Raw genomic sequence first — 111083 nt, 5'->3', positions numbered from 1 at the left:
TCGAATCCTGGCGCAGCGCCTGCCAACGCCTCAAGGCCGACCCGATCTGGGGCGCGACCTGCGCAGCAGCAGCCACAGTGCCCGGCAATGCCGTGGCGGTGCGTGGTTTTCTCAAGGAACGCCTGGATGTGTTCGGCCTGCGCTCGGCAGACAATACCCCCAACGGCCTGATCACCGGCTACTACGAACCGGTCTACCCCGGCAGCCTGACCAAGACCGCCGCCGCCCATGTGCCGGTGTATGGCGTGCCGGATGACCTGATCATCGTCAACCTGGAAAGCATCTACCCCGAACTCAAGGGCAAGCGCCTGCGCGGTCGCCTGGAAGGTCGTGTGCTCAAGCCGTATGACGACGCTAGCGCCATCAATGGCCAGGGCTCCACGGCCAAGCCGATTGCCTGGCTGACAGACCCGATGGACCTGCAATTCCTGCAGATCCAAGGCTCAGGCCGCATTCAACTGGCCGGCGGGCGTCAATTGCGTGTCGGCTATGGCGACCAGAACGGCTACCCCTACCGTCCCATCGGCCGTTGGCTGGTGGAGCAAGGCGAGCTGAAGAAAGAAGACGTGACCATGGGCGCCATCAGCGCCTGGGCCAAGGCCAACCCGCAACGCATCCCGGAACTGCTGGCGAGCAACCCCAGCTACGTATTCTTCAGCGCCCGCCCCGACAGCAACGAAGGCCCGCGCGGCTCGCTGAACGTACCGTTGACGGCCGGTTATAGCGTAGCGGTGGATCGCAAGGTGATTCCGCTGGGCAGCCTATTGTGGCTTTCCACGACGAAACCAGATGGTTCTCCCATCGCAAGGCCTGTTGCCGCGCAAGACACTGGCGGCGCAATCACCGGTGAAGTGCGTGCCGACTTGTTCTGGGGCACTGGTGCTGCAGCGGGGGAGTTGGCGGGGAATATGAAGCAGCAGGGGCAGATCTGGATGTTGTGGCCCAAGGGTGCGGCGTTGCCTCACGTCCCAGACGCTCCCGCCGGAACCTAAAGAACAACGCCGACCCCATGTGGGAGCCGGGCTTACCCGCGATGGCGGCGCATCTGTCGCCCTCTCAGCTAGCAGATACACCGCTATCGCAGGCAAGCCAGCTCCCACAATGCGGCGTGCCAATCTTCAGATCGAGACGAAGAAGAAACTCGCAATCAACGCCATCCCCACGAACCACACCAGCGAACGCAGGATCGCCCAGTCCGCCAGGTAGCAAATGATGTACAGCAGGCGACTGGTGATAAACAACACAGCCAGCACATTGATGGTCACCAATTCGGCGGTACCGGCCAGGTGCGCGATAATCACCGCCGCAGCAAACGCCGGGGTAACTTCGAAACTGTTGAGCTGCGCGCTGTGGGCACGTTTGGCAAACCCTTCGAGGGTTTCCAGGAATGCACGCGGATCATGGTTCTGACGCGGCCCGAACTTGCCGCCGCTGAACTTGGCCACGCCCGTGCACAGGTAAGGCAGGAAAATTGCGATCAACACACACCAGAACGCTACCGTCATCACCGATTCCTTTTATAGTTTTCTATGTTTAATTTGAAACAGAAATTAGAGTTTTAGCACCAATTCTGGCAAGCCGCACTTACCGCTATGAGCCGCCATGCCTGGAAAGGTTCTATCGGTGTTTTGCGCCTCGCCCTGCAACATCGCGCCGCTGCTGCGGTCCATCCCCCCATTACTGACTTCTGAACCTCCAAGGACCCCGGATGCTTGAACTTGTCGCCGCCTTTATTTGCCTCACCACCCTGCTCACTTATGTGAACTTCCGCTTTATCGGCCTGCCGCCCACTATCGGCGTAATGGTCACGGCCCTGCTGTTTTCCCTGATCCTGCAAGGCCTGAGCGTGCTCGGCTACCCAGGCCTGGAAGAACGCATCCAGCAATTGATCGGTCAGATCGACTTCGGCGACTTACTGATGAACTGGATGCTCTCGTTCCTGCTGTTCGCCGGCGCCTTGCACGTCAACCTGAGTGACCTGCGCAGTTACCGCTGGCCCATCGGCCTGCTGGCGACCTTCGGCGTATTGATCGCCACCGTGGTCATCGGCAGCTTGGCCTACTACATCTTTGCCCTGTTTGGCTGGCATGTGAGCTTCCTCTACTGCCTGCTGTTCGGTGCACTGATCTCGCCCACCGACCCAATTGCGGTGCTCGGCGTACTGCGTACCGCCAACGCCTCCAAACCGCTGAAAACCACTATCGTCGGCGAGTCGCTGTTCAACGACGGCACGGCAGTGGTGGTGTTTACCGTGTTGCTGGGCATTGCACAGCTGGGCGAAACCCCAACGGTAGGCGCCACGGCTATGCTGTTCGCCCATGAGGCGATTGGCGGCGTGGTGTTCGGCGGCTTGATCGGCTATCTGGTGTACCTGATGATCAAGAGCATCGAGCAGCACCAGATCGAAGTGATGCTGACCCTCGCCCTGGTGATCGGCGGTTCGGCGATGGCCACCGAGTTGCACGTCTCTGCACCGATCGCGATGGTGGTCGCGGGCCTGATCATCGGCAACCTGGGGCGCAAGTTGGCGATGAACGACATGACCCGCCGCTACCTCGACGGTTTTTGGGAATTGCTCGATGACATGCTCAACGCCTTGCTGTTCGCATTGATCGGCATGGAATTGCTGCTGTTGCCGTTCAACTGGCTGCACGTGTTCGCAGCCAGCTTGCTGGCGGTAGCGATCCTGCTCTCGCGCCTGCTGACGGTGGCGCCGGCGATCTTGCTGCTACGTCGCTGGCGCACAGTGCCGCGCGGCACCATCCGCATCCTTACGTGGGGCGGCCTGCGCGGTGGCGTGTCGGTTGCCTTGGCCTTGGCGTTGCCGCTGGGCCCGGAGCGTGACCTGCTGCTGAGCATCACCTACATCGTGGTGCTGTCGTCGATCCTGTTGCAGGGCCTGAGCATCGGCAAGCTGGTCAAGCGCGTGACCCGGGACGAGCCCCAGGTCGCGCCTGAGCATCACTGACCCTTTTTGATCTGCTGCGGATGCCTAGGGTCCGCAGCAGCCTTGCCCGGCAAACTGCTTTCACTGCGAATCTGCGCATGGCTGATCAGCGCAAAGATAAAACTGCCGCCGATGATATTGCCCGCCAGCGTGGGCCCGGCGAACACCCGCCAGAAATCCTTCCACGGCAACTCGCCGGCAAACACCAGGTACGACACTTCCGCCGAACCCACCACGATGTGGGTGAAGTCGCCAAGGGCCATCAGGTAGGTGATCAGGATGATGATGAACATCTTGGCGCTTTCCATCGACGGGATCATCCACACCATGGTGGCGATCATCCAGCCAGAAACGATGCCCTTGGCAAACATCTGGCCCGGGTCGTTTTCCATGACCTTGCGCCCGATCTCCAGAAAAGCCAGGTCAGTCTTGGTATCAAAAATCGGCAGGTGCAGCATCACGTACGCCACCAGCAAGGTGCCGCACAAATTGCCCACCAGCACCACCGTCCACAGCCGTAGCAAACGCCCGGCATTCGCCAGCGTGGGTTTGCTCATCACCGGCAGCACAGCGGTCAGGGTGTTTTCGGTGAACAGTTGCTGGCGCGCCAGGATCACAGCGAGGAAGCCCGCGCAGTAGCCGAAACTGGCGATCACCTTGAACCCCTCACCGTCTGGCAGCCGCGAGTTGAGCAGGCCCATGCCCATCAGCGAGAGGCCCATGGTCAGGCCGGCGGCCAGCGCCGACCACCACAGCGCCGCTACGTTGCGCTCCAGCTCCTGGTCGCCTTGGGTGCGGATGATTTCATGCAGCACCGCCGCGCGGGGTGGCTGGTTCTTGTCGACGTCCTGCTGCTCTTCCTGCGACAGGTTGGGGGTCTTGCCGTCTTCTTGCGTGGCCATGGGCGTACCTGAACAGGAGGGTGTTGTTCAGGTACGACCTGTCGCCCGTCACGAGCGTTCACTGGCCCGGCAGGATTACTCGCTGATGCTTTCTTCCGCGAACTGGTCTTTCACGTACTTGATTTCAGTACGGCCATGGGGTGCCGGCAAACCGTCTTCGCCGAGGTTGACGAACACCATCTTTTCTACGGTTAGGATGCTTTTGCGGGTGATCTTGTTGCGCACCTCGCAGGTCAGGGTGATGGAGGTGCGGCCGAACTCGGTGGCGGTGATGCCCAGTTCGATGATGTCGCCCTGGCGCGAAGCGCTGACGAAGTTGATTTCGGAGATGTACTTGGTCACCACACGCTGGTTGCCCAATTGGACAATGGCGTAGATGGCCGCTTCTTCGTCGATCCAGCGCAGCAGGCTACCGCCGAACAGGGTGCCGTTGGGGTTGAGGTCTTCGGGTTTTACCCATTTGCGGGTGTGGAAGTTCATGGTCACTCCAAAGCGTCTTGCCGAATGATGGGCAACATCATGGCAGAGCCCGCGCCAGAGCTCTATGCACCATTGCCTATCAAGCCCATGGGCGATCTTCATTTGGCCGACAGAAAGGCTTGGGAACTCGGGCGCACACGGCTATAATCGGCGCCGTTTCAAAACGGTCACATCCACTTGTTACCGTTTTCCCGCCACCTGTCCGAGGGGCGCTGCAGCAGGTTCAACCTGTCAGGCTCGGATGGGGCGTTGTCCGGCCTGATTGTCCTGGCCTGATACTAAACGCACAACGGCGCCCATTCGCACACTACGAATGGAGGCTCTTCATGAGCGCTGTCAACACGCCTGCAGATTTCAACGACTACAAAGTCGCCGACATGTCCCTCGCTGCCTGGGGCCGTCGCGAAACCTTTATCGCCGAATCCGAAATGCCAGCCCTGATGGGCCTGCGTCGCAAATACGCCGCTGAGCAGCCGCTCAAAGGCGCCAAGATCCTCGGCTGCATCCACATGACCATCCAGACTGCCGTGCTGATCGAAACCCTGGTTGCCCTGGGTGCCGAAGTGCGTTGGTCGTCCTGCAACATCTTCTCGACTCAAGACCAGGCCGCTGCCGCCATCGCTGCCGCCGGTATCGCGGTATTCGCCTGGAAAGGCGAGACCGAAGAAGAGTACGAGTGGTGCCTGGAGCAAACCATCCTGAAAGATGGCGCGCCTTGGGATGCCAACATGATCCTCGACGACGGCGGCGACCTGACCGAGCTGCTGCACAAGAAGTACCCGGCCATCCTGGACCGCGTCCACGGCGTGACCGAAGAAACCACCACCGGCGTACACCGTCTGCTGGACATGCTGGCCAAGGGCGAGCTGAAAATCCCGGCCATCAACGTCAACGACTCGGTGACCAAGAGCAAGAACGACAACAAGTACGGCTGCCGTCATAGCCTGAACGATGCCATCAAGCGCGGCACCGACCACCTGCTGTCGGGCAAGCAAGCCCTGGTGATCGGCTACGGTGACGTGGGCAAGGGTTCGTCCCAGTCCCTGCGTCAGGAAGGCATGATCGTCAAGGTTTCCGAAGTTGACCCGATCTGCGCCATGCAAGCCTGCATGGACGGCTTTGAAGTGGTTTCGCCGTTCATCGACGGCCAGAACGACGGCACCGAAGCCAGCATCGACAAAGCCCTGCTGGGCAAGATCGACCTGATCGTGACCACCACCGGCAACGTGAATGTTTGCGACGCGAACATGCTCAAAGCCCTGAAGAAGCGTGCTGTTGTCTGCAACATCGGCCACTTTGACAACGAGATCGACACCGCTTTCATGCGCAAGAACTGGGCATGGGAAGAAGTGAAGCCACAGGTCCACAAGGTTCACCGTACCGGTGCTGGTGATTTCGACCCGCAGAACGACGACTACCTGATCCTGCTGGCTGAAGGCCGCCTGGTTAACCTGGGCAACGCCACTGGCCACCCAAGCCGCATCATGGACGGCTCGTTCGCCAACCAGGTACTGGCCCAGATCTTCCTGTTCGGCCAGAAATACGCCGACCTGTCGCCAGCCCAGAAAGCCGAGCGCCTGACCGTGGAAGTACTGCCGAAGAAACTCGACGAAGAAGTGGCCCTGGAAATGGTCCGCGGCTTCGGCGGCGTTGTGACTCAACTGACCAAGACCCAGGCCGACTACATCGGCGTGACCGTCGAAGGTCCGTTCAAGCCGCACGCTTACCGCTACTGATTTGCCTGCGGCCCGCTACCTTTCAAGGGGAGCGGGCTTTATATGGGAGCGGGCTTGCTCGCGAATGCGGTGTGTCAGTTGATGCATCCGGTGACTGACACACCGCTTTCGCGAGCAAGCCCGCTCCCACATTAAATCGGTGCATGACTTCCGGTATCTGAGTTTCATAGGGTTATTACCATGTCCCAAGACCGTCGCTACAGCTTCGAGTTCTTCCCGACCAAGACCGATGCTGGGCATGAAAAACTGATGGCGACTGCTACGCAGTTGGCCAGCTACAACCCCGACTTCTTTTCCTGCACCTACGGCGCCGGCGGCTCGACCCGTGACCGCACGATCAACACCGTGCTGCAGCTGGAAAGCCAAGTCAAAGTTCCCGCCGCTCCGCACCTTTCGTGCGTGGGCGACAGCAAGGACGACCTGCGCGGCCTGCTGACCCAATACCAGCAAGCCGGCATCAAGCGCATTGTTGCCCTGCGTGGCGACCTGCCGTCCGGCATGGGCATGGCCAGCGGTGAGCTGCGCTACGCCAACGACCTGGTGAGCTTCATCCGCGAAGAAAGCGGCGACCACTTCCACATCGAAGTGGCGGCTTACCCGGAGATGCACCCACAGGCCCGCAACTTCGAAGAAGACCTGCAGAACTTCGTGCGAAAGGCCAACGCCGGTGCCGACAGTGCGATCACCCAGTACTTCTTCAACGCCGACAGCTACTTCTACTTTGTCGAGCGTGTACGGGCCATGGGCGTGAATATCCCCATCGTGCCGGGCATCATGCCGATCACCAACTACAGCAAGCTCGCGCGTTTTTCCGACGCTTGTGGCGCCGAAATCCCACGCTGGGTGCGCAAACAACTGGAAGCCTACGGTGACGACGTCAAGAGCATCCAGGCGTTCGGTGAGCAGGTCATCACAGAAATGTGTGAAAGTTTGTTGCAAGGTGGCGCGCCAGGGTTGCACTTCTATACCCTGAACCAGGCTGAGCCGAGCCTCGCAATCTGGAACAATCTCAAGCTCCCACGCTGAGGTTTGTTCAAGCAGCATCCAGGCCCTCGTTTATACGGGGGCCTTTTTTTGTTTTTATCCCCACCGGAAAGGAAGCCAGCAGTAAATGAATACAGCGTCCACGACTCAACGCCCGCAACTGGTTTACCTGGTTTTTGGCGCCGAGACTTACCATCAGGAAGCGGTATTCAGCATCGCCAGTGCCCTGGCGCATCTGGGCGGCACTCAGAATCTGCCACTCGACATCCAGGTATTCAGCGACAACCCCGAGCCTTACCGCGACTTGCCGGTGCAGGTCCACACGCTGGATGAAGCCACCCGTAAACGCTGGAGCGAGCCCCACGGCTATCATTTCCGGACCAAACACGTGCTGTTGCGCCAGGTGCTTGAAACCTCGGAACGCGCGCTGCTGATCGACACCGACACGTTTTTCCATGACTCACCCATGGCGCTGTTCGAACGCGTATCACCCGGCACCGTGCTGTGCAACGCGTTCCACGCCAAGTACGGCGACAACCGTGAAAGCGTGCTGTACAGCGCGCTGGCCAAGGTGCTGGCAGACAAGGGCCTGGCCGATGACAACATGTCGTTGCTCAACTCCGGCGTCATGGGCCTGGCCCGAGAAGACGCGCACCTGCTGGATCACTCCATCCAACTGATGGACGACCTGTATCTGCTCGCGGGCGGCGCCTACACCCTGGAGGAGTTCTGCCTGTCGGTCGCGGCCTATCGCACAGTCAACGTGCGCCAGTGCCCGGACCTGATCCACCACTATTGGAGCCGCAAGCAGTTGTTCCGCGCCAAGGTTAAAGCGTGGATCAACAAGCACGCGGCCGACCCGGTCAACACCGCCGCCCTGGCCGACACCCGCAAGGTCTCCGCCCACCTGCCCCGCCCGCCACGCCTGCAACGCCTGATGTACAAGCTGATTACCCTGGCGCTGCCCAAGCGCAAGCAGCAGTTCATCCGCGAGATTCTCTACGGCTGCTACGAACACGAAAACGAGTTCGACCAAGCCTGTGGCCCGGTTTGGTGGGACAAGGCTCGGCAAAATCAGGAAGAGCGCCAGAAAAGCCCGGTCGACGCCCACCAACTGGAGCACTGGTTCGCCAACCCCCTGGTGCGCATGATTCTGGGCGAGCGGCGCGCTGCCATCTACGAACACCTGATGACCTCAGGAGCTAAATAGCACCGCCTGCGGATACGCGTGCCAGAGCTTCTCTTTCATGCAGGAGCGTCGTAACCTCAGGGCATGCCCGCCCTTTTGAAGCTGTTGACCGCTGCGCTTTTTACTTGCCTGAGCCTGGCAGCTTATGGCGAGAAATTGCGCATTGTCACCGAGCCCTGGGCCCCCTACGTCTACGATGACCACGGCACGATGCGCGGTCTGGATTACGAAACCACAGTGACGGTGTTCCAGCGCCTGGGCGTGGACGTTGAATGGCAGTTCCTGCCCTGGAAACGCTGCCTGGCGATGCTCGACCAAGGTAACGCCGACGGCGCGCTGGATATTTTCCACAGCCACGACCGCGACACCCTGTTGCTGTATCCGAGCGAACCGTTGTCGGAAGTGGAGTTCGTGCTGTACTACGCCAACGAGCGCCCACACCCCGCCCAAACCCTCGAAGACCTGCACAACCTGACCGTCGGCACCTCGCCAGGCTACCTGTACGGCTCACCCTTCGCCGATTCCACCCTGTTCCATCGCGAACCGGCACCCAGCCACGAAGCCAACTTCGGCAAATTGCTGCTCGGACGTATCGACCTGGTGATCACCGACCGCCGCGTCGGCCAGCATGTGCTCAAGGAAATGGGCCTGGAAGACAAAGTCAGCCAGGCACCCGTCGTGGTCAGCCGGCAGCAGCAATTCCTGGCGGTACGCCGTGGCGCCGGCATGGACCTGCTGGTGCAACGCTTTGCCGCTGAACTCAAGCGCTTCAAACAAGAGCCGGCCTACGCCGCCTTAAGCGCCAAATACGGTGGATTTCAAGCAAATACGGCCTCCGGACACACCGTTGAGCAGCAGGAAAGCAGCGCGCGGTGATTGCTCTGTTATACTCCGGCCTTTCCGCCAGGCTTACGCCCGGCCGCTGAAGTCTTGAAAAAGGCACCCAACCCAGCTACTGCGCAGCTTTCAGCCCGCGCGAGCCGGTGGAGTGCCCGCCAGACGCAGCAGGACCGGACGGGATAACGCTCCCCTAAGCGTCATTCACGCCCGGCAAGATTATCCCTTTGGGCCAAGCCCTAACTAAAACAGGATTACTCATGTCCTTTGCTTCCCTCGGTCTCTCCGAGGCTTTAGTCCGCGCCATCGAGGCAGCGGGCTATACCGAGCCTACTCCGGTGCAACAGCGGGCCATTCCCGCCGTGTTGCAAGGTCGCGACCTGATGGTTGCGGCTCAGACAGGTACTGGTAAAACCGGCGGCTTCGCCCTCCCGATTCTGGAGCGGTTGTTTCCCAACGGTCACCCGGACAAATCCCAGCGTCACGGCCCGCGCCAACCGCGCGTTCTGGTCCTGACCCCTACCCGCGAACTCGCCGCCCAAGTGCACGACAGCTTCAAGCTGTATGCCCGCGACTTGAAGTTCGTCAGTGCCTGCATCTTCGGCGGCGTCGGCATGAACCCACAGGTTCAGGCCATGTCCCGCGGTGTGGACGTGCTGGTGGCCTGCCCGGGTCGCTTGCTCGACCTGTGCGGCCAAGGCAGCGTCGACCTGTCCCACGTGGAAATTCTCGTACTGGACGAAGCCGACCGCATGCTCGACATGGGCTTTGTCCATGACGTGAAAAAGGTCCTCGCGCGCCTGCCGGCCAAACGTCAGAACCTGCTGTTCTCGGCAACGTTCTCCCAAGACATCACCGCCCTGGCCGGCAAGTTGCTGCACAACCCGGAACGCATTGAAGTCACGCCGCCGAACACCACGGTCGAGCGTATCGAGCAACGCGTCTTCCGCCTGGCCGCCAGCCACAAGCGTGCGCTGCTGGCCCACCTGATCACCGCAGGCGCCTGGGAACAGGTGCTGGTGTTCACCCGCACCAAGCACGGCGCCAACCGCCTGGCCGAGTACCTGGACAAGCACGGCCTCACCGCCGTTGCCATCCACGGCAACAAGAGCCAGAACGCGCGCACCAAAGCCCTGGCCGACTTCAAGGCCGGCACCGTGCGTATCCTGGTTGCCACCGATATCGCCGCCCGCGGCCTGGACATCGACCAGTTGCCACACGTAGTCAACTTCGAGCTGCCAAACGTCGATGAAGACTATGTGCACCGTATCGGCCGTACTGGCCGTGCCGGTCGTTCGGGTGAAGCCATTTCCCTGGTTGCACCGGACGAAGAAAAACTGCTGAAAAGCATCGAGCGCATGACCAAGCAGAAAATCGCCGACGGCGACCTGATGGGCTTCGATGCCAGCGCTGTAGAGGCCGAGAAGCCAGAAGCCCGCGAGCGTCCAGACGTGCGTAACCCACGCAACCCACGCGGTCCGAAGGGCGATGGCCCGAACGGCGGCGGTGGTGGCGGTGGTCGTCGCGACAAGGGCAAAGACAAAGGCGGCAAGGAAAAAGCGCCTACCAACGGCCGTGGCGAACGCCCAGCCCGCGAACAAAAGCCACGTGAAGGTACCCCGGCCCGCGAACAGCGCCAGCCGAGCCAACCACCACGCGCCGCCGCCGACCGCGCCCCGGACGAGTTCCTCGACGACGACGTGGATAACTTCGGTAACCGCGTTGACTACGTGCCCCAGGCCAAACCAGCCCAAGGCCGTGGCCGCCGTCCAGGTGCTCCGGCACAGGGCGCCGGTACTGGCGCACCACGCGGTGGTCAGCTACAAGGCGGTCGCCAAAATGGTCCGCGTAACAGCAGCGGCGGTACCACCGGTACGCCGCCTGCCAAGCGCAGCGGCCCACGCAGTGGTGCGCCACGTGATGGCCAGGCCCGTCGTGAAGATTCACGTAGCAACAACCGCCGCCCAGCCCGTGACGACCAGCCTCGCTCGTCCGAACCGGCCGTGCAGAACCCGCGCGGCGGCCCGGCGCCGAAGATCATCCACAAGGAGTCGAAAGCGGATCGCTTCCCGACACCCGAGCAGTTGGATCAACTGCCAGGCCGTCCTCGTGGTGAGAAGCCAGCACTGCTGACACGCAACCGCTAGTTGAACAAAAAGCCCCGGCTCGCAGGAGTCGGGGCTTTTTTGTGCCTGTCATTTGACGCCAGAGATTACCTTGTCACTGGCGCGACCATCGTGTTTACTTGGCCACCAACAGTGCCATCACTGACCCCGAATGGCTGGGACGATACTCATGACGAATGCCGCGCCAGCGATCAAACTCAGTACGCTTCGGCAAATCGCCCCCTACCTGAGCATGCGCGGAGTGTCGCCGCTGGAGTTCTTCCGGCGCTTTGGTATTTCCCCCCACGTGTTTCAAAACCCCGAGGCCTGGGTACCCCGCGAGGCCTGCTTTCACATCGCCAACGAAATGGCCGCCGCCGCCCAGGATCCGTTCGGCGGTGCCACCATCGGGCACCTGACCGAAGTGCGCTCAACCGGCATATGGGGCGAATTGATACTGGGCTCGACCAATCTCGCCCAGGCCTGTGCAGCGGCGGCGGTTCATACGGGTTTGGTGCATCAAGGCAGCGAAGTAAAAATCCTCACCGAAGGCCGTACGACGAGACTGATCCAACACTTCACCGGCCAGCACGGTGCTGATCCCAAGCAAGTCATTTTCGGCACCCTGGCCGTGCTCAGGAAAGTACCGCTGATGGCCGGCGCGCCTGGCGCCATCCGGGTTCACCTGAAAAACCCGCGAGAAAAAGGCGACGAGGCCCTTGAAGAGTACCTGGGGCCTAACCTGGTGATGAACGCCGAGTACAACATGATCGAATTCGATCGTGAGTTGCTCGAGATCCCCCTGCAACAGGTTCGGGATATTGCCTGGAAAACTACCCAGGCCTTGAAGTCGACCTCTGACGCAGCTGACGTGCTCGCCCGGCAGATAGCAGATCAGGAACAATCCAAGCTGCTTACTATTTCAAGAAAGATCGGGCTGTCTGCCAGAACCTTGCAGCGTCGCCTCGAACATTGCGGTATCGATTTCGACGCCCTGCGTGACGAGACACGGCGCAGCGAAGCCCTTCAACTCATTGCCACCGGCAAATACAGCGCGACCGAAATAGCCTATATGGTCGGTTATAGCGATCCCGCGCACTTTACCCGTGCCTTCAAGCGTTGGACGGGCACACCGCCGTCGCGCTTTCGCTCCATCTTGTTGCAACAAGATCACTAAACACCCCGCCTGACTCTCCCCTCTCCAACCGCGCGGCCCCGCTCATGGGCGGTGTTCGCGTGCGCGCTCGCCTTGCTTTTGGCACCAAATGGCAAGTTCGCGCGAGGGCGTTCTTATACAGTCAAAAAGTTAACGCCAACTTATATAACCCTGAGGTTTAAATGTCCCACTCATCCACGGCCTGCATCTTCGCCATGGCGCTGGCAACTTTTGGAAGTGCATACGCCCAGTCCTCCCCGGAGGCAACAATACCGGTGGGTGTGGACAACTTTGCCCGTGCCGAATCCGACCTCTATTTAGGAAAAATGGTCGCCACCGGCAGCCTGGGCCGCTTTGTTCATAGCCGCGAAGCCGTGCCCATCGATGCCCAAAACGTGGTTCGGATGAATCGGGACACACTCTATTCATCAGCGGTGTTCGATCTGGATGCCGGCCCCGTCACGATCAACTTGCCTGAGGCCGGTGGGCGGTTCATGTCGATGGCGGTCATCAATGAAGACCACTACGTGCCCATCGTTACTTACGGCGCTGGCAGCCGGACCCTGACGAAACAAGCGGTTGGCACGCGGTACGTATTTGTCGCGGTGCGCACGTTCTTCGACCCCGCAGACCGCAAAGACCTTGAAACAGTGCATGCGCTGCAGGACGCAATCACCGTCAGCCAGGCCAAAGTTGGCGAATTCGTAGTCCCCAAGTGGGACCAGGCCAGCCAGACAAAGGTGCGTGAAGCCCTGGAAGTCCTGGGTTCGACCATTCCCGACTACAACCAGTCGTTTGGCCCCAAGAGCGCGGTCAACCCGATTCATCACCTGATCGGCACAGCAACAGGGTGGGGTGGCAACCCGGCCAAGGACGCTATCTACCTCGGCGGTGTGATGCCCAAGAACGACGGGAAAACCGTTTACCGACTCAACGTGGGTGACGTCCCGGTCAATAGTTTCTGGTCCGTCAGTGTTTATAACGCCGACGGTTACTTCGAAAAGAACCCCTATGACGCCTATTCGTTGAACAACCTCACTGCCAAGAAAAGTGCGGACGGCAGCATCGCCATCCAGTTCGGCGGGTGCGATGGAAAGATCGCCAACTGCCTGCCTACAACACCTGGCTGGAACTACACCGTCAGGCTTTATCAGCCGAGCGAACAAATCCTGAATGGCCAATGGAGCTTTCCAAAGCCGCAGCCCGTCGCACGCTGATTAACCACTGCGCCCGTTTATCACTCAGCACATACGCCAATAAGTTTGGTTTTACACCCAAGGAAATAAGCAATGACAACCATCGGTGGTTCAAACTTCCTCAAGCATCCCGTAACACTCATTACCGGTGCGACGCTGGCACTGGCGATGGCATTGCCGGTACACGCAGACGACTCGAATGAGCCGTCCGTGACCGTCGGCGGCGGGCTCGCCGTTGGCCCGTTGTACGAAGGTTCTTCGCACTACGCCGCGTTCCCATCGCTGAAACTCAAAGCCGTCTTGCCGACCGAAAGCTGGGGCAAGTTCACCGCCTCTTTCCCGGAAGGCCTGCGCTGGGACTTGCCAGGGCTCTCGCCATTCGGCGTGGCCCTGCTGCTTGGGTACGACCAGGGTCGCAAAGAGAGAATCCACACCCTGGGCGGTCGTGACGACTACTTGAAGGGCATGGGCAATCTGGACAGCACCGCTCTGGTGGGAGCCGAAGCGTATTGGATGTTACCGGCCGGCCGCCTGTTCGTTCGCGGCCTGCAAGCCAGCCAGAGCCGCGATTACGGTGGCGAGAGCCTGGGGCGTACCGCGTACCTGGAAGCCGGCTACGCCACTGCCTATGCGTTGTCTTCGACCTTGACCCTGGACTCGACCGTGTACGGCACCTGGAGCAATGACAAAGACATGATGGCGCGCTTCGGTGTCACCGCCCAACAAGCAGCACGTACCGGCTTCGAGGAATACCACCCGGGCGGCGGGATGCGCGACGTGACCCTGAAGGTGGGGCTCACCTGGCAATGGCAACCACAGCTGGCATTGGAAGGCGGCATCAAGACCTACGCCCTAGTCTCCGACGCCCGCAACAGCCCGCTGACGGGTGAAAACGTGGGCGCAGGCGCCTATCTGAATGCCCTGTACCGGTTTTGATGAGGGAACACTCGATGAAAACAGTACATAAGCAACTGGGGCTGGTCGGCCTGCTCTGGTCAGGGCTGGTGCTTGCCGACGATGCGCCACCCAAGGTCACCGACCCGCACTTCAAGCTGGCCCCCGGCTATCTGGATTCGAAGGACTTGCCCCTGCGCCTGGCATTGCTGGGCGCGCCGCCCAAGCCTGACTCTGCGGCGTTTGCGCGGGACGAGGAAGCGCGACGAGCAGCATTGGCGCTACGGGGTACGGCCCGGGAAAAGCTCGCGGCCGCGGATGCTGAACTGCAATTCCCAGGCCCGGCCCAGGCGTTCTCCTGCGCGATGGGCACACCCATCACCGAAAAAACCACGCCGCATCTGTACACCTTGATGCAACGCACCCTGTCGGACGCCGGCGGTTCCACCTATGCCGGGAAAAACGCCTACAACCGCACGCGCCCCTTCGTGGCTCATAACGAAGGCACCTGCCGTGCCGATATGGAGCCGCTGCTACGCACCGATGGTTCCTGGCCGTCGGGCCACTCCGCTGCCGGTTGGGCGTGGGGGCTGTTGCTGGCTGAGGTTCAGCCTGCACGCGCGACTGAGCTGATGACTCGCGGGTTGTCATTCGGCCAGAGCCGGGTCATCTGCAATGCCCACTGGCAGAGCGACGTGGATGCCGGTCGCATCATGGGCGCGGCGACAGTGGCGAGCTTGCATAGCAACCCCGCGTTCCTGGCGGACCTTGCGGCGGCGAAAGAAGAGGTCAAGGCCGCGCAAAAAGCTGGCTTGAAGCCAACCGAGGACTGTGCGGCCGAGAGCGTGGCGCTCTCGCTGACCCAGCACTGATCGAGAGAAAGCATGACTGACTCATCTTTACGGCGCCTGGCCCTGCTGGCCGGCGCCTTTCTTGTCGCTGGGCCCGCCATGGCGGCCGACAACGATGACTGGACCTTCAACGGCGGACCTTATGTATGGGGCGCCGGCATCCGAGGCCACGTAGGCCATAGCAGCACCGGAACCCAGTTCATAAAGTCTGACTTTTCCGACATCGCCAAGACGGTCGATATGTCGGTGATGCTGATGGGCGAGGCGCGTCGGGGCCCCTACAGCGTACTCGCCGACTTGATGTACATCGACACCGACACCCGCAACCGCTTGCCTGGCGGCGCCAAGCTGGAGGTCGAAAGCAAGACAGCGTCCGGGTTCCTGGGAGGTGGTTACACGGTGTTGGGGGATGACAGTCGTCGGCTGGATATCGCCGGCGGCATGCGTGTCTGGTACAGCGGCACCACCCTCAGTTTCCATGGCGGACCACTGGGTGGACGGTCGGGTTCTGACAACGCGACGTGGGCAGACGCCATGGCAGGCCTGCGTGGGCACTATGCAGTGAACGACCGATTCTGGCTTTCAGCCTGGGGCATGGCAGGCGCCGGGCAGTCTCGGGAAGACTGGGACCTGGCAGCGTTGGCAGGCTGGGAGTTCCTGCCCGGTTTTTCGGCGGTGGCCGGTTACCGGGCCATGGGGGTCAATTACCAGCACGATGGTTTTGTCTACGACATCGTGCAGAAGGGCCCGTTGCTGGGTATCAGTGGGCGGTTCTAAAGCCCCCTTTCACCGGTGATCCAGGGTGTTTTCCAGGCACAAAAAAGCCCCGAACCAGTCGGGGCTTTTTGTCAGGCATGGAACGTTACTTCTGTTTTACACCTTCCAGCGAGATGTCCAGGTCAGCCGTCTGGGAAGTCGGGCCTGGGCCTTTGATGCCGAAGTCGTTCAGGTTCAATGTGGTGGTGGCGTTGAAGCCAGCACGTTGGCCGCCCCATGGATCACTGCCTTCACCGTTGAACGTCGCCTTGAAGGTCACAGGCTTGGTAACGCCGTGCAAGGTCAGGTCGCCGGTCACGTCAGCGGTTTTCTCGCCGGTAGGCTTGACTGCGGTCGATACGAACTTGGCATCGGCAAACTTGCCAACGTCCAGGAAGTCTTTGCTGGCGATGTGCTTGTCACGTTCAGCGTGGTTGGACCACAGGCTGGCAGTTTTCACTTCGACAGAGATCTTGCTGGCTTCTGGCTTGGCCTTGTCCCAGCTGAACGTGCCATCCCAATCCTTGAACGTGCCGTGAATGAAGCTGTAGCCCAGGTGGCTGATTTTCCAATCGATGAAGGCGTGCTGGCCTTCTTTGTCGATCTTGTAGTCAGCAGCCATCGCCGAACCTGCGGACAGCAGAGCAGAACCAATTGCCAGAGCGGCGAGAGTCTTTTTCAACATGCTTTCTATTCCTTGTGAGTCGAGGTTGAACATCAGGCTTTGCGCCCCAGCATTCGCGTCAGGGTCACATCACGATCAATGAAGTGGTGTTTCAATGCAGCCACGCCGTGCAAGCCGGCGAAAACCACCAACACCCAGGCAAGGTACAAGTGCACCACGCCTGCGGTGTCTGCCTGGTCCGGTAGCCCGGAAACCACGGCAGGAATCTCAAACAGGCCAAACACCGGGATACCGACACCGTCTGCGGTGGAAATCAGGTAACCGGCGATCATCACGGCAAACAGCCCGAGATAAAGAAACGCGTGGCCAAATGCGGCACCGATACGGGTCATGCGGCTGTAGCTCGCCAGCGGTGGTGGTGGCGGGCTGACCAAACGCCAGACGATACGTACCAGCATGACGGCGAACAGCGTGATGCCGATGCTCTTGTGCAGGTCCGGTGCGTCTTTGCGCCATGCGCTGTAATAATCGAGACCGACCATCCACAGGCCCAACGCAAACAAACCGAACACCACCAGGGCCACACCCCAGTGCAAAACGATGCTGACCCAGCCATAACGGGCCGGTGAGTTACGTAACTGCATGTACTTAATCCCGTAAGAGCTGCGCCCAAGACTAGCGTGTTACCTATCGATTTAAAGCGGAAAATTTCGCTTTGAAATATCAAGAAATGCGATCTTGAGGGTATGAAGCCTAAATTAACCTCGGATTAAGGACTATTCCTACAAAACGTGACAGACCGTCCTACGTTTACCTTCAATTCACGTGTAATAGGTTGTGACACTGTCGTCCATTGCATAGGCTTGCGCGATTGTTGCTTCGAGGAGACGAAAGATGGGCCTGAACAATCAGTGGATGCAACGCGACCTCGCCGTGCTGTGGCATCCCTGCACCCAAATGAAAGACCACCAGCAACTGCCGCTGATCCCGATCAAGCGCGGTGAAGGCGTGTGGTTGGAAGACTTCGAAGGCAAACGCTACCTCGACGCCGTCAGCTCCTGGTGGGTCAACGTATTCGGCCACGCCAACCCGCGCATCAACCAGCGCATCAAGGACCAGGTCGACCAACTGGAACACGTGATCCTCGCCGGTTTCAGCCACCAGCCGGTGATCGAGCTGTCCGAGCGCCTGGTGCGAATGACGCCAGAAGGCCTGACACGCTGCTTCTACGCCGATAATGGGTCGTCCTGCATCGAAGTCGCGTTGAAAATGAGCTTTCACTACTGGCTCAACCGTGGCCTGCCGAATAAAAAGCGCTTCGTCACCCTCACCAATAGCTATCACGGCGAAACCATCGCCGCGATGTCGGTGGGCGACGTGCCGCTGTTTACCGAGACCTACAAGGCGCTGTTGCTCGACACCATTAAAGTGCCAAGCCCCGATTGCTACCTGCGCCCCGAGGGCGTGAGCTGGGAAGACCACTCGCGCACGATGGCCCAGGTGATGGAACAAACCCTCGCCGAACACCACGCCACCGTCGCCGCTGTGATCATCGAACCGCTGATCCAGGGCGCCGGCGGCATGCGCATGTACCACCCGGTGTACCTCAAGCTGCTGCGCGAAGCCTGCGACCGCTACGGCGTGCACCTGATCCACGACGAAATCGCCGTGGGCTTCGGCCGCACCGGCAGCATGTTCGCCTGCGAACAGGCCGGCATTCGCCCGGACTTCCTGTGCCTGTCCAAGGCCCTCACCGGCGGCTACCTGCCGTTGGCGGCGGTGGTCACCACCGATGACGTGTACGACGCGTTCTACGACGACTACCCGACCCTGCGTGCCTTCCTGCACTCCCACAGCTATACCGGCAACCCGCTGGCGTGTGCGGCCGCGTTGGCGACCCTGGATATTTTCGAAGAAGATAACGTCATCGAAAACAACAAGGCCCTGGCCCAGCGCATGGCCACCGCCACCGCGCATCTGGTGGATCATCCTCACGTCTCGGAAGTGCGCCAGACCGGCATGGTGCTGGCCATCGAGATGGTCCAGGACAAGGCCACCAAGACCGCCTACCCCTGGCAGGAACGCCGTGGTTTGAAGGTGTTTGAACACGCGCTGGAACGCGGCGCGCTGTTGCGACCTTTGGGCAGCGTGGTGTATTTCCTGCCGCCTTATGTGATTACCCCGGAGCAGATCGACTTCCTGGCAGAAGTTGCCAGCGAAGGCATCGATATCGCCACCAACAGCAACGTCAGCGTTGCGGTGCCGAAGGACTTCCACCCGGGTTTCCGTGACCCAGGCTGATTGAGTTCACTCAACTGATCGGCTGCCGGGCTACCGTCATCGCGGGCAAGCCCGGCTCCCACAGGTTTTGTATTTTTCCAGAGAACAGAAATGAGACTGTCCCGCTTTTTCACCGACACCCCGCTGAGCCTCGGCGACCACGAATTGCCCGAAGCCCAGGCGCATTACATCAGCCGCGTACTGCGCATGGGCGAAGGCGATGCCGTGCAATTGTTCGACGGCTCCGGCCAGGAATTCCTGGGCAGCCTGCTGGAAGTCGGCAAGAAGCGCGTCACCGTGCAACTCACGGAAACCTTCAACGGCCAGGCCGAATCACCGCTGCACATTCACCTTGGCCAGGGCCTGTCCCGGGGCGAGCGGATGGATTGGGCCATCCAGAAGGCAACCGAGCTGGGCGTCAATGCGATCACGCCGATTTTCAGCGAGCGCTGCGAAGTCCGCCTCAAGGATGAGCGCGCCGACAAGCGCCTGCTGCACTGGCGCCAGGTGGCGATCAGCGCCTGCGAGCAGTGTGGGCGTTCGACGGTGCCAGTGATTCACCCACCGCTGTTGCTGGCGGACTGGTTGAAACAGACCGAGGCGGATCTGAAGTTGGTGCTGCACCCGGTGGCGGAGCCGATGATCAGCCATGCCAAGCCTGCGAGCCTGGCGTTTTTGATCGGACCGGAGGGTGGGTTGACCGACAGTGAAGTCGACATCGCCCAGAGCGCCGGCTACCACGCCGCGCGCCTCGGCCCGCGTGTGTTGCGTACCGAGACGGCGCCAGTGGTGGCGCTCGCGGTTGCTCAACAACTTTGGGGCGATTTCTAACCCTCTCCCTTTGCAAACCCAATCAAAAATGTGGGAGCTGGCTTGCCTGCGATTGCGGTCTTCCAGCCAACCCGTCCGGCGCCTGACCCACCGCTATCGCAGGCAAGCCAGCTCCCACATTTGGATTGGGATACCAGGCAACTATTCCACCGGATCACTCACCGGCTTGGCGATAATCGCCTTCAGCTCGCTGGTCATCGGGAACTCCAGGTTCAAGCCCTTGGGCGGAATCGGCTGTTCGAACCAGCGCTGGTAAATCCCGTTGATCTCCCCCGAGCGGTACAGGTCGCCGAGCGTCTCGTTGACCACCGCCAGAAACTGCGGGTCGTCCTTGCGCAGCATGCAGCTGTAGATTTCCCGCGACTGTTCTTGGCCGACGACCACCCAGTTGTGCGGGTCCTTGGCCTTGGCGCGCTCGCCGTAGAGCAGCGCATCATCCATGTAGAACGCAGCCGCGCGGCCGGTTTCGAGCATCTTGAACGCCTCGCCATGGTCCTTGGCGCTGATCACGAACATATTGGCTTTGTGCTCGGCGTTGTAGCTTTTCAGGAAGCGCTCATTGGTGGTGCCGGCGGTGGTCACCACATTCTTGCCGGCAAGGTCGGCAAAGCCGTTTATACCGCTGTCCTTCGCCGTCAGCAGTTGGCCCTTCACGTAGATAAACCCGTAGGAAAACGCCACCTGTTTCTGCCGCTCAGCCGTCACCCCGGTGGAGCCGCACTCCAGGTCGACGGTGCCGTTCTGCACCAGCGGAATGCGCGTTTGGGAGGTCACCAGGTTGTATTTCACGTTGAGGTTGGCCACCCCGGTTTTCTGCTGGATGCGCTCGACGATCTTGTTCGCCAGCTCCACCGAGTAGCCCATGGGCTTGCCACTGTGATCCCCCACATAGGAAAACGGCACCGACGCATCGCGATAGCCCAAGGTGATGGACTTGGCGCTGGCGATCTTGCCTAACGCCCCCGTCAGTGGAGCTTCGTTCGCATGCGCGTGTGCCCCCAGCAAAAGCCCCAGGGTGCAGCCGGTCAACAGGATCTTTTTCATTGTTATTCTCCGTTGGTCTTGCAGTTATTTACGTACCGCGATCACGCTGATTTCCACCAACACACTCGGCCGCGCCAGTGCCGCTTGCAGGGTGGTGCGGGTGGGCGCCATGCCCGGTGACAGCCACGCAGACCACACCTCGTTCATCGGCGCAAAGCCGTCACCGATGTCTTTCAGGTAAATCGTCGCGTTGAGCAGGTGGTCTTTGTCGCTGCCCGCCTGGGCCAGCAGCGCGTCGATCTTGGCCAGCACTTCCCGGGTCTGGGTTGTCACGTCCTGACCGTCGCCCGGTACCTGGCCCGACAGGAACACCAGGTCCTGGAAGGCCACGGCGCCAGAAAGCCGGTCGTTGCTGCTGATTCGGGTGATAGTCATCAATGCATCCTCAAGCGGCGCGGGGCGTCAGGCCCTGCAAATCAATGGAAGGAGCGTGTTGGCTGATCAACTCGGCCAATAATTGGCCGCTGCCGCAGGCCAAGGTAAAACCGAGGGCGCCGTGGCCCAGGTTCAGCCAGAGGTTGCGATAGGCACTCGCGCCGATCAGCGGCACGCCGGTCGGGGTGGCCGGGCGCATACCGGCCCATTCCACCGCGTGGGCGTAGTCGCCCGCCATAGGGAATGTCTCCAACGCCTGGCGTTTCATCAGGGCCAGTCGTTTAGGTTCGAGGCCGGCGTCAAAGCCGACGATATCCACCATGGCGGCCACCCGCAGTTGCTCACCGATACGGGCGTAGACGATCTTGCGGTCATAGTCTGTGATGCTCACGTTTGGCGCCTGGTGCTGCGCGCCAATCGGCACGCTGAGGCTGTACCCCTTAAGCGGATACAGCGGCAACGAAACGCCCAGCTCGGTGCTACGGTACCCAGCTGCCAGCACCAGGTTTTCCACAGGCATCACCTCGTCACCCAGCTCAATGGCCTGTACTGCACCGTCGGCATGACGAAGCCCCGTGACTTTGCGTCCCAACATAAAACGGCAGCGTCCCGAGGCTTCAAGCCGCGCCGCCATGCGCTGACAAAAGGCATGACAATCGGCCACTTCTTCATTCGGTGTATAGATCCCCCCCACAAAGCCACCGCCGGCCAGCGCCGGTTCCAGGCGCGCGCAATCGCCGGCCGATAGCACCTGTTGCTGCAGGATATCGGTGACCTTGCTGCGGGCATGTTCAAACGACTGGGCGCTGCGGAAAGTCACCAGCTTGCCGTTGCGCCGCCAGTCGAAACCGCCCAGGTGATCGTCTTCACGCCACCGCTGCAACGTGGACTGGCTCAGCGACGCCAGGCGCAGCAAATGGGCGGCATTGCGTGTGTTGACCGAGCCACGGCAAGCGCCGAGAAACGACGCCATCCAACGCCATTGCTGAGGGTCCAGGCGCGGGCGCAGCTTGAGCGGCGAGTCGCCGCGCAGCAGCCAGCCGATGGCTTGCAGCGGCACACCGGCATCCGCCAGCGGCGCAACATAGCGGTAGGACAACTGCCCGCCATTGGCGAAACTGGTTTCGCTGCCCAGGGTGTCGCGGGCGTCGATCAGCGTCACTTCATGGCCCGCCCGCACTAACGCATACGCACTGGCCAAGCCGATGACCCCACCGCCAATGATGCAAACCTGCTTGGCCATCCCAGCCCCCAGTCGTTGAATTAACAGGCTTCAAGCCTAGGGGCAGGTGACAGGCCACCGACAATGAATAAAGATGGGTCACCTATAAACAAAGGTTATGGACTTGTCATGCGCCTGCGTCATATCGAAATCTTCCAGGCCATCCGCCAGACCGGCTCGGTCAGCGCGGCCGCGCAGTTGCTGCACGTGTCACAACCGGCGGTGACCAAGGTGTTACAGCACGCCGAGTTGCAACTGGGCTTTCCACTGTTTCTGCGGGTGCGTGGCAAATTGCAGCCCACACCGGAAGCCCTGGCGCTGGAAAGCGAAGTCGAGAAAGTCACCGAAAGCCTGCAAGGTGTGCGGCGCCTGGCTAAGAGCTTGCGCCGTGAGCCTGGCCAAAGTGTGCGCATTGGTGCGATTCCGGCGTTGGCCCTGTCGCTGCTGCCACCGGCGATCCTGGAATGGAAACGCGACTACCCGGCCATGGCCTGCGAACTGTCCAGCGACCATAGCCGCGAGTTGGTGCAGAAGCTGTTGATGCGCGAAATCGATCTGGCGTTGACGCTCAACTTCTCCGGCCATCCGGGGCTGACCACGCAGGTGTTGGCCAATGGTGTGTTGGTGGCGTTGGCATCCAAGGGTTATTGGGCCGAGTCTGACTTAAGCAAACCGCTGGCCTTGGCCGACCTCGCCGGTGCGCCGCTGATTGGCCTTTCCAGCGCCGACCCTTTAGCGGCCAAACTCGACAGCTACCTGGAAAACGTCGACCCACCGCCTCGGGTGACGATCTGCGTGCAAACCTATTCTTTGGCCCGTGCCATGGTGGAATCTGGCGCAGGCCTTACGGTGATCGACCCCTTCACCGCGCTGGGTGCCTCCACGGCCACCACCTGTATCCGCACGCTCACGCCGCCGCTGCCGATCACGTTGTACGCGCTGACTCGCGCCGACGAGCCGCCGCCGCATATGCTGGCAACGTTGTTGGGGATTTTCGGGCAGCGTGCCCAAGAGCTGCTGCAGCGCTTGTAATGTGGGAGCAGGCAAGCCAGCCCCCACAGGGTTCAGAGCACGTAGTGCATGATCGCCACGAAATGCAGCAGGCTCCCGCCGATCACAAACAAATGCCAGATCCCATGGGAATGTCGCAGGCGATCCTCCAGGGCAAAAAAGATGATGCCCACGGTGTACAACACGCCACCCACCGCTAACCAGGTGAACCCCGCCGTGCCGAGCGCGGCAATCAACGGCTTGACCGCCACCAGCACGATCCAGCCCATCACCGCGTAGATCACGATGGACAGGACCCGCGCCTCGGAGCGCGGCTTGATCTCCTGCAAAATGCCGATCACCGCCAACCCCCACACGATCCCGAACAGCGTCCAGCCCCACGGGCCCCGCAATGTCACCAGGCAAAACGGCGTGTAGCTGCCGGCAATCAACAGGTAGATCGAAAAGTGATCGACCTTCTGCATGATCTCTTTTCGCCGCCCGCGCACGCTGTGGTACACGGTGGACGCGCTGTACAGCACCAGCAGCGTAAAGCCATAAATCGCAACGCTGACAATCTTCCAGGGGCTGCCATCCAGGCTCGCCACCACCAACATCCACACCGCGCCCGCAAAGGCTGCGACCGCCCCGAGCAAATGGCTCCAGGCGTTGAATCGTTCCCCGTGATACATGTGTCACTCACCTCGAATAACCGTTACCACATGGTTTGGCCACCTGCATTCTGACGCCTGTGGCGCCTGAGCAGGTAACCGGCTTTTCTTCATTTGCCCAAAGGCTATCGGCAAACGATGATTGCCCCCAACCGCCGTCGCCCCGGAACGCCCCCATGCCCGAGCTTGAACCCACCTCGCCCCACCCCAGCCTATGGCAGTTGTTTTACAACTTCGCCATGGTCGGCCTGTTCGGTTTTGGCGGCGTGATGCCCTGGGCGCGCCAGATGATGGTTGACCGCAGGCAATGGGTCAGCGAGCAGGGTTTCAACGAACTGCTCACCACGGGCCAGTTCTTCCCTGGCCCCAATATCGCCAACGTCGGCATCATCTACGGCCGGCGCCTGCATGGTTTGCCGGGTGCGGTTGTGACCGTGTTCGGGCTGTACCTGTTCCCCTCGCTGATCACCGTGTTCGCCGGTTTCGCCTACGCAAAGTGGTGGAGCCACGACGTGGTGCAGCAAATCTTCGGCGCGGTGATGCCGATTGCCACTGGGTTGATGCTCGGCACGACATTGCGACTGCTCAAGGCGATGCCCAGTACCGTCGCCAATTACAGCGCCTTCCTGCTCACCTTTGTGTTGATGGCCGTGCTGGTGCTGCCGCTGTGGATGGTGCTGCTGGTCTGCATCCCCAGTTCCCTGGCCTTGAGCTTTATCCCTGCGAAAGCGGTGGCCAGCTGATGCAAACCGTCCTGCTGCACCTGATGATCCAATGCGCGCTGTGGTCATTGATGGCGATTGGCGGCAACACCGTGGCCATTGGCGATATCCACCGCTACACCGTGGTCGATATGCGCTGGATCACCGACGCACAATTCGTCGCGTTCTTTGCACTGTCCCAGGCGCTGCCCGGCCCTAACGGCATGTTCCTGGTGTTCATCGGTCAACAGGCCGCCGGCCTGCCCGGTGCGCTGGTGGCGCTGATGGCCAAGCTGGTGCCGTGTTCGGTACTCACCTACGTCGGCGCCGGCTGGCTGGAGCGCCACACCCGCACGCCGTGGGTGCAAAGGGTCAAGCGCAGCCTGCTGCCCATTTCCATCGGGCTGATCCTCGCCTCCACTTACATCCTGATGAACAGCCTGGAAAACAACGCCACCAGCCTGGTGCTGACCTTGGCCAGCGCCGCCGTGGTGTATTACACGCGGTTGAATGCGATCTGGCTGATCATCCTCGGCGTGCTGTTGGGGCTGGGCAGCGCATGGCTGGGAGTGAACTGGTTTTAGGGGCACAATCGACAGCATTCGAATAAGAGCCACGGCCATGCTGATCGACGAAGAGTTCACCCTCAAGAAGCTGGAAATCTTCCTGGCGTTCATGCGCACCGGCAACCTGGCCCGCGCCGCGGCCGAGTTGCAAACCAGCAACGTCAGCGTGCACCGCGCCATCCACTCCCTGGAAAACGCCCTGCGCTGCCCGCTGTTCAAACATGAAGGGCGCAACCTCACGCCGCTGGAAAGCGCGTATGTGCTGGAAGAGCGTGCGCAGAAACTAGTGGCCGACGTGGTCGACAGCGTGCGCCTCACCCGTGAAGCCGCCGGTTTCTCCGCCGAGCGTTTCAAGCTGGGCTCGTTGTATTCGCTAACGGTAAAGACCGTACCGCAACTGATCATGGGCCTGAAGATCCGCCGCAGCGAACTCAACATCGACCTGATCCTGGGCTCCAACTTCGACCTGCTCTACAAGCTCAAGAACATGGAAGTGGACGCGATCCTCATCTCCCTCGACGAGCGCGCCAACGACCCCGACTGCGAACAGATCGCGCTGTTCACCGACGATATCTTCCTCGCCACCCCAGCCGATTCGCCGTTCGACCGCGAGCAACAAATCGACCTGGCGGATGTGCGCGACGCCACCTTCATCACCCTCACCCAAGGTTTCGCCACTCACCAGGATGGCAACCGTGTGTTCAAGCAGGCGGGGTTTGAACCCAAGGTTGCGATGCAGGTGAATGACATCTTCACCCTGCTGAGCATGGTCAGCTCAGGGGTGGGATATGCACTGCTGCCGGGGCGGATTGCAGCGGTGTATGAGAACCGCGTGAAGCTGATACCGCTGCAACCCAAGTATCGGTTGCAGCAGCATATCGGGGTGGTGTTCTTGAAGGCCAAGGAGCGCGACCCGAACTTGCTGGCGTTGTTGGCGGAGTGTCGGATGTATGCCAATCGGCAGGGGGCAGCCTGACACACCGCTTTCGCGAGCAAGCCCGCTCCCACATTCGACCGCATTCTTATGCTGAAACTCGTTCAACTGTGGGAGCGGCGGTGCGACGATTCGACTTGCTCGCGAAGAGGCCCGAACTAACACCAAAAATTCAAAACTTACCCAACCAATCCACGAACGATGAAATACAACAACGAAGGCCCCAACAAACACCCAAGCCCGGTGTGAAAGGTTGCCGTCAACGCCCCATACGGCACCAACCGCCGATCCGTCGCCGCCAGCCCGGCAGTCACACCGCTTACGGTGCCGGCCAACCCACCAAACACCATCGCTGAACGCGGGTTATCCAGGCCCATCCAACGCGCTGCCACCGGCGTGCCCACCATCACCAAAATCGCCTTGATCAACCCGGTGGCAATCGACAGCGCCATCACATCCGACGTCGCGCCAATCGCCGCACCGGTCACCGGCCCAACGATGTAAGTCACCGCGCCCGCACCGATGGTGGTCATGCTGATCGCATCGCGATAACCAAATGCCCAGGCCATGCTGGCGCCCACAATAAACGGCAGCACCGTGCCCAGCAGCAATGCAATCACGCCGATCATCCCGGCCTTGCGCGCCTCGGTAGCTTGTACTTCAAATGCAGTGGCAACGATGGCGAAGTCCCGCAACATCGCGCCACCCATCAAACCAATGCCAGAGAACAGCGCCAGGTCCGCCAGGCCCTTTTGCCCGCCGGTAATCGTGCCGCCCACCCAGGCCAATACCAGGCCGATAACGATGGCAATCGCCGAGCCATGAATGCGCCCGAACGTGAGGCGCTTGGACAGCACCACCGAAATCCACATCACCACGCCAACGAAGGCAAACGCGGTGACCAGGCCGTTATGTTCCAAACCTTTCTCGATGAGATCCCACATATCAGCGACCTCCCGCAGCGGCGATCACCGGCTCTTCGGCGGGCAGCGGCTCACCCTTGTGGGTGCGACTGATCAAGGCAATCGTGCATCCGCACACCACCACCGAACCGATAGCCGCAAGAACCGCCACCGGACCGCCGTGCAAGGCCGTCACGACGTTTTGTTGCGCGGCCATCGCTACAACAACCGGGATGTACATGGCGCCCCAAAAACCCACGCCCATCTCGCAGTCCTTGGTCATACCGCCGCGCTTTTGCATCCACAAGCGGGCGCAAATCAGCAGGATCATCGCGATGCCCACCCCGCCCACGTTGGATTTGACGCCCAGCAACACACCGAGCATGTCGCCCATGATCACGCCCGCAAGCGTGCAGATCGCCAGTAATGCCACACCGTAGATAATCATTGTTGTTGTCCTCAAAGTGCTCGATCGAAATTGTTGTTTTTGTGCTTCGAAAGCCTTGGGTGGTGCTTTATCGGTGGCGGCGCTCCTCCTCTTGCAGCAGGGCCTGCAAGGTGTCCAGGCGCGCGCCTTCGCAGGCGATCACCGTGCCTTGTTCAAACACGCGACGTGACAGGCCAGTGAGCACGGCGCCCGGCGGCAGTTCGATTTGCAGGCGCACGCCGCGCTCGTAGGCGCTTTGCACAGTGCCACGCCAGTCGACGACGCGGCACATGTTGAAAGCCAAGTCGTCGCGCAGCTGTTCGGGGTTGTGGACCGGTCGCGCGCGGGTGCTGCTCAGGTAGGTGATGCGTGGTGCCTTTAGCGGCACGAAGGCTTGCGCCAACGCCTGGGCAGGTTGCTCCAGCAATGCGCAATGGGACGGCACACTCACCGCCAGCCGCTTGGCGATGCCATTGCCCTTGATACGTTGCGCGACGCGTTTCATGGCCTCGTCGCTGCCGGCGATCACGGTCTGGTTGTCGGCGTTGATATTGGCCAGGTACACCGGGGTTTCCGGGCTGTGGATTTCAGCCAGCAACGTTTCCACTGTGGATAACTCGGGACCGATGATCGCGGTCATTCCGTAGCCCTGTGGATAAGCGTTTTGCATCAGCTCGCCGCGCAAGCTGACGAGTTTGAGGGCATCGGCAAAGTCGAGGGCGCCCGCAATCACCGCCGCCGGGTACGCACCGATGGACAAGCCCGCGACGTAATCCGGGGTGTGTTGCAGCAGGCGAGCGTGGGCCACGCCGGCGATCAGCAGGCACAGCTGAACCGCACGGGTATTGGCCAGCGCACCGGATGAGTCCAATGCGCGCGCGTCCTCACCCAACACATCACTGGCGTGCTCCAACACCTCGATCGGCAACGCCTGGAGCATGCCCGGCCGTTGAGCACCCTGCCCCGGAAACACCAGAAGGCTGCTCATGCCACGGCCTGCCACGGATCCATCACCAGGTGCGCACCGCTGACAGTTTTCAACAGTACCCGCCGTGATGCGCCCGCCCATTCGCGCAGGGCAACGGCGCCGAAGGGCGTTTGCAGTTGCAGGTCGACGGCGCAAACCGCCTTGTCCAGCGTCGCCAGCAGGTCGCGTGCATCGTTGCGATCCAGCGGCTCGGGTGTGCGCAACATCAAATCCAGATCGCTTTGGGCATGCAGCGCTTCAATGCCCGTGGCCAATTCAAAACCCGCACTGCCAGTCACACCCCAGTTCAGTGGCGCCAGCACCGGGCGCAATTGGTCGAGCGCCTGCAACGCGGGCAAATCTCGTGGCGAAATCACGTCGCATAACGCTTCCGGCGCGACCCGGCGTTGAATGGCAGCAATCGGCATCACAGCGCCTAGACGCTGCTCGCGCAAATGCCCACGCACGCCGACGGCGACAAGCCCTGGCGCAACAATGGCGCGACGCACCACCACGGCGGCCAACGCATCCGCCGCCCACGCCGGGGCGTCAGCAGGCAGATGCGCCGGGCTCATGCCCCAGAGCAGGTCGTGGGCGTTCACCATTGCTCCCGTAGCAGTTGGCGTACGTGGCTGGAAGCGGCGCGATTGGTTGCGCTGAGGCGGCTGCTCAAGTCGCTGCCGTCGACATCCTTGATCGCACTCAGCAAACAATCGCTGACCCGCGCCACATCCTGCGAAGTGGGCTGTTCAATCTGGCTGACCGACAAGGTCTCCCACAGCAAACCGAGGCTGGCATAACTGTCGATGTCATAGGCCATGGGCGGCACGCTGGCAGCCAGGGCTTCCAGCTCCTCGACACTGCGCAGGGTTACCCGCGCCGCCGAGGCCTTGCCCATGGCGTGCACCATCACGCCGGGGTCACGCAGGGCGATCAGGCGGTTGGCTTGGTAGCCGTGAGCGAGGAACGCACCGGACATGGCCTTGCCCACCAGCAGTGCAATCACCGGGTGCCCGGCGAGGCGAGCACGGGCGTAGCTGTCGGCGGCGGCGGCCAGGGCTTGATGGATGCCGAGGGCTTCTTCACGACGACCGTAGGCTTGGCTCGGCACATCAACGATGGCGATCAGCGGGCGCTTGTCGCCACGGGCGATGGCGTCATCCACTGCCTTGGCCAGGCCCCAGCCTTCCAGCAAACCGACCTCGCCGTTACGTGCACGAGGGAAGCGGTTTTGCGCGTCGGTTACCACGGCGATAAAGCGCACGGGTTGTTCGCCCAATACACCGTCAGCCACCTTCAGCGAAGCCGGCAACCCCTCAACGGGCGTTGCGCCAGCACTCAATGCGTTGAACCACTGCAGCCCTCTCATGAGCGTTCTCCTTGATACAGCGCGCGCACCGTTGCGGGTTCGATTTGCGGCGTGGCGTCCAGCTCGGCGAGACGCGCCAGGTAGTGCTCGGCCTGGCGGCTGCGTTGTTGGGTGGGCAAACCTTGTTGCAGCAGCGCGCTGACGGTCTGCTGAATCTGGGCCACATCATCGGCCACGTAGCGGTCGGCCAAGCCACTGTTGAAACGTTGCTCGCCACCGGTAAGGCTCCAGATGAACGGGCGGTCGCGGGAGTCGTATTCCTCAAGGCCGGCTTCCTGTTCGATCACCTGCGGGCCGTTCAAGCCCACGCGCGCCTCACGGGTGACCACGAGGTAGCTGCACAGTCCTGCGGCGATGGACATGCCACCAAAGCAACCCACGCTGCCCGCTACCACGCCGATCACCGGCTGGTACTGGCGCAGGTCGACAATCGCCGCATGAATATCGGCAATCGCCGCCAACCCCAGATTGGCTTCCTGCAACCGCACGCCTCCGGTTTCCAGCAGCAGCACGGCGCGAGTGGGGATGCCTTTGCGATTGTCTTCGGCCGCCAACTCCAAAGCGCCGGCAATTTTTGCACCGCCGACTTCGCCAAGGCTGCCGCCCTGGAAGTTGCCTTCGATGGCGGCGATCACCACCGGTAACCCCGCGATGCTGCCCTTGGCGATCACCACGCCGTCGTCGGCCTGGGGCACCACGCCTTGGCGACTGAGCCACGGCGACATGACGCGCTGGAACGGGTCGATCAATTCGCGGTAGGAACCGGCGTCCAGCAAGGCCTTGGCCCGCTGCCGTGCGCCCAGTTCGACGAAGCTGTGTTTGGCGAGTAAGTCAGTCATGGCCAACCTCCTCAAAGCCCTGCTCCAGACGCAAGCGCACCACACCGGGTGTCGCGCCGAAGTCGTGGATATCAATATTCAACGCTGGCGGCGTCTGCTCCTGGAAAATCCGTTCAAACAAATGCTGCCAGCGTTGCTCGGCGCCATTCACCGAGGTCTGCACCTGAATCGTCAGCGTGCCCGGCGTGCCCGGTTCCAGCAGCACTTCCAGGTCACCCGAACCGACACAACCCACCAGCGCACGGCCCTTTGGCGGCTGCCCGGCGGGGAATTCAAAGGATAAGGTTTCCATCACAACGCTCCGTCGAGGCGGTCGATAAACAGGCAGGCGGCCAACAGGTCGGCGGCGCCGCCAGGGGAGGCATTCAGGGCCAGCAGTTGGTTATCCAGTTCGTGCAATTGGCGGCGACCGGCCAGGGTCGCGCTGCCGCCCGCATCCAGTACGGCTTGGGCGCCGCGTTGCATGGCAGCAATGCCTTCGGGGCCCGCGCGGTAGAGCACGCAGGTGTCGGCCAACTCAGTCATGATCGCGAGCAAGGCATCCAGCCGAGCGTTCTGCTCGCCGGTGTGTTGCTGGCGGCTTTTGCGCAGTTGCGGCAGGCCGCGCTGCACCACAGAGGGGAAGCCCAATTGCGCTTCTTCACGGGCTCCGCGTGCGCCGTAACGCTGCGCAACCTGGGCGCCGTGGCTCATCGGTTGCGGCGCGTAGCGGTCGTTAAGCAGGGCCAATTTCGCGGCATTCAGCGGTATGGCGCGTGGCTCCAACGCCGCAGCAGCGGTGAGCAAGCCGAGGGCCCAAATTGCACCTCGGTGAGTATTGACCCCGTTGGTGGTGACGAGCATTGCTTGCTCACCTTCGCGGCCGATCCGCCCCAGGGCTTCGCGCAGCGGCAAACCAATCTCGCCGATATCAAGCGCGGCTTCGGCCATGTCCTTGAACATCGGCCACAAAGACAGCGCCGAGGCGTGCATCAGGCCCAGGTGCAAATCGCTGTGGGCGCCGTTGCCACGGCGGTCCACCAAGGCGGGCTTGGGCGACAGGTCCGCTTCATCGATCAAGGCATCCACGGCCATGTCTGCCAGGCGTTCAGCGAGGGTCAATTCATGCAGTTTGAGGGCGCGCATTTACCAGCTCCTGAATTTGGCGGGCGGGTTGTACAGGCCGCCGGACCAGTCCACCAGGTCGGCCACGCTCTTGGCGGCCAACAGCTCGCGGGTGGCGTCGGTGCGACGAATACCGAGGTCTTCGGGCAACGCGATCAAGCCTTCGCGGCGCATGCGCGCGGTGTCTTTTGGGTTGTGGCGCATGCCGATGGCGGTCACCCCGGCGACGGCGGCGATCATTGCCTGGCGCTCTTCCAGAGAGCGCGCCTTGTAGAGGTAGGCGATGCCCTCTTCGGTGAGCAGGTGAGTCACGTCGTCGCCGTAGATCATGATCGGCGCCAAGGGCATGCCGCTTTTGCGCGCCACTTCCACCGCGTCGAGGGTGTCGACGAAGGTCGGTTTGCCGCCTTCCTGGAAGGTCTCGACCATTTGCACCACGAGTTTTTTGCCACGTTCGAGCAGGGCTTCCGGCGCATCGTCGTGGCGCATATCCAGCCATGCCGGCGTACCGTGACGACGGCCACGCGGGTCGTGGCCCATGTTCGGCGCGCCGCCGAAACCGGCAAGGCGGCCACGGGTCACGGTGGAGGAATGGCCGTCGCCGTCCACTTGCAGGGTGGCGCCGATAAACAGGTCCACCGCGTATTGGCCGGCCAGTTGGCAGAACATTCGGTTGGAACGCATCGAACCGTCGCGGCCAGTGAAAAACACATCCGGACGCGCAGCGATGTAGTTTTCCATGCCCAGTTCGGTGCCGAAGCAGTGCACGCTTTCGACCCAGCCGCTTTCGATCGCGGGGATCAGCGTGGGGTGCGGGTTTAGGGTCCAGTTGCGGCAGATCTTGCCCTTGAGACCGAGGGACTCGCCGTAGGTGGGCAGGATCAACTCAATGGCGGCGGTGTTGAAACCAATGCCGTGGTTAAGCGACTGCACGTTGTGTTTTTCGTAGATGCCGCGTATCGCCATCATCGCCATCAGCACGTGCACCGGCTTGATATGGCGAGGGTCGCGAGTGAACAGCGGTTCGATGTAGAACGGCTTGTCGGCCACCACCACAAAATCCACCCAACTGGCCGGGATATCTACGCGAGGCAAGTCGGTGACGTCGTCCACTAACTGGTTGACCTGCACGATGACAATGCCATCGCTAAAAGCGGCGGGCTCGATCAGCGCAGGCGTGTCTTCGGTGCTGGCTCCGGTGTAGATGTTGCCGGCGCGGTCGGCCATGAAACCTGCGGAGAGCACCACGTTGGGGATCAAGTCCACCACCAGCCGCGCATAGAGTTCGATGTAGGTGTGGATCGCGCCGATTTCCAGCAGGCCGTCTTCCAGCAACTGGCTGATGCGCAGGGATTGGGTGCCGGCAAAAGAGAAATCCAGCTTGCGGGCGATGCCTTTTTCAAACAGGTCCAGGTGCTCCGAACGGCCGACACTGGGCATGATCATGTGCAAATCGTGGAGCTTGGCGGGGTCGGCCTTGGCCAGGGAGCGCGAGAGGAAGTCGGCTTGTTTTTGGTTGTTGCCTTCCAGTACCACGCGGTCGCCGGGGAGGATCAGCGCCTCCAGTGCTTCGATGATCTTGTCACTGGGCAGTACCGCACCGTCTGCATATTTTTTGACCAACCCGAGCCGCCGCTGCTTCTCGTCGCGCCGCCGCGTCCAACGCGAGTCGGGGGTAGTTGTTGTTGTCATGGTCGCTCCACGGGGTTTGCTGTCGTGGGGCTTACCTTAGGAGCGAAACAGGGGGGTATCAATCAAGCCCGGCGGCTGATCGTTACGGTTGGAGTAATGGAACATCAGCAAACGCGGACTTGGGCCACATTTGTTAGGTGCAGTCCCAAAAAGGGACCGATCAGTCCCTTATTGGGACCGCTTTTTGTCTGTCACTTTCTAGATAGTCTCAGCGAAATTTCCGACAGTCTCTTCAGGTTGTTGCTCGGAACCTGCCTCTCTAGCCTTCTCAGTCCGAATCTTGCCACGGGCACCCATCGTGAATCCGACAGCTCAAACCGATACAAGGCCATTGCAGAGCGTGATGTATCACATCACAATCGCGCCATGATCGTCAGCTGGAAACATAAAGGCCTCAGAGCCTTCTATGAGACCGGTTCAACCAAAGAGATCAACGCAAATCATGCAAGTCGCTTGCGGCGTGTTCTGATCGTGCTCGACAAAGCCGAAGATAGCGAGGAACTGAACCTACCCGGATGGCGTTTCCATCGGTTGAAAGGCGACCTTATCGACTTTTGGTCCGTCAGCATCAGCGGTAACTGGCGCATCATTTTTCGGATGTTCGACGACCAAGTCGAACTGGTTGATTATCTTGATTACCACTGAGTAGAGGTATCGATATGGGTATGCACAATCCACCTCACCCAGGCGAAATCCTGCTTGAAGATGTGATTCCCGCACTGGGCATCACCATCACCGAAATGGCCCGCCGTCTTGGGTTTGCCCGTGAGACGTTTTCAAGGATTTTGCATGGGCATGCGCCGGTCAGCCCGGACTTGGCCGTGCGACTTGAGCGAGCCGGTGTGAGTACCGGAAGGTTATGGCTGTCGATGCAGAGTGCCTATGATTTGTGGCAGGCCGAACATCGGGAACAGCCGGTGATTGAGCGGTTTGCGCGGATTGAGTAGCGGGCACGGTCTATCCAACGCTGAAGATCAAATGTGGGAGCTTCACAGGGTTTGAGAACGGGGGGGTCAGGCCAACCCCGACTCCACCAGCAACGCTTCCAACCCCATCAAATCCGGCACCTTCGCCACATGTTCCCCCACCTGCACCGCCGCCAGTTCCAGCGGGCACAACGGCACATCCACATAACTCAACTGGCTATCGAGCTTGTACGAGCGGGGAATGCCCTGGATCACCAACGCAATGAACTTCAACGTCGGCCGCCCGCCCAGGGCATTGAGCACCACAATGCGCGAGCGTTCGCCAGTCACGGCCGCTTCACCGCACACCGCTTCAAAGCTGATCAGCGGCAGTTGTTGCTCCCGCCAGGTCACTTGTCGCAAGTACCACGGCGGCGCGTCGCTGGCCGGTTCCCCGCGCTGGAAGTCGATCAGCTCGGCGATGGCCACGTTGGGCAGTACCAGGTGGCGGTCAGCCAGGGGCAACAGCAGGCCAGTCAGTTGACTGGTGCGGTGGTCAAGCATGGGACTTGCTCCAGTAGGCGATGCTTTCCAGCAGCACCGACTCTTGGTACGGCTTGCCGAGGTAGTCATTCACGCCAATGGCCATGGCGCGGTCGCGGTGTTTCTGGCCGGTGCGGGAGGTGATCATGATGATCGGCAGGCGCATCAGGCGCGGATCGTTGCGCACCTGGGTGGCCACTTCGAAGCCGTCCATGCGCGGCATTTCGATGTCGAGCAGCATCAGGTCCGGGGTGTGTTCTTCGAGTACGGCAATGGCATCGATACCATCCTTGGCCGTGAGTACGTTCATGCCGTTGCGCTCCAGCAGGCGGCTGGTGACTTTGCGCACCGTGACCGAATCGTCCACCACCAGCACCAGCAATGGTCGCTTTTTCAGCGGGTCGTTGAGGATCAGCGGCGCATCCACCACCTGGGCCGGCAACGCCGGTTGGCGCGCGCGGATGTGTGCCAGCAAATCGATGATCAGCACTACACGGCCATCGCCGAGAATGGTCGCGCCGGACAACCCTTGAACCCCGGCAAACTGCGGCCCCAGGCCCTTGACCACAATCTCCCGCGTACCGGCCATCGCATCCACATGCACCGCTACATGCCGTTCATTGCACTGCACCAACAGCACCGGTACCGGCTGGTATTGACCCAACAGTTTCGGGCGGCTGACGGTGTGCAACAGGTCGCCCAGATAAAACAGCTCGTAACGTTGGCCGGCGTATTCGTAACAGGGCGGGTCTTGCTGGTAATGCCCCGCCAACTCATGGGGCAGCACCCGCACCAACCCTTCGATGGTGTTGAGGGGGATCGCGTATTGGTCGTCGGAGCACTGCACCATCAGCGCGCGATTGACCGACACGGTGAACGGCAAGCGAATGCGAAAATGCACGCCCATGCCCGGTGTCGACTCAATGAACATCGAGCCACCCAGCTGACGCACTTCTTCATGCACCACGTCCATGCCCACGCCGCGCCCGGAAATCTGCGTGATTTTTTCGGCGGTGGAGAAGCCCGGCTGCAGGATGAACTGCAACACGTCGCGGTCGCTGATCTCTTGATGGGGGTCGAGCAAACCACGCTTGATCGCCTTGCGCCGCACGGCCTCCAACGGCACGCCCGCGCCGTCGTCGCGCATGTCGAAGACGATATCGCCACCTTCGTGGGTCAGGTCCAGGGTGATGCGACCCTTCTCGGGTTTACCCGCCAGCAGCCGCGCCTCGCGGGACTCTAAACCATGGTCGACGGCGTTGCGCAGCATATGTTCCAGCGGCGCCGCCATGCGTTCCAGGACGTTGCGGTCCATCTCGCCTTCGGCATTGCCGACGACAAATTCCACGTCCTTGCCGAGCTCTTCCGCCACCTGGCGCACGATGCGCTTGAGGCGCGGCAGCATGCGTTCGAACGGCACCATGCGCGTGCGCATCAGGCCTTCTTGCAACTCGGTGTTGATGCGCGCCTGTTGCTGCAACAGGTCGTGAGCGTCCTGATTGCGGCTGTCGAGCGTGTCCTTGAGGTCGAGCAGGTCGGACACCGATTCGGAGAGTGCACGGGACAGCTGCTGCAACTGGGAATGGCGGTCCATTTCCAGCGGATCGAATTCTTCATACCCCAAGCGCTCGGCTTCGGCCTGCTGGCGACTGAGGATGCGCCCTTGGGTTTCGGTGTCGAGACGACGCAGTTGGTCGCGCATACGCTCAATCGTGGTTTCCACCTCGTTGAGCGCTATGCGTGCGTCGTTGACCTGCTGTTCGATACGGCCTCGGAATATCGAGGTTTCGCCGGCCAGGTTGACCAGGTCGTCCAACAGGTCGGCGGAGATTTTCACCATGTCGGCGGCCGGGTCCACGACCGCCTCGGCCTTGCCTGCCGGCAGTGCAACCGGCACTACCGGTTCGTCGCTCGGGTGCACCAGGCTTTTGATGCGCTCGATGAGCTTGTCCACCGACCCCACCGGCAAGCCATCCGCCACCGCATCGATCATCTGCGCCAAGCGGTCATGGCAGCCTTGCAACAGCGCGAACAATTCCGCCGAGGGCGCCAGTAAACCTGCAGATAAGCCTTCGTAGAGAAACTCCAACTCGTGGGCCAAATCGCCAATCGGCCCGATCTCGACCATGCGCGCACCGCCCTTGAGGGTGTGCAAATCACGCAGCAGGGTTTCCACCTCTTGGCGGTTGCCGGGCTCGGCCTGCCAACGCAGCAAAGCACCGCTGGAGCTGTCGAGAATATCGGCGGCTTCTTCGAGGAAGATATCCAGCAACTCCGGATCGGCGCCCGAGGCTTTCTCCACCACGGCGGGCGTCGCGGGCGGGCTGCTCTGACGCAATGCCCGCACCTTGGCAACCAGCTCGGCGCTGTCGCTCAAGGCTTGATGGTGTTGCAGTTCCTCCAACTGCAAGGCCAGCCGCTCGTGGCTGGCCATCAGCACCTGGGACAGCTCGGCGCTGTAGCTGTAGCGCCGGTCCACCAGGCCTTCGTAAAGGCATTCCAGCTCGTGGGCCAGGTCGCCAATCGGTCCGATTTCGGCCATGCGCGCACCGCCCTTGAGGGTGTGCAGATCGCGCTGCAACGAGGACAACGGCGCGGCGCTATCGGGTTCCAGCAACCAGCGTTTGAGGGACTGCCCGGCGCTGTCGAGGATATCCACGGCTTCTTCGAGGAAGATCTCGACGATCTCATCGTCCATCGCCGTTTCATGATCCAGCTGCTTTGTCGCGGCGCCCAACTCGGAAATACTCAGCGTACGGCTGCCATCGCTTTTGATCAGGCCGGTCGCGGACGGATCAAGCGCTTCGTCCAGCAGCTCGCGCAGGGCCTCGACACGCGCCGGTGCCGGGCTGACCTCCTGGCCGGCAGCCAGTTGATCGAGCATGTTGATCAGCGCTTCATGGGCCTGTTCGGCCTCATGGAAAAACCGTTCGCTGACCGCCAGGCTGCTTTCTTCCACGGCGCCATACAGGTCGAGCAAGGCTTCGCACAACTCATCGATGGGGTGCAGGTCGGCGATGTGCGCGCCCTCCCCCAGCGTGGTCAATTCGTCCAGCAACGCAGTGAGCTCCTGGCGCTCGCCGGGGTGCTGTTGCCAGCGGCGCAGCAGGCTTTCGGCGTCGAGCAGAATGTCCATGCCCTGGGCCAGGAAGTTGGCGATCAGTTGCGGGTCGCGCTTGATGCGCAGGCCGGTGTTGGGAGCGTCGAGCAACGCAGCCAACTGTTGATCCAGCAGACTTTGGGTGCGGTTGATCAGGTCTTGCGCACCTTTGATCGGCGCCAAGGGGTCGCTGTCCAGGTGACGCAGCCCACGCTGGAACAGGCCCTCGGCCTCCAGCAGCAATTCCACCTCGTCCAGGTCCAGCGGCAGGCGATGGGCTTTGTATTCGCGGGTCAGGTGATCCAGCGGGCGCGCCAGTTCGGCAATGGGCAGCACACCGGCCATGTAGGCGCTGCCTTTGAGGGTATGCAGGGCGCGCTGCAGTTCATCGCTGACTTGCAGCGGCACGTGTTCGGCGGCCTGTTGCAGGAAGTGGTTGATACTTTCCAGGTGGCTTTGGGCTTCGTTGCGGAAGATCTCCAGCAACATCGGGTCGTGGGCTTCGGCGGCCGGCACCTGGGCACCGCTGGCCAGCGCATGGGCGCGAGCGGCCAAGGCATCGACTTCGTTCCGCTGATGCTGGTCGTCGGTGGCGAAGTCGTCGATCAATTCCGGCAGCAGGGCTACGGCTTCATCCAGGACCTGTTGTACCTCGGGGCCCAGGACTACGCTGCGTTCCAGCACGCGGTTGAGCAGGTTTTCCACGGCCCAGGCCAGTTCGGCCAACACCAGGGCGCGGACCATGCGGCCGCTGCCCTTGAGCGTGTGGAAGGCCCGGCGCATTTCGCCTTGTGCGGTTTTGTCGGCGCTGTTGGGCAAGTAGCGGTGCAGTACTTCGAGGACTTCATCGGTTTCTTCGAGGAAGACTTCGCGCAGCTCGTCGTCAATCGGCGCTTCATCGGCCGGTGGCGGTAGCAGGCTGCCGGGGCGTTGCAACGCTGGCGGGTTCAGCCGCGATGTGGGGCTGGCCAATGCGTCGAACTGGGATTGGTTGGGAGCAACCTCGCTGGACAGCACGCCGTCCGGCGCAACCAGCGCCTGGCGCCACGGCTTTTCAGCCGGCAGGTAACCCAAGGCTGCCAAGCCTTGCGTGGCCAGTTCCAACACGCGCTCGCCATCGGCATCCGGGTCTTGGAGCATGCGCTCCAGGTAGTACTCCAGGCTGCTGATCACATCGGCAAAATGCCCCAACTGCGCCTCGGGCGGGCGGCTGCCCTCGACCATCAATTGTTCGTCGACGTAATCGGCGCAGCCGCGCATCAGGCTCGCCGCCCGTGGCAGGGGAATCATGGACAGTGCACCGCGCACCTGGCTCAGCACTTCGGGCAGCGACTCCATGCGCTGCCGGTCCCAATCGGCTTCAATGCAGTCGATGACCAACTCTTTGGCCTGCTTCAGGCACTGGCAGCACTCACGGATCACCAACTGGTGGATCTGGGTCAGGTCGGTGGTGGGCAAGCGGCTTTCTTCGCGGCTTTCCGGCTCGACGGTGCCGACCATGCCTGCCAACGTTGCCTCGACGTAGAGCAAGGCGCCGGCGACGTCCATCAGCACCGCGTCATTAGGCTCGCGCTGACCCTGGACCAGGCTCAACACCACGGCCAGTTGGTCGATGATGACTTTGCGCGGCTGGCCGAAACCCAACACGGCCAAGGTGTCGGCGATCTGTCGCAGCGGCGCCAGCAGCGCATCCAGGTCACTGGTGTGCTGGCGGTCGCTGCGCACGAACAGATCGAGGCGCTCCTTGACCCGCACCAGTTCCTCGCACAGCGCACCGAGTACCGAGCCCATGGCATTGCGGTCCGGCCCGGCAAGGCGGGCGCGCTCGGCATCGACCACGGCGCTGTCGGGCAAGGCTTCGTCCAGGCCGTAGCGCTCCTTCAAACTCTGCATGCGCGGCGTTGGCCGGGTGACTTTGGCGACATAGAACAACAGGCTCTTGAGCAGCTCATCCGGTGCCGGCTGGTTGATGCCGCCGATACCCTGGGCGAGCAAGCGCTTGAGCTGTTTGTCACTGGCTTTGAGCAGGCTGCGCAGCGCAGGGCTATTGGCGATCACGCCAGTGAGCATGCCTTCGACCAATGCCGAGGTAACTTGCCACAGCGGCAGCAACGGGGCGCCCTGGCACAGTGCTTCAAGGCGGGCGAATACCCGCGCCATGTCTTCCAGGTTGCTGGGGCCATGATCTTCGCGCAGCAAGCCGGCCAGGGCTTGTTGCAACAGTTGGTGCCATTGGCGCAGTTGGTCTTGCAGATCGGCGGATGCACGTTGGGCCAGGGCTTCATCCGGCAACGGCGCAATCGACAGCAGCTGTGGGCTGAACAGGCTGGTCTCCGACAGCAGGCTTTCACCGCGCGCGCTGCGCAGGTCGTTGAGCAGCGGCAACACCACCAGCGGCAGGTCGCGGCGGGCGCTGTGCACGCGGTCCAGGTACAGCGGCAATTGATTGAGGGCCTGTTGCAGCAGGCGGATGCTTTCTTCGCGTTGGCTGACATGCCCGGACTGGAGCGCCAGGGCCAGTTCTTCGATCTCTTCGGCCAACAATGCTGCGCCGTAGAACTCGACCATTTGCAGCGCGCCATGCACTTGGTGAACGCCCGCCAGGCACTCGCTGATAGCCTCGCCGTCGGCGGTTTCGACAAAGGCGTCCAGCGCCGAACGTGCCTGTTTCAGGGTTTCGGCAATGTCGCCCTTGACCCATTCGAGGGCCACGTAGTCGTGCCGATCAACCATATTCACTCCGGTGAGAATTTTTGAGTTGCGGGTGCTGCCAGAAACAATGGAGATCAACTGTGGGAGCTGGCTTGCCTGCGATGGCGGCTAGTCAGTTGATACCTGTGTAGTTGACCCACCGCTATCGCAGGCAAGCCAGCTCCCACAGTTTGACTGCATTTCAATCATCGGCCTGTTTGGCCGCTGGTAGGGTGAAGCCGGACACTGAGCGGCGCAACTGGCTTGCCATTTTCGCTAAGTTGCCGATGCTCTCCGCAGTCGCCGTCGACCCCGAAGACGTCTGCGTCGTGATCTGCTGAATCACATTCATCGTCAACGAAATCTGCCCCGCCGAACTCGTCTGTTGCTGCGCTGCATTCGAGATGCTCTGGATCAACGCCGCCAAGGTCTTCGACACGCCTTCGATCTCTTCCAGTGCCACCCCGGCGTCCTGCGCCAGGCGTGCCCCACGCACCACTTCGGTGGTGGTCTGCTCCATGGAAATCACCGCTTCGTTGGTGTCGGCCTGAATCGCCCGCACCAGGGTTTCGATCTGCCGCGTGGCCGCCGACGAACGTTCGGCCAGCCGTTGCACTTCATCGGCCACCACGGCGAAACCGCGCCCGGCATCTCCGGCCATGCTGGCCTGGATCGCGGCATTGAGGGCGAGGATGTTGGTCTGGTCGGCGATGTCGTCGATCAGGCTGACGATGTCGCCGATCTCCTGGGACGACTCGCCCAGGCGCTTGATGCGCTTGGCGGTGTCCTGGATCTGCTCGCGAATGTTGTCCATGCCATGGATGGTGTTGTGCACCACCTCATTGCCCTTGTTGGCAATCTCTACCGAGCGCTCCGCCACCGCCGAAGACTCGGCGGCATTGGCCGATACCTGGTCGATGGACTGGGCCATCTGGTTGATCGCCGTGGAAGCTTCGGCGATTTGTTGGGCCTGGTGTTCCGAGGCCTGGGCCAGGTGCATGGCGGTGGCCTGGGTATCCTGCACCGCACCGGCGACTTGGCCGGCGGTGAGGTTGATGGTGGCCACCAGGTCGCGCAGCTGGTCGACGGAATAGTTGATGGAATCGGCGATGGTGCCGGTGAAGTCTTCGGTCACCGAGGCGGTCACCGTCAGGTCGCCGTCTGCCAGGTCTTCGATTTCATCCAGCAGGCGCATGATCGCGTTCTGGTTGCGCTCGTTCTTCTCGGCGGTTTCATGCAGCTGGCGGTTGGTTTCGCGCACCATCACCAGCCCGATCAGGATGATCGAGGCCAGCGCCAGCAAGCCCAGCACATAGCCGCCGATGGTATCGAAGGTGCGCCCGCTGGCGAGGTTTTCAAAACCGGTGGCCAGGTGCGAGGCTTCATCGAGCAGGGTTTGCGAGAGGTTGAAGATATTGCTCGCCGAGGCGCGCACCTGGAACAGTTGCGGCGAGGTTTCGAGGATTTCATCCACGGAGCCGGAGACAAACTCGAACAGCTCGGCGATTTCCGCCAACCGCGCCCGTGCATCGTGGTCTTCGACCTGGGTGATACGCAGCCCGGCGTTGCCCTGCAGCATGCCGTTGAGTACCTGGCCGAATCGGTTGGCGTCGCGGCCAAAGGCATCGGCCGCCTGGGCGGCGGTTTCGTCGCCGGCGAGCACGGTGTTGACCGCGCCCAGAATGCGTTCGGCCAGCAACGACTGGCGCTGGGCCAACGCCACCTGGCTGGCCGGGGCACCGCGTTGCAGCAGGATGTCGACGACCTTCTCAGACTCCATTTGCAATTGCGGCACGGTTTCAGCCAGGGTCGCAGCCACTTGGTGCAAGGACAGGACCGTCTGCTCGCTGGCCAGGATCGCATCGGTGTTTTTCAGCAGCGCTTCCCAATCGGTCTGCACGGCGCGCATTTCGGCGCGTACCGCACTGGGCGCAGCGGGCAGGCCGGTTTCAGGGTCGCCCTTTTTCAGGTAGCCCCAACGCTGGGCGAAGTCGTTGCGCGCATCGCCCAAAAGCTTGAACGCCGCAGCCTTGCCGGCGGCGGCTTCGGTGGCGTTCTTGGCAATGCGCTGGGACAGCACCCGCAACTCACCGGCATGGCCGATGTACTGCTTGTCGTAGGTGGACTGGGTGTTGAGGTACGCAAAGTTGGCGAACAGCAGCATGATGAACACGATCAGCGCGATAAACAGCACGATGATCTGCGAACGGCTGCGCGACGCGGCTTGGGGTTTGGGCGTGGTCACGGTGGTCATGCGGCAACATCCATGAAGCCTGGGGCCTGCGCCAGGGCGAAGGGGCTGAAGACCTGCCACAGCGGTTCGCCGTCGAACTGGCCCTGGATAAACGGCGCGCCGGGAACGGCGTTCGCCTGCAATGCGTCTTGCGCGAAATGCTGCATGCCTACCACCTCGTCCACCAGCAGCCCGACAAACAAGTCGTTGTATTCCACCACCAGCACTCGCCGTTGCTTGCGTGCCCTGGACAGTTCAAGACCGAGAAACCCGCCCAGGTCCATCACCGGCAACAGGCGCCCGCGCAGGTTGGCCACGCCCTTGACCCAGGCCTTCACCCCGGGCATCAAGGTGCAGCGCGGTTCATGCAGGACTTCGGCGACTTCGCCCATGGGCGCTACGTACCAATGCAGCCCCACGCGAAAGCCGATGCCGCTCCAGCGCTGCAGGCGGGTTTCCTGCGACGGCAGGTCGGCGGCCAGCAGGCGGCAGCGGCGGTCGATGTCCAGCAACAGCTCAAAGGCGGTTTGCGACTCGGTCATGATGGCCTGCCGTCAGCCGGCCAGCACCTTGTTCAGGGTGGCGATCAGGGTGTCTTCGTCCACCGGCTTGGTCAGGTAGTCCTTGGCCCCCTGGCGGGCGCCCCAGATCTTGTCGGTTTCCTGATCCTTGGTGGTGATGATGATGATCGGGATGCCGTTGGTTTCCGGCTCCTTGGACAGCTGGCGGGTGGCCTGGAAGCCGTTGAGGCCGGGCATCACGATGTCCATCAGCACGGCGTCGGGTTTTTCCTGGCGGGCCAGGGCCACGCCGTCCGCGCCGTTTTCGGCCTTGAGGACCTGGTGGCCATGCTTTTCCAGCATGCCGGTCAGTTTGTACATTTCGGTCGGCGAATCGTCGACGATCAGAACACGTGCCATGGTTTTCCCCACTACTTAGGTAGACGCCAGCCCTTGTGAGGTGGTGTCAGTGTGCTTGTTCTACTGCGGCGAAGGCAGGCACGTAGGCCTTGATCGCGCCCAGCAGTTCTTCCTTGCTGAAAGGCTTGGTCAAAAACTGATCGACACCCACGATGCGCCCCTTGGCCTTGTCGAACAGGCCGTCCTTGGAGGACAGCATGATCACCGGGATCGACTTGAACGCCGGGTTGTTCTTCACCAGGGCGCAGGTCTGATAGCCATCCAGGCGCGGCATCATGATGTCGACAAAGATAATGTGTGGGTGATGATCAACAATCCGGGCCAGGGCATCGAAACCGTCGATGGCCGTGATGACTTCGCACCCTGCGTTCTTCAACAGGGTTTCGGCGGTGCGGCGGATCGTCTTTGAATCGTCGATCACCATCACTCTCAAGGCGTTGGAATGCTGTTCCATATCTGCTCTACCATCGCCACAGCGAATCGGTTTTCGGTGTGTACTGCCTGATGTTGCACAGGATGAGCGCCGCAAGCCTTGGAATTCAAGGGCTGCTGCGCCGTGGCAGTCTTTTTAGCACAGTCTCCGGGCGCAATCTATCGAGCAACCGGCCAGGTGGTTTTTCCTTGACCCACAACAGCCGCAGCGCCACTCTGACGCCACTTTTATGCGCCCTAATTTGCTAGAGGAAATCCCCCATGAGCGTTCGCGTCGGCATTGTCATGGACCCTATCGCCAGCATTTCCTATAAAAAGGACAGTTCGCTGGCCATGCTCCTGGCCGCCCAGGCCCGCGGCTGGACCCTGTTCTATATGGAACAGCGCGACCTTTACCAGGGTGACGGCGAGGCCCGCGCTCGCATGCGCCCGCTGCAGGTGTTCGCCAACCCCGAGAAGTGGTTCGAACTGGCAGACGAAGTCGACAGCCCCCTGAGCGACCTGGACGTGATCCTGATGCGCAAGGATCCGCCGTTCGACATGGAGTTCGTGTACTCCACCTACCTGCTGGAGCAGGCCGAACGCGCCGGCGTGCTGATCGTCAACAAGCCGCAAAGCCTGCGCGACTGCAATGAAAAGCTGTTCGCCACGCTGTTCCCACAGTGCACCCCGCCGACCGTGGTCAGCCGCCGTGCCGACGTGCTGCGTGAATTCGCCGCCAAGCACGGCGATGTGATCCTCAAGCCGCTGGACGGCATGGGCGGCACCTCGATCTTCCGTCATCGCGCAGGGGATCCGAACCTGTCGGTGATCCTGGAAACCCTGACCGCCCTGGGCACCCAGCAGATCATGGGGCAGGCCTACCTCCCGGCAATCAAGGACGGCGACAAGCGCATCCTGATGATCGACGGTGAACCCGTGGATTACTGCCTGGCGCGTATCCCGGCAGCGGGCGAGACCCGTGGCAACCTGGCGGCCGGTGGCCGTGGCGAAGCGCGTCCGTTGTCGGACAAGGATCGCTGGATCGCAGGCCAGGTTGGCCCAACCCTGCGGGAAAAAGGTTTGTTGTTTGTAGGCCTAGACGTAATTGGTGAGCACCTCACCGAAATCAACGTCACCAGCCCGACCTGTATCCGCGAGATCGACAACGCATTTGGCACGAACATCGGCGAAATGCTGATGGCCGCCATTGAGCGCAAGCTACAAGCCAAGTGACATAGAACAGCCGGACACAAACCAACATTGCGTTATCATGCGCCACCTGTGAAACGCGCGATGTTGGTTTTCTTGTCATGACACTCCCGTCCGATCTGCCCCCCGAACTCTCCCACAGCGGCGTGCGCCCGGCTGATCGACTCGGATTTACCCTGTTCCTGGCTGCATTGATTCACCTGGCGCTGATCCTCGGCCTGGGTTTCACCATGGTCGAGCCCAAGCAGATCACCAAGACGCTGGAAATTACCCTCGCCACGTTCAAGAGCGAAAAAAAGCCCGAGAAGGCTGACTTTCTCGCCCAGGACAACCAGCAGGGCAGCGGCACCCTCGACAAGAAAGCCGTGCCCAAGACCACCGAAGTGGCGCCGTTCCAGGACAACAAGGTGAACAAGGTTACACCGCCACCGGCGCCCAAGCCCGAGGTCAAGCAGGCCGCACCCAAGGCCGCCGTGACGACCGTCGCACCCAAACCGCAAAAAGCCCCGACCCAGCGCGAAAAAGCCAAGACCGAGCCACAGCCCGAGCCCGCCAAACCGGCACCGACCTTTGACAGCTCGCAGCTTTCCGACCAAATCTCCAGCCTGGAAGCGGAACTGGCCAACGAGCAGCAGTTGTACGCCAAGCGCCCACGCATCTACCGGCTGAATGCCGCCTCCACCATGCGTGACAAAGGCGCTTGGTATAAGGACGAATGGCGCAAGAAGGTCGAGCGCATCGGCAACCTCAACTACCCGGACGAAGCACGGCGCCAGCAGATCTACGGCAATTTGCGCTTGCTGGTGTCGATCAACCGTGACGGCACGCTGTATGAGGTGCAGGTACTGGAGTCGTCCGGCCAGCCGTTGCTGGACCAGGCCGCCCAACGCATCGTGCGCCTGGCTGCGCCTTTCGCCCCCTTTACCGGCGACCTGAACGACGTGGACCGCCTGGAGATCATCCGCACCTGGAAGTTCGCCAAGGGCGATCGCCTTTCCAGCAACTGATACGTGATGATCGTTCCTATGCTCCGCATGGGAACGATCCCCTGCGATGAGCATCAGGCTTGTCAGTTCGCCCCTCCAACGCCACACTAGCGGACATGAAAAACGTCAGCCCGACCTACCTCAAGCACCAATTCCTGATCGCCATGCCCCATATGGCCGACCCGAACTTTGCGCAGACCTTGACCTACATCGTCGAGCACACGGCCAATGGTGCCATGGGGTTGGTGATCAACCGTCGGCAAGAGCTGAACCTGGCGGATATCCTTGAGCAACTGCGCCCCGAAATCGATCCGCCAGCCCGCTGCCAAGGCGTGCCGATCTACATCGGCGGGCCGGTGCAAACGGATCGCGGTTTTGTGTTGCACCCGACCGGGCCGAAGTTCCAGGCTACCGTCGACCTTGAAGGCGTGTCGTTGTCCACGTCCCAAGACGTGTTGTTCGCCATCGCGGACGGCGTCGGCCCTGAGCAAAGCGTGATCACCCTCGGCTATGCCGGCTGGGAAGCAGGCCAATTGGAAGCGGAACTGGCCAGCAATGCCTGGTTGACCTGCCCATTCGACGCCGAAATCCTGTTCAACACCCCCAGCGAACTGCGCCTGGAAGCGGCGGCGGCCAAGCTGCGGGTCAACCTCAGCCTGCTCACCAGCCAGGCGGGGCACGCCTGATGGCTTTGCGTTTGATCCTCGGCTTTGACTACGGCACCAAACAGATCGGCGTAGCGGTCGGCCAGGTCATTACCGGCCAGGCCCGCGAGCTGTGCACCTTGAAAGCCCAGAACGGCGTGCCGGACTGGAACCAGGTCGAAGCCCTGATCAAGGAGTGGAAGCCCGACGCGGTGGTGGTCGGCCTGCCCTTGAACATGGACGGCACCCCCAGCGACATGTGCCTGCGCGCCGAAAAGTTCGCCCGCCGCCTCAATGGCCGCTACAACCTGCCCTTCTATACCCACGACGAACGCCTCACTACCTTTGAAGCCAAAGGCGAGCGCCGCGATCGTGGCGGTCAGAAAGGCAGCTACCGCGACAACCCCGTGGACGCCATCGCCGCCGCCCTGTTATTGCAGGGTTGGCTGGACGAAAACACCGCTTTATTTGAATCCTGACTGACGCGGCTTGCCGCGTCTTTTTACGTTTGAGCCCGGGCCTTGCCTGCGCCAAGGCCTTGAAGGAGCCACCATGAGCTTGCCGAACCCCGCCGAACTGATCAGCCAGATGGCCACCCGCCTCACGGCCCATCTGCAACACCGCGCCATCAGCGAGCCACGCTTCATCGGCATTCGCACCGGCGGTGTGTGGGTCGCCCAGGCATTGCTGGAAGCACTGGGCAGCGATTCGCCCTTGGGCACGCTGGACGTGTCCTTCTACCGCGACGACTTCAGCCAAAACGGCCTGCACCCGCAAGTACGCCCTTCGGCGCTGCCGTTCGAGATCGAAGGCCAGCACCTGGTGCTGATCGACGACGTACTGATGAGCGGTCGTACCATTCGCGCCGCCATGAACGAACTGTTCGACTACGGCCGCCCAGCCAGCGTGACCCTGGTGTGCCTGCTGGACCTGGACGCGGGTGAGCTGCCAATCAGCCCGGATGTGGTCGGCGCCACACTGTCGCTGGAAGCCCACCAACGGGTAAAATTGCTCGGTCCAACGCCGCTCGCACTCGAACTGCAAGACCTCGCCCTTTAAACCGCCTTGTAAAGAGTCCCCGCGATGACGCCTCTAGATGCCAAGCGCCCGCTGCAGCTCAATGCTCAGGGTCAGTTGCAACACTTCTTGTCCCTCGACGGTTTGCCCCGCGAACTGCTCACCGAAATCCTCGACACCGCCGACTCGTTCCTCGAAGTCGGTGGCCGCGCGGTGAAGAAGGTCCCGCTGCTGCGCGGCAAGACCATCTGCAATGTGTTCTTCGAGAACTCCACCCGCACCCGCACCACCTTTGAACTGGCGGCCCAACGGCTGTCGGCTGACGTGATCACGCTGAACGTGTCCACGTCGTCGGCCAGCAAGGGCGAAACCCTGCTCGACACCCTGCGCAACCTGGAAGCCATGGCCGCTGACATGTTCGTGGTGCGCCACGGCGACTCCGGCGCCGCGCACTTCATCGCCGAGCACGTGTGCCCACAGGTAGCGATCATCAACGGCGGCGACGGCCGCCACGCCCACCCGACCCAGGGCATGCTCGACATGCTCACCATCCGTCGGCACAAAGGCAGCTTTGAAAACCTCTCGGTAGCCATTGTCGGCGACATCCTGCACTCGCGGGTTGCGCGTTCGAACATGCTTGCCCTCAAAGCCCTGGGCTGCCCGGATATCCGCGTGATCGCGCCGAAAACCCTACTGCCCATCGGTATCGAGCAGTACGGCGTGAAGGTCTACACCGACATGGCCGAAGGCCTCAAGGATGTGGACGTGGTGATCATGCTGCGCCTGCAACGCGAGCGCATGGCCGGTGGCCTGCTACCGAGCGAAGGCGAGTTCTACCGCCTGTTCGGCCTGACCACCGCACGCCTGGCCGGCGCCAAGCCGGACGCCATTGTGATGCACCCTGGCCCGATCAACCGTGGCGTGGAGATTGAGTCGGCAGTGGCCGACGGTCCGCAATCGGTAATTTTGAACCAGGTCACCTACGGCATCGCCGTACGCATGGCCGTGCTGTCCATGGCCATGAGCGGGCAAACCGCGCAACGTCAATTCGAGCAGGAGAACGCCCAGTGAAGCTCAGCATCCTCGGCGCCCGCGTCATCGATCCGGCCAGCGGCCTGGATCAAGTTACCGATTTGCATCTGGACGCCGGCAAGATCATTGCCATCGGCGCCGCCCCGGCGGGTTTCAGCGCAGTTGAAAGCATCGACGCCAAAGGCCTCGTTGCCGCGCCTGGCTTGGTGGACCTGAACGTCGCCCTGCGCGAGCCGGGCTACAGCCGTAAAGGCAACATCACCAGCGAAACCCGCGCCGCCGCGGCCGGTGGCGTGACCAGCCTGTGCTGCCCGCCGCACACCAAGCCGATCCTGGATACCTCGGCGGTGACCGAGCTGATCCTCGACCGCGCCCGCGAAGCCGGCAATTGCAAAGTGTTCCCCATCGGCGCCCTGAGCAAAGGCCTGGAAGGCGACCAACTCGCCGAACTGATCGCCCTGCGCGACGCCGGTTGCGTGGCTTTCGGCAATGGCCTGGAGAGCTTTCGCAGCACCCGGACGCTGCTGCGCGCCCTGGAATACGCGGCCACCTTCGACCTGACGGTGATCTTCCACTCCCAGGACCGCGACCTGGCCGAAGGCGGCCTGGCCCATGAAGGCGCCGTGGCCAGCTTCCTCGGCCTGCCGGGCATTCCGGAAACCGCCGAAACCGTGGCCCTGGCCCGCGACCTGCTGCTGGTGGAACAAAGCGGTGTACGCGCGCACTTTAGCCAACTGACCAGCGCACGCGGTGTGGCACTGATCGCCCAGGCCCAGGCACGCGGCCTGCCGGTGACGGCGGATGTGGCGTTGTACCAGCTGATTCTGACGGATGAGGCACTGATCGACTTCTCCAGCCTGTATCACGTGCAACCTCCGCTGCGCACCCGTGCCGACCGTGACGGTTTGCGTGCGGCGGTGAAGTCGGGTGTGGTGTCGGCGATCTCCAGCCATCACCAACCCCACGAGCGGGATGCCAAGCTGGCACCGTTTGGCGCGACAGAGCCGGGCATCAGCAGCGTAGAGCTGCTGCTGCCGCTAGCGATGACCTTGGTGGAAGATGGTTTGCTCGACCTCCCGACCCTGCTGACCCGCCTGAGTGCCGGCCCGGCCGAGGCCCTGCGCCTGCCAGCGGGCAAATTGGCGGTAGGTGGGCCGGCGGACCTGGTGCTGTTCGATGTGGGCAGTTCCACCGTGGCCGGTGAACATTGGCTGTCCAAGGGTGAAAACTGCCCGTTCATTGGCCATAGCCTGCCGGCGGCAGTGCGTTACACCGTGGCCGACGGACGAATCACCTACCAGGCCTAAAGCGGGCACGGTAAAAAATGTGGGAGCGGGTTTGCTCGCGAATACGGAGTATCAGTCACCGAATTTACTGACTGAACTACCGCATTCGCGAGCAAGCCCGCTCCCACATTTGGTTTTGTATAGGTCTCTAGAGATTCAACGCCCGATATTGCGCTCGGCGTTGCGGATTGAAATCTGCGTATTCAACGTCCAGAAGTCATACAGCACCCCTACCAGAAACAAGCCGCCGGTCAGCAGGTAGATCAGGCCGGTGATCCATTTGCCCTGGTACATGCGGTGCACACCAAACACCCCCAGGAACGCCAACAGAATCCAGGCCACGTTGTATTCGATGGGCCCGGCGGTAAAACGCAGGTCGGCTTCACGGTCCATGGCCGGGATCAGGAACAGGTCGATCAGCCAGCCGATGCCCAGCAGACCAAAGGTGAAAAACCAGATCGTGCCGGTGACGGGCTTGCCGTAATAGAAGCGATGCGCCCCGGTAAAACCGAAAATCCAGAGCAGGTAACCGATCACTTTGCTATGGGTGTCTTGCTGGGAATAATCCTGTCGATAGGTGTTCATCGCGTACCTCTTTTGCCTCGATAGATAAATTTTTTCATTTTCTTTGTGACTTTTTTACGGGCGCCCGACGTACGGCTAATGGTATCTTCCCACCCCTCAAAGCCTTATCCCACCTGACTTGTGTAGGACAATTGCGGCGAATCGTCGCGTTTTTCCTGATTTTGACGTCAAGGTTCAGTCGACAAACGGCCTGAGAACGACACAAAAAGCTGTTATAAAGTTGCGCGCAAACCCATAAGAGCCACGCCTAATGCGACCATTTTTCAAGACATGGCTAACCATCTGCCTATTAATGCCACTGGCCGCCCACGCCACCAATCGTGAGCAACGACTTCCGAACGTCAACGGTTTCACCCCTAAAGTCCACAGCACGCCAAGTACTGCCAAGGCGACCAAGCTGACCGTCAATCGCCCGACTCAACTGAGCAAGGCCCACAACGGCAAAGCAGTTACCGGCCTGGTCGGCGTCAACACCAAGCAAAGCAGCAACGTCCTCAGCCGCGCCGTCAACGTGCTCGGTACTCCTTATCGTTGGGGCGGCAGCAGCCCAAGTAAAGGGTTCGACTGCAGCGGCTTGGTGAAATATGCGTTTAATGACGTCAAAGCAGTGGATTTGCCCCGCACTTCCAATGCCATGGCTGCCGGCCACGGGTTGAAAGTTGACCGCAAGGACTTGAAGCCGGGCGACCTTTTGTTCTTCAAACTCAAGAGCCGCCAGGTCAATCACGTTGCCATCTACCTGGGCAACGACCGCTTTATCCACGCACCGCGTCGTGGCAAGTCGGTGAGCATCGACACGCTGAAGAAGCCGTTCTGGGACAAGAACTACGTCATTGCCAAGCGCGTGCTGCCTAAAGAGCAGAACAACCTGCGGGTCGTTCAACGCTGATCGTGTAATCACTGGCTCCCTATTTGGAATGCAGTCCAATGTGGGAGCTGGCTTGCCTGCGATGGCGGCATGTCAGCTTGCAGAGATGCTGCCTGGCAATCCCCTATCTCAGGCAAGCCAGCTCCCACATTGATGTCAGTGTTTGTTAGATCTCAGCAGGCACCCTCGCCTGCCCTCGCGCCTCTTCCCGGCTCACCACCCCCTCGCACACCAACCCCTTCAAGCTCATATCCAACGTCTTCATCCCCAGCGCCCCACCCGTCTGGATCGCCGAGACCATCTGCGCCACCTTGTCCTCGCGGATCAGGTTCCGAATCGCCGGGGTGCCCAGCATGATTTCATGCGCCGCCACGCGCCCGCCGCCGAGCTTCTTGACCAGCACCTGGGACACCACGGCCTGCAACGATTCCGACAACATCGAGCGGACCATGGCTTTTTCCCCCGCAGGAAACACGTCCACCAGCCTGTCTACGGTCTTTGCCGCCGAGGTGGTGTGCAGCGTGCCGAATACCAGGTGACCGGTCTCAGCCGCTGTCAGGGCCAGGCGGATGGTTTCGAGGTCACGCAACTCGCCCACCAGGATCACATCCGGGTCTTCCCGCAGCGCCGAACGCAAAGCGGCCGAAAAACTATGGGTGTCGCGATGCACCTGACGCTGGTTGATCAGCGCGTTCTTTGGCGTGTGGATGAACTCGATGGGGTCTTCGAGGGTGAGGATGTGCTGGCGGCGATGCCTATTGAGGTAGTCGATCATCGCCGCCAAGGTGGTGGACTTGCCCGAGCCGGTGGGCCCGGTCACCAGCACCAGCCCCCGCGGTAGTTGGGCGATACGTTGGAACACCTCGCCCAGCCCCAGGTCTTCCAGGCTCTGCACCTGGCTGGGAATGGTGCGAAACACCGCGCCCATGCCCCGATCCTGCTGAAACACGTTGGCCCGGAACCGCGCGACACCGGGCAGTTCGAAGGCAAAGTCTGTTTCAAGAGATGTTTCGAAGTCCTTTTGTTGGTATTTGTTCAGCAAAGGGCTGAGCAGATCTGCCACCTCAGGTGCTGACAGTACCGGCCAATCCAGCGGCCAGACCTCGCCATCCACTCGCAGCATCGGCGCCAGGCCGGCGGACAGATGCAGGTCGGAGGCGCCACGGCGCACGCTGGCCGTCAGCAGTTCAGTGATATCCATAGGGCTTTCCATTTCCAGTAGAATGCCGCGGACTCCATATCCACGGGCGCATCTTGAATGTCGACGATAGCAGACAACATCGGCCTGGTTAGCCAGCGCATCCGCGCCGCGGCCGACGCCGTGCAACGCGACGCAAACAGCATCCACCTGCTGGCCGTGAGCAAGACCAAACCCGCACAAGCCGTGCGCGAAGCCTATGCTGCCGGGATGCACGACTTCGGCGAAAACTACCTGCAGGAAGCCTTGGGCAAACAGGCGCAATTATCTGACCTGCCCTTGAGTTGGCACTTCATCGGCCCCATTCAATCGAACAAGACGCGCGCTATCGCCGAGAACTTCGCTTGGGTGCATTCCGTGGACCGCCTCAAAATTGCACAACGCCTGTCCGAACAACGCCCGGCCGACCTGGCCCCGCTGAACATCTGCATCCAGGTCAATGTGAGTGGCGAAGCCAGCAAGTCCGGCTGTACGCCCGCCGACCTGCCGGCCCTGGCCAACGCCATCAACGCATTGCCGCGCTTGAAGCTGCGTGGCCTTATGGCAATCCCCGAGCCGACCGAAGATCGCGCCGCGCAAGATGCGGCGTTCGCCACGGTTCGCGAGCTGCAAGCCAGTTTGAACCTGCCGCTGGACACACTTTCCATGGGCATGAGCCACGACCTTGAGTCGGCCATTGCCCAAGGCGCCACCTGGGTGCGGATTGGTACCGCCCTGTTTGGCGCCCGCGACTACGGCCAGCCATGAAATGGCTGACTTCCATCTGAGTAAGGACCTGTCATGAGCAACACGCGTATTGCCTTCATAGGCGCCGGCAACATGGCGGCCAGCCTGATCGGTGGCCTGCGGGCCAAGGGCCTGGACGCCGCGCAGATCCGCGCCAGCGATCCGGGAGCCGACACCCGTGCCCGCGTCAGCGCAGAGCACGGCATTGAAACCTTTGCCGACAACGCCGAGGCCATCCAGGGCGTCGACGTGATCGTCCTGGCGGTGAAGCCACAGGCCATGAAAGCCGTGTGCGAAAGCCTGCGCCCTAGCCTGCAGCCGCACCAACTGGTGGTGTCCATCGCCGCCGGCATCACCTGCGCCAGCATGACCCAGTGGCTCGGCGCGCAACCCATCGTGCGCTGCATGCCCAACACTCCGTCGCTGCTGCGCCAGGGCGTGAGTGGCCTGTACGCCACTTCCGCCGTCAGCGCCGCGCAACGTGATCAGGCCCAGGAGCTGCTGTCCGCCGTGGGCATTGCCCTGTGGCTGGAACAGGAGCAGCAACTGGATGCGGTCACCGCCGTGTCCGGCAGCGGCCCGGCGTACTTCTTCCTGCTGATCGAGGCCATGACCGCCGCTGGCGTGAAACTGGGCCTGCCGGCTGAAGTCTCCAAGCAACTGGCCGAGCAGACTGCCTTGGGCGCCGCGCACATGGCAGTGTCCAGTGATGTGGACGCAGCCGAGTTGCGCCGTCGCGTGACGTCGCCAGGCGGCACCACACAGGCGGCCATCGAGTCGTTCCAGGCCGGGGGCTTTGAAGCCCTGGTAGAAAAAGCATTGGGTGCCGCTGCGCACCGCTCGGCCGAAATGGCCGAACAACTGGGCAAATAAGGAGCCAACATGATTGGTTTGAATACCGCAGCCGTCTACGTTCTGCAAACCCTCGGCAGCCTGTACCTGCTGATTGTGCTGTTGCGTTTTGTCCTGCAACTGGTGCGCGCGAACTTCTACAACCCGCTCTGCCAGTTCATCGTCAAGGCCACCCAGCCGCTGCTCAAGCCGCTGCGCCGAATCATCCCGAGCCTGTTCGGCCTGGACATGTCGTCGCTGGTGCTGGCGATCCTGGTGCAGTTGGCGTTGATGGCGCTGACCCTGCTGCTGACCTACGGCACCACCGGCAACTTCGTACAGTTGCTGATCTGGGCGATCATTGGCGTGACCGCGCTGTTCCTGAAGATCTTCTTCTTCGCCCTGATCATCAGCGTGATCCTGTCCTGGGTCGCACCGGGCAGCCATAACCCTGGCGCCGAGCTGGTGAACCAGATCTGCGAACCGGCCCTGGCGCCGTTCCGCCGCCTGTTGCCGAACCTGGGTGGCCTGGATATTTCGCCGATCCTGGCGTTCATGGTGCTCAAGTTGCTGGACATGCTGGTGATCAACAACCTGGCCGCCATGACCGGGATGCCGGAAATCCTGCGCCTGCTGATCTGACGATCCAAGGCGAGGGAGGCCCCTCCCTCGCCTTTGCTTGCCGCTAGGTGCAGCGGTCTTTAGACTTACGCCTCATTTAAACGAGAGCAGGGTCGATGCCAGCTGCCTTTCCCCCCGATTCTGTTGGACTGGTCGTGCCCCAAGTGGCGCACTTCAGCGAACCGCTGGCCCTGGCCTGTGGCCGTTCGCTGCCTGCCTATGACCTGATCTACGAAACCTACGGCCAACTGAACGCCACGGCGAGCAATGCCGTGCTGATCTGCCACGCCTTGTCCGGCCATCATCACGCTGCAGGCTTCCACTCTGCCGACGACCGCAAGCCCGGCTGGTGGGACAGTTGCATCGGCCCTGGCAAGCCCATCGACACCAATAAATTCTTTGTGGTCAGCCTGAACAACCTCGGCGGCTGCAACGGCTCCACCGGCCCCAGCAGCCTCAACCCGGAAACCGGCAAGCCGTTCGGCGCCGACTTCCCGGTGCTCACCGTGGAAGACTGGGTGCACAGCCAGGCGCGTCTCGCCGACCTGCTGGGCATCAAGCAGTGGGCCGCCGTGATCGGCGGCAGCCTGGGCGGCATGCAGGCGCTGCAATGGACCATCACTTACCCGGATCGGGTGCGTCATTGCCTGGCCATCGCTTCGGCCCCCAAGCTGTCGGCGCAGAACATCGCCTTCAACGAAGTGGCGCGCCAGGCGATCCTCACCGACCCCGAGTTCCATGGCGGTTCGTTCCAGGAAGCCGGCGTGATCCCCAAGCGCGGCCTGATGCTGGCGCGGATGGTCGGGCATATCACCTACCTGTCCGATGACTCCATGGGCGAAAAATTTGGCCGTGGCCTCAAGAGCGAGAAGCTCAACTACGATTTCCACAGCGTCGAATTCCAAGTCGAAAGCTACCTGCGTTATCAAGGTGAGGAGTTCTCGGGCCGTTTCGACGCCAACACCTATCTGCTAATGACCAAGGCCCTGGACTACTTCGACCCGGCGGCCAATCACAATGACGACCTGGCAAAAACCTTCGAAGACGCCACGGCCAAGTTCTGCGTGATGTCGTTCACCACCGACTGGCGCTTCTCGCCAGCCCGTTCCCGTGAACTGGTGGATGCACTGATGGCTGCACGCAAAGACGTCTGCTACCTGGAGATCGACGCTCCGCAAGGCCACGACGCCTTCCTGATCCCGATCCCGCGCTATTTGCAGGCGTTCGGCAATTACATGAACCGAATTACTGTGTGAGAACGCCATGAGAGCCGACCTGGACATCATCCAAGAATGGATCCCCGCCGGCAGCCGCGTGCTCGACCTGGGCTGCGGCGATGGCGAACTGCTGAGCTGGCTGCGAGACAACAAGCAAGTCACCGGCTATGGCCTGGAAAACGACCCGGACAATATCGCCCAGTGCGTGGCCAAGGGCATCAACGTGATCGAGCAGGACCTGGACAAGGGCCTGGGCAACTTTGCCAGCAATAGCTTCGACATCGTGGTGATGACCCAGGCCCTGCAGGCCGTGCACTACCCGGATCGCATTCTCGACGAAATGCTGCGCGTCGGCCGCCAATGCATCATCACATTCCCCAACTTCGGGCACTGGCGCTGCCGCTGGTATCTGGCCACCAAGGGCCGCATGCCGGTGTCGGACTTTTTGCCGTACACCTGGTACAACACGCCGAACATCCACTTCTGTACCTTCGAAGACTTCGAAGCGCTGTGTGGCGAGCGTGAAGCCAAAGTGATCAACCGCTTGGCCGTCGACCAACAGCATCGCCACGGCTGGGCGAGTAAGCTATGGCCCAACCTGTTGGGCGAAATCGGTATTTACCGGGTCAGCAGTCCTGGCCTGACCGACCACAAGATTGCCGTCTAATCATTTTCAAGAGGGACGCTCATGAGTCGTTTGGCTGTTTTTCTATTGACTGCACTGCTTGGCGCCAACGCCATGGCCGCCGACGTTATCGACCCTAATCGCACGAAGGAATTCGGCGATATCACGGTGCGCTACAACACCTTCACCTCCAGCTTCCTGCAACCGGAAACCGCCCAGGCCGTGGGTGTGGTACGCAGCAAGAACAAGGGCTTGATCAACGTGTCCGTGTTCAAGGGCGTGACGCCCGTGGTGGCGCAAGTGACCGGCACCATCAAGGACTCGCTCGGCAAGAGTGAGGTGCTGACCTTCAAGCAGATCACCGAAAAAGGCGTGACCAACTACCTCGCGCCTTACTCCGTGCCGCAGCAGGAGTTCAAGACCTTCACCATTAATGTTGAAACCGGCGGCAAGGCCCACGGTTTCAGTTTTGTCCAAGAACTGTTCCCGGCCGAATGATGAACCTTACCCAACTCGTACTGGCCAGCCACAACGCCGGCAAACTCAAAGAACTGCAGGCCATGCTCGGTGAATCCGTGCAACTGCGCTCCATCGGCGAGTTCAGCCAGGTGGAGCCGGAAGAGACCGGCCTGTCATTCGTCGAAAACGCGATTCTCAAGGCACGCAATGCTGCGCGTATCTCGGGCCTGCCAGCGCTGGCGGATGACTCCGGGCTGGCGGTGGACTTCCTCGGCGGCGCCCCTGGCATCTATTCGGCGCGTTATGCCGATGGCAAGGGCGACGCGGCCAACAATGCCAAGCTGCTGGACGCTCTCAAGGACGTGCCGGACGCCGAGCGTGGTGCGCAGTTCGTCTGCGTGCTGGCCTTGGTGCGCCATGCCGACGACCCGCTGCCGATCCTGTGCGAAGGCCTGTGGCACGGGCGCATCCTGCACGCAGCCAGCGGTGAGCACGGCTTTGGTTATGACCCGCTGTTCTGGGTGCCAGAGCGCAATGTCTCCAGCGCCGAACTGAGCCCGGCCGACAAGAACCAGATCAGCCACCGCGCCCGCGCAATGGATTTGCTGCGCCAACGCCTGAGCCTGAAATGACCCAGAACACCTCTGCGCAACCGCTGATCCACGGCGGCGCGCAAACTCCACGGGCGGCGCTGCCCCTGCTGCCGCCCCTGGCGCTGTATATCCACATTCCGTGGTGCGTGCGCAAATGCCCTTATTGCGACTTCAACTCCCACACCGCGAGTAAAGTGCTGCCGGAAGAAGAGTACGTGGACGCCCTGCTGGCAGACCTCGACCAGGACCTGCATGCCGTTTACGGCCGCGAGCTGAGTTCGATCTTCTTTGGCGGTGGCACACCGAGCCTGTTCAGCGCCACCGCACTGGGCCGTTTGCTCAAAGGCGTGGAAGCACGCGTTGCGTTTGCCAGTGATATCGAGATCACCCTGGAAGCCAACCCCGGCACCTTCGAACAAGAGAAGTTCGTGGCGTACCGCAAGCTGGGGATCAATCGGCTGTCCATCGGCATCCAGAGTTTCCAGCAGGAGAAACTTGAAGCCTTGGGGCGCATCCATAACGGCGATGAAGCCGTGCGCGCCGCCGGCATGGCGCGCCAGGCCGGGTTTGATAACTTCAATCTGGACCTGATGCATGGTTTGCCCAACCAGTCTCTGGATGACGCCTTGGGCGACCTGCGCCAGGCCATCGCCCTCAAGCCGACGCACTTGTCCTGGTATCAGCTCACCCTGGAACCCAACACGGTGTTCTGGAACCAGCCTCCCGCGCTGCCGGAAGACGACACCCTATGGGATATCCAGGAGGCCGGCCAGGCGCTGCTCGCCGAGCACGGGTACGCGCAATACGAAGTGTCGGCTTATGCCCAACCCGGTCGCCCGGCACGGCATAACCTGAATTACTGGAGCTTTGGCGACTTCATCGGTATCGGCGCCGGCGCCCACGGCAAGCTCAGCCACCCGGACGGGCGCATCGTGCGCACTTGGAAAACCCGTGCGCCCAAGGACTACCTCAACCCGGCCAAAAGCTTTCAGGCCGGTGCGAAGGAACTGACCAACGAGGAGCTGCCGTTCGAGTTCCTGATGAATGCCTTGCGCCTCACCGACGGTGTCGACGCCAAGCTCTACGCCGAGCGTACCGGACTGGACCTGGCGAGCCTGGATGAAGGCCGTAAGGATGCCGAACAAAGTGGCTTAATGCAGGTCGAACCGTCACGCCTGGCGGCGACCGACCGCGGGCAACTCTTTCTCAATGACCTGTTGCAGAAGTTTTTGAGCTGATCGCTCTAAGGAAATCGAATGGATTTGGTACTCGACCTGCTCGCCACCGTATCCCGCTGGAGCCGTAGCAACCTGTCGGAAATCTCCCTGGCCCTTGTCGGTTGTTTGCTGGTGCTGTTTGGCGCCGACATCAAGGGCTGGGTCGAAGCACGCCTGGGCAGCATCGCCGGGGCGTTGCGCGTACCGCTGATGGCGTTGGTGTGCATGATCGGCAGCGGCGCGGCGCTGATCTATGCCACGCCGTGGATTGTGCGGGGGTTGAGCCAGTTCAATAACTACAGCCTGGCGCCGGTGTTGGTGGTGGTGCTGGTGTTGATTGGCGTAGTCGCCGACCGCCGCTGACCCCAAACCCAACACAAAACAACTGTGGGAGCTGGCTTGCCTGCGATGCAGACACCTCGGTGTATCAGTGATACCCAGGTGATGCTATCGCAGGCAAGCCAGCTCCCACATTTTTGACCGTGTTCTACTCAGTCGACTTTCTCGAACTTCAAATCCCAAACCCCATGCCCTAACCGCTCACCGCGACGTTCGAACTTGGTGATCGGCCGCTCAGCCGGGCGCGGCACGCATTTGCCGTCTTCAGCAATGTTGCGGTAGCCAGGGGCCACGTTCATCACTTCCAGCATATATTCCGCATACGGTTCCCAGTCGGTGGCCATGTGCAGGATGCCGCCCACTTTCAGCTTGCTGCGCACCAGTTCCGCGAAGGAAGCCTGGACGATGCGGCGCTTGTGGTGACGGGCTTTGTGCCATGGGTCGGGGAAGAACAGCATCAGGCGGTCGAGGCTGTTGTCGGCGATGCAGCGGTTGAGCACTTCGATCGCGTCGCAGTCATACACCCGCAGGTTGGTCAGGCCTTGGGTCAGCACGCCATTGAGCAGCGCGCCGACACCTGGGCGGTGAACTTCCACACCGATGAAATCCTGCTCCGGCGAGGCCGCCGCCATTTCCAGCAAGGAGTGACCCATGCCAAAACCGATTTCCAGGGAGCGTGGGGCCGAACGGCCAAACACCTGGTCATAGTCCACCGGCGCATCGGCCAGGGGCAATACGAACAGCGGCGTACCTTGCTCCAGGCCCTTCTGCTGGCCTTCGGTCATGCGACCGGCGCGCATCACAAAACTCTTGATGCGGCGGTGCTTGGACTCGTCGCCCTCTTCCAGGGTGTTCGGCGTTTCGTTTGATTCAGTCATCAATGGCTCTTACTTGATCAGACCATCCAGCGGCGAGGAGGCGCTGGCGTAGAGTTTTTTCGGCATGCGCCCGGCGAGGTAGGCCAGGCGGCCCGCGACGATGGCGTGGTTCATGGCTTGGGCCATCATGATCGGTTGCTGGGCGTGAGCGATGGCCGAGTTCATCAGCACCGCATCGCAGCCCAGTTCCATGGCGATGGTCGCGTCGGAGGCCGTGCCCACGCCCGCATCCACCAGCACCGGGATCTTGGCTTCTTCGAGGATGATCTGCAGGTTGTACGGATTGCAGATACCCAGGCCGGAACCGATCAGGCCGGCCAGTGGCATCACGGCGATGCAGCCGATTTCGGCCAGTTGGCGGGCGATGATCGGGTCATCGCTGGTGTAGACCATCACGTCGAAACCTTCCTTGACCAGTGTCTCGGCGGCCTTGAGGGTTTCGATCACGTTGGGGAACAGGGTTTTCTGGTCGGCCAGCACTTCCAGCTTCACCAGGTTGTGGCCGTCGAGCAGCTCACGGGCCAGGCGGCAGGTGCGCACGGCTTCGATGGCGTCGTAGCAACCGGCAGTGTTCGGCAAGAAGGTGTAGCGATCCGGCGACAGCACTTCGAGCAGGTTCGGCTCGCCTTCGATCTGGCCCAGGTTGGTGCGGCGCACGGCGAAGGTGACGATCTCGGCGCCAGAGGCTTCGATGGCCAGGCGGGTTTCTTCCATGTCGCGGTACTTGCCGGTGCCGACCAACAGACGGGACTGGTAGGTACGACCGGCCAGGACGAAGGGCTTGTCGCTACGAACGATGCTCATGGGAAATCCTCGAAATGGGTGAGGTTCTGCAGAATCCGGGGCTCTTGAAAAAGCGGGACTAACCGCCGCCGATGGCGTGGACCACTTCGACGCTGTCACCTTCGGTGAGCGCGGTCTCGGCGTGCAGGCTACGCGGGACGATATCCAGGTTGAGTTCCACTGCGACACGACGCCCGGTCAGGTCCAGACGGGTCAGCAGGGCCGCAACGGTTTCACCGTCGGGCAGTTCAAAGGATTCGCCGTTCAACTGAATGCGCATGCCACGGGCCGCCATCGTTTTTAGGGGCCCGCATTCTAGCCCGATTGACGTTGCCGGCCCAAGCCCCTTGGTCAGGCAGTCTGCAGGCGCCACGCCGCCAGGCCAAGGAAGAACCACCCCAGCAGGAACGCCAGCCCACCAAACGGCGTGATGATGCCCAGCTTGCTGAAACCTGTCAGCGTCAACACATACAGGCTGCCGGAGAACAACAGGATACCGACGGCAAACGAGATGCCCGCCCAACTGACCAACCGGCCAGGAATATGCGCAGCCAGCAACGCCACGCCGAACAACGCCAAAGTGTGCACCAGTTGATAGGTCACGCCGGTGTGGAAGATCGCCAGGTACTCGGCGCTCAGACGGTTTTTCAGGCCATGGGCGGCAAAAGCGCCGAGGGCGACACCGGTGAAGCCAAAAAAGGCAGCCAACATCAGAAAGCCACGCAGCATGAGGAACTCCAGTCAGACGCAATGGGCAGGGTCTGTATAATGGCCCGCTCAACGGGTTCGGCCAAGCCATCTCTATGCTGCGTCTCCTCTTCAAACGCTTTCTCAACGTCGTGAAATGGTTTGCCATCGCCAGTGTGCTGCTGGTGCTGCTGTTCCGTGTCGTCCCGCCGCCGGGTACCGCGCTGATGGTGGAGCGCAAGGTCGAATCCTGGGTCGACGGCGAACCGATTGACCTGCAACGCACCTGGGTGCCTTGGGACGAGATCTCCGATGACCTCAAAGTGGCGGTGATGGCCGGTGAAGACCAACGCTTCCCGCAGCACTGGGGTTTTGATTTCGGCGCAATCCAGGCGGCGATCCTGCACAACGAGCGCGGCGGATCCATTCGCGGCGCCAGTACCTTGAGCCAACAGGTGTCGAAAAATCTGTTCCTGTGGGCTGGCCGCAGCTATTTGCGCAAAGGGCTGGAAGCCTGGTTTACCGGGCTGATCGAGATATTGTGGCCCAAGCAGCGGATTCTTGAGGTGTACCTCAATAGCGTGGAATGGGATGAAGGGGTGTTTGGCGCAGAAGCGGCGGCGCGGCATCACTTTGGCGTGAGTGCAAAGGCGCTTTCTCGCCAGCAGGCCAGTTATCTGGCGGCGGTGCTGCCAAACCCGCGAGTGTGGAGTGCCAGCCATCCGACGGCGTATGTGGCACGGCGGGCGGCGTGGATTCGGCAGCAGATGAGTCAATTGGGTGGGGATGGCTACCTGGTCGAACTCAACAACACTCGCAAGGCCCCTTGGTCCGACTGACACAACATCGTACCTGTGGGAGCTGGCTTGCCTGCGATAGCGGTGTGTCAGCTTGCGAAGAGGCTGACTGACAGGGCCTCATCGCAGGCAAGCCAGCTCCCACATTGAACCGCGCTGGGTTTGAGACCTTCTGAGCGCATACAAAAATGCCCCGATCTCGATCGGGGCATTTTTTTGGTTTATCGCAGCGTTTAGGCAGCGATCGACAGCTTCAGCTTGTTCATCGCGCTCTTCTCAAGCTGACGAATCCGCTCGGCCGACACGTTGTACTTCTGCGCCAGGTCGTGCAGCGTCGCTTTCTCTTCCGCCAGCCAGCGCTGGTAGAGGATGTCACGGCTGCGGTCGTCAAGCACTTCCAGCGCTTCGTGCAGGTTGTGATTGGAGTTGTCGCTCCAGTCGGCATCTTCCAGTTGACGCGCCGGGTCGTACCGGTGGTCTTCCAGGTAGTTGGCCGGCGATTGGAAGGCGCTGTCGTCATCCGCTTCGGCGGCTGGGTCGAAGGCCATGTCATGGCCGGTCAGGCGGCTTTCCATCTCGCGCACTTCACGCGGCTCCACGCCGAGGCTTTCGGCCACACGGTGGACTTCCTCGTTGTTCAGCCACGCCAGGCGTTTCTTCTGGCTGCGCAGGTTGAAGAACAGTTTGCGCTGGGCCTTGGTGGTCGCGACTTTCACAATGCGCCAGTTGCGCAGGATGAACTCGTGAATCTCCGCCTTGATCCAGTGCACGGCAAACGACACCAAACGCACACCCATTTCAGGGTTGAAGCGCTTCACAGCCTTCATCAGGCCAACGTTGCCTTCCTGGATCAGGTCAGCCTGCGCCAGGCCGTAGCCGCTATAGCTACGGGCGATATGTACAACAAAACGCAGGTGGGCGAGCACCATCTGCCGAGCCGCCCCCAAATCCTGCTCATAGTAGAGACTCTCGGCCAGTTCACGCTCCTGCTCGGGCGTCAGCAATGGAATGCTGTTGACCGTGTGCACATACGCCTCCAGGTTCGCACCTGGGACCAGAGCATAAGCAGGTTGCAAAGAAGTGGTCATACGAAACCTCCGACTTACATAACTCGTGCAGTGAAGCACTGCGAAAATTGACCGGGAACCGTAGGAAAGGTTCCCTAAACCACCAATACGGTCAATACAAACGAAACCACATTAATCTGACATTAACTACTTCGGTGCCAACTCACGCAAATGACGAGCGACCGCAATCCAAGCACCGATATACCCCAACAATACAGCGCCAAGCAAGAGGCTCAGACCATCGGCTACGGGCACGCCGGCCAAGGCAAAATCACTGCCGTACAAACCGGCCAGCCCGATTACCGCATCGTTCAGCCAGTCAAGGCCAAACGCCAGCACGCCCCAGGACAAAATCCCTGCGCCAAAGCCATAAAGCGCGCCCATGTACAGAAAAGGACGACGCACATAGCTGTCCGTGCCGCCGACCAGTTTAATCACTTCTATCTCGGTGCGACGGTTTTCAATATGAAGACGAATGGTATTACCTATCACCAAAAGTAATGCAGACACCAACAGCACCGTCAGACCGAACACAAAGCGGTCACCCAGCTTGAGGATCGCCGCCAGGCGCTCCACCCAGACTAGATCAAGCTGAGCCTGTTGCACCTTGGGCATCTCTGCGAGTTTTTGTCGCAGGGCTTCCAGGGCGGGCTTGTCGACTTCGTTCGGGGTCACCAGCACCACGCCCGGCAGCGGGTTCTGCGGCAGCTCCTTGAGCGCCTCACCCAGGCCGGATTGTTGCTGGAACTCCTCAAGGGCCTGGTCGCGGCTGATGTACTCGGCATCGGCCACGCCCGGCAGGTTCTTGATGTCGTCACGCAGGGACTCACCGTCCTTGGCGCTGGCGTCGATGTTCAGGTACAGGGAAATCTGCGCCGCGCGCTGCCAGGAGCCGCCCAGGCGCTCTACGTTATTGAGCAGCAGCGACAAACCCATCGGCAGGCTCAGGGCCACGGCCATCACCAGGCAGGTGAAGAAGCTGCCGATAGGCTGCTTGCCCAGGCGGCGCAGGCTGTCCAGCAGGCTGGCGCGATGGCTTTCGATCCAGGCGCGCAGCAGCGTGCCGAAGTCCGGGCCGTCATCATCATGGTCGTGCTTTTTCTTCTGCGGTTGCGGATCGGCGGCTTTCGGCGCCACGCGCTCGGAAACTTTAGGGCTGCGTGTTGCACTCATACGCCGGCCTCCCCGTCACCGATCAGACGGCCGCGTTGCAGGGTCAGCATGCGGTGGCGCATGCGGGCGATCAGCGCCAGGTCGTGACTGGCGATCAATACGCTGGTACCCAGACGGTTGATGTCTTCGAACACCCCCATGATCTCGGCCGCCAAACGCGGGTCAAGGTTACCGGTGGGTTCGTCCGCCAGCAGCAGGGCCGGGCGGTGGACGATGGCGCGGGCGATACCCACGCGCTGTTGCTGGCCGGTGGACAGGTCGCCGGGGTAAAGATCGGTTTTATCCGACAGCGCCACGCGCTCGAGGGCCGAATCCACGCGTTTGACGATCTCGGCCTTGGACAGCCCGAGAATCTGCAGTGGCAGGGCAATGTTGTTGAACACCGTGCGATCGAACAACAACTGGTGATTCTGGAACACCACGCCGATCTGGCGGCGCAGGTACGGGATTTGCGCATTGCTGATGGTGGCCAGGTCTTGGCCCGCCAGCAGCAGTTTGCCAGTGGTTGGGCGTTCCATGGCCAGCAGCAGGCGCAACAAGGTACTTTTGCCAGCACCGGAGTGGCCCGTTACAAACAAGAACTCGCCCCGGCGTACTCGAAAGCTCAGCTCATGCAAGCCCACATGCCCGTTGGCATAGCGTTTACCGACCTGTTCGAATCGAATCATGAACGCTCCCGCTCGGCAAACAGCGCCTGTACAAAGGGTTCTGCCTCAAAGGTGCGCAGGTCGTCGATGCCTTCACCGACACCGATATAACGAATCGGCAACCCGAACTGTTTGGCCAAAGCGAAGATCACGCCGCCCTTGGCCGTGCCGTCGAGCTTAGTCAATGCCAGGCCAGTCAGTTGTACCGTCTGGTTGAATTGTTTGGCCTGGCTGATGGCGTTCTGGCCGGTACCGGCGTCGAGCACCAGCAGCACTTCGTGCGGGGCGTCTGCGTCGAGCTTGCCGATCACGCGGCGCACTTTCTTCAGCTCTTCCATCAAATTGTCTTTGGTGTGCAGGCGACCGGCGGTATCGGCGATCAATACGTCGATGTTACGAGCCTTGGCAGCTTGCACGGCGTCGAAGATCACCGAGGCCGAGTCGGCGCCGGTGTGCTGGGCGATAACCGGGATTTTGTTGCGCTCGCCCCAGACTTGCAGTTGCTCAACCGCTGCGGCACGGAAGGTATCGCCAGCGGCCAGCATGACCTTCTTGCCTTCGGACTGCAGCTTCTTGGCCAGCTTGCCGATGGTGGTGGTCTTGCCGGCACCGTTGACGCCGACCACCAGGATCACGAACGGCTTGTTCGGGGTGATCACCAGCGGTGCTTCCACGGGCTTGAGCATGGCGGCCAGCTCGGCCTGCAGGGATTTGTAGAGGGCGTCGGCGTCGGTCAGCTGCTTGCGCGCGACCTTCTGGGTCAGGCTCTGGATGATCACAGCGGTGGCTTCGACGCCCACGTCGGCGGTGAGCAGACGGGTTTCGATGTCTTCCAGCAACTCGTCATCGATGACTTTTTTGCCGAGGAACAGGCTGGCCATGCCTTCGCCGATGCTGGCGCTGGTCTTGCTCAGGCCTTGCTTTAGGCGGGCGAAGAAGCCGGTCTTGCTCGCTTCGACAGCTGCAGCCACTGGCGCAGGCTCGATTACCGCAGGCAAAGGTGCTTCGGCAACGACCGGCGCCGGCTCAACCACGGCGGGAATCGGCGGCGTGATGTGCTCAGCCTGCACGTCTTCGACCAATGCCACGGGCTCTTCGGCCACCGGCAGTTCCAGCCACGGTTTGTGCTCCGGCTCTGGTTCTGGCTCGGGTACAGCCTCTACGACTGGCTGCAACACCGGCTCAGCCATCGGCAACACCACGGGCGCTGGGGCTTCAGCAACCGGTTCGGCTTCTACTATAGGGGCTGGGGTCGGCTCAGGCTGAACCTGTGGTTGTTCGTCGACGGTTTCCTGCGGCTTTTTGCGCAGCCATCCGAACAGGCCTTTTTTCTCGCCAGCCGTGGCTGGCGTCTTCTTGTCGTCGTTGGAACCAAACATGGAGACGGCTATCTCAAGGTAGCGACGCGCCAGGGGGGCGCGTCGGTAAATAAAATTCGATGCGTAACAGACTGTTTTTTAGCCAGCTCGTTCATGCGCAACATTTTGTAAGGCCTAAATTGGGCCTTAACAGGACAGCCGCAGTGGCCGTCACTAAGTCGGATCAGTATCCTAGCACCTCCTCGCCCGCAGACGCTAAGACCAAGCGGGCAGCCCAACAGGTTTAAAAACGAATGAATGCTCTAGCCCGCCACGCCGCAGGCCTGCTGTTCAGCACAGTTTGTCTGCCTCTTTCAGCCTTGGCTGCCGATCCACAACCCACCCATGAATTCACCCTGGATAACGGCCTGAAGGTGGTCGTGCGCGAAGACCATCGCGCGCCGGTGGTGGTTTCCCAGGTCTGGTACAAGGTCGGTTCGAGCTACGAAACCCCGGGCCAGACCGGTTTGTCTCACGCACTGGAACACATGATGTTCAAGGGCAGCGCCAAGGTCGGCCCAGGCGAAGCCTCGCTGATCCTGCGCGACCTGGGCGCCGAAGAAAACGCCTTCACCAGCGACGATTACACCGCCTACTACCAAGTGCTGGCCCGTGACCGCCTGGGCGTGGCCTTCGAACTGGAAGCCGACCGCATGGCCAGCCTGCGCCTGCCCGCCGACGAGTTCAGCCGTGAAATCGAGGTGATCAAGGAAGAGCGCCGTCTGCGCACTGACGACAATCCGATGTCCAAGGCCTACGAGCGCTTCAAGGCCATGGCCTACCCCGCCAGCGGCTACCACACGCCGACCATCGGCTGGATGGCCGACCTGGACCGCATGAAAGTCGAAGAGCTGCGCCACTGGTACCAATCCTGGTATGTGCCGAACAACGCCACGCTGGTGGTGGTCGGCGATGTCACTCCAGATGAAGTCAAAACCCTGGCCCAGCGGTATTTCGGCCCGATTCCCAAGCGTGACGTGCCGCCCGCCAAGATCCCGATGGAACTGGCCGAGCCTGGCGAACGCCTGCTGACCATGAAAGTGCAGACCCAGCTGCCCAGCGTGATACTCGGTTTCAACGTACCCGGCCTGGCCACTGCCGAAGACAAGCGCTCGGTCCAGGCCCTGCGCCTGATCTCGGCCCTGTTGGACGGCGGCTACAGTGCGCGCATCTCCGAGCAACTGGAGCGCGGTGAAGAGTTGGTCTCCGCCGCCTCCACCAGCTACGACGCCTATACCCGTGGCGACAGCCTGTTCACCCTTTCGGCCACGCCGAACCAGCAGAAGAAAAAGACCATCGCCCAAGCCGAAGCCGGCCTGTGGCGCCTGCTGGATGAACTGAAAGCCAAGCCACCGACCGCCGCAGAGCTGGAACGCATCCGTGCCCAGGTCATTGCCGGCGTGGTCTACCAGCGTGACTCCATCACCAGCCAGGCCACGGCCATCGGCTCGCTGGAAACCGTTGGCCTGTCATGGAAACTGATGGACACGGAGCTTGCCGACCTGCAAAGCGTGACCCCGGAAGATATCCAGAAAGCCGCGCGCACCTATTTCACCCGCGAACGTCTCAGCGTCGCCCATGTTCTGCCTCAGGAGACCGCTCATGAGTGATCGCAAAAGCAGCCGCCTGATCTTCCCCGGCCTGATCGTTGTCACCTTGATCGCGGCGAGCGCCGTGTATTTCCTGCGCCCGAGCGAATCAGTGGCCAGCCCGGCGCTGGAAAAAGCTCAATCGGCCAACAAGCTGCAGTCGCTGGCGGAGCTGGACGGCAAGGCGCCGACCAACCGCAAGCTCGACGTGCAAACCTGGACCACCGCCGAAGGCGCCAAGGTACTGTTCGTCGAAGCCCACGAGCTGCCGATGTTCGACATGCGCATCCTGTTCGCCGCCGGCAGCAGCCAGGACGGCGACGTACCGGGCCTGGCGCTGATGACCAACGCCATGCTCAACGAAGGCGTGCCGGGCAAGGATGTGAGCCAGATCGCCCGCGACTTCGAAGGCCTGGGCGCGGACTTTGGCAATGGCGCCTACCGCGACATGGCGCTGGTATCCCTGCGCAGCTTGAGCGAGAGTGATAAACGCGACGCGGCCCTGACGCTGTTTGACCAGGTGATCGGCAAGCCGACCTTCCCGGCCGACTCGCTGGCCCGGATCAAGAACCAGATCCTCGCCGGTTTCGAATACCAGAAGCAGAACCCGGCCAAGCTGGCCAGCCTTGAGCTGTTCAAGCGCCTGTATGGCGACCACCCTTACGCTCACCCGAGCGAAGGCACGCCCCAGAGCGTTCCGAAGATTACCCTGGCACAGTTGCAGGCGTTCCACGCCAAGGCTTACGCCGCGGGTAACGCAGTGATTGCCGTGGTAGGCGACCTCACCCGCGCCGAAGCCGAGGCCATGACGGCCAAGGTGTCGGCCTCGCTGCCCAAAGGACCCGCCTTGGCGAAGATCGCCCAACCGACCGAACCCAAGGCCGGCTTGAGCCATATCGAGTTCCCGTCCAAGCAGACGCACTTGCTGTTCGCGCAACTGGGCATCGACCGTGCCGACCCGGACTACGCAGCGTTGTCGCTGGGTAACCAGATCCTCGGCGGCGGTGGTTTCGGCACCCGCTTGATGAGCGAGGTGCGTGAGAAGCGCGGCCTGACCTACGGCGTGTACTCCGGTTTCTCACCGATGCAGGTACGTGGCCCGTTCATGATCAACCTGCAGACCCGCGCCGAAATGAGCGGCGGCACCCTGCGCCTGGTGGAGGACGTGCTGGCCGACTACCTCAAGACCGGCCCGACTCAAAAGGAACTGGATGACGCCAAGCGTGAGCTGGCAGGCAGCTTCCCACTGTCTACCGCCAGCAACGCCGATATCGTCGGACAGCTGGGGGCAATGGGTTTCTACAACCTGCCGCTGAGCTATCTTGAGGATTTCATGAAACAATCCCAGGCCCTGACCGTAGAGCAGGTCAAGGCTGCAATGAACAAACACTTGAGCGCCGACAAAATGGTCATCGTGACCGCCGGCCCGACGATTGCGCAAAAGCCACTACCGCCCCCCACTGATAAACCTGCCGAGCAGCCGCTCGGGGTTCCGGAGCATTAATGGCCAGTTCATCTCGCCCAAAAAAACCTGTCCACAACGTGCATAACGGTGTGGGCCAACTTCGCATCATTGGCGGCGAATGGCGCAGCCGCAAGCTGAGCTTCCCCGACGTGGTGGGCCTGCGCCCGACGCCGGACCGTGTGCGTGAAACCCTGTTCAACTGGCTCGCGCCGTATATCGCGGGCGCCAAGGTGCTGGACCCGTTCGCGGGCAGCGGCGCCTTGTTCCTGGAGGCACTGTCCCGTGGCGCCGCCTTGGGCCAGGCGTTGGACGCCAGCAATGTGGCGGTTTCAAGCCTCAAGGAACACTTGGGCACGCTGCGCTGCACCACTGGCCAGGTCCAGACCGCTGACGCCTTGCGCTACCTGGAAACCCAGCCGGCCAGCGAATTCGACGTGGTATTCCTCGACCCACCGTTCAACCAGAACCTGCTGCCGACCGTGTGCGCCCTGCTAGAAGAGCGCCAATGGCTGGCGCCGGATTCGTGGATCTACACTGAAAGCGAGACCGCACCGTCCACACTCGGCTTGCCGGCTGGCTGGCGCTTGCACCGGGAGCAGAAGTCCGGGCGGGTGTATTACGCGTTGTGGCAGCGGTTGGTCGAAAGCGCCGCCTAGCCGACCTAACCTGTGGTGGACACCTTTTGTGGTGAGCGGGCTTGCCCCGCGCTGGGCTGCGAAGCGGCCCCAAAACCAGGCGCCTGAGTTTTGTCTGGATAATCCATTGGGCGGATTGGGGCAGCTTCGCTGCCCAGCGCGGGGCAAGCCCGCTCACTACAGAGACGTTGATGACACCCTCTTTCGATAGATTCAAACCCGCCTTTGGCCTCGGCAACCCCCATCTGCAAACCCTGTGGGGGCCGCTGTGGCGACCTACTACCCATATTGAACGCCAACGCGAACGCCTGTGGCTGGATGATGGCGACTTCCTTGACCTCGACTGGCACGGCCCCCATGACGCGCAAGCGCCGTTGGTGCTGGTGCTGCATGGGCTGACCGGCTCGTCCAACTCACCCTATGTGGCCGGCCTGCAAAAAGCCCTCGCCAGCCAAGGCTGGGCCAGCGCAGCGCTGAACTGGCGGGGCTGCTCCGGCGAACCTAACCTGCTGGCCCGCAGTTATCACTCGGGCGCCAGCGAAGACCTGGCGGCAGCGATTGCACACTTGCGTGCCAAGCGGCCACTGGCGCCGTTGTACGCCGTGGGCTATTCGCTGGGGGGCAATGTGTTGCTCAAGCACTTGGGTGAAACGGGCACGGCTTCGGGGCTACAGGGCGCTGCGGCGGTGTCGGTACCATTTCGCCTGGACCAATGCGCGGACCGCATCGGGCTAGGTTTTTCGCGGGTGTATCAGAAGCACTTCATGCGCGAGATGCTGGCGTATATCCGAGTCAAACAGAGCCGCTTTCTGCAGGACGGTCGCGCCGATGGGCTCAAAGCCCTGGAGGCCCTCGGTTCGCTGGAGAAGATGCGCACGTTCTGGGACTTTGATGGGCGGGTGACGGCGCCGTTGCATGGTTTTCTCAGTGCCGAGGACTATTACCGCCGTGCGTCGAGCCGGTATTACCTGGGTGAAATCCGCACGCCTACGCTGATTATCCAGGCGGCGGATGATCCGTTTGTGTTTGCCCATAGCTTGCCTGAGGCGGGCGAATTGTCGGATTGCACGGAGTTTGAGTTGCTGGCCAAGGGCGGGCATGTTGGGTTCGTTGACGGAACGCTCAAGCGCCCCAGCTATTACTTGGAACGCCGCATTCCCCAATGGTTACTGGATAAACACCATTAGGGTGGGAGCTGGCTTGCCTGCGATAGCAGGCTGTCAGTTGATGCATGTGTAGCTGACCCACCGCTATCGCAGGCAAGCCAGCTCCCACATTTTGATTGGGTTTACAGCCCCGGCGACTCAGTCGCCAGTCGCAATTGCCCGGGCTGGATCAGTGATCCACTCACTCCACGACCCCGCATACAACTTGCCCAACGGATAACCCGCCAAACTCAGGGCAAACAGGTTATGGCACGCCGTCACCCCCGAGCCGCAATACGCCACCAGTTCATCCGGTGAACGGCCTTGCAGTTGAGCAGCAAAACGCTGTTTGAGCTGCTCAGCCGGCAAGAAGCGCCCGTCACTGCCCAGGTTTTCATTGAACGCCGCACACTGCGCCCCAGGAATATGCCCGGCAACCGGATCGATCGGCTCCACTTCGCCACGAAAACGCGCTTGGGCACGGGCATCGATCAAGGTCAGGCCCGGTTGGCCCAGGCGTTTTTGCAGATGTTCGGCGTCCAGCAGCAGGTGATTATCCGGTGTACCGGCAAAGGTGCCGGGCTCAATCACCGGTGCATCCAGGCTCAGTGGGAAACCTGCCGAATGCCACGCTTTGAGCCCACCATCCAGGATAAACACACCATCACGCTTACCCAGCCAGGCCAACAACCACCAGGCCCGAGCGGCAAATGCGCCGGGGCCGTCGTCGTACAGCACCACATCGGTATCGGCGTTGATGCCCCAAGCGCGCAGTTGTTGAACCAGGGTGTCTGCCGCCGGCAATGGATGGCGACCCGTTACGCCTTTGCTCACCGGACCGCTGAGATGACGCTCCAGGTCGGCGTATTGCGCACCTTCGATGTGCCCTTCGGCATAGCTGCAACGCCCGTAATCCGGGTCTTCCAGGGCAAAACGGCAATCAAGGATCACCAGCCCTGCCGACTTCTGGCGCTCGGCCAATTGCTGGGGGCTGATCAGTTGGGCAAGCGGCATGACGGACTCCAGTAGATAGATTCGGGAAAGGTCCTACTTCACTTCTTCCAGCGCCTGATTCAACGGCACGTAAAACTCTTTGAACAACGCATCCACCGCATCTTTGGCTTCGGGCGTGACAAAACCCGCCTCCAGCACCAGCACCTGATACACCCCGCGCTTGATCGCCTCGGCGCTCAAGTGGGCGGAGTTTTCATTGGTGGTGCACAAAAACCGTACCCACGACGTCAGGATGATCCATGCGTTGAGGGTCAGTGCTTCGGTTTGTATCGGGTCCATGTTGAGAATGCCGGCATCGACAAACCCCTGGTAGATGGCATTGCCTTGGGTCAGGCAGCGCTGGGAAAAACGCCGGTAGCCGGTGGCCAACTCCGGGTCGCTCTCCAGCAAGTGCTCAAGGTCGCGGTGCAGGAAGCGATACCGCCACATGCCCGCCAGCACGGCTTGCAGGTAGAAGCGCTTGTCTTCAACGGTCACGGCGCGGCCCTGGGGCGGGCGCAGAAAACTGTCCACCAAGGCTTCGTATTCGCGAAACAGCACGGCGATGATCGCCTGCTTGTTGGGGAAGTGGTAGTACAGGTTGCCCGGCGAAATCTCCATATGGGCGGCAATATGGTTGGTACTGACGCTGCGCTCGCCCTGCTGGTTAAAAAGCTCCAGGCTGGTTTGCACAATGCGCTCGCTGGTCTTTACTCGTGGTGCCATAGGGGAATCAGCTTCTGTACACGTGATGGGGCATCTTACGGCCTATCCTTGCCGGGATAAAACTGCATGTTGCTGCAATGTTATTTGACAATTTAGAGCAATGACTCTAAAAATCGACGCAGACCTATAACAATTGGGAACTGCGCCATGTCTGCCAACATTGCTTACCTGCAAGATTCCCAGGCGCTGGATCAACTCCAGGACCTGTTCGACGCCCAGCAACGCGCCTATGCAGCCAACCCGATGCCGCCAGCCGCTCAACGCCAGCAATGGCTCAAGGCCCTGCGCGACCTGCTCAGCGACGAACGCCAAGCGTTGATCAACGCCATCAGCCAGGATTTCAGCCACCGCAGCGCCGACGAGACCCTGTTCGCCGAACTGATGCCCAGCCTGCATGGCATTCACTACGCTAGCAAACACCTCAAGGGCTGGATGAAACCTTCCCGCCGCGCTGTAGGCATCGCCTTTCAACCCGCGTCAGCCAAAGTCATCTACCAGCCGTTGGGCGTGGTCGGGGTGATCGTGCCGTGGAACTACCCGCTGTACTTGGCCATCGGCCCGCTGGTCGGCGCCCTGGCTGCCGGTAACCGGGTGATGCTCAAGCTCAGCGAATCGACCCCCGCCACGGGCGAGTTGCTCAAGGCGCTGCTGGCCAAGATCTTCCCCGAGGACTTGGTGTGCGTGGTGCTGGGCGAAGCCGAGGTGGGCATGGCGTTTTCCAAGCTGCGTTTTGACCACCTGTTGTTCACCGGCGCCACCAGCATCGGCAAGCATGTGATGCGGGCGGCGGCCGAGCACTTGACCCCGGTCACCCTGGAGCTGGGCGGCAAGTCGCCCGCTATCGTCTCCGCCGATGTGCCGCTCAAGGACGCTGCCGAACGCATCGCCTTCGGCAAAGCGCTGAACGCCGGGCAAACCTGCGTGGCACCGGACTACGTGTTGGTGCCGGAAGATCGGGTTGACGGCTTCATCGAGGCCTACACCAAGGCAGTGCGCGGGTTCTACCCGACCCTGGCCGATAACCCGGACTACACCGCGATCATCAACGAACGGCAGTTGGCCAGGCTCAACGCCTACGTGAAGGACGCCACCGACAAAGGCGCCACCCTGATCCCGCTGTACGACCAAGGCCAGGCCCGGCGCATGGCCCACAGCCTGTTGCTGAATGTCAGCGACGATATGACGGTGATGCAGGATGAAATCTTCGGCCCGGTGCTGCCCATCGTGCCGTATCGCGGCCTCGACCAGGCCTTTGCCTACATCAACCAGCGCCCTCGCCCGCTGGCCCTGTACTACTTCGGCTACAACAAGGGCGAGCAGAACCGTGTGCTCCACGAAACCCACTCCGGCGGCGTGTGCCTGAACGACACCTTGCTGCACGTGGCTCAGGACGATATGCCATTTGGCGGTATCGGCCCTTCGGGCATGGGCCACTATCACGGCCATGAGGGGTTTCTCACCTTCAGCAAAGCCAAGGGCGTATTGGTGAAGCAACGCCTGAACGCGGCGAAATTGATCTACCCGCCTTATGGAAAGTCGATTCAGAAGTTGATCCAGAAGCTGTTTATCCGCTGATAACGCCACTCCCGGGATAACAATAAAAATGAACCCCAGCCTGACTGAAACACCTGCGCTATCACGGCGCGGCGTCTTGAAAATCGGCCTGTGCGCCAGTGCGTTCCTGGCCACGGCCGGGCTAGGCGCCAGCCTCAGTGGCTGTTCCGCCAGCACGCCGGCCAGCGGCTTTGCGATGTTGCGCAGCAGTGATTTGCCGTTTCTACGGGCGGTGATCCCGGTGCTGCTGGAAGGTGTGGCCAGCGCCCAAGAAGTGACCAGCGGGATAGAGGGCACGCTTAAAAAGCTCGATTTCAGCCTGCAGCGCTTGTCGCCGGAAATGTTCAAGCTCACCCAGCAACTGTTCGACGTGCTGGGAATGGGTATCACTCGTGGGCCATTGACGGGGATCTGGGGTAGCTGGGAAAACGCCAGCGCCGAGCAGATCCGCAACTTCCTGCACCGCTGGGAAAACAGCTACTTGAACCTGCTGCGCATGGGCCAGGGCTCGTTGCTCAAGCTGGTGATCATGGCGTGGTACTTCCAGCCGGCATCCTGGGCGCATTGCGGGTACCCAGGGCCACCGAAGATCTAGCCTAGAAAACCCGCTCCCACATTTAGATTGCAACTTCGTAGCGACCGACACCTATAACAACAAGAGTGCACACCTATGCCCGTACCCGATCTGTTCCGTGAAGGCCTCGCCCGTGGCTGGAAAACCCACAATGGCGCAGCCCTCGACAGCGACCTGACCCTGGAAGCCGACGTCGCCATCATCGGCAGCGGCGCCGGGGGTGGCACTACGGCTGAGATCCTCAGCGGGGCGGGCTACAAAGTGCTGCTGATCGAAGAAGGCCCGCTCAAGACCAGCAGCGATTTCAAGCTGCTGGAAGACGAGGCCTACACCAGCTTGTACCAGGAAGGCATCGGCCGCATGAGCAAGGACGGTGCGATCACTATCTTGCAGGGCCGGGCTGTGGGCGGCACCACCTTGATCAACTGGACATCCAGCTTTCGTACACCCGACGCGACCCTTTCCCACTGGGCCAGTGAATACGCGGTGAGGGGCCACAGCAGTGCCGAAATGGCGCCGTGGTTCGAAAAGATGGAACAGCGCCTCGGCATCGCCCCGTGGGCCATGCCGCCCAATGCCAACAACGATGTGATCCGCAAAGGCTGCGAAAAGCTCGGCTACAGCTGGCATGTAATCCCACGTAATGTGCGCGGCTGTTTCAACCTGGGCTATTGCGGCATGGGTTGCCCGGTCAACGCCAAACAGTCGATGTTGGTGACCACCATCCCGTCCACCCTCGAAAAAGGCGGCGAGTTGCTCTATCTGGCGCGCGCCGAACGCCTCAAATACAGCGGCGACACCATCAGCAGCCTGGAATGCGTGGCCATGGACGCCCTGTGCGTGGCACCGACCGGCCGCAAGATCACGGTCAAGGCCAAGCACTACGTGCTCTCTGGCGGTGGCATCAACAGCCCGGCGCTGCTGATGCGCTCGGACGCGCCGGACCCGCATTCGCGAGTGGGCAAGCGCACGTTCCTGCATCTGGTGAACTTCTCCGCTGGGCTGTTCGATGAGGTGATCAACCCGTTCTACGGCGCGCCGCAGTCGATCTATTCCGACCACTTCCAATGGCAAGACGGCACCACCGGCAAAATGTCGTACAAGCTCGAAGCTCCGCCCCTACACCCTGCTCTGGCCAGTACCCTGCTCGGCGGCTACGGTACCCAAAACGCCCTGGACATGAGCCAACTGCCCAACACCCACGCCATGCTCGCCTTGTTACGCGACGGTTTTCACCCCGACAGCCCCGGTGGCACCGTGGATTTACGTGGCGACGGCACGCCAGTGCTCGACTACCAGGTGTCCGACTACGCCTGGGACGGCCTGCGCCGTGCGTTCCACAGCATGGCTGAGATCCAGTTTGCGGCGGGGGCCAAGTCGGTGAAGCCGTTGCATCATGATGCGCGCTACGTCAAAACCCTCGGTGAAGCCCGCACGCTGATCGACGGTCTCAACCTGGAATTGCACCGCACCTGCCTGGGCAGCGCCCATGTGATGGGCGGTTGCGCGATGGGCGAAGACCCGAAAAAAGCGGTGGCCGACAGCCTTGGCCGGCATCATCAGTTGCGCAACTTGTCGATCCACGACGGCTCGCTATTCCCCACCAGCATTGGGGCCAATCCACAATTATCGGTGTACGGATTGACCGCCCAACTGGCGACAGCCTTGGCCGAACGTCTGAAAACTGCGTGAAAAAACACGCTATTCGCGCTGTCTATAGTGCTTTCTTCTGCATAAGTTGACTTGGCCGACCGGGATGGCTGCGATACCATCCGGTTCCCCAACGGACTCCGCCAGGACGACGCGATGAACCGAGTGTTGTACCCAGGTACCTTCGACCCGATTACCAAAGGCCATGGCGACCTGGTCGAACGCGCCTCGCGCTTGTTCGACCATGTGATCATCGCGGTCGCAGCCAGCCCCAAGAAAAACCCGCTGTTTCCCCTGGAACAGCGCGTGGAGCTGGCGCGTGAGGTCACCAAGCACCTGCCCAACGTGGAAGTGGTGGGCTTTTCCACGTTGCTCGCGCACTTCGCCAAAGAGCAGAACGCCAATGTGTTCCTGCGCGGCCTGCGCGCGGTATCGGACTTCGAATACGAATTCCAGCTGGCCAACATGAACCGCCAGCTGGCGCCGGACGTGGAAAGCCTGTTCCTCACACCGTCGGAACGTTATTCGTTCATTTCCTCGACGTTGGTCCGTGAAATTGCCGCTTTGGGCGGTGATATCACCAAGTTCGTGCACCCAGCCGTGGCCGATGCGCTGACGTTGCGCTTCAAGAAGTAAGATCCCCTGATCGGCGCCTGCTCGCACTGCGGGCGCCAATGCGGCACAATTGCGCGCATTAGTTTTCAGATGCCCTGGCTGACAGCCCTGGCAGGAGTTTCCATGTCCCTGATCATCACCGACGATTGCATCAATTGCGACGTCTGCGAACCCGAGTGCCCGAACGCTGCCATTTCCCAAGGTGAAGAGATCTACGTGATCGACCCTAACCTGTGCACGCAGTGTGTTGGCCACTATGACGAACCCCAGTGCCAGCAGGTGTGCCCGGTGGATTGCATTCCGTTGGATGAAGCTCATCCGGAGTCGGAAGAGCAACTGATGGAGAAGTACCGCAAGATTACCGGTAAGGCTTAAGGGCCTCTTCGCGAGCAAGCCCGCTCCCATATAAAACCCAGTTCCAACATGAGAATGCGGTCGAATGTGGGAGCGGGCTTGCTCGCGAAGGCGGCATCAGCCCTCACCCAGAATCAGCTCTGGCACTTGGGACAAAACACACTCGCCCGCTGCCCCAGCACCACATTGCGCAGCTCAGTCCCGCAGACCTTGCAGGCTTCGCCGCCCCGGCCATAAACAAACAGCTCCTGCTGGAAATACCCCGGCTGCCCGTCCCCACCGATAAAGTCGCGCAACGTAGTACCGCCGCGCTCGATCGCAGCGGCCAGTACGCGCTTGATCTCGATCGCCAGCTTCAGATAACGCGCCCGCGAAATACCACCCGCCTCACGACGCGGATCAATCCCGGCCGCAAATAGCGCTTCCGTCGCGTAGATATTGCCCACGCCCACCACGACCGCGTTGTCCATGATGAACGGCTTCACCGCCATCGAACGCCCACGGGACAGCTTGAACAACCGCTCGCCATCAAACAGGTCGGTCAACGGCTCCGGACCCAGGCGAATCAGCAGCTCGTGGTTGTGCGGGTCCTGGCTCCAGAGCATCGCGCCAAAACGCCGTGGGTCGGTGTAGCGCAGGGCCAGGCCCGACTCCAACTCGATATCCACGTGTTCATGTTTGGCCGCCGGCAAGCCGGCTTCAACCAATCGCAGGTTGCCCGACATGCCCAAGTGACTGATCAAGGTGCCCACTTCGGCATTGATCAACAGGTACTTGGCCCGCCGTTCCACCAGCACGATGCGCTGCCCGGACAGGCGCACATCCAGGTCTTCCGGGATCGGCCAGCGCAGGCGCCGCTCACGTACCACCACGCGGCTGACGCGCTGGCCTTCCAGGTGTGGCGCGATTCCGCGCCGGGTGGTTTCGACTTCAGGTAACTCGGGCATGCATACCTCTTGAAGAAGGGTTTAGTGGGCGCCCAACTCGCGGATCGACAGCTTCATGCTTTCGAAGTCGTAGTCCGACAGGCCCACGTAGTCCAGCACCAAATGGCCAATGGCATTCCACTCATGGTCCACTGCCTGGTTGCCCAGCACGCGGTAGGACGAGCAGATGTGCTCGGCCATCTTCAGGATCGCCAGCAGGTTTTTAAGCTGCGGGTTGCGCGAAGACTCGTCGCTGAATATCGCCAATGCGTTGTGGTGGTTGGCGATGGCGTCGGTCACATGCTCCGGCAGGCGCCAGGATTTGGCGGTGTAGTAGCCCACTACGGCATGGTTGGTGTTGAACGCGTTGTTCTCGGTGTCGACCACGCGGCAGTCCGCGCCGGCATTGGCGTAGGCCTCTTCCAGCACGGCCATGTAGTTGGGGAAGCGCTTAAGCATCAACGGCACGCCGCAATCGTGGAACAGGCCCAGGGCATAGGCTTCGTCCACGGCTTGGGAGCCGGTGCGCTTGGCCAGGGTGAGGCAAGTCATGGCCACATCCTGGGCAGTGTCCCAAAAACGGTTGAGGGTGACGATGGTGTCGTCGCTCATCTCGCCCTTGATCGACTGCGCGTTGATCAGATTGATGATCGAACGACTGCCCAGCAGGTTCACCGCGCGCTGGATCGAGGCGATCTTGTTGCTCAGGCCGTAATACGGCGAGTTGACGATTTTCAGCAGTGCGCCGGACAGGCCAGGGTCCTGGGCGATCAACCGCGCGATCACTTCCAGGTCCGGGTCGGGCATGTATTGCTCCATCTGCAGATCCACCATGATCTGCGGTTGGGGCGGCACGCTGATGCCTTGCAGGGCCTGTTGGATCTGCTCGGCGGAAAGCTCTTGGGACATAAGTACACACTCTGGGCTAGGCGGGGATTCTAACCCCTATGGCAATCTGACCGACACCTCAAAAACCTGAATGCAAACCCAACCAAATGTGGGAGCTGGCTTGCCTGCGATAGCTTCACCGCCGTACGTCAGATACACCCAGTTGCCTGCATCGCAGGCAAGCCAGCTCCCACATGAAACAGCGTGCAACAGGTATACTCCCGCTCTTTTTTCCGGAGCGACGTCATGTCCCTGCCAAGCCTGCGTCTCAAAGCCAACGCCGATCGTCGTTTGCGCAACGGCCACCTGTGGGTCTACAGCAACGAAATCGACGTGGCCGCCACCCCACTCCACGGCTTCCAGGCAGGCGACCAGGCTATCCTGGAAGCGGCCGGCGGCAAGACCCTGGGCATCGTGGCCATGAGCCCGAACAACCTGATCTGCGCTCGCCTGCTGTCGCGCGACATCAAGCTGCCGCTGGACAAGTCGCTGCTGGTGCACCGCCTGAACGTCGCCCTGTCCCTGCGTGATCGCTTGTTCGACAAGCCGTTCTACCGCCTGGTCTACGGCGATTCCGACCTGTTGCCAGGCCTGGTCGTCGACCGTTTCGGCGACATCCTGGTGGTTCAGATCGCCTCGGCGACCATGGAAGCCCATAAGGAAGACGTGATCGCTGCGCTGACCCAAGTGCTCAAGCCTAGCGGCATCCTGTTCAAGAACGACTCCGCCGCACGCGACGCCGAAGGCCTCAACCGCTACGTCGAAACCGTGTTCGGCCTGGTGCCGGAGTGGGTTGCGCTGGAAGAAAACGGCGTGAAATTCGAAGCCCCGGTGATCCAGGGCCAGAAGACCGGCTGGTTCTACGACCACCGCATGAACCGCGCACGCCTGGCCCCGTATGCCAAAGGCAAACGCGTGCTCGACCTGTACAGCTACATCGGCGGCTGGGGCGTGCAAGCTGCAGCCTTCGGCGCCAGTGAAGTGTTCTGTGTCGACGCCTCCGCCTTCGCTCTCGATGGCGTTGAGCGCAATGCCGCGCTGAACGGCTTTGCCGAGAAGATGACCTGCATCGAAGGCGACGTGTTTGAAGCCCTGAAAGAACTGAAAGCCAGCGAAGAACGCTTCGACGTGATCGTCGCCGACCCACCGGCCTTCATCAAACGCAAAAAAGACATGAAGAACGGCGAAGGCGCCTACCGCCGCCTCAACGAGCAAGCCATGCGCCTGCTCAGCAAGGACGGCATCCTCGTCAGCGCTTCATGCTCCATGCACTTGCCAGAAGATGACCTGCAGAACATCCTGCTGACCAGCGCTCGTCACTTGGACCGCAATATCCAGATGCTGGAGCGTGGCGGCCAGGGCCCGGATCACCCAGTGCACCCGGCGATTGCCGAGACGCGCTATATCAAGAGCATTACGTGCCGGTTGTTGCCGAATAGCTGATACCGTTGACCTGTAGGGACTCGCGAGTTCCTACAGGTTTTCAGGAATTTTCGTCACGCCCTAGGCTTTGACTTTCCTGCCCGCAGACTCGATCCTCGTCCACCTCACGGAATCGAGGCTCACGCATGTCAACGGCAATCACCCACGCAGAAAAACCCTTCATGGTTTTCTGGCTGATGACCATGACCCTGCTGGGCGTCTTCCCGCTTGACGTTGTGCTGCCCTCCTTTCCCGCTTTGGCGGAACACTTCCACACCTCGACAACCCATATCGCTCGATCAGTCAGTCTGTTCGCCATTGGCTTCTCCTGCTCGATGCTGTTGATCGGCCCGCTGTCCGATAGGATCGGCCGCAAGAAACTGCTATTAGCCAGCATGGTCTTGGCAATGCTGGGGGCAGCCGGGTGCTTGGCCGCCAGCAACACCCCACAATTCCTGTTCTTTCGCGTCATCCAGGCGATGGGCTGCGGCGGCTTCATATTGTCTCAAGCCCTGGTGCAGGATCTTTTCTCCGGCAGAGAACAGGAGCGGTTGCGCATAGCGATGGTCACGGCCGGGGGTATCTTCATTTCGATTTCCCCATTGCTGGGCGCTTGGCTGCAACTGCACTGGGGATGGCAAGCCAGCTTCTACGCGTTTATAGCCCTGTGCACAGCCACATTGGTCATGGCTCAGCGGTTACTGAAGAGCGGCCTGCCACGAACGACACCGGGCAAACACAACATTTTCAAGGCCTACCTCAAGGTCTTCGCCAATCGTCATTTCGCCAGCTATGCCACGATCTCCGCAATCACCTTCGCCTGTCATTTCTCATTTATCGTGGTTTCACCGCTCATTTTCATGGACCAGCTTAAGTTTTCGCCCCACGAGTACTCGCTGGCCCTACTCCTTTATGGCGCCGCCTACGTATTGGGTGGCGTCTGTGCCAGTATCCTTCACAAGCGGTTGGCGGCTGCGACTCAGATGGCAATCGGGTTGGTGCTGATCGCAATCTCTGGCGTGGTAATGCTGCTTCTGGCCTACCGGTTCGGCTTGTCCGCCCCCACCGTGCTGGTTCCCATGCTACTTTGCACGGCGGGCACCACCATCACCCGGCCTATCTCCAATTCAAAGGCCATGGGTCTGTTTCCAGACAACGCGGGGGCGGCGGCATCAGCCGTTGCAGCGGTACTGTTTATCGCCGGCGGCCTGATCAGCGCATTCATCAGCACCTTTACCCACCAGTTGAGCATTGCCCTTGGCCTGTGTTTCCTGATCCTGAGCATCGCTGCACTGGCGCTGAACTCATGGGCGCAGCACCACCCACACGTCCCATAGCCGCTATCTTCACGGTTACGGCCATTCCCTCCAGCCTCCAGCGGTGTAGAATCGGCCCTATTCATCGCCAGTCATCCCCCGGCGGGTTTATGAGCTCGAGGCCCAAGCAAGCGGCGATCCCGCGACGCGAGTGGCAACTTCCGGACACACGGCCATTTTTCGGGTGTTCCAGACGTCAATAGAAGCTCACTCCCCATTGATACCTGATTAGCCGCCCGGAGTGCTCCATGCCAGATTACCGCTCGAAAACATCCACCCATGGCCGCAACATGGCCGGCGCACGCGCACTGTGGCGCGCCACGGGGATGAAAGATGACGACTTCAAGAAGCCGATCATCGCGATTGCCAACTCGTTTACCCAATTCGTACCGGGCCACGTCCACCTCAAGGACCTGGGCCAACTGGTCGCCCGCGAGATCGAGCGCGCTGGCGGCGTTGCCAAGGAATTCAACACCATCGCCGTGGACGACGGCATCGCCATGGGCCATGACGGCATGCTGTATTCCCTGCCGAGCCGCGAGATCATCGCCGACTCCGTGGAATACATGGTCAACGCTCACTGCGCCGACGCCATCGTGTGCATCTCCAACTGCGACAAGATCACCCCCGGCATGCTGATGGCCTCCCTGCGCCTGAACATCCCGGTGATCTTCGTTTCCGGCGGCCCGATGGAAGCCGGCAAAACCAAGCTCGCCTCCCACGGCCTGGACCTGGTGGACGCCATGGTCATCGCCGCCGACTCCAGCGCTTCTGACGAGAAGGTCGCGGAATACGAGCGCAGTGCTTGCCCAACCTGCGGTTCGTGCTCCGGCATGTTCACTGCCAACTCGATGAACTGCCTGGTGGAAGCCCTGGGCCTGGCCTTGCCGGGCAACGGTTCCACGCTCGCCACCCACAGCGACCGCGAGCAACTGTTCCTGCAGGCCGGCCGCACCATCGTCGAGCTGTGCAAGCGTTACTACGGCGAGAACGATGAGTCGGTGTTGCCGCGCAACATCGCCAACTTCAAGGCGTTCGAAAACGCCATGACCCTGGACATCGCCATGGGCGGTTCCACCAACACCATCCTGCACTTGCTGGCCGCTGCCCAGGAAGCCGAGATCGATTTCGACCTGCGCGACATCGACCGTCTGTCCCGCCACGTGCCGCAACTGTGCAAGGTCGCGCCGAACATCCAGAAGTACCACATGGAAGACGTGCACCGTGCCGGCGGGATCTTCTCGATCCTCGGCTCCCTGGCCCGTGGCGGCTTGCTGCACACCGACCTGCCGACCGTGCACAGCAAGTCCATCGCCGAAGGCATCGCCAAGTGGGACATCACCCAGACTGACGACGAAGCCGTGCACACCTTCTTCAAGGCCGGCCCGGCGGGCATCCCGACGCAAACCGCGTTCAGCCAGTCGACCCGCTGGGACACCCTGGACGATGATCGTGAAAACGGCTGCATCCGCAGTGTCGAGCACGCCTACTCGCAAGAAGGCGGCCTGGCCGTGCTGTACGGCAACATCGCTCTCGACGGCTGCGTGGTGAAAACCGCCGGTGTGGATGAATCCATCCATGTCTTCGAAGGCCGCGCCAAGATCTACGAAAGCCAGGACAGCTCGGTTCGCGGCATCCTCGCTGACGAAGTGAAGGAAGGCGACATCGTGATCATCCGCTACGAAGGCCCGAAAGGCGGCCCGGGCATGCAGGAAATGCTGTACCCGACGTCCTACCTGAAATCCAAGGGCCTGGGCAAAGCCTGCGCCTTGCTGACCGACGGGCGTTTCTCCGGCGGTACCTCGGGCCTGTCCATCGGCCACGCTTCGCCGGAAGCCGCTGCCGGTGGCGCGATTGGCCTGGTGCAAGATGGTGACAAGGTACTGATCGACATTCCGAACCGCTCGATCAACCTGTTGATCAGCGATGAAGAACTGGCGGCACGCCGGGTCGAGCAAGACAAGAAGGGTTGGAAGCCGGTTGAGAAGCGTCCGCGCAAAGTCACCACCGCGTTGAAGGCCTACGCCCTGCTGGCCACCAGTGCCGACAAGGGCGCTGTGCGTAACAAGGCGATGCTTGACGGTCTGTAAGACTCGCCCATAAAAATGCCCCGTACATGCGGGGCATTTTTTTGCCTGGCCAAAACCCCATCAACAATGAAGTTCAAACTGTGGTAGCTGGCTTGCCTGCGATAGCGGTGGACCAGCCAACTCATGTATCGCCTGACACTCCGCCATCGCAGGCAAGCCAGCTCCCACACAAGCCGGTTACCACAGGTGGTTTTGTGGGGATGGCTTAAAATTGCGGCTTGTAGGTCACGCTGAACATCATGTTTCGCGGGTCGCCAAAGTAGTTGTTGCCCACCAACTGGCTATACGAAGGGATGTAGTAGCGCTTGTCCAAGATGTTGTTCACGTTCACCGCCAAGGTCACTTCATCGCTGGCCTCGTAGGCAACCCGCGAATTGAAGATGGCAAACCCGGCCTGGCCGAAGTTGCGGTCAAAACTGGTGGTGGCCGTTTGCGCGTTAACCCCTGCCCCCAGGCTGATGCGGCTTAAATCGCCCGGCAGTTTGTAATCACCCCATATCCGCAGCATGTGCTTGGGCACGGCCGTACTGAACACCTTGCCTTTGAGTTCGGTGTCTTTCAAAAACACCGTGGTGTTGTAGGTATAGCTGCTGCTGATCTGCAAACCCGGCGCCAATTGACCGCTGATCTCAGCCTCCAGCCCCTGGCTGCGCACCTTGCCCGAAGCAGTGGAGCAGTACCAACCGCTGCAAGCGTTGGGGCCGTCGATGTCCGTACTGAAATCCGTGACGGCGCGGTTTTCGTGGATATAGCGGAACAGTGCCAGGGAGGTATTGAGACGGCCATCCATCAACTCGCCCTTGATGCCCACCTCGTAGTTGCGCCCCTCGATGGGCGGCAGACCGGTCTTTTGCTGGGTCAATTGAGTTTGCGGGATAAACACTTCGGCGTAGCTACCGTACACCGACCACTGGTCATCCAGCGCATACACCAGACCAGCGAACGGTGTGACCTTGCCATTGCTCTTGACCGAGTTTTTCTCGCCGCCCTCTTCGTACTGGCGGGCGTAGTAGTTGTCCTGGTCAAAGGCAAAGTCATACCAGCTGGTGCGGGCACCGAGGATCAATGTGAGGGGGTCCGTCAGGTTGATCCGCCAGGTGCCGTATAGACCTTTTTGGGTGATGTCGTAGGTGCTCAAGGCCAGGTTGGCGCGATCGGCGATGCTGTTGTAGGTCGGCTCCGGGCGGTGATGGTCGATAGCACCAATATCCGCCCCCGGCGTGAAGGCGCGGGCATAACCATCATCGGTGTTGTACTTGGAGTAGTTGCCGCCCAGCACCAGGCTCTGCTTGAACGACAGCGCTTCGAAGTCGCCGCTGACGTAGGCGTCGAAGCCACGATTTTTGCCGTAGAAGTCGGTGGAATAGTCGGCGTAGTTACCGCTTTTGGTGCTCCCCACCGGCACAGCACCGACGATGAACTGATACGTCGCTTCATTGGACTCATTCATCGCCAACGCCGAAGCGTTGAATTTCCAATGGTCGTTAAAGCGATGCTCAAGGTCCAGGTACACCGCGGTCTGGTCGTTGAACGAACGGTTCCAACTCGCCCCGGTGTACGTGGAGCGCGATACATCCAGCGGGCTGCCGTCGGTGTGGCGCGGCAAGGCAATCAGATACGGCCGCCCGTGGCTCTTCTTGTTGCTGAAACCGACGCCCAGGGTAGTGTCGTCGTCCAGGTCAAAGTCCAGCGCACCGTAAACGGTCTGCTCCCAGTTCCACACGTAGTCGGTGAAGGAATGGCCCTTCTCATAGTTGACCACCGCCCGCCCACGGATCGTCCCGGCTTCGTTCAACGGGCCGCCGACGTCCGCCTGGGACGCATAACGGTCCCAGCTACCAGCCTTGGCGCTCAAGGTCACAGTGGGTGCCGCTTGTGGGCGTTTACGCACCAGGTTCACCGCCCCGCCCGGACTGTTGGCACCTTGCAGCAAGCCGGCAGCACCGCGCAGGACTTCCATACGGTCGTAGATCACCATGTTCTCGGTGATGTAGCTGCCCAGCGCATACACGTTGCGGGGCACCGGTACGCCGTCGTATTGCAGCGATTCAATCTCGAAACCCCGCGCAAACATGAACATCCCAGGCCCCGGCGACTTGACCGACGCCATGCCCGGCACCGCTTCAATCGCTTGGGTCAGGGTGCTGATGTTCTGGTCATCCATGGCCTTGCGGGTCAGCACGCTGACGGACTGTGGGATGTCCTTGAGCTTTTGCGTGCCTTTGCCGATGGTCACGGCACCGGTTGTGTAGGAACCGCTACCTTCGGTGGTCGTCCCCAGGTGGTCTGCGCTGATGGTAGTCGCGCCGACTTCGAGGGCGCTTCCAGTGTCCACGCGCTTTTCCAGGGTGACGGTATCGGCATTGATAAAGGCCGCGCTGAGCCCTGTGCCGCCGAGCAATAAGCCGAGTGCCTCGCGCTGCCCCAGATTGCCACTCACCCCTGGCGACACCACACCTTGAGTCAGCTCACCGGACACCAGCACCTGAACCCGCGTCACCGCCGAAAACGCCGCCAGCGCACCGTCCAGGCTTTGCCCTGGAATATCGAAGCGATAGCTCTGGGCCTGGGTGGTCTGAGCGGCCTGCAAGGACAGCGGCGCAGTGCAACTGGCGATGGAAATGGCCAGTGCCAGCAAAGGCCGTGCGGCGAATCGGTGTGCCATGGATGATGCTCCCCGGTGCAAAAAGTCTGTGATCGGCGCTGCACTACTTGAGAGTGCTTACTATTTGCGCCTCAGTGATCAAGGACGATGCCGTACGGAGAAACCCTGAAAATATTTTGAAAAAGTTGCACTCAGGATGCTTTGCCTTCGCGCAACACCAGCAAATACGGGGTGTAGTGCTCGGCGTGCAGGTTGAGGGTGTACTCCAACGCCTTGATTACTGCGTCGGGCTTGTCGATCTCGAACACGCCGGACACCACGCGGTTACGCAACGCATCCCCCAGTACCAACGTTTTTCCGGGCCAGTAGCGGTTCAGCTCGGTGACCACTTCCGACAGCGGCTGCTGGCGAAACACCAATTGCCGTTGACGCCAGGCAAAACCGCTGGCCGGGTCGAAACCGTGGACATCGGCCAGGTGCTGGTCCTGATATTCCACTGCCAGCCCAGGTTCCAGGTACACCGGTGTACCGCTGCCGGCACTCACCTGCACCTTGCCTTGGGCCACTTGCACTCGCGTCTGCGCATCACGCCGAGCCACGCTGAATTGGGTGCCGACCACCTTGACCCAGCCATCGCCGGACTGCACCACGAACGGCCGCGTCGGGTCTTTGGTCACGCTGAAAAAACCTTCGCCGCGCAGCAGACGAATCTGACGCTCACCGCCGCTCATACGCACTTGAATCGCGCTGTCGGTATTGAGTTGTAACTGGGAGCCGTCTGCCAATTCAACGGTACGAGACTCGCCGGTGCCGGTGGCGTAGTCCGCACGCAGGCGGTCGAGCCAAGGGGTGTTTTGTACGGTCAGCCCTACCGCCAGCAACACGGCGGCGGCGCATGCCCAACGTCGCGCAGGTTTGCGCCAGGCGGCCTGTTCGGCACGGCGCACCACCCGGGCCGGCTCACGCAAGCCGCCGAGCAGCGCCTGCACTTCCTGCCAGGCGTCATCCTGGGCCTGTCCTTGGCCGAGCCAGGCGGCAAAGTTTTCCATTTCGGCTGGGGTGACGTCCTCGGCCTGCAGGCGGAAGTACCAACCGGACGCTTCTTCGAACAATTCGTCGGCAGTGGGGGTGGCGGTCATGACCGACGTCCTTGTGTGTCGCAGGCGAGCCGCGTCTTAATGTAGGCGCGGCATTCAATCAAGGCGCGACGCAATTGGTATTCCACACTGCGCGGGGTGATGGACAGACGCTCGCCAATCTCGCGGTAGGAAAGTTCGTCGACATGATAGAGCAGGAAGATCTGCCGAGTCGCTTCGGGCAACGCCAGGATTGCGTCCTGCATCAGTTGTTCCTGCTGGTAGGCGGCCAATTGTTCGTCGGCACCAGGGTTGGTGCACGGCAGTTCTTCGCTGGGTTCGCCAGCATCGAGGCGCTCGCGGCGGATGGCCTGGCGCTGATGATCGCGCACCAGGTTGCTGGCGATGGTGAAGAGAAAGGCTGGAAGGTTATCGATCTTCTCGCCCGAATCCAGGCGCGCCAGACGCAGGAACGATTCCTGGGTCAGGTCAGCAGCCACCTGGGCGCTGCCCGTGCGTCGGGTGACGAAGGCTTCGAGGGCTTTTTTCTGCTCCGCGAACAGGCGCGCGATCTGCGAATTCCAGGAGAGCACGGCACGACCTTGAGAAGAACGAGGGGTTCAGGAGGTGCGCACGCTAGCAGAGGATGAGATTGGTTCGCAATTGATATCTATTTTTTACTGTGGGTTCGGCGGTGTTATTGAGGGCGCTATCGCAGGCAAGCCAGCTCCCACTTTTTGATTGTGTGAACCCGATCAAGTGTGGGAGCTGGCTTGCCTGCGATGGGGGCAACTCGGTATTACTGAATCTCCTCCGGCTTCACGATCACCCAGTTCTTATCGGCAGTCACCGGCAGCCCTTCCTTGGCCTGCGCCGCTGCATGCTTGGCCATCATGCCGTTCAGTTGGGTCATGTATTTGTCTTTACGGTTGACCCACAAATGGATGCCGCCCTTGGCCACGTCCACATCATGGAACAGCATGTAGCCGTCGCTGCTGGGCGTATCCCCGCCGACGATCACCGGTTTCTTCCACTCGTCGATATAGGTGAGGATCGCAGCATGCTTACCGGCCATCCAGGTTGCCGGGGTCCACAGGTAAGGCGTGAGCTCCAGGCCGAGGTTGGCCTTCTCGTCATATTTTCCAGCGGCGATTTGTTTGCGCGCGGTGGTCAGCTCGCCGGTCTTGCGGTCCTTGAGCAACGTGCTCACACCGATGACGTTCTCGGGTTTGACGTTGTAGCCGTACTTCGGATCGGCGGCGACCATGCGCACCAGCTCTTCCGAGGCGGCGGTCATCACGTACACCTCGATGCCGTTTTCCATCAACTTGTTGTACAGCTCGGCCTGGCCGGTGAAGACCTTCGGCGGCTGCACCTCGGAGTTCTTCACCACGTCGCCCTCGTAATAGGTGACGGGCACGGGCTTGCCGGAGGCCATCAGCTCATCCACGTAGCCCTTGAGTTCCTTGAGGGTGAAGCCGGAAAAAATCTGCGCAACCCACGGGTAGCAGACCATGTCGTCGACTTCGCAGAGGCGATAGTAGTAGCTGAACAGGCTTTCCTTGTGGTCGGCGGTGTCTTTGAACGGGATCAGCTTGAGGGACGGGTCCATGCTGTCGCGGGTGATCAGGCCCTTGTTTTCCAGGTAGGGCAGCAAGGACTCTTCGAGGTCGTAGCGGTAGCTGGTGTTGTCCATGTCGAACACCGCGAAGTTACCCTTGTTGGCGTTGGCGGCGATCATTTCGTTCAGTTGCTTGGCGGCAGGCGCCGGCCAGTGTTTCAACTCGGTGGCGGCGAATGCCTGGCTGACAAGGCCAAGGCAGAAGGCGGCGGCAAGCAGTTTTGGCGCGAGCTTCATGAGCGTTTTCTCCCTGAGTGAAAGACATCGACGCTAACAAATCTGTGTGACAGTTCCCGTCCGAGCGCGACCGCTTGCGTCGTGATTGCGCCAATGCCGTACGCCTGGGCGTCAGCGGCTTATTCCAAAAACGACAGTCACCATTCCATCTTGTTATTAATTCATTAGATATCAAGCTGTTAGGCTTTCCGGTTCGCAATCGCAGGCTCACGCGATTGGCAGCCTCTTACGGAGCTTCAATGAATCTGCCCCTGATTCTCAACTTACTGGTGTTCGTGGCCCTGTTACTGGGCCTGGCACAAACCCGACGTACCAATTGGAGCCTGGCCAAGAAGGTGTTGTTTGCCTTGGTGCTGGGCGTGGCGTTTGGTGTGGCGCTGCATACGATCTACGGCGCCGGCAACCCGGTGCTCAAGGCCTCTATCGGCTGGTTTGACCTGGTCGGCAATGGCTATGTGCAATTGCTGCAAATGATCGTGATCCCGCTGGTATTTGCCTCGATCCTCAGCGCTGTGGCCCGTCTGCACAACGCTGCGTCCCTGGGCAAGATCAGCTTCCTGACCATCGGCACCCTGCTGTTCACCACTGCCATTGCGGCGTTGATCGGCATCGGCTTGACCAACCTGTTCGGCCTTACCGCCGAAGGCCTGGTGGCCGGCACCCAGGAAATGGCACGCCTGCAAGTGATCCAGAGTGACTACGCGGGCAAGGTCGCCGACCTGAATATCCCGCAACTGCTGCTGTCGTTCGTGCCGTCGAACCCGTTCGCCGACCTGGCCCGGGCCAAGCCGACGTCGATCATCAGCGTAGTGATTTTTGCTGCATTCCTGGGGGTTGCCGCGCTGCAATTGCTCAAGGATGACGTGGAAAAAGGCCAGAAAGTCCTCAACGCCATCGACACCCTGCAAGCCTGGGTGATGCGCCTGGTGCGCCTGGTGATGAAGCTCACGCCCTACGGTGTATTGGCGTTGATGACCAAGGTGGTCGCCGGTTCCAACCTGCAGGACATCATCAAGCTCGGCAGTTTTGTGGTGGTGTCGTACCTGGCCCTGGGCCTGATGTTCGTGGTGCACGGCCTGTTGCTCTCCCTGGCCGGCATCAACCCGCTGCGCTTCTTCCGCAAAGTGTGGCCGGTACTGACATTTGCCTTCACCAGCCGCTCCAGCGCCGCAGCCATTCCGCTGAGCATTGAGGCGCAGACCCGCCGCCTAGGCATCCCGCAGTCCATCGCCGGGTTCGCTGCCTCGTTTGGTGCAACCATCGGCCAGAACGGTTGCGCCGGTCTTTACCCTGCGATGTTGGCGGTGATGGTTGCGCCGACCGTGGGCATCAACCCGCTGGACCCGCTGTGGATCGCGACCCTGGTGGCCATTGTGACGTTGAGTTCGGCTGGGGTTGCCGGCGTTGGCGGCGGTGCGACGTTTGCCGCGTTGATCGTGCTGCCGGCCATGGGTTTGCCAGTGTCACTGGTGGCGCTGCTGATTTCGGTAGAGCCGCTGATCGACATGGGCCGTACGGCGCTGAACGTGAACGGCTCGATGACGGCGGGGGCGATTACCAGCCAGATCATGGGTCAGACGGACAAGGCGCTGCTGGATGCCGATGAGCATGCTGATTTAGCGCAGGCCTGATAGACCGCATTCGCGAGAAAGCCCGCTCCCACATTTTGACCACATTCTCATGTTAGAACTCGGTCAAATGTGGGAGCGGGCTTGCTCGCGAAGCTCTTAGGCTTTTTCCCAAACCTCAAAGTTGTACGCCGGTTTGTCACCCTCGGCTGGGTTCTCCAGGTTCGACACCAGCTTCCACTGCCCCAGATCAAACTCCGGAAACCAAGCATCCCCTTCCGGGCTCAGCGCCACTCGCGTCAGATACAGGCGATCCGCCTGCTCCAGCCCCTGCGCATACAACTGCGCGCCGCCGATCAGCATCAGTTCATCCACGCCCTGCGCCAGCGCCCATTCTTCGGCACGCTCTACCGCTGCATCCAGCGACGGAAAAACTTCCGCACCTTCAAGCGTCAGATCGGTCTGACGGCTGACCACGATGTTCAAGCGCCCCGGCAACGGTCGGCCCAGGGAGTCCCAGGTCTTGCGCCCCATGATGATCGGCTTGCCAAGCGTGGTGGCCTTGAAATATTTGAAATCGCCCGGCAAATGCCAGGGCATGCTGTTGTCGACGCCGATCACGCGGTTTTCACCGAGGGCTGCGATCAGGCTTAAAGGGAGAGTTTTTTTCATGGCGACGAGAATACCAGAGCCCCGAGCCAGGGGTTATGCTCCAGGCTCACAAACACAACAGGACAGCGCGTGACTCCTCTGCACACACTCTGGCTGACAGAAACCGTGCGCCTGCGCGAAGAACACGCAGGGCCCCTGGAAGACCTGGAAGCCAACCGCCTGGCCCGCGCGGCCGGTGGCGATTTGCCGACGCGCATTCAACAGCGCGCCTTGCACCTGGCCGAACGTGATGGCCTGACAGTCGCCCTCACCCGCTGGCTGCAAGGGGCACGCCTGGCGCTGGTGCTGCTGGCGATCGTCGCAGTGGTCAGCGGCGCCGGCCTGGCTTTTGCCGCGCTGGGTAATGGCCTGACCCCGGTGAATGTGTTCTGGGCGCTGGGCAGCCTGCTCGGCTTGAATCTGATCCTGCTGATCAGCTGGGCCCTGGGCCTACTGTTTGCCGGCGAGCATGGCGCCAGTCTTGGGCGCCTGTGGTTGTGGCTCAGCGAAAAGCTCGCCCGTGACGCCAAGGCCGCGCAACTGGCGCCCGCGCTTTTGTTGCTGCTGCAACGCCAGAAGCTCAACCGCTGGGCCGTCGGCGTGCTGGTCAACAGCCTTTGGTTGCTGGCATTGCTCAGCGCACTGGTGATTCTTCTTACGCTGCTTGCCACACGCCGCTACGGCTTTGTGTGGGAAACCACCATTCTCAGTGCCGACACCTTCGTCGCTGTGACGCAGGCATTGGGCACCCTGCCCGCCCTGCTGGGCTTCAACGTGCCCACCGTCGAGATGATCCGCGCCAGCGGCGATTCTGCCCTGAATATCGAAAGCGCTCGCCAAGCCTGGGCCGCCTGGTTGGTGGGTGTGTTGCTGGTCTATGGCCTGCTGCCGCGCCTGATCCTCGCCCTGCTGTGCCTGTGGCGCTGGAAACGCGGGCGCGCCGCCCTGCGCCTGGACCTCAACCTGCCCGGCTACAGTCATTTGCGCGAACGCCTGATGCCCAGCAGCGAACGCCTCGGCGTCAACGACGCCGCTCCCGATCAACTGCACCACGTCACCGGCGGCGTCAGCGAACTGCACAGCGACGGCGCGCTGCTGGTGGCCATCGAGCTGGACGACCAGCACCCGTGGCCGCCCAAGCTGCCCGCCAGCGTGAACAACGCCGGCATTCTCGACAGCCGCGAATCGCGCAACAAGTTGCTGGAACAACTCACGCGCTTCCCGCCCGCACGCCTGGCCATCGCCTGCGACCCACGTCGCTCGCCGGATCGCGGCAGCCTGGCGCTGATCGCCGAGCTGGCGCGCAGCGCCACCGAAACACGGGTGTGGCTGCTGCAAGCCCCGCCCGGCCAAGCCCTGGATGCCGAGCGCTTGGGCGACTGGCACGCCGCGCTGCAGCAATTGGAGCTGCCCTTCGCCGACAGCGCACCGCTGAACTGGCTGGAGACTGGTCATGACTAAACCGCTGAAACTCGCCGTGGTCGGCCACACGAATGTCGGCAAGACCTCCCTGCTGCGCACCCTGACCCGCGACGTGGGCTTCGGCGAGGTCTCCCATCGCCCCAGCACCACGCGGCATGTCGAAGGTGCGCGCTTGTCGGTGGATGGCGAAGCGCTGTTGGAGTTGTACGACACGCCCGGCCTGGAAGATGCCATCGCCCTGCTCGATTACCTGGAGCGTCTGGACCGCCCTGGCGAACGCCTCGACGGCCCGGCCCGCCTGGCGCGCTTCCTCGAAGGTAGCGAAGCACGCCAGCGTTTCGAGCAGGAGGCCAAGGTGCTGCGCCAGTTGCTGGCCTCCGACGCCGGCCTGTATGTGATCGACGCCCGCGAACCGGTGCTGGCCAAGTACCGTGACGAGCTGCAAGTGCTGGCCAGTTGCGGCAAGCCGTTGCTGCCGGTGCTCAACTTCGTGAGCAGCAGCGACCACCGCGAGCCGGATTGGCGTGAAGCCCTGGCCCGCCTGGGCCTGCATGCGCTGGTGCGCTTCGACAGCGTGGCGCCGCCGGAAGATGGCGAACGGCGCCTCTATGAAAGCCTCGCCCTGCTGCTGGAAAGCGCGCGCCCGCAGTTGGAGCGGCTGATTCTCGACCAGGAAGCTCAGCGCCAAGCCCGCCAGCAAAGCGCCGCCCGCTTGATTGCCGAGCTGCTGATCGACTGCGCCGCGTGCCGCCGCAGCGTAGTCACCGAGGACGAACAACACGCCATCGGCGAGCTGCGCAAGGCCGTGCGCCAGCGCGAACAAAAATGCGTGGAAGCGCTGCTCAAACTGTTCGGCTTCCGCCCACAAGACGCTGCCGCCAGCGACCTGCCATTGTTGGACGGCCGCTGGGGCGATGACCTGTTCAACCCCGAGACGCTAAAGCAACTCGGCGTGCGTGTCGGCGGCGGGATCGCCGCTGGCGCAGCCGCCGGTGCGGGTGTGGACCTATTGGTTGGCGGTTTAACGCTGGGCGCCGCCGCCCTGGCGGGTGCGATTGCCGGTGGCGCGCTGCAAACCGCACGCAGCTACGGCAGCCGCCTGCTGGGCAAGATCAAGGGCCAACGCGAGCTGACCGTGGACGACAGCGTGCTGCGCCTGCTCGCCCTGCGCCAACGCCAGCTGCTCAAGGCCCTGAACCTGCGCGGCCACGCGGCGATGCACAGCATCAAGGTCGACACGCCCCAAGACAAAACCTGGCGCGAAGGCAAATTGCCGGACGCGCTGCACAAAGCCCGTGCTCACCCGCAGTGGTCGTCCCTCAATCCCCACGCCAAACTGAGCCAGGCCGAGCGTCAGGAACAAGTCGAAGCACTGGCTCAGCGCCTCGACGAAACCTAAGCGGCCAGCATCTGCCGGGCCTTAGCCTTGAGTACTTCAAGGTCGAGTACCGGCACGTGCATTTCCTTGGCTTGCTCGTCCCAATGACGCATGCGCAGGCTGACTGCGCAGAGCGGGTCCTGCTCAAACGCCTGCGCTTCTTCGGCACTCATCACGCCGCCCTGGTAACCCAGGGTGCGACGACTGGCTTCGCTCAACCGGGCGTAATAGTCCGGCTGGCTGAACGTCAGGTAACGCTTGGCCTGCACGTGATACTCCACCAGCTTGGCCATGCGCTCGCTGAAGCCTGCGCGACGTAGATAATCCGCCCCCAGCCGTTCATGGCTGACGACACCGTAGCCGCCCATATTGTCGCCGCCCTGCCCGCAGAGGTGCCCGATGTCGTGGAAAAACGCCGCCAGCACCACTTCATCGTCAAAGCCCTCGGCCATCGCCCGTTGCGCGGCCTGGGACATATGCTCGATCTGCGACACCGGCTCGCCGATGTAATCCGCCGCGCCGTGTTGCTCGTACAAGCCGAACACGTCGGCAATTGCCTGTTCCGGGTTCATCACACGGCTCCCCACAAAGTGCTGATGTTACGCTCGGCCAGCGCCGGCCCGACGCTCATGCCCACACCCGTGTGCATCAACGCCGCACTCACTCCCAGTGCGGCGCGCAGGAACGAGAACGGCCCCGGCCCGCGTGAGCCGTACACACCCTGCCAACGCTCCACCACTTGGATCTTGCAGCCCAGGGTCTGCTCGGCCAACTCGATCATCCAGTCATCCACCCGCTCGGCATTGAACGGCGAGGCATCGCTGCCGTAGTCATGGGAGTCGCCGATGATCAGTTCGCCATGGGGCGTAGGGCTGATCAACAGGTGGATGCCGTGTTCATGCAGGTGCGGTGCGTCGCGCAGGATCTGCGCCTGCACCGCCGCAGCCTCGGGCAGATCGGCGAAGGCGCCGTAGTGCACGCAACTCAGGCCGGTGAGCAAGGCGTGTTGCAGGTTGAGATTGACCGCGGGCCGGGCACGCAACATTTGCAGGCGGCAGATGCTCGGGTTGAGCTCGGCCATCGCGCCGGCCAGCAGGGTTTGGTAGTCGTGGCCTGAGCACACGATGATTTGCTCTGCGCGAAAGCTGCCTGCTGTGCTGTGAAGCTGGCCGGGTTCGACGTCGCGCACCAGAGTGGAGAAGTGAAACTCCACGTTCAATTCCTGGCTGAGGTAGTGGATCAACGCCGGGATCGCTTCCCGCGAATACAGTTGCTGGTCATCCTGGCCATGCAACGCAGCGCGATGATGGCGGAACTGGCCGCCGTACAAGTCCTTCATGGCTGCGCCCTGCAGCAACTCCACGTTGTAGCCGTGCGCCTGGGCACGATCGGCGCAGAAGGCTTCCAGCAGATGCTCTTCAGCTTCGGTGCGGGCGAACAGGTATGAACCGTTGCGCTTGAGTTGCAGGCCAGCGACCTGGGCCCAATGGCCCCAGATATCGCGGCTTTCCCGCGCCAGGTCGAGCATCGCGCCCGGCGGTTGGCCGGTAACCAGGGCCTGGCCGAAGTTGCGCACCGAAGCGCCCAGCGGCGTGGCGCTGCGTTCGAAGACCTTGACCTTGAGGCCGCGTTTGGCGGCGGCGTAGGCGTGGGACAGGCCGAGGATGCCGGCGCCCACGATCAGCAGATCATTTTGTTGTGTCATGAAGTGATGCCCTGAATTCGAAGCCGCCTTCGCGAGCAAACCCGCTCCCACAGTTTGACTTGTGAACCCATTCAAATGTGGGAGCGGGCTTGCTCGCGAAGAGGCCAATAGCCCTAACGAAAACCTTACTGACCGGCTACCTTTTCCGACTTCCCGTCATAGCGCTTGCGCCATTCGGTGAGGATGCTGTCGCGGTTCTTCGACGCCCAGGCAAAGTCGTTCTTGATCAGGCGCTGTTCGTAGTCCGCCGGCAACTCGGTCTGCGGCTTGGCAATCCCCGGCTGGGCAAGTACGGCGAAGTTGTCCTTGTACAACTCCATCGCAGCGGGGCTGGCGGAGAAGTCGGCCAGCTTCTTCGCGGCGTCCGCATGGGCAGTGCCCTTCATCACAGCCGTCGCTTCAATGTCCCAACCCAGGCCTTCTTTGGGCAGGATGATGTCCAGCGGCGCGCCCTGGCGTTTCAACTGCACCGCCGGGTACTCAAACGAAATCCCAATCGGGAACTCGCCGGATGCCGCCAGCTTGCACGGCTTGGAACCGGAGTGAACGTACTGGCCGATGTTCTGGTGCAGGTCGTCCATGTACTGCCAGCCCTGCTTCTCACCGTAGGTTTGCAGCCAGGCGCTCACGTCCAGGAAGCCCGTGCCGGATGAGGCCGGGTTAGGCATCACGATCTTGCCCTTGTACTCAGGCTTGGTCAGGTCCTGCCAGCTCACCGGCTTGGTCAGGCCCTGCTTTTCGGCTTCGACGGTGTTGAAGCAGATGGTCGCGGCCCATACGTCCATGCCGACCCAGGCCGGTGGGTTGGCAGGGTCACGGTAGTTTTTACCGATCTTGTCCAGGTCCTTCGGCGCGTAGTTATCCAGCATGCCCTGCTGGTCCAGGATCGCCAGGCTGGAGGCAGCCAGGCCCCAAACGGCATCCGCCTGCGGACGGTCTTTCTCGGCCAGAAGCTTGGCGGTGATGATCCCGGTGGAGTCACGCACCCACTTGATCTCGATGTCGGGGTTGGCCTTTTCGAATGCTTGCTTGTAGGTCTTCAACTGCTCGGCTTCGAGGGCCGTGTACACCGTGAGATCGGTCTTGGCGAAGGCATTCAGGCTGAATGCAGACAGTACGGCAGCGACCAGCGCCAGGGGCTTGAACATGCAACACCTCCTATCGGGATTATTGGCCGGGCGCGGTTTGGCGCCAGGCTTGGGAGCGACGCAGTGCGCCACGTGAAGCCCACGCCAGCAGCAGCGAGACGCCGGCCGAGGTGAACAGGATCAGGGTGGACATGGCCGCCGCACCGCCCACGTTGCCGGCGTCGTCCATGTTCAGCACGGCGACGGCGGCGAGGATGGTGTCGGGGCTGTAGAGGAAGATCGCGGCGGACACGGTGGTCATCGCCGACACAAACAGGTAGCGCACGATGTCCAGCAAGGCGGGCAAGCAGATCGGCACCGTGACTTTCAGGTAGTGACGGTACAGCGGCGCCTTGAGGGACAACGCGGCGGCTTCGAACTCGGCATCCAGCTGGCGCAGGGCCGTGGTGGCGGTCATCTGTGCGGTGGTCAAATAATGCGCAATGGTGCACACCACCAGCAGGGTCATGGTCCCGTAGAACACATGCAGCGGGTTGCCGTTGAGGTTGAAAAAGAACACGTAGCCCAGCCCCAGCACCAGCCCGGGTACGGCCATCGGCACGAAGCTGAGCATGCGCAGCGCCAGGTTCAAGCCCTTCTGCTCCTTGGTCTTTTCCATCAGGTAGGCGCCGGTGAAGATCAGCACACTGCCGATCAGCGCCGTGCACAGAGCCATGGTGAGGCTGTTGCGATAGGCCAACCAGCCACCGCCGGCGGTGTCTTCAAACTGGTAGTGATTCAGCGAAAGCGACAGGTTGTACGGCCAGAACTTCACCAGTGACGAATACACCGCCATGCCGAACACCAGCAGCAACACCGCGCAGATCAGCAACACGATGGCCAGGTAGCAGCCGTCTCTCAAACGCGACGGTGCCGGCTGAAACACTTGGGCGCGACCACTCATGGAATCGCCATGACGGCGACGCAGCCAGGCATCCACACCAAAGCTGAACAGCGCCGGCAGCAACAACACCATGCCGATCAACGCGCCGCGACCGAATTGTTGCTGACCAACGACTGCCTTGTAGGCTTCCAGCGCCAGCACTTGGTAGTCGCCACCAACGACAACAGGTACGCCGAAATCGGTGATGGTCAGCGTGAATACCAGGCAAAACGCGGCGAACACCGCCTGGCGCGTGGCCGGCCAAGTAATGCTGCGAAACGCCCGGGCCGGGCTGGCGCCCATGCTGGAGGCGGCATCGAACAGCCGCGCATCGGCCAAGGACAGCGCCGACAGCAGAATCATCAAGGCATGTGGGAAGGTGTAGATCACTTCACCCAGCACAATGCCCCAGAAGCCGTAGATATTGTCCGAGAGCAACCCACGCAACATGCCCTGGTTGCCGAACAAGTAGACCAGCGCGATGCCCGGCAACATCGACGGCGCCATCAGGGGCAGCAGCGACATACCGCGCCAAATCGCCTTGCCGGGGATTAGCGTGCGTTGCAACGCGTAGGCAAACAGGTAGGCCAGCGGTACGACAATGGCCGCCACACTCAGGGAAACTTTCAGGCTATTGCCCAGCAGCCAGTGGAAATTGGCGCTGGTTACCAACTCCCGTGCGGCGACAAGACCTCCGCCCTGCCCGGCTTCACTGCTGAACCCCCGCCAGAAAATCGCCAGCAATGGCAGCAACACCGCCACGCCCAGCAGGCACAGCCAGAGCAGCTTGCCGCCGACCACGAAGAGACGGTCGCCGAGTTCGGCGCGAGACACCTGACGCGCAACGGGCAAGGTCATGACAGCGGCCATCTCAGGCAAACACCTGCAGGCTGCGCGGCGGCAAGGCGACCCAGATGTCTTGGGCACCCAGGCGCGGCATGGCCTCCGGAGCCAGCTCGGCCAGCAGCGGGTGGCCGGGCAGTTGCTCCAACTCGAAGCTCATGCGGCAACGGTTACCGAGAAAGGTGATCTCGCGGACCTTGGCCGGGAACAGGTTTTCTTCATGCACCGGCGGGTTGACGCTGATGGCTTCCGGGCGGCAGAACAAGCGACCGGACTTGGCCACGCCAGCATCCTCGGCCAGGCGCATGTTCATCCCGCCGACCTGGGCGTGACTGGCGCTGTTGCGGCTGAACGGCAGCCAGTTGCCCTGGCCGACAAACTCCGCCACGAACGGTGTGGCCGGGCGGTCGTAGATTTCCTGGGGCGTGGCGTATTGCTCGACCTTGCCGTTGTTCATCACGGCGATGCGGTCGGCCATCAACATGGCTTCGTCCTGGTTGTGGGTGACCATCAATGTGGTGATGCCCAGGCGACGCTGCAGTTGGCGCAGCTCGGTGCACAGATGCTCACGAACGCGGGCATCAAGGGCGGACATCGGCTCATCCAGCAACAGCAAAGAAGGCGCCGGCGCCAGCGCACGGGCCAGGGCAACGCGTTGTTGCTGGCCACCAGAGAGTTGGCCGGGGTATTTCTTTTCGCTGCCCACCAGGCCTACCAGCTCGAGCATCTGCCCGACGCGCTTGCGCACTTCATCGCGGCCACTGCCGGTGAGGCCGTAGCCGATGTTCGCCTCTACCGTCAGGTTGGGAAACAGCGCGTAGGACTGGAACAGAATGCCGTAGTCGCGCGCTTGGGGAGGCAGCAGGGAAACGTCACGCTCGCCCAGGTAAAGTTCACCGCTGTCCTGGCGCTCCAGGCCAGCGATGCAACGCAACAAGGTGGTCTTGCCGCAGCCGGACGGGCCCAGCAGGCACACCAACTCCCCGGCAGCGACGTCCAGGGAGACGTTGTCCAGCGCAGTAAAGGCGCCGAAGCGTTTCTGGACACCGCGCACCTTCATTGGCGCGCCGGGCTGGGTCAGGACTGTGCTCATGGGGGCACCTCATCAAACTGATGAAGGCCATGCTAGGCAGGCAATGCGTCGCTCATGTGGCAGGAAGGCAAAAGCGGGTGATAGTGGTATTGGTGAATTTTGTAGTGAGCGGGCCTCGGTCAGAGGGGTGACATTTCTTGCGCCAACCCCAGAAAAGCCGCCGGCAACCGCGCGCCCTTTCTTTCCTTGAGGCAGTACAGATACTCCGGAATCTGCGGCGCATTCTCGATGGTCAACACGCGCAGCTGCGGGTCATGGGGCACTTCCTGGCGCGCAATGATGCTGATGCCGATATTGCGCAGCACCGCCTCGCGGATCGATTCACGGCTGCCGATCTCCAGCAGCGGCCCGTAACTCACGTTGGCGCCCTGCAGCATCCCCTCGGTCAACCGCCGCGTGGTCGAGCCCGCTTCACGCATCAACAAGGTGTGCCCAGCCAACGCGCTGAGCGGCACATGGTCGAGCTTGGCCAGGGGATGGTTGCGATGCACCGCCAGCACCAGCGGGTCGGTGCCCAGCACGCGGCGGATCAGGCGGGGATCTTCCAGCAACTGCGAGGATGCAGCCACGTCGACGCGGTAGTCATCCAGCGCTTCGAGCACCTGCTGGGAATTGCCAATCTCCACCGACACCTCAACCTGCGGCAGGCGTTCGCGAAAGGCTTTGACCAGGTCGAGGATGTAATACGGCGCCGTCGCGGCAATCCTCAGCGCGCCCTGGACCTGACCACTGTTACGCAGGAAAAACTCGATGTCCGCTTCCTGCTGCAACAGCGCCTTGACCATCGGCAGCAGGCGCGCACCTTCGTCGCTGACGGTGAGGCGGCGGCCACCGCGATAAAACAGTTCAACGCCGTATTGGCTTTCCAGGTTGCGAATCTGGGTGGTGACCGTGGGCTGGCTCAGGCCGAGTTTTTTCGCCGCCTGGGTAATGCTGCCCAGGCGGGCAACCATGAAAAAAGCCTTTAGCTCGGCACTCAGCACACCACCCTCTCATCCTCTATTTGCGCAGCAAGCGCAGGCCATTGAACACCACCAACAGGCTCACGCCCATGTCGGCGAACACCGCCATCCACATGGTGGCCATGCCCAGGAAGGTGACCGCAAGGAAGATCGCCTTGATCACCAGCGCCAGGGCGATGTTCTGCTTGAGGATACTCGACGTTTGCCGCGACAACCGAATGAATGCCGGAATCTTGCGCAAATCATCGTCCATCAAGGCCACGTCGGCGGTCTCGATGGCGGTGTCGGTGCCGGCAGCAGCCATGGCAAAACCAATCTCGGCGCGGGCCAGGGCCGGTGCGTCGTTGATCCCATCGCCGACCATGCCCACACGATGGCCTTGGCCGTAGAGGGTTTCGATAGCCTGCAGTTTGTCGGTGGGCAGCAAGTCACCCTGGGCCTGGTCGATGCCGACCTGGGCACCAATCGCCTGGGCGGTGTGGGTGTTGTCGCCAGTGAGCATCAGGGTCTTGATGCCCAACTCATGCAACTGCTGGATCGCTTCGCGACTGCTGTCCTTGACGGTATCGGCCACGGCAAACAGTGCCAGCGGGCCGGACTTGTCGAGCAGCAGCACCACGGACTTGCCTTGTTTCTCCAGGGCGAAGAGTTTCTCTTCCAGCTCCGGTGAGCACAGGCCAAGGTCTTCCACCAGGCGGTGGTTACCCAGGTGGTAGGTTTCGCCGTTGATATCGCCGCGCACACCGCGACCGGCCAGGGCCTCAAAGTTATCCACAACGTGGCTTGGCAGGTTTTTATCCACAGCCGCATTGGCGATAGCCAGCGACACCGGGTGGTCGGAACGCCCAGCCAAACTGGCAGCCAAGGCCGGGGCACTGTCTTCGACGTTGGGGAACAGCGCCAGGTAATCGGTTTGCACCGGTTTGCCGTGGGTAATGGTGCCGGTCTTGTCGAGGGCCAGGTAATCGAGCTTGTAACCGCCCTCCAGGTACACGCCGCCCTTGATCAAGATGCCTTTGCGCGCTGCCGCCGCCAGGCCGCTGACGATAGTTACCGGGGTCGAGATCACCAGCGCGCAGGGGCACGCAACCACCAGCAGCACCAGGGCGCGGTAGATCCAGTCGAACCACGCGCCGGCCATGAACAGCGGTGGAATCAACGCCACGCCTAGCGCAAACAGGAACACCGCCGGGGTGTAGACCTTCGAAAAGCTGTCGACAAACCGCTGGGTCGGCGCCCTCGCGCCCTGGGCCTGTTCCACCGCGTGGATGATGCGCGCCAGGGTGGAGTTGTTGGCCGCAGCGGTCACTTTGTATTCAAGGGAACCGGCCTGGTTGATCGTCCCGGCGAAGACTTTATCGCCCACGGTCTTTTCAATCGGCAGGCTTTCACCGGTGATCGGCGCTTGGTCGATGGTGGATTGACCAGCGGTGACCTCACCATCCAGGCCGATGCGCTCACCGGGTTTTACCCGCACAATTGCGCCCAATTCGATACTTTTAACTTCCTGTTCCGCCCACGAACCATCGGCCTGTTGCACCGTGGCCTGCTCCGGGGTCATTTGCATCAAGCCGCTGATGGCGTTGCGCGCACGGTCCAGGGACTTGGCTTCGATCAGCTCGGCCACGGTGAACAGGAACATCACCATCGCCGCTTCCGGCCACTGGCCAATCAGCACTGCGCCGGTGACAGCGATGCTCATCAACGCGTTGATGTTCAGGTTGAGGTTCTTGAGGGCGATCCAACCCTTTTTATAGGTGGTGAGGCCACCGCTGAGGATCGACACCAACGCCACCAACGCAATCACCCAGGTGGGCGCGGCATTGGTGAAGTGCAGCACCTCGGCACCCAGTGCACCGATGCCGGACAATGCCAGCGGCCACCAGTGTTTCTTGGCCGGTGGCGCGGCAGCCGGGGCACCGTCTTCAATCGGGTCGGCTTGCATGCCGATGGATTTAATCGCCTCGATGATCGGCGCGGTGCTCGGCAGGTCGTGGGTCACGCCGAGAATCCGGTTGATCAGGTTGAATTCCAGTTGCTGCACGCCTGCGAGCTTGCCCAGTTTGTTCTGGATCAGCGTCTGTTCGGTGGGGCAGTCCATGGCTTCGATGCGGAAAGTGCTCACACGCGAGCCGGCGGTCGGCGCTTCGCTGAGCGTGACAACGGCAGGCGCCGCAGCACCGGAGCAGCAGGAGTCGCCCGCATGGTCGTGCTTTTTGACCGGCGTCAGTTTGGGGCCATGGTCGTGGCTATGGTCATGACCATGATCGTGGTTGTGATCATGTTTATTCGGGGTGTGGATGGAATCGCTCATTCTGTCGCGTCCGTAAAGGTGCCTGTTGCCAAGTAAAGACCCTGTAGCCACTATAGGGTCAAGCACCCATCTGGAGATTGCTGCAATGAAGATCGGCGAACTGGCCAAACTGACCGACTGCCCGGTAGAAACCATCCGTTACTACGAGAAGGAAGGCCTGCTGCCGCCTCCGGCGCGCACCGACGCCAACTACCGCGTGTATACCCAGGCGCATACCGAACGGCTGATCTTCATCCGTAACTGCCGCAGTTTGGACATGACGCTGGAGGAGATCCGCAGCCTGCTGGGTTTGCGTGACAGTCCCCAGGACCAGTGCGAGAGTGTGAATGCGTTGATCGACGAGCATATCCACCATGTCAAAGCGCGGATCGATGGGCTGCTGGCGTTGCAGGAACAGTTGCTGGACCTGCGCCAACGCTGCGGCGGCGGGGAGCAATGCGGGATTTTGCAGCGGCTGGAGGTCAGCGGGAGCGTGGCGGCCAGCGAGGCGGAGCCTTCGCATGTGGGCAGAAGCCATGGTCACTAGCCAGGGGTGAAAACCGAATCAAACTGTGGGAGCTGGCTTGCCTGCGATGGCTGAGTGTCAGGCGACATCTATGTCGCTGATCCACCGCAATCGCAGGCAAGCCAGCTCCCACATTTTATGACCAAGGCAGCCTTTAGATAGCGACGTCAGCCTTGATGCTTGGATCAGCGTCGTAACCCACAATCTCAAAATCTTCGAACTTATAGTCATAGATCGACGCAGGTTTACGCTTGATCACCAGCTCCGGCAACTTCTTCGGCGTGCGCGCCAGTTGGGTCTGGATCTGTTCCATGTGGTTGCTGTAGGCGTGGGTGTCGCCCGTGGTGACGATGATCTCGTGGGGGATCAGGTCGCACTGCTGCGCCAGCATATGGGTGAGCAACGCCAGGGCAGCGGTGTTGTACGGCAGGCCGAGGAACACGTCGGAGCTGCGGATGTACAACTGCATCGACAGGTGACCGTCGTGCACGAACGCCTGGTACAGCAGGTGGCACGGCGGCAGGGCTTGCTTGCCGTTGCGTGCGTTTTCCTGGGGGCTCTTGGTTTCGTCGGGCAGGTACTCGACGTTCCAGCCGTGGAACAGGATGCGGCGGCTGTTGGGGCTGGTCTTCAGCGTCTCGACCATGTAGTCGATCTGGTTGATCTTGCCGCCGTCCTTGGTTGGCCAGGCAGTCCACTGCTCGCCGTACACCGGGCCGAGGTCGCCATCTTCGGTGGCCCATTCGTCCCAGATGCGCACGCCGTTTTCATTCAGCCACTTGATGTTGGTGTTGCCGCTCAACATCCAGATCAATTCGTTGGCGATGCTTTTGAAGTGAAGCTTCTTGGTGGTCAGCAGCGGGAAGCCGTCGGCCAAGTTATGCCGATACTGACGGGCGAACACGGCCTTGGTGCCGGTGCCGGTGCGATCGCCCTTGGTCAATCCATTGGTCACGACGTCGTTCAGTAGCTCGAGATATTGCTTCATTTTGGTACCCGTATCGTTGAAGCCGGAACCTGGAGGCCCCGGCATTCGAATTTAAAGCGTCGCGCTCTTGATAGGCTGCGGACGGTTGTACGCCCACCACAACAAGCCCAGGCCGCCGAGGATCATCGGCAAGCTGAGGATCTGGCCCATGGTCACCCAACCAAACGCCAAGTAGCCCAGCTGTGCATCCGGCACGCGCACGAACTCGACGATGAAGCGGAAGATCCCGTAGAACAGCGCGAACATGCCCGACACCGCCATGGTAGGGCGTGGCTTGCGCGAGAAGATGTAGAGGATAAGGAACAGCGCCACGCCTTCCAACGCGAATTGATACAGCTGCGACGGATGGCGCGGCAATTGTGCCGGGTCGCTGAACGGCGGAAAGATCATGGCCCACGGTAAGTCGGTCGGCTTGCCCCACAGTTCGGCGTTGATAAAGTTGCCGATACGCCCAGCCCCCAAGCCAATCGGCACCATGGGCGCGACGAAGTCCATCAGTTGGAAGAACGACTTGCCGTTGCGACGGCCAAACCACCAGGCGGCGATCATCACGCCGATAAACCCACCGTGGAACGCCATGCCGCCTTTCCACACTTCAAAAATCAGCGTTGGCTGCGCGATGTAGGCGGGAAGATCGTAGAACAGCACATACCCGAGGCGCCCGCCGACGATCACCCCCATCGACAACCAGAAAATCAGGTCGGAGAGCTTCTCCTTGGTCCAGGTCGGGTCGAACCGGTTCAGGCGTCGGGAGGCCAGGAACCAGGCACCGCCGATGCCGATCAGGTACATCAACCCGTACCAGTGGATTTTCAGCGGACCGATGGCCAAGGCCACCGGGTCGATCTGCGGGTAAGGCAGCATTGCGACTCCTCGTTAAATCATTCGTTATAGCGACCGGACCATGCCGGGCCGCGATTAAGCCTGCATTACAACAAAAAGTTTAAGCCGACACAGAACAGCAGCCCGGCGAACAACCGCTTAAGCAAGCGCGGTGACAACTTGTGTGCCAGGCGCGCGCCGAAGCGGGCAAATACCATACTGGTCAGGGCAATGCCCAGCAGCGCCGGCAAATACACGAACCCTAGACTATGAGCGGGCAACAGCGGGTCTTGCCAGCCCAGAATCATGAAACTTAATGCACTGGCCACCGCGATGGGCAGGCCGCAGGCAGAAGACGTGGCCACCGCCTGTTGCATCGGCACGCTGCGCCAGGTCAAGAACGGCACGGTCAGCGAGCCGCCGCCAATGCCGAAGATCGCCGAAGCCCAGCCAATCACCGTACCTGCGAGGGTCAGACCGACCTTGCCCGGCACCGTTCGACTCGCCTTGGGTTTGACCTCCAGGGCCAGTTGCACGGCCACCAGCAGGGCAAACACACCGATGATTTTTTGCAGGTTCGGGCCGGAAATCGCTTCGGCGGTCAACGCACCAAACCCAGCGCCGACCAGGATACCCACGGTCATCCACACAAAGATCGGCCAACGCACCGCGCCACGCCGATGGTGCTCGCGCACGGCGTTGACCGAGGTAAAGATGATGGTCGCAAGCGAAGTGCCCACGGCCAGGTGGGTCAGCACTTGCGGGTCGAAACCCTGCAAGGTAAAGCTGAACACCAGCACCGGCACGATGATGATCCCGCCGCCCACGCCGAACAGCCCGGCGAGCACGCCCGCACAGGCGCCCAGTGCTAAATACAGCAGAAATTCCATGGGAGCCCCCCAGACAAGTCCGGCATGTTAACGGATGGAAGGCATGCGACCCAACTGGATACGATGGAACGCCTGTGCCTGAGTGCGTAGAGTGGCAAAAAACACAAAAGGGATCGCCTGATGTGCCTGATTGTTTTCGCCTGGCGGCCGGGCCATGCCCAACCGCTGATCGTCGCGGCCAACCGTGATGAGTTCTACGCCCGCCCCAGCCTGCCGCTGGCACAGTGGCTGGATGCCCCCGACGTTTATGCTGGCCGCGATCAGGAAGCGGGTGGTACGTGGCTGGGGGTGAATGCCGATGGGCGCTTTGCTGCCCTCACCAACATCCGCGACCCACATCAGCCACCGGCCCGTAAGTCGCGTGGGGAGTTGGTGGCGCGCTTTCTCAATGGAACCCAACCGATTGACGACTATTTAGCCGACGTTAACGGCCGTTCCATTGAATATGCCGGGTTTAACCTGCTGGTGGGTACGCGTGATGAGCTGTGGCATTACAACGCCAACCAGACCGAGCCGACTCAGTTGAAGGCTGGGGTGTATGGGTTGTCGAACGCGGGGCTGGATACGCCCTGGCCCAAGTTGATCAAGGCCAAGGCGGCGTTGAGTGCGGTGCTGGATGATCCGCAGCCGGAGGCATTGCTGGGGATTCTGAGTGACCCGCAGACGGCGCCGTTTGCAGACTTGCCGGATACCGGGGTTGGGTTGGCGACCGAGAGTCTGCTATCCAGCGTGTTTATAGCCAGCCCCAGCTATGGGACGCGGGCGAGTACGGCGTTGATTGTGAATGCGGATGGAACGCGGCGGATGGTGGAGCGCAGTTTTGGGCCGCATGGTGGGCGGCTGGGCGAAGTGGAAATCAAGATCTAGCGATGCTTGTACTGGCCTCATCGCAGGCAAGCCAGCTCCCACAGGGGAATGCATTCCAAATGTGGGAGCTGGCTTGCCTGCGATGACGGTCTAGAGAGTTTTGGCAGAAGCCGGGTTGATCATCCGCGTCAGCCCCAGGTTCTTCAGCGCCAACTGCAACGAGCTGTGGATAACTTGCGGGTTGTCGATGGTCATCAACTCCGCCAGCAGATCCTTGGCCATGCCCAGGTCGACCTGGCGCAGCATCCACTTCACCTTCGGCAAGTTGGTGGCGTTCATCGACAGGCTGTCGAAGCCCATCGCCATCAACAGCACGGCCGCCGCCGGGTCACCGGCCATTTCACCGCAGATGCTCACCGGCTTGCCTTCGGCATGCGCGTCGCGCACTACGTGTTGCAGGGCTTGCAGCACCGCCGGGTGCAGGTAGTCGTAGAGGTCGGCCACCCGTGGGTTGTTGCGGTCCACGGCCAGCAGGTACTGGGTCAGGTCGTTGGAGCCCACGGACAGGAAGTCCACCTGCCGCGCCAGCTCTTTGGCCTGGTACACCGCCGCCGGGATTTCGATCATCACGCCGATCGGCGGCATCGGTACATCGGCGCCTTCGTCGCGTACTTCGCCCCAGGCCCGGTGGATCAGGTGCAGCGCCTCTTCCAACTCATGGGTGCCGGAGATCATCGGCAACAGGATGCGCAGGTTGTTCAGGCCTTCGCTGGCCTTGAGCATGGCGCGGGTTTGTACGAGGAAAATTTCGGGATGGTCGAGCGTGACACGAATACCGCGCCAACCCAGGAACGGGTTGTCTTCCTTGATCGGGAAATACGACAGTGACTTGTCGCCGCCGATGTCCAGGCTGCGCATAGTCACCGGCAACGGGTGGAAGGCTTGCAGTTGCTCGCGATAAATCGCCAGCTGCTCCTTCTCACTCGGGAAACGCTGGTTGATCATGAACGGCACTTCGGTGCGGTACAGCCCCACGCCCTCGGCGCCGCGCTGTTGCGCACGGGCCACATCGGCCAGCAGGCCGGTGTTGACCAACAGCGGCACGCGGTGGCCGTCGGTGGTCACGCACGGCAGCTCGCGCAATGAGTCGAGGCCCAGCGCCAGTTGCTTCTCTTCTTCAACCACTTCGGCGTATTGCTTGCGCAGCACGTCGCTGGGGTTGGTGAACACTTCACCGCGATGACCATCGACGATCATGTCGATGCCATCGACCTTGGCATACGGCAGGTCCACCAGGCCCATCACCGTCGGGATGCCCATGGCTCGGGCCAGGATCGCGACGTGGGAGTTGCCCGAGCCGAGTACCGAGACCAGGCCCACCAGTTTGCCCTCTGGCACTTCGCCGAGCATGGTGGCGGTCAGTTCTTCACTGATCAGGATGGTGTTGTCGGGGTAGACCAGGTTGGTGGTGCGGTCTTCCTGCAGCTTGGCCAGCAGACGGCGACCCAGGTCGCGCACATCCGAGGCCCGCTCGCGCAGGTAGTCGTCGTCCATCATTTCAAAACGGTTGACGTGATCGGTCACCACTTGGCGCAGCGCGCCCTGGGCCCACTGGCCGGTCTTGATCACGGTCTTGACTTCGTTCCCGAGGGACGCGTCGTCGAGCATCATCTGGTACACGTCGAACAGCGCACGCTCTTCGGGGCGCAACTGGGTGGCCAGCTTGTTCGACAGGTTGCGCATGTCGGCGCGCACGCCTTCCAGGGCCGTCTTGAACAGTTTGATTTCAGCGTCGATATCGTCGACGGTCTTGTCCGGCACCACATCGAGGTCGGCCGGCGGCAGCATGACCACCGCCGTACCGACCGCCGCACCCGGCGAACCCGGCACGCCGACGAACTTGGCTTCCTGGATGCCCTTGCCCTGACGCCCCAGGCCGCGAATCGAGCCAGTGGCTTCAGCGTGGGCGATAACCCCAGCGAGTTGCGCGCTCATGGTCACGAGGAAGGCTTCTTCACCTTCGTCGAACTGGCGGCGCTCTTTTTGCTGGATAACCAACACGCCGACGACGCGGCGGTGGTGAATGATCGGTGCGCCAAGGAACGAGGCGTAGCGCTCTTCGCCGGTTTCGGCAAAGTAGCGATAACGCGGGTGATCGGCCGCGTTTTCAAGGTTCAGGGGTTCTTCACGCGTCCCCACCAGGCCCACCAGACCTTCATTGGGCGCCATGCTGACCTTGCCGATGGAGCGCTTGTTCAAGCCCTCGGTGGCCATCAGCACAAAACGGTTGGTCTCGGGGTCCAGCAGGTAAACCGAGCAGACCTGGCTGCCCATGGCTTCCTTGACGCGCAACACAATAATCCCCAACGCCGCCTTGAGATCCTTGGCGGAGTTAACTTCCTGGACGATCTTGCGCAGCGTAT

109 protein-coding genes and 1 riboswitch (1 of these 110 running past the window's edge) are annotated in these 111083 nt (G+C 61.5%); of the genes, 55 read left to right on the top strand and 54 right to left on the bottom strand.

The window, feature by feature from the left end; translation table 11 throughout:
- Window positions 1-992, top strand: partial view of a murein transglycosylase A gene (gene mltA / locus CFE47_RS06915; protein ID WP_286836054.1) — the 3' portion only. It extends 193 nt beyond the left edge of the window; only the last 992 of its 1185 coding nucleotides appear in the window; its start codon lies off the left edge, out of view; it ends in the stop codon at window positions 990-992.
- A 126-nt stretch (window positions 993-1118) separates the two neighbouring features.
- Here the strand turns inward: mltA and CFE47_RS06910 are convergent, their stop codons facing one another.
- Window positions 1119-1505, bottom strand: coding sequence for an MAPEG family protein (locus CFE47_RS06910; RefSeq protein ID WP_286836053.1), 387 nt, complete (start codon window positions 1503-1505; stop codon window positions 1119-1121).
- A 203-nt stretch (window positions 1506-1708) separates the two neighbouring features.
- On the opposite strand from CFE47_RS06910, the gene CFE47_RS06905 reads away from it, so the two are divergent.
- Window positions 1709-2968 carry a cation:proton antiporter gene (locus CFE47_RS06905; RefSeq protein ID WP_286836052.1) on the top strand — a complete coding sequence of 420 codons (1260 nt, stop codon included), beginning with the start codon at window positions 1709-1711 and terminating at the stop codon, window positions 2966-2968.
- On the opposite strand, the gene CFE47_RS06900 is transcribed toward CFE47_RS06905, so the two are convergent.
- Both CFE47_RS06900 and CFE47_RS06895 read right to left on the bottom strand, forming a co-directional pair.
- The gene (locus tag CFE47_RS06900) at window positions 2962-3849 is read right to left on the bottom strand and encodes a formate/nitrite transporter family protein (protein ID WP_185709172.1); all 888 of its coding nucleotides are present in this window, start codon (window positions 3847-3849) and stop codon (window positions 2962-2964) included. The genes CFE47_RS06905 and CFE47_RS06900 overlap by 7 nt on opposite strands.
- Before the next feature lie 75 nt (window positions 3850-3924).
- The gene (locus tag CFE47_RS06895) at window positions 3925-4329 is read right to left on the bottom strand and encodes an acyl-CoA thioesterase (RefSeq protein ID WP_185709171.1); all 405 of its coding nucleotides are present in this window, start codon (window positions 4327-4329) and stop codon (window positions 3925-3927) included.
- Window positions 4330-4527: 198 nt separating this feature from the next.
- Window positions 4528-4634: riboswitch (S-adenosyl-L-homocysteine riboswitch) on the top strand.
- 21 nt (window positions 4635-4655) lie between these two features.
- Between CFE47_RS06895 and ahcY the strand changes: the two genes are divergently transcribed.
- The 10 genes from ahcY (at window position 4656) to CFE47_RS06845 (ending at window position 16054) form a co-directional block, all read left to right on the top strand.
- Window positions 4656-6065, top strand: a complete 1410-nt coding sequence (ahcY, locus tag CFE47_RS06890) for an adenosylhomocysteinase (RefSeq protein WP_286836051.1) — start codon at window positions 4656-4658, stop codon at window positions 6063-6065.
- A 180-nt stretch (window positions 6066-6245) separates the two neighbouring features.
- Window positions 6246-7091, top strand: a complete 846-nt coding sequence (gene metF, locus CFE47_RS06885; RefSeq protein WP_286836050.1) for a methylenetetrahydrofolate reductase [NAD(P)H] — start codon at window positions 6246-6248, stop codon at window positions 7089-7091.
- A gap of 85 nt (window positions 7092-7176) precedes the next feature.
- Window positions 7177-8259, top strand: a complete 1083-nt coding sequence (locus CFE47_RS06880; protein WP_286836049.1) for a hypothetical protein — start codon at window positions 7177-7179, stop codon at window positions 8257-8259.
- 63 nt (window positions 8260-8322) lie between these two features.
- The gene (locus CFE47_RS06875; RefSeq protein ID WP_286836048.1) at window positions 8323-9114 is read left to right on the top strand and encodes a substrate-binding periplasmic protein; all 792 of its coding nucleotides are present in this window, start codon (window positions 8323-8325) and stop codon (window positions 9112-9114) included.
- A 221-nt stretch (window positions 9115-9335) separates the two neighbouring features.
- Entirely contained in the window at window positions 9336-11222 is a 1887-nt protein-coding gene (rhlE2, locus tag CFE47_RS06870) for an RNA helicase RhlE2 (RefSeq protein ID WP_286836047.1), read from the top strand.
- Window positions 11223-11370: 148 nt separating this feature from the next.
- The gene (locus tag CFE47_RS06865) at window positions 11371-12357 is read left to right on the top strand and encodes an AraC family transcriptional regulator (protein WP_286836046.1); all 987 of its coding nucleotides are present in this window, start codon (window positions 11371-11373) and stop codon (window positions 12355-12357) included.
- A 161-nt stretch (window positions 12358-12518) separates the two neighbouring features.
- Window positions 12519-13553, top strand: a complete 1035-nt coding sequence (locus tag CFE47_RS06860) for a DUF1254 domain-containing protein (RefSeq protein ID WP_286836045.1) — start codon at window positions 12519-12521, stop codon at window positions 13551-13553.
- 72 nt (window positions 13554-13625) lie between these two features.
- Window positions 13626-14468 carry a MipA/OmpV family protein gene (locus CFE47_RS06855; protein WP_286836044.1) on the top strand — a complete coding sequence of 281 codons (843 nt, stop codon included), beginning with the start codon at window positions 13626-13628 and terminating at the stop codon, window positions 14466-14468.
- A 14-nt stretch (window positions 14469-14482) separates the two neighbouring features.
- Window positions 14483-15298: an acid phosphatase gene (locus tag CFE47_RS06850; protein ID WP_286836043.1), complete on the top strand. Its 816-nt coding sequence runs from the start codon at window positions 14483-14485 to the stop codon at window positions 15296-15298.
- Window positions 15299-15310: 12 nt separating this feature from the next.
- The gene (locus CFE47_RS06845) at window positions 15311-16054 is read left to right on the top strand and encodes a hypothetical protein (protein ID WP_185709161.1); all 744 of its coding nucleotides are present in this window, start codon (window positions 15311-15313) and stop codon (window positions 16052-16054) included.
- An 85-nt stretch (window positions 16055-16139) separates the two neighbouring features.
- On the opposite strand, the gene CFE47_RS06840 is transcribed toward CFE47_RS06845, so the two are convergent.
- Window positions 16140-16718: a YceI family protein gene (locus CFE47_RS06840; protein WP_185709160.1), complete on the bottom strand. Its 579-nt coding sequence runs from the start codon at window positions 16716-16718 to the stop codon at window positions 16140-16142.
- 32 nt (window positions 16719-16750) lie between these two features.
- Window positions 16751-17302, bottom strand: a complete 552-nt coding sequence (locus CFE47_RS06835) for a cytochrome b (protein WP_185709159.1) — start codon at window positions 17300-17302, stop codon at window positions 16751-16753.
- A gap of 250 nt (window positions 17303-17552) precedes the next feature.
- Between CFE47_RS06835 and CFE47_RS06830 the strand changes: the two genes are divergently transcribed.
- Together CFE47_RS06830 and CFE47_RS06825 are read left to right on the top strand one after the other, a co-directional pair.
- Window positions 17553-18959, top strand: a complete 1407-nt coding sequence (locus tag CFE47_RS06830; RefSeq protein WP_286836042.1) for an adenosylmethionine--8-amino-7-oxononanoate transaminase — start codon at window positions 17553-17555, stop codon at window positions 18957-18959.
- A gap of 90 nt (window positions 18960-19049) precedes the next feature.
- On the top strand, window positions 19050-19769 hold the full coding sequence (locus tag CFE47_RS06825; protein ID WP_286836041.1) for a 16S rRNA (uracil(1498)-N(3))-methyltransferase: 720 nt from the start codon (window positions 19050-19052) through the stop codon (window positions 19767-19769).
- Between the two features lie 141 nt (window positions 19770-19910).
- Here CFE47_RS06825 and CFE47_RS06820 read toward each other — a convergent pair whose 3' ends face one another.
- The 3 genes from CFE47_RS06820 to CFE47_RS06810 are packed head-to-tail and all read right to left on the bottom strand — an operon-like array spanning window position 19911 to window position 22431.
- Window positions 19911-20813: a transporter substrate-binding domain-containing protein gene (locus CFE47_RS06820; protein WP_185709156.1), complete on the bottom strand. Its 903-nt coding sequence runs from the start codon at window positions 20811-20813 to the stop codon at window positions 19911-19913.
- Window positions 20814-20837: 24 nt separating this feature from the next.
- Window positions 20838-21188, bottom strand: coding sequence for a RidA family protein (locus CFE47_RS06815; protein ID WP_286836040.1), 351 nt, complete (start codon window positions 21186-21188; stop codon window positions 20838-20840).
- 10 nt (window positions 21189-21198) lie between these two features.
- Window positions 21199-22431, bottom strand: a complete 1233-nt coding sequence (locus tag CFE47_RS06810; protein ID WP_286836039.1) for a D-amino acid dehydrogenase — start codon at window positions 22429-22431, stop codon at window positions 21199-21201.
- 108 nt (window positions 22432-22539) lie between these two features.
- Here CFE47_RS06810 and CFE47_RS06805 point away from each other — a divergent pair, with 108 nt between their 5' ends.
- Window positions 22540-23442, top strand: coding sequence for a LysR family transcriptional regulator (locus tag CFE47_RS06805; protein ID WP_286836038.1), 903 nt, complete (start codon window positions 22540-22542; stop codon window positions 23440-23442).
- 32 nt (window positions 23443-23474) lie between these two features.
- Here the strand turns inward: CFE47_RS06805 and trhA are convergent, their stop codons facing one another.
- The gene (gene trhA, locus CFE47_RS06800) at window positions 23475-24092 is read right to left on the bottom strand and encodes a PAQR family membrane homeostasis protein TrhA (RefSeq protein ID WP_286836037.1); all 618 of its coding nucleotides are present in this window, start codon (window positions 24090-24092) and stop codon (window positions 23475-23477) included.
- Window positions 24093-24247: 155 nt separating this feature from the next.
- Here trhA and CFE47_RS06795 point away from each other — a divergent pair, with 155 nt between their 5' ends.
- Genes CFE47_RS06795 through CFE47_RS06785 form a run of 3 tightly spaced genes read left to right on the top strand, consistent with a single transcriptional unit; the run spans window position 24248 to window position 26314 of the window.
- The gene (locus CFE47_RS06795; RefSeq protein ID WP_286836036.1) at window positions 24248-24814 is read left to right on the top strand and encodes a chromate transporter; all 567 of its coding nucleotides are present in this window, start codon (window positions 24248-24250) and stop codon (window positions 24812-24814) included.
- Window positions 24814-25356 carry a chromate transporter gene (locus CFE47_RS06790; protein ID WP_286836035.1) on the top strand — a complete coding sequence of 181 codons (543 nt, stop codon included), beginning with the start codon at window positions 24814-24816 and terminating at the stop codon, window positions 25354-25356. Before CFE47_RS06795 ends, CFE47_RS06790 begins: the two co-directional genes overlap by 1 nt.
- 37 nt (window positions 25357-25393) lie before the next feature.
- Entirely contained in the window at window positions 25394-26314 is a 921-nt protein-coding gene (locus CFE47_RS06785; protein ID WP_286836034.1) for a LysR family transcriptional regulator, read from the top strand.
- A 137-nt stretch (window positions 26315-26451) separates the two neighbouring features.
- Here CFE47_RS06785 and madM read toward each other — a convergent pair whose 3' ends face one another.
- From madM to mdcA, 9 genes are all read right to left on the bottom strand, one after another.
- The gene (gene madM, locus CFE47_RS06780; protein ID WP_185709149.1) at window positions 26452-27216 is read right to left on the bottom strand and encodes a malonate transporter subunit MadM; all 765 of its coding nucleotides are present in this window, start codon (window positions 27214-27216) and stop codon (window positions 26452-26454) included.
- Between the two features lies 1 nt (window position 27217).
- Window positions 27218-27622, bottom strand: coding sequence for a malonate transporter subunit MadL (madL, locus tag CFE47_RS06775; RefSeq protein ID WP_185709148.1), 405 nt, complete (start codon window positions 27620-27622; stop codon window positions 27218-27220).
- A gap of 67 nt (window positions 27623-27689) precedes the next feature.
- On the bottom strand, window positions 27690-28589 hold the full coding sequence (gene mdcH, locus CFE47_RS06770; RefSeq protein ID WP_286836033.1) for a malonate decarboxylase subunit epsilon: 900 nt from the start codon (window positions 28587-28589) through the stop codon (window positions 27690-27692).
- A complete protein-coding gene (locus tag CFE47_RS06765) occupies window positions 28586-29173 on the bottom strand; it encodes a malonate decarboxylase holo-ACP synthase (protein WP_286836032.1) in 588 nt (195 codons plus the stop codon). The genes mdcH and CFE47_RS06765 overlap by 4 nt, the downstream gene beginning before the upstream one ends.
- Window positions 29167-29937, bottom strand: a complete 771-nt coding sequence (gene mdcE / locus CFE47_RS06760) for a biotin-independent malonate decarboxylase subunit gamma (protein ID WP_286836031.1) — start codon at window positions 29935-29937, stop codon at window positions 29167-29169. Before mdcE ends, CFE47_RS06765 begins: the two co-directional genes overlap by 7 nt.
- The gene (locus CFE47_RS06755; protein ID WP_286836030.1) at window positions 29934-30776 is read right to left on the bottom strand and encodes a biotin-independent malonate decarboxylase subunit beta; all 843 of its coding nucleotides are present in this window, start codon (window positions 30774-30776) and stop codon (window positions 29934-29936) included. The genes mdcE and CFE47_RS06755 overlap by 4 nt, the downstream gene beginning before the upstream one ends.
- Window positions 30769-31068: a malonate decarboxylase subunit delta gene (locus CFE47_RS06750; RefSeq protein WP_025857695.1), complete on the bottom strand. Its 300-nt coding sequence runs from the start codon at window positions 31066-31068 to the stop codon at window positions 30769-30771. Before CFE47_RS06750 ends, CFE47_RS06755 begins: the two co-directional genes overlap by 8 nt.
- Window positions 31068-31901 (bottom strand): triphosphoribosyl-dephospho-CoA synthase, encoded by an 834-nt coding sequence (locus tag CFE47_RS06745; protein WP_286836029.1) that lies wholly within the window; start codon window positions 31899-31901, stop codon window positions 31068-31070. Before CFE47_RS06745 ends, CFE47_RS06750 begins: the two co-directional genes overlap by 1 nt.
- Window positions 31902-33572, bottom strand: a complete 1671-nt coding sequence (gene mdcA, locus CFE47_RS06740) for a malonate decarboxylase subunit alpha (RefSeq protein WP_286836028.1) — start codon at window positions 33570-33572, stop codon at window positions 31902-31904.
- Window positions 33573-33938: 366 nt separating this feature from the next.
- On the opposite strand from mdcA, the gene CFE47_RS06735 reads away from it, so the two are divergent.
- Both CFE47_RS06735 and CFE47_RS06730 read left to right on the top strand, forming a co-directional pair.
- Window positions 33939-34217 (top strand): type II toxin-antitoxin system RelE/ParE family toxin, encoded by a 279-nt coding sequence (locus CFE47_RS06735; protein ID WP_286836147.1) that lies wholly within the window; start codon window positions 33939-33941, stop codon window positions 34215-34217.
- Between the two features lie 14 nt (window positions 34218-34231).
- Window positions 34232-34519 (top strand): HigA family addiction module antitoxin, encoded by a 288-nt coding sequence (locus CFE47_RS06730; protein WP_105699617.1) that lies wholly within the window; start codon window positions 34232-34234, stop codon window positions 34517-34519.
- Between the two features lie 66 nt (window positions 34520-34585).
- Here the strand turns inward: CFE47_RS06730 and CFE47_RS06725 are convergent, their stop codons facing one another.
- From CFE47_RS06725 to pilG, 6 genes are all read right to left on the bottom strand, one after another.
- Window positions 34586-35041 carry a chemotaxis protein CheW gene (locus CFE47_RS06725; protein ID WP_286836027.1) on the bottom strand — a complete coding sequence of 152 codons (456 nt, stop codon included), beginning with the start codon at window positions 35039-35041 and terminating at the stop codon, window positions 34586-34588.
- Window positions 35034-40853: an Hpt domain-containing protein gene (locus CFE47_RS06720; protein WP_286836026.1), complete on the bottom strand. Its 5820-nt coding sequence runs from the start codon at window positions 40851-40853 to the stop codon at window positions 35034-35036. Before CFE47_RS06720 ends, CFE47_RS06725 begins: the two co-directional genes overlap by 8 nt.
- 160 nt (window positions 40854-41013) lie before the next feature.
- A complete protein-coding gene (locus CFE47_RS06715; RefSeq protein WP_185709139.1) occupies window positions 41014-43065 on the bottom strand; it encodes a methyl-accepting chemotaxis protein in 2052 nt (683 codons plus the stop codon).
- Window positions 43062-43586, bottom strand: a complete 525-nt coding sequence (locus tag CFE47_RS06710) for a chemotaxis protein CheW (RefSeq protein WP_185709138.1) — start codon at window positions 43584-43586, stop codon at window positions 43062-43064. The genes CFE47_RS06715 and CFE47_RS06710 overlap by 4 nt, the downstream gene beginning before the upstream one ends.
- 12 nt (window positions 43587-43598) lie before the next feature.
- On the bottom strand, window positions 43599-43964 hold the full coding sequence (pilH, locus tag CFE47_RS06705) for a twitching motility response regulator PilH (protein WP_003234583.1): 366 nt from the start codon (window positions 43962-43964) through the stop codon (window positions 43599-43601).
- Between the two features lie 46 nt (window positions 43965-44010).
- Complete coding sequence (gene pilG / locus CFE47_RS06700) at window positions 44011-44418, bottom strand: twitching motility response regulator PilG (RefSeq protein WP_026137140.1); 408 nt, start codon at window positions 44416-44418, stop codon at window positions 44011-44013.
- Window positions 44419-44657: 239 nt separating this feature from the next.
- Between pilG and gshB the strand changes: the two genes are divergently transcribed.
- The 7 genes from gshB (at window position 44658) to CFE47_RS06665 (ending at window position 50573) form a co-directional block, all read left to right on the top strand.
- Window positions 44658-45611: a glutathione synthase gene (gshB, locus tag CFE47_RS06695; protein ID WP_185709137.1), complete on the top strand. Its 954-nt coding sequence runs from the start codon at window positions 44658-44660 to the stop codon at window positions 45609-45611.
- Window positions 45612-45688: 77 nt separating this feature from the next.
- Window positions 45689-46594 (top strand): energy transducer TonB, encoded by a 906-nt coding sequence (locus CFE47_RS06690; RefSeq protein WP_286836025.1) that lies wholly within the window; start codon window positions 45689-45691, stop codon window positions 46592-46594.
- A gap of 95 nt (window positions 46595-46689) precedes the next feature.
- Complete coding sequence (locus tag CFE47_RS06685) at window positions 46690-47259, top strand: YqgE/AlgH family protein (RefSeq protein ID WP_286836146.1); 570 nt, start codon at window positions 46690-46692, stop codon at window positions 47257-47259.
- Window positions 47259-47696: a Holliday junction resolvase RuvX gene (gene ruvX, locus CFE47_RS06680; protein ID WP_003195067.1), complete on the top strand. Its 438-nt coding sequence runs from the start codon at window positions 47259-47261 to the stop codon at window positions 47694-47696. Before CFE47_RS06685 ends, ruvX begins: the two co-directional genes overlap by 1 nt.
- A gap of 73 nt (window positions 47697-47769) precedes the next feature.
- The gene (pyrR, locus tag CFE47_RS06675; protein ID WP_185709135.1) at window positions 47770-48276 is read left to right on the top strand and encodes a bifunctional pyr operon transcriptional regulator/uracil phosphoribosyltransferase PyrR; all 507 of its coding nucleotides are present in this window, start codon (window positions 47770-47772) and stop codon (window positions 48274-48276) included.
- 24 nt (window positions 48277-48300) lie between these two features.
- Window positions 48301-49305 carry an aspartate carbamoyltransferase catalytic subunit gene (locus tag CFE47_RS06670; RefSeq protein ID WP_010207224.1) on the top strand — a complete coding sequence of 335 codons (1005 nt, stop codon included), beginning with the start codon at window positions 48301-48303 and terminating at the stop codon, window positions 49303-49305.
- A complete protein-coding gene (locus CFE47_RS06665; RefSeq protein ID WP_286836024.1) occupies window positions 49302-50573 on the top strand; it encodes a dihydroorotase in 1272 nt (423 codons plus the stop codon). The genes CFE47_RS06670 and CFE47_RS06665 overlap by 4 nt, the downstream gene beginning before the upstream one ends.
- A 135-nt stretch (window positions 50574-50708) precedes the next feature.
- Here CFE47_RS06665 and CFE47_RS06660 read toward each other — a convergent pair whose 3' ends face one another.
- The gene (locus tag CFE47_RS06660; protein WP_286836023.1) at window positions 50709-51137 is read right to left on the bottom strand and encodes an NINE protein; all 429 of its coding nucleotides are present in this window, start codon (window positions 51135-51137) and stop codon (window positions 50709-50711) included.
- A 250-nt stretch (window positions 51138-51387) separates the two neighbouring features.
- On the opposite strand from CFE47_RS06660, the gene CFE47_RS06655 reads away from it, so the two are divergent.
- Window positions 51388-52026 (top strand): C40 family peptidase, encoded by a 639-nt coding sequence (locus CFE47_RS06655; protein ID WP_286836022.1) that lies wholly within the window; start codon window positions 51388-51390, stop codon window positions 52024-52026.
- A 145-nt stretch (window positions 52027-52171) separates the two neighbouring features.
- Here the strand turns inward: CFE47_RS06655 and CFE47_RS06650 are convergent, their stop codons facing one another.
- The gene (locus CFE47_RS06650; protein ID WP_286836021.1) at window positions 52172-53206 is read right to left on the bottom strand and encodes a type IV pilus twitching motility protein PilT; all 1035 of its coding nucleotides are present in this window, start codon (window positions 53204-53206) and stop codon (window positions 52172-52174) included.
- A gap of 57 nt (window positions 53207-53263) precedes the next feature.
- On the opposite strand from CFE47_RS06650, the gene CFE47_RS06645 reads away from it, so the two are divergent.
- The 9 genes from CFE47_RS06645 (at window position 53264) to CFE47_RS06605 (ending at window position 59855) form a co-directional block, all read left to right on the top strand.
- Window positions 53264-53950 (top strand): YggS family pyridoxal phosphate-dependent enzyme, encoded by a 687-nt coding sequence (locus tag CFE47_RS06645; protein ID WP_286836020.1) that lies wholly within the window; start codon window positions 53264-53266, stop codon window positions 53948-53950.
- A 33-nt stretch (window positions 53951-53983) separates the two neighbouring features.
- The gene (proC, locus tag CFE47_RS06640) at window positions 53984-54802 is read left to right on the top strand and encodes a pyrroline-5-carboxylate reductase (RefSeq protein ID WP_185709129.1); all 819 of its coding nucleotides are present in this window, start codon (window positions 53984-53986) and stop codon (window positions 54800-54802) included.
- Between the two features lie 9 nt (window positions 54803-54811).
- Window positions 54812-55402: a YggT family protein gene (locus tag CFE47_RS06635; protein WP_185709128.1), complete on the top strand. Its 591-nt coding sequence runs from the start codon at window positions 54812-54814 to the stop codon at window positions 55400-55402.
- A 95-nt stretch (window positions 55403-55497) separates the two neighbouring features.
- Window positions 55498-56637, top strand: coding sequence for a homoserine O-succinyltransferase MetX (gene metX, locus CFE47_RS06630; RefSeq protein ID WP_286836019.1), 1140 nt, complete (start codon window positions 55498-55500; stop codon window positions 56635-56637).
- A 7-nt stretch (window positions 56638-56644) separates the two neighbouring features.
- Window positions 56645-57265, top strand: coding sequence for a methionine biosynthesis protein MetW (gene metW, locus CFE47_RS06625; protein ID WP_105521094.1), 621 nt, complete (start codon window positions 56645-56647; stop codon window positions 57263-57265).
- A gap of 21 nt (window positions 57266-57286) precedes the next feature.
- Complete coding sequence (locus tag CFE47_RS06620; RefSeq protein ID WP_159960660.1) at window positions 57287-57721, top strand: DUF4426 domain-containing protein; 435 nt, start codon at window positions 57287-57289, stop codon at window positions 57719-57721.
- Window positions 57718-58314: an RdgB/HAM1 family non-canonical purine NTP pyrophosphatase gene (rdgB, locus tag CFE47_RS06615; RefSeq protein WP_105697147.1), complete on the top strand. Its 597-nt coding sequence runs from the start codon at window positions 57718-57720 to the stop codon at window positions 58312-58314. Before CFE47_RS06620 ends, rdgB begins: the two co-directional genes overlap by 4 nt.
- A complete protein-coding gene (hemW, locus tag CFE47_RS06610; RefSeq protein WP_286836018.1) occupies window positions 58311-59513 on the top strand; it encodes a radical SAM family heme chaperone HemW in 1203 nt (400 codons plus the stop codon). Before rdgB ends, hemW begins: the two co-directional genes overlap by 4 nt.
- 18 nt (window positions 59514-59531) lie before the next feature.
- Window positions 59532-59855 (top strand): DUF3392 domain-containing protein, encoded by a 324-nt coding sequence (locus CFE47_RS06605; protein ID WP_016972961.1) that lies wholly within the window; start codon window positions 59532-59534, stop codon window positions 59853-59855.
- A gap of 128 nt (window positions 59856-59983) precedes the next feature.
- Here the strand turns inward: CFE47_RS06605 and trmB are convergent, their stop codons facing one another.
- The 4 genes from trmB to CFE47_RS06585 form a co-directional block, all read right to left on the bottom strand.
- Complete coding sequence (trmB, locus tag CFE47_RS06600) at window positions 59984-60709, bottom strand: tRNA (guanosine(46)-N7)-methyltransferase TrmB (RefSeq protein ID WP_286836017.1); 726 nt, start codon at window positions 60707-60709, stop codon at window positions 59984-59986.
- A gap of 9 nt (window positions 60710-60718) precedes the next feature.
- A complete protein-coding gene (locus CFE47_RS06595; protein ID WP_017530960.1) occupies window positions 60719-61513 on the bottom strand; it encodes a thiazole synthase in 795 nt (264 codons plus the stop codon).
- 58 nt (window positions 61514-61571) lie between these two features.
- Window positions 61572-61772 carry a sulfur carrier protein ThiS gene (gene thiS / locus CFE47_RS06590; RefSeq protein ID WP_286836016.1) on the bottom strand — a complete coding sequence of 67 codons (201 nt, stop codon included), beginning with the start codon at window positions 61770-61772 and terminating at the stop codon, window positions 61572-61574.
- 71 nt (window positions 61773-61843) lie between these two features.
- Entirely contained in the window at window positions 61844-62221 is a 378-nt protein-coding gene (locus tag CFE47_RS06585) for a DUF423 domain-containing protein (RefSeq protein ID WP_286836015.1), read from the bottom strand.
- A 74-nt stretch (window positions 62222-62295) separates the two neighbouring features.
- Between CFE47_RS06585 and mtgA the strand changes: the two genes are divergently transcribed.
- Window positions 62296-63018, top strand: a complete 723-nt coding sequence (mtgA, locus tag CFE47_RS06580) for a monofunctional biosynthetic peptidoglycan transglycosylase (RefSeq protein ID WP_286836014.1) — start codon at window positions 62296-62298, stop codon at window positions 63016-63018.
- Window positions 63019-63209: 191 nt separating this feature from the next.
- Here mtgA and rpoH read toward each other — a convergent pair whose 3' ends face one another.
- The 4 genes from rpoH to ftsY all read right to left on the bottom strand — a co-directional run bounded on the left by rpoH (window position 63210) and on the right by ftsY (window position 67242).
- The gene (gene rpoH, locus CFE47_RS06575) at window positions 63210-64064 is read right to left on the bottom strand and encodes an RNA polymerase sigma factor RpoH (RefSeq protein WP_003176698.1); all 855 of its coding nucleotides are present in this window, start codon (window positions 64062-64064) and stop codon (window positions 63210-63212) included.
- A 126-nt stretch (window positions 64065-64190) separates the two neighbouring features.
- Entirely contained in the window at window positions 64191-65216 is a 1026-nt protein-coding gene (gene ftsX, locus CFE47_RS06570; RefSeq protein ID WP_185709712.1) for a permease-like cell division protein FtsX, read from the bottom strand.
- The gene (gene ftsE / locus CFE47_RS06565; protein WP_017737950.1) at window positions 65213-65884 is read right to left on the bottom strand and encodes a cell division ATP-binding protein FtsE; all 672 of its coding nucleotides are present in this window, start codon (window positions 65882-65884) and stop codon (window positions 65213-65215) included. The genes ftsX and ftsE overlap by 4 nt, the downstream gene beginning before the upstream one ends.
- Complete coding sequence (gene ftsY / locus CFE47_RS06560; RefSeq protein ID WP_286836013.1) at window positions 65881-67242, bottom strand: signal recognition particle-docking protein FtsY; 1362 nt, start codon at window positions 67240-67242, stop codon at window positions 65881-65883. The genes ftsE and ftsY overlap by 4 nt, the downstream gene beginning before the upstream one ends.
- A 233-nt stretch (window positions 67243-67475) precedes the next feature.
- Here ftsY and CFE47_RS06555 point away from each other — a divergent pair, with 233 nt between their 5' ends.
- The 4 genes from CFE47_RS06555 to CFE47_RS06540 all read left to right on the top strand — a co-directional run bounded on the left by CFE47_RS06555 (window position 67476) and on the right by CFE47_RS06540 (window position 72097).
- Window positions 67476-68831, top strand: coding sequence for a M16 family metallopeptidase (locus tag CFE47_RS06555; RefSeq protein WP_286836012.1), 1356 nt, complete (start codon window positions 67476-67478; stop codon window positions 68829-68831).
- Complete coding sequence (locus tag CFE47_RS06550) at window positions 68824-70314, top strand: M16 family metallopeptidase (RefSeq protein WP_286836011.1); 1491 nt, start codon at window positions 68824-68826, stop codon at window positions 70312-70314. Before CFE47_RS06555 ends, CFE47_RS06550 begins: the two co-directional genes overlap by 8 nt.
- On the top strand, window positions 70314-70931 hold the full coding sequence (gene rsmD / locus CFE47_RS06545; RefSeq protein WP_286836010.1) for a 16S rRNA (guanine(966)-N(2))-methyltransferase RsmD: 618 nt from the start codon (window positions 70314-70316) through the stop codon (window positions 70929-70931). The genes CFE47_RS06550 and rsmD overlap by 1 nt, the downstream gene beginning before the upstream one ends.
- A 170-nt stretch (window positions 70932-71101) precedes the next feature.
- Window positions 71102-72097: a hydrolase gene (locus tag CFE47_RS06540; protein ID WP_286836009.1), complete on the top strand. Its 996-nt coding sequence runs from the start codon at window positions 71102-71104 to the stop codon at window positions 72095-72097.
- A 117-nt stretch (window positions 72098-72214) separates the two neighbouring features.
- Here the strand turns inward: CFE47_RS06540 and CFE47_RS06535 are convergent, their stop codons facing one another.
- Both CFE47_RS06535 and CFE47_RS06530 read right to left on the bottom strand, forming a co-directional pair.
- Window positions 72215-73069, bottom strand: a complete 855-nt coding sequence (locus CFE47_RS06535; protein WP_286836008.1) for a sulfurtransferase — start codon at window positions 73067-73069, stop codon at window positions 72215-72217.
- A 33-nt stretch (window positions 73070-73102) separates the two neighbouring features.
- On the bottom strand, window positions 73103-73774 hold the full coding sequence (locus CFE47_RS06530) for a TetR/AcrR family transcriptional regulator (RefSeq protein WP_286836007.1): 672 nt from the start codon (window positions 73772-73774) through the stop codon (window positions 73103-73105).
- A 132-nt stretch (window positions 73775-73906) separates the two neighbouring features.
- Here CFE47_RS06530 and CFE47_RS06525 point away from each other — a divergent pair, with 132 nt between their 5' ends.
- The 5 genes from CFE47_RS06525 (at window position 73907) to CFE47_RS06505 (ending at window position 78542) form a co-directional block, all read left to right on the top strand.
- A complete protein-coding gene (locus tag CFE47_RS06525; RefSeq protein ID WP_502695454.1) occupies window positions 73907-75349 on the top strand; it encodes a coniferyl aldehyde dehydrogenase in 1443 nt (480 codons plus the stop codon).
- A gap of 28 nt (window positions 75350-75377) precedes the next feature.
- Entirely contained in the window at window positions 75378-75923 is a 546-nt protein-coding gene (locus CFE47_RS06520; protein ID WP_286836005.1) for a twin-arginine translocation pathway signal protein, read from the top strand.
- A gap of 75 nt (window positions 75924-75998) precedes the next feature.
- Window positions 75999-77594 (top strand): GMC family oxidoreductase, encoded by a 1596-nt coding sequence (locus tag CFE47_RS06515; protein ID WP_286836004.1) that lies wholly within the window; start codon window positions 75999-76001, stop codon window positions 77592-77594.
- Window positions 77595-77708: 114 nt separating this feature from the next.
- The gene (gene coaD / locus CFE47_RS06510) at window positions 77709-78188 is read left to right on the top strand and encodes a pantetheine-phosphate adenylyltransferase (protein WP_003176711.1); all 480 of its coding nucleotides are present in this window, start codon (window positions 77709-77711) and stop codon (window positions 78186-78188) included.
- 102 nt (window positions 78189-78290) lie between these two features.
- The gene (locus tag CFE47_RS06505; protein ID WP_008364838.1) at window positions 78291-78542 is read left to right on the top strand and encodes a YfhL family 4Fe-4S dicluster ferredoxin; all 252 of its coding nucleotides are present in this window, start codon (window positions 78291-78293) and stop codon (window positions 78540-78542) included.
- Window positions 78543-78655: 113 nt separating this feature from the next.
- On the opposite strand, the gene mutM is transcribed toward CFE47_RS06505, so the two are convergent.
- The gene (gene mutM, locus CFE47_RS06500; RefSeq protein WP_286836003.1) at window positions 78656-79468 is read right to left on the bottom strand and encodes a bifunctional DNA-formamidopyrimidine glycosylase/DNA-(apurinic or apyrimidinic site) lyase; all 813 of its coding nucleotides are present in this window, start codon (window positions 79466-79468) and stop codon (window positions 78656-78658) included.
- A 21-nt stretch (window positions 79469-79489) separates the two neighbouring features.
- On the bottom strand, window positions 79490-80302 hold the full coding sequence (locus tag CFE47_RS06495) for an HDOD domain-containing protein (RefSeq protein ID WP_286836145.1): 813 nt from the start codon (window positions 80300-80302) through the stop codon (window positions 79490-79492).
- Between the two features lie 279 nt (window positions 80303-80581).
- Between CFE47_RS06495 and CFE47_RS06490 the strand changes: the two genes are divergently transcribed.
- The 3 genes from CFE47_RS06490 (at window position 80582) to ilvD (ending at window position 85163) form a co-directional block, all read left to right on the top strand.
- Window positions 80582-81778, top strand: coding sequence for a class I SAM-dependent rRNA methyltransferase (locus CFE47_RS06490; protein WP_003195152.1), 1197 nt, complete (start codon window positions 80582-80584; stop codon window positions 81776-81778).
- A 125-nt stretch (window positions 81779-81903) separates the two neighbouring features.
- On the top strand, window positions 81904-83094 hold the full coding sequence (locus CFE47_RS06485; protein WP_286836002.1) for an MFS transporter: 1191 nt from the start codon (window positions 81904-81906) through the stop codon (window positions 83092-83094).
- A gap of 227 nt (window positions 83095-83321) precedes the next feature.
- Complete coding sequence (gene ilvD / locus CFE47_RS06480; protein WP_078050582.1) at window positions 83322-85163, top strand: dihydroxy-acid dehydratase; 1842 nt, start codon at window positions 83322-83324, stop codon at window positions 85161-85163.
- A 205-nt stretch (window positions 85164-85368) separates the two neighbouring features.
- Here ilvD and CFE47_RS06475 read toward each other — a convergent pair whose 3' ends face one another.
- The 4 genes from CFE47_RS06475 to CFE47_RS06460 form a co-directional block, all read right to left on the bottom strand.
- Complete coding sequence (locus CFE47_RS06475) at window positions 85369-87828, bottom strand: TonB-dependent siderophore receptor (RefSeq protein WP_286836001.1); 2460 nt, start codon at window positions 87826-87828, stop codon at window positions 85369-85371.
- Between the two features lie 131 nt (window positions 87829-87959).
- Window positions 87960-88907, bottom strand: a complete 948-nt coding sequence (locus CFE47_RS06470) for a FecR family protein (protein WP_185709727.1) — start codon at window positions 88905-88907, stop codon at window positions 87960-87962.
- Complete coding sequence (locus CFE47_RS06465; protein ID WP_135291902.1) at window positions 88904-89437, bottom strand: RNA polymerase sigma factor; 534 nt, start codon at window positions 89435-89437, stop codon at window positions 88904-88906. The genes CFE47_RS06470 and CFE47_RS06465 overlap by 4 nt, the downstream gene beginning before the upstream one ends.
- A gap of 206 nt (window positions 89438-89643) precedes the next feature.
- Window positions 89644-90702 carry an HAD family hydrolase gene (locus CFE47_RS06460; protein WP_286836000.1) on the bottom strand — a complete coding sequence of 353 codons (1059 nt, stop codon included), beginning with the start codon at window positions 90700-90702 and terminating at the stop codon, window positions 89644-89646.
- A gap of 239 nt (window positions 90703-90941) precedes the next feature.
- Here CFE47_RS06460 and CFE47_RS06455 point away from each other — a divergent pair, with 239 nt between their 5' ends.
- Window positions 90942-92333, top strand: a complete 1392-nt coding sequence (locus tag CFE47_RS06455; RefSeq protein WP_286835999.1) for an L-cystine transporter — start codon at window positions 90942-90944, stop codon at window positions 92331-92333.
- 96 nt (window positions 92334-92429) lie between these two features.
- On the opposite strand, the gene CFE47_RS06450 is transcribed toward CFE47_RS06455, so the two are convergent.
- A complete protein-coding gene (locus tag CFE47_RS06450; RefSeq protein WP_286835998.1) occupies window positions 92430-92942 on the bottom strand; it encodes a dihydrofolate reductase in 513 nt (170 codons plus the stop codon).
- Window positions 92943-93011: 69 nt separating this feature from the next.
- Here CFE47_RS06450 and CFE47_RS06445 point away from each other — a divergent pair, with 69 nt between their 5' ends.
- Complete coding sequence (locus tag CFE47_RS06445) at window positions 93012-94382, top strand: DUF2868 domain-containing protein (protein WP_286835997.1); 1371 nt, start codon at window positions 93012-93014, stop codon at window positions 94380-94382.
- The gene (locus tag CFE47_RS06440; RefSeq protein ID WP_286835996.1) at window positions 94375-95742 is read left to right on the top strand and encodes a DUF3482 domain-containing protein; all 1368 of its coding nucleotides are present in this window, start codon (window positions 94375-94377) and stop codon (window positions 95740-95742) included. The genes CFE47_RS06445 and CFE47_RS06440 overlap by 8 nt, the downstream gene beginning before the upstream one ends.
- Here the strand turns inward: CFE47_RS06440 and CFE47_RS06435 are convergent.
- The 7 genes from CFE47_RS06435 to CFE47_RS06405 all read right to left on the bottom strand — a co-directional run bounded on the left by CFE47_RS06435 (window position 95739) and on the right by CFE47_RS06405 (window position 104648).
- A complete protein-coding gene (locus CFE47_RS06435) occupies window positions 95739-96293 on the bottom strand; it encodes a phosphonate degradation HD-domain oxygenase (RefSeq protein ID WP_286835995.1) in 555 nt (184 codons plus the stop codon). The two genes, CFE47_RS06440 and CFE47_RS06435, sit on opposite strands and share 4 nt — an antisense overlap.
- Complete coding sequence (locus tag CFE47_RS06430; RefSeq protein ID WP_286835994.1) at window positions 96293-97426, bottom strand: TIGR03364 family FAD-dependent oxidoreductase; 1134 nt, start codon at window positions 97424-97426, stop codon at window positions 96293-96295. Before CFE47_RS06430 ends, CFE47_RS06435 begins: the two co-directional genes overlap by 1 nt.
- A 125-nt stretch (window positions 97427-97551) precedes the next feature.
- Entirely contained in the window at window positions 97552-98574 is a 1023-nt protein-coding gene (locus CFE47_RS06425) for a putative 2-aminoethylphosphonate ABC transporter substrate-binding protein (protein ID WP_286835993.1), read from the bottom strand.
- A gap of 19 nt (window positions 98575-98593) precedes the next feature.
- The gene (locus CFE47_RS06420) at window positions 98594-100306 is read right to left on the bottom strand and encodes a putative 2-aminoethylphosphonate ABC transporter permease subunit (protein ID WP_286835992.1); all 1713 of its coding nucleotides are present in this window, start codon (window positions 100304-100306) and stop codon (window positions 98594-98596) included.
- A 1-nt stretch (window position 100307) separates the two neighbouring features.
- Window positions 100308-101372 (bottom strand): putative 2-aminoethylphosphonate ABC transporter ATP-binding protein, encoded by a 1065-nt coding sequence (locus CFE47_RS06415; protein ID WP_286835991.1) that lies wholly within the window; start codon window positions 101370-101372, stop codon window positions 100308-100310.
- Window positions 101373-101491: 119 nt separating this feature from the next.
- Window positions 101492-102355 (bottom strand): LysR family transcriptional regulator, encoded by an 864-nt coding sequence (locus tag CFE47_RS06410; protein WP_286835990.1) that lies wholly within the window; start codon window positions 102353-102355, stop codon window positions 101492-101494.
- Window positions 102356-102371: 16 nt separating this feature from the next.
- Window positions 102372-104648 carry a heavy metal translocating P-type ATPase gene (locus CFE47_RS06405; RefSeq protein WP_286835989.1) on the bottom strand — a complete coding sequence of 759 codons (2277 nt, stop codon included), beginning with the start codon at window positions 104646-104648 and terminating at the stop codon, window positions 102372-102374.
- Between the two features lie 85 nt (window positions 104649-104733).
- Here CFE47_RS06405 and cadR point away from each other — a divergent pair, with 85 nt between their 5' ends.
- On the top strand, window positions 104734-105174 hold the full coding sequence (gene cadR / locus CFE47_RS06400) for a Cd(II)/Pb(II)-responsive transcriptional regulator (RefSeq protein WP_257783934.1): 441 nt from the start codon (window positions 104734-104736) through the stop codon (window positions 105172-105174).
- A gap of 133 nt (window positions 105175-105307) precedes the next feature.
- Here the strand turns inward: cadR and CFE47_RS06395 are convergent, their stop codons facing one another.
- From CFE47_RS06395 to CFE47_RS06385, 3 genes are all read right to left on the bottom strand, one after another.
- Window positions 105308-106141, bottom strand: a complete 834-nt coding sequence (locus tag CFE47_RS06395; RefSeq protein ID WP_286835988.1) for a thymidylate synthase — start codon at window positions 106139-106141, stop codon at window positions 105308-105310.
- Between the two features lie 51 nt (window positions 106142-106192).
- A complete protein-coding gene (lgt, locus tag CFE47_RS06390; RefSeq protein ID WP_185709743.1) occupies window positions 106193-107005 on the bottom strand; it encodes a prolipoprotein diacylglyceryl transferase in 813 nt (270 codons plus the stop codon).
- A gap of 65 nt (window positions 107006-107070) precedes the next feature.
- The gene (locus tag CFE47_RS06385; protein ID WP_286835987.1) at window positions 107071-107853 is read right to left on the bottom strand and encodes a sulfite exporter TauE/SafE family protein; all 783 of its coding nucleotides are present in this window, start codon (window positions 107851-107853) and stop codon (window positions 107071-107073) included.
- Window positions 107854-107973: 120 nt separating this feature from the next.
- Here CFE47_RS06385 and CFE47_RS06380 point away from each other — a divergent pair, with 120 nt between their 5' ends.
- Entirely contained in the window at window positions 107974-108720 is a 747-nt protein-coding gene (locus CFE47_RS06380; RefSeq protein WP_286835986.1) for an NRDE family protein, read from the top strand.
- A gap of 90 nt (window positions 108721-108810) precedes the next feature.
- On the opposite strand, the gene ptsP is transcribed toward CFE47_RS06380, so the two are convergent.
- A partial coding sequence (gene ptsP, locus CFE47_RS06375) for a phosphoenolpyruvate--protein phosphotransferase (RefSeq protein WP_286835985.1) occupies window positions 108811-111083 on the bottom strand: 2273 nt, incomplete at its 5' end.

It is taken from the genome of Pseudomonas sp. PGPPP1 (genome assembly GCF_002255865.1).
GTDB lineage: Bacteria > Pseudomonadota > Gammaproteobacteria > Pseudomonadales > Pseudomonadaceae > Aquipseudomonas > Aquipseudomonas cremoris.
The sequence above is the reverse complement of the archived record's forward strand: the minus strand, read 5'-3'. Positions and strand labels throughout refer to the sequence as shown.

Excerpts from the sequence above, each read along its gene's own strand:
- CFE47_RS06910 (WP_286836053.1), bottom strand. The coding sequence starts at position 1,505 with ATGACGGTAGCGTTCTGGTGTGTGTTGATCGCAATTTTCCTGCCTTAC.
- CFE47_RS06905 (WP_286836052.1), top strand. The coding sequence starts at position 1,709 with ATGCTTGAACTTGTCGCCGCCTTTATTTGCCTCACCACCCTGCTCACT.
- CFE47_RS06900 (WP_185709172.1), bottom strand. The coding sequence starts at position 3,849 with ATGGCCACGCAAGAAGACGGCAAGACCCCCAACCTGTCGCAGGAAGAG.
- CFE47_RS06895 (WP_185709171.1), bottom strand. The coding sequence starts at position 4,329 with ATGAACTTCCACACCCGCAAATGGGTAAAACCCGAAGACCTCAACCCC.
- ahcY (WP_286836051.1), top strand. The coding sequence starts at position 4,656 with ATGAGCGCTGTCAACACGCCTGCAGATTTCAACGACTACAAAGTCGCC.
- metF (WP_286836050.1), top strand. The coding sequence starts at position 6,246 with ATGTCCCAAGACCGTCGCTACAGCTTCGAGTTCTTCCCGACCAAGACC.
- CFE47_RS06880 (WP_286836049.1), top strand. The coding sequence starts at position 7,177 with ATGAATACAGCGTCCACGACTCAACGCCCGCAACTGGTTTACCTGGTT.
- CFE47_RS06875 (WP_286836048.1), top strand. The coding sequence starts at position 8,323 with ATGCCCGCCCTTTTGAAGCTGTTGACCGCTGCGCTTTTTACTTGCCTG.
- rhlE2 (WP_286836047.1), top strand. The coding sequence starts at position 9,336 with ATGTCCTTTGCTTCCCTCGGTCTCTCCGAGGCTTTAGTCCGCGCCATC.
- CFE47_RS06865 (WP_286836046.1), top strand. The coding sequence starts at position 11,371 with ATGACGAATGCCGCGCCAGCGATCAAACTCAGTACGCTTCGGCAAATC.
- CFE47_RS06860 (WP_286836045.1), top strand. The coding sequence starts at position 12,519 with ATGTCCCACTCATCCACGGCCTGCATCTTCGCCATGGCGCTGGCAACT.
- CFE47_RS06855 (WP_286836044.1), top strand. The coding sequence starts at position 13,626 with ATGACAACCATCGGTGGTTCAAACTTCCTCAAGCATCCCGTAACACTC.
- CFE47_RS06850 (WP_286836043.1), top strand. The coding sequence starts at position 14,483 with ATGAAAACAGTACATAAGCAACTGGGGCTGGTCGGCCTGCTCTGGTCA.
- CFE47_RS06845 (WP_185709161.1), top strand. The coding sequence starts at position 15,311 with ATGACTGACTCATCTTTACGGCGCCTGGCCCTGCTGGCCGGCGCCTTT.
- CFE47_RS06840 (WP_185709160.1), bottom strand. The coding sequence starts at position 16,718 with ATGTTGAAAAAGACTCTCGCCGCTCTGGCAATTGGTTCTGCTCTGCTG.
- CFE47_RS06835 (WP_185709159.1), bottom strand. The coding sequence starts at position 17,302 with ATGCAGTTACGTAACTCACCGGCCCGTTATGGCTGGGTCAGCATCGTT.
- CFE47_RS06830 (WP_286836042.1), top strand. The coding sequence starts at position 17,553 with ATGGGCCTGAACAATCAGTGGATGCAACGCGACCTCGCCGTGCTGTGG.
- CFE47_RS06825 (WP_286836041.1), top strand. The coding sequence starts at position 19,050 with ATGAGACTGTCCCGCTTTTTCACCGACACCCCGCTGAGCCTCGGCGAC.
- CFE47_RS06820 (WP_185709156.1), bottom strand. The coding sequence starts at position 20,813 with ATGAAAAAGATCCTGTTGACCGGCTGCACCCTGGGGCTTTTGCTGGGG.
- CFE47_RS06815 (WP_286836040.1), bottom strand. The coding sequence starts at position 21,188 with ATGACTATCACCCGAATCAGCAGCAACGACCGGCTTTCTGGCGCCGTG.
- CFE47_RS06810 (WP_286836039.1), bottom strand. The coding sequence starts at position 22,431 with ATGGCCAAGCAGGTTTGCATCATTGGCGGTGGGGTCATCGGCTTGGCC.
- CFE47_RS06805 (WP_286836038.1), top strand. The coding sequence starts at position 22,540 with ATGCGCCTGCGTCATATCGAAATCTTCCAGGCCATCCGCCAGACCGGC.
- trhA (WP_286836037.1), bottom strand. The coding sequence starts at position 24,092 with ATGTATCACGGGGAACGATTCAACGCCTGGAGCCATTTGCTCGGGGCG.
- CFE47_RS06795 (WP_286836036.1), top strand. The coding sequence starts at position 24,248 with ATGCCCGAGCTTGAACCCACCTCGCCCCACCCCAGCCTATGGCAGTTG.
- CFE47_RS06790 (WP_286836035.1), top strand. The coding sequence starts at position 24,814 with ATGCAAACCGTCCTGCTGCACCTGATGATCCAATGCGCGCTGTGGTCA.
- CFE47_RS06785 (WP_286836034.1), top strand. The coding sequence starts at position 25,394 with ATGCTGATCGACGAAGAGTTCACCCTCAAGAAGCTGGAAATCTTCCTG.
- madM (WP_185709149.1), bottom strand. The coding sequence starts at position 27,216 with ATGTGGGATCTCATCGAGAAAGGTTTGGAACATAACGGCCTGGTCACC.
- madL (WP_185709148.1), bottom strand. The coding sequence starts at position 27,622 with ATGATTATCTACGGTGTGGCATTACTGGCGATCTGCACGCTTGCGGGC.
- mdcH (WP_286836033.1), bottom strand. The coding sequence starts at position 28,589 with ATGAGCAGCCTTCTGGTGTTTCCGGGGCAGGGTGCTCAACGGCCGGGC.
- CFE47_RS06765 (WP_286836032.1), bottom strand. The coding sequence starts at position 29,173 with ATGGTGAACGCCCACGACCTGCTCTGGGGCATGAGCCCGGCGCATCTG.
- mdcE (WP_286836031.1), bottom strand. The coding sequence starts at position 29,937 with ATGAGAGGGCTGCAGTGGTTCAACGCATTGAGTGCTGGCGCAACGCCC.
- CFE47_RS06755 (WP_286836030.1), bottom strand. The coding sequence starts at position 30,776 with ATGACTGACTTACTCGCCAAACACAGCTTCGTCGAACTGGGCGCACGG.
- CFE47_RS06750 (WP_025857695.1), bottom strand. The coding sequence starts at position 31,068 with ATGGAAACCTTATCCTTTGAATTCCCCGCCGGGCAGCCGCCAAAGGGC.
- CFE47_RS06745 (WP_286836029.1), bottom strand. The coding sequence starts at position 31,901 with ATGCGCGCCCTCAAACTGCATGAATTGACCCTCGCTGAACGCCTGGCA.
- mdcA (WP_286836028.1), bottom strand. The coding sequence starts at position 33,572 with ATGACAACAACAACTACCCCCGACTCGCGTTGGACGCGGCGGCGCGAC.
- CFE47_RS06735 (WP_286836147.1), top strand. The coding sequence starts at position 33,939 with ATGATCGTCAGCTGGAAACATAAAGGCCTCAGAGCCTTCTATGAGACC.
- CFE47_RS06730 (WP_105699617.1), top strand. The coding sequence starts at position 34,232 with ATGGGTATGCACAATCCACCTCACCCAGGCGAAATCCTGCTTGAAGAT.
- CFE47_RS06725 (WP_286836027.1), bottom strand. The coding sequence starts at position 35,041 with ATGCTTGACCACCGCACCAGTCAACTGACTGGCCTGCTGTTGCCCCTG.
- CFE47_RS06720 (WP_286836026.1), bottom strand. The coding sequence starts at position 40,853 with ATGGTTGATCGGCACGACTACGTGGCCCTCGAATGGGTCAAGGGCGAC.
- CFE47_RS06715 (WP_185709139.1), bottom strand. The coding sequence starts at position 43,065 with ATGACCACCGTGACCACGCCCAAACCCCAAGCCGCGTCGCGCAGCCGT.
- CFE47_RS06710 (WP_185709138.1), bottom strand. The coding sequence starts at position 43,586 with ATGACCGAGTCGCAAACCGCCTTTGAGCTGTTGCTGGACATCGACCGC.
- pilH (WP_003234583.1), bottom strand. The coding sequence starts at position 43,964 with ATGGCACGTGTTCTGATCGTCGACGATTCGCCGACCGAAATGTACAAA.
- pilG (WP_026137140.1), bottom strand. The coding sequence starts at position 44,418 with ATGGAACAGCATTCCAACGCCTTGAGAGTGATGGTGATCGACGATTCA.
- gshB (WP_185709137.1), top strand. The coding sequence starts at position 44,658 with ATGAGCGTTCGCGTCGGCATTGTCATGGACCCTATCGCCAGCATTTCC.
- CFE47_RS06690 (WP_286836025.1), top strand. The coding sequence starts at position 45,689 with ATGACACTCCCGTCCGATCTGCCCCCCGAACTCTCCCACAGCGGCGTG.
- CFE47_RS06685 (WP_286836146.1), top strand. The coding sequence starts at position 46,690 with ATGAAAAACGTCAGCCCGACCTACCTCAAGCACCAATTCCTGATCGCC.
- ruvX (WP_003195067.1), top strand. The coding sequence starts at position 47,259 with ATGGCTTTGCGTTTGATCCTCGGCTTTGACTACGGCACCAAACAGATC.
- pyrR (WP_185709135.1), top strand. The coding sequence starts at position 47,770 with ATGAGCTTGCCGAACCCCGCCGAACTGATCAGCCAGATGGCCACCCGC.
- CFE47_RS06670 (WP_010207224.1), top strand. The coding sequence starts at position 48,301 with ATGACGCCTCTAGATGCCAAGCGCCCGCTGCAGCTCAATGCTCAGGGT.
- CFE47_RS06660 (WP_286836023.1), bottom strand. The coding sequence starts at position 51,137 with ATGAACACCTATCGACAGGATTATTCCCAGCAAGACACCCATAGCAAA.
- CFE47_RS06655 (WP_286836022.1), top strand. The coding sequence starts at position 51,388 with ATGCGACCATTTTTCAAGACATGGCTAACCATCTGCCTATTAATGCCA.
- CFE47_RS06650 (WP_286836021.1), bottom strand. The coding sequence starts at position 53,206 with ATGGATATCACTGAACTGCTGACGGCCAGCGTGCGCCGTGGCGCCTCC.
- CFE47_RS06645 (WP_286836020.1), top strand. The coding sequence starts at position 53,264 with ATGTCGACGATAGCAGACAACATCGGCCTGGTTAGCCAGCGCATCCGC.
- proC (WP_185709129.1), top strand. The coding sequence starts at position 53,984 with ATGAGCAACACGCGTATTGCCTTCATAGGCGCCGGCAACATGGCGGCC.
- CFE47_RS06635 (WP_185709128.1), top strand. The coding sequence starts at position 54,812 with ATGATTGGTTTGAATACCGCAGCCGTCTACGTTCTGCAAACCCTCGGC.
- metX (WP_286836019.1), top strand. The coding sequence starts at position 55,498 with ATGCCAGCTGCCTTTCCCCCCGATTCTGTTGGACTGGTCGTGCCCCAA.
- metW (WP_105521094.1), top strand. The coding sequence starts at position 56,645 with ATGAGAGCCGACCTGGACATCATCCAAGAATGGATCCCCGCCGGCAGC.
- CFE47_RS06620 (WP_159960660.1), top strand. The coding sequence starts at position 57,287 with ATGAGTCGTTTGGCTGTTTTTCTATTGACTGCACTGCTTGGCGCCAAC.
- rdgB (WP_105697147.1), top strand. The coding sequence starts at position 57,718 with ATGATGAACCTTACCCAACTCGTACTGGCCAGCCACAACGCCGGCAAA.
- hemW (WP_286836018.1), top strand. The coding sequence starts at position 58,311 with ATGACCCAGAACACCTCTGCGCAACCGCTGATCCACGGCGGCGCGCAA.
- CFE47_RS06605 (WP_016972961.1), top strand. The coding sequence starts at position 59,532 with ATGGATTTGGTACTCGACCTGCTCGCCACCGTATCCCGCTGGAGCCGT.
- trmB (WP_286836017.1), bottom strand. The coding sequence starts at position 60,709 with ATGACTGAATCAAACGAAACGCCGAACACCCTGGAAGAGGGCGACGAG.
- CFE47_RS06595 (WP_017530960.1), bottom strand. The coding sequence starts at position 61,513 with ATGAGCATCGTTCGTAGCGACAAGCCCTTCGTCCTGGCCGGTCGTACC.
- thiS (WP_286836016.1), bottom strand. The coding sequence starts at position 61,772 with ATGCGCATTCAGTTGAACGGCGAATCCTTTGAACTGCCCGACGGTGAA.
- CFE47_RS06585 (WP_286836015.1), bottom strand. The coding sequence starts at position 62,221 with ATGCTGCGTGGCTTTCTGATGTTGGCTGCCTTTTTTGGCTTCACCGGT.
- mtgA (WP_286836014.1), top strand. The coding sequence starts at position 62,296 with ATGCTGCGTCTCCTCTTCAAACGCTTTCTCAACGTCGTGAAATGGTTT.
- rpoH (WP_003176698.1), bottom strand. The coding sequence starts at position 64,064 with ATGACCACTTCTTTGCAACCTGCTTATGCTCTGGTCCCAGGTGCGAAC.
- ftsX (WP_185709712.1), bottom strand. The coding sequence starts at position 65,216 with ATGAGTGCAACACGCAGCCCTAAAGTTTCCGAGCGCGTGGCGCCGAAA.
- ftsE (WP_017737950.1), bottom strand. The coding sequence starts at position 65,884 with ATGATTCGATTCGAACAGGTCGGTAAACGCTATGCCAACGGGCATGTG.
- ftsY (WP_286836013.1), bottom strand. The coding sequence starts at position 67,242 with ATGTTTGGTTCCAACGACGACAAGAAGACGCCAGCCACGGCTGGCGAG.
- CFE47_RS06555 (WP_286836012.1), top strand. The coding sequence starts at position 67,476 with ATGAATGCTCTAGCCCGCCACGCCGCAGGCCTGCTGTTCAGCACAGTT.
- CFE47_RS06550 (WP_286836011.1), top strand. The coding sequence starts at position 68,824 with ATGAGTGATCGCAAAAGCAGCCGCCTGATCTTCCCCGGCCTGATCGTT.
- rsmD (WP_286836010.1), top strand. The coding sequence starts at position 70,314 with ATGGCCAGTTCATCTCGCCCAAAAAAACCTGTCCACAACGTGCATAAC.
- CFE47_RS06540 (WP_286836009.1), top strand. The coding sequence starts at position 71,102 with ATGACACCCTCTTTCGATAGATTCAAACCCGCCTTTGGCCTCGGCAAC.
- CFE47_RS06535 (WP_286836008.1), bottom strand. The coding sequence starts at position 73,069 with ATGCCGCTTGCCCAACTGATCAGCCCCCAGCAATTGGCCGAGCGCCAG.
- CFE47_RS06530 (WP_286836007.1), bottom strand. The coding sequence starts at position 73,774 with ATGGCACCACGAGTAAAGACCAGCGAGCGCATTGTGCAAACCAGCCTG.
- CFE47_RS06520 (WP_286836005.1), top strand. The coding sequence starts at position 75,378 with ATGAACCCCAGCCTGACTGAAACACCTGCGCTATCACGGCGCGGCGTC.
- CFE47_RS06515 (WP_286836004.1), top strand. The coding sequence starts at position 75,999 with ATGCCCGTACCCGATCTGTTCCGTGAAGGCCTCGCCCGTGGCTGGAAA.
- coaD (WP_003176711.1), top strand. The coding sequence starts at position 77,709 with ATGAACCGAGTGTTGTACCCAGGTACCTTCGACCCGATTACCAAAGGC.
- CFE47_RS06505 (WP_008364838.1), top strand. The coding sequence starts at position 78,291 with ATGTCCCTGATCATCACCGACGATTGCATCAATTGCGACGTCTGCGAA.
- mutM (WP_286836003.1), bottom strand. The coding sequence starts at position 79,468 with ATGCCCGAGTTACCTGAAGTCGAAACCACCCGGCGCGGAATCGCGCCA.
- CFE47_RS06490 (WP_003195152.1), top strand. The coding sequence starts at position 80,582 with ATGTCCCTGCCAAGCCTGCGTCTCAAAGCCAACGCCGATCGTCGTTTG.
- CFE47_RS06485 (WP_286836002.1), top strand. The coding sequence starts at position 81,904 with ATGTCAACGGCAATCACCCACGCAGAAAAACCCTTCATGGTTTTCTGG.
- ilvD (WP_078050582.1), top strand. The coding sequence starts at position 83,322 with ATGCCAGATTACCGCTCGAAAACATCCACCCATGGCCGCAACATGGCC.
- CFE47_RS06475 (WP_286836001.1), bottom strand. The coding sequence starts at position 87,828 with ATGGCACACCGATTCGCCGCACGGCCTTTGCTGGCACTGGCCATTTCC.
- CFE47_RS06470 (WP_185709727.1), bottom strand. The coding sequence starts at position 88,907 with ATGACCGCCACCCCCACTGCCGACGAATTGTTCGAAGAAGCGTCCGGT.
- CFE47_RS06460 (WP_286836000.1), bottom strand. The coding sequence starts at position 90,702 with ATGAAGCTCGCGCCAAAACTGCTTGCCGCCGCCTTCTGCCTTGGCCTT.
- CFE47_RS06455 (WP_286835999.1), top strand. The coding sequence starts at position 90,942 with ATGAATCTGCCCCTGATTCTCAACTTACTGGTGTTCGTGGCCCTGTTA.
- CFE47_RS06450 (WP_286835998.1), bottom strand. The coding sequence starts at position 92,942 with ATGAAAAAAACTCTCCCTTTAAGCCTGATCGCAGCCCTCGGTGAAAAC.
- CFE47_RS06440 (WP_286835996.1), top strand. The coding sequence starts at position 94,375 with ATGACTAAACCGCTGAAACTCGCCGTGGTCGGCCACACGAATGTCGGC.
- CFE47_RS06435 (WP_286835995.1), bottom strand. The coding sequence starts at position 96,293 with ATGAACCCGGAACAGGCAATTGCCGACGTGTTCGGCTTGTACGAGCAA.
- CFE47_RS06430 (WP_286835994.1), bottom strand. The coding sequence starts at position 97,426 with ATGACACAACAAAATGATCTGCTGATCGTGGGCGCCGGCATCCTCGGC.
- CFE47_RS06425 (WP_286835993.1), bottom strand. The coding sequence starts at position 98,574 with ATGTTCAAGCCCCTGGCGCTGGTCGCTGCCGTACTGTCTGCATTCAGC.
- CFE47_RS06420 (WP_286835992.1), bottom strand. The coding sequence starts at position 100,306 with ATGGCCGCTGTCATGACCTTGCCCGTTGCGCGTCAGGTGTCTCGCGCC.
- CFE47_RS06415 (WP_286835991.1), bottom strand. The coding sequence starts at position 101,372 with ATGAGCACAGTCCTGACCCAGCCCGGCGCGCCAATGAAGGTGCGCGGT.
- CFE47_RS06405 (WP_286835989.1), bottom strand. The coding sequence starts at position 104,648 with ATGAGCGATTCCATCCACACCCCGAATAAACATGATCACAACCACGAT.
- cadR (WP_257783934.1), top strand. The coding sequence starts at position 104,734 with ATGAAGATCGGCGAACTGGCCAAACTGACCGACTGCCCGGTAGAAACC.
- CFE47_RS06395 (WP_286835988.1), bottom strand. The coding sequence starts at position 106,141 with ATGAAGCAATATCTCGAGCTACTGAACGACGTCGTGACCAATGGATTG.
- lgt (WP_185709743.1), bottom strand. The coding sequence starts at position 107,005 with ATGCTGCCTTACCCGCAGATCGACCCGGTGGCCTTGGCCATCGGTCCG.
- CFE47_RS06385 (WP_286835987.1), bottom strand. The coding sequence starts at position 107,853 with ATGGAATTTCTGCTGTATTTAGCACTGGGCGCCTGTGCGGGCGTGCTC.
- CFE47_RS06380 (WP_286835986.1), top strand. The coding sequence starts at position 107,974 with ATGTGCCTGATTGTTTTCGCCTGGCGGCCGGGCCATGCCCAACCGCTG.